General features: G+C 72.5%; 84 protein-coding genes and 2 pseudogenes. 52 read left to right on the top strand and 34 right to left on the bottom strand.

The features are described 5' to 3' along the window. Positions 1-109: 109 nt before the first annotated feature. Entirely contained in the window at positions 110-3,568 is a 3,459-nt protein-coding gene (locus tag ABZS42_RS07765) for a ThuA domain-containing protein (protein ID WP_355143158.1), read from the bottom strand. Between the two features lie 428 nt (positions 3,569-3,996). Here ABZS42_RS07765 and ABZS42_RS07760 point away from each other — a divergent pair, with 428 nt between their 5' ends. From ABZS42_RS07760 to ABZS42_RS07710, 11 genes are all read left to right on the top strand, one after another. Next, a complete protein-coding gene (locus ABZS42_RS07760; protein WP_355143157.1) occupies positions 3,997-4,920 on the top strand; it encodes an ABC transporter permease in 924 nt (307 codons plus the stop codon). Between the two features lie 50 nt (positions 4,921-4,970). Beyond that, on the top strand, positions 4,971-5,975 hold the full coding sequence (locus ABZS42_RS07755) for an ABC transporter substrate-binding protein (protein WP_355143156.1): 1,005 nt from the start codon (positions 4,971-4,973) through the stop codon (positions 5,973-5,975). Between the two features lie 7 nt (positions 5,976-5,982). Continuing rightward, complete coding sequence (locus tag ABZS42_RS07750) at positions 5,983-6,777, top strand: ABC transporter ATP-binding protein (RefSeq protein WP_355143155.1); 795 nt, start codon at positions 5,983-5,985, stop codon at positions 6,775-6,777. A 90-nt stretch (positions 6,778-6,867) separates the two neighbouring features. Further along, positions 6,868-7,605 carry a cupin domain-containing protein gene (locus ABZS42_RS07745; protein ID WP_355143154.1) on the top strand — a complete coding sequence of 246 codons (738 nt, stop codon included), beginning with the start codon at positions 6,868-6,870 and terminating at the stop codon, positions 7,603-7,605. Between the two features lie 113 nt (positions 7,606-7,718). Next, on the top strand, positions 7,719-9,215 hold the full coding sequence (locus ABZS42_RS07740; RefSeq protein WP_355143153.1) for an aspartate aminotransferase family protein: 1,497 nt from the start codon (positions 7,719-7,721) through the stop codon (positions 9,213-9,215). Between the two features lie 133 nt (positions 9,216-9,348). Further along, positions 9,349-11,025 (top strand): ABC transporter substrate-binding protein, encoded by a 1,677-nt coding sequence (locus ABZS42_RS07735; RefSeq protein WP_355143152.1) that lies wholly within the window; start codon positions 9,349-9,351, stop codon positions 11,023-11,025. Positions 11,026-11,032: 7 nt separating this feature from the next. Next, positions 11,033-11,989: an ABC transporter permease gene (locus ABZS42_RS07730; RefSeq protein ID WP_355143151.1), complete on the top strand. Its 957-nt coding sequence runs from the start codon at positions 11,033-11,035 to the stop codon at positions 11,987-11,989. Next, complete coding sequence (locus tag ABZS42_RS07725) at positions 11,986-12,873, top strand: ABC transporter permease (protein WP_355143150.1); 888 nt, start codon at positions 11,986-11,988, stop codon at positions 12,871-12,873. Before ABZS42_RS07730 ends, ABZS42_RS07725 begins: the two co-directional genes overlap by 4 nt. Then, the gene (locus ABZS42_RS07720) at positions 12,870-13,922 is read left to right on the top strand and encodes an ABC transporter ATP-binding protein (protein WP_355143149.1); all 1,053 of its coding nucleotides are present in this window, start codon (positions 12,870-12,872) and stop codon (positions 13,920-13,922) included. The genes ABZS42_RS07725 and ABZS42_RS07720 overlap by 4 nt, the downstream gene beginning before the upstream one ends. After that, the gene (locus ABZS42_RS07715; protein ID WP_355143148.1) at positions 13,919-14,920 is read left to right on the top strand and encodes an oligopeptide/dipeptide ABC transporter ATP-binding protein; all 1,002 of its coding nucleotides are present in this window, start codon (positions 13,919-13,921) and stop codon (positions 14,918-14,920) included. Before ABZS42_RS07720 ends, ABZS42_RS07715 begins: the two co-directional genes overlap by 4 nt. Next, on the top strand, positions 14,917-16,707 hold the full coding sequence (locus ABZS42_RS07710; RefSeq protein WP_355143147.1) for a gamma-glutamyltransferase family protein: 1,791 nt from the start codon (positions 14,917-14,919) through the stop codon (positions 16,705-16,707). The genes ABZS42_RS07715 and ABZS42_RS07710 overlap by 4 nt, the downstream gene beginning before the upstream one ends. Before the next feature lie 161 nt (positions 16,708-16,868). Here the strand turns inward: ABZS42_RS07710 and ABZS42_RS07705 are convergent, their stop codons facing one another. After that, the gene (locus ABZS42_RS07705) at positions 16,869-17,576 is read right to left on the bottom strand and encodes a GntR family transcriptional regulator (RefSeq protein ID WP_355143146.1); all 708 of its coding nucleotides are present in this window, start codon (positions 17,574-17,576) and stop codon (positions 16,869-16,871) included. 42 nt (positions 17,577-17,618) lie between these two features. On the opposite strand from ABZS42_RS07705, the gene ABZS42_RS07700 reads away from it, so the two are divergent. Next, positions 17,619-18,335, top strand: a complete 717-nt coding sequence (locus ABZS42_RS07700) for a YoaK family protein (protein WP_355143145.1) — start codon at positions 17,619-17,621, stop codon at positions 18,333-18,335. A 128-nt stretch (positions 18,336-18,463) separates the two neighbouring features. Here the strand turns inward: ABZS42_RS07700 and ABZS42_RS07695 are convergent, their stop codons facing one another. Then, positions 18,464-19,600 carry a citrate/2-methylcitrate synthase gene (locus ABZS42_RS07695; protein ID WP_355143144.1) on the bottom strand — a complete coding sequence of 379 codons (1,137 nt, stop codon included), beginning with the start codon at positions 19,598-19,600 and terminating at the stop codon, positions 18,464-18,466. 68 nt (positions 19,601-19,668) lie between these two features. On the opposite strand from ABZS42_RS07695, the gene ABZS42_RS07690 reads away from it, so the two are divergent. Beyond that, positions 19,669-20,868, top strand: a complete 1,200-nt coding sequence (locus ABZS42_RS07690; protein ID WP_355143143.1) for a citrate synthase — start codon at positions 19,669-19,671, stop codon at positions 20,866-20,868. A gap of 54 nt (positions 20,869-20,922) precedes the next feature. Here ABZS42_RS07690 and ABZS42_RS07685 read toward each other — a convergent pair whose 3' ends face one another. The 3 genes from ABZS42_RS07685 to ABZS42_RS07675 form a co-directional block, all read right to left on the bottom strand. After that, positions 20,923-21,972 carry a zinc-dependent alcohol dehydrogenase family protein gene (locus ABZS42_RS07685; RefSeq protein WP_355143142.1) on the bottom strand — a complete coding sequence of 350 codons (1,050 nt, stop codon included), beginning with the start codon at positions 21,970-21,972 and terminating at the stop codon, positions 20,923-20,925. A gap of 81 nt (positions 21,973-22,053) precedes the next feature. Beyond that, entirely contained in the window at positions 22,054-23,253 is a 1,200-nt protein-coding gene (locus ABZS42_RS07680) for a serine hydrolase (RefSeq protein ID WP_355143223.1), read from the bottom strand. Positions 23,254-23,502: 249 nt separating this feature from the next. After that, a complete protein-coding gene (locus tag ABZS42_RS07675) occupies positions 23,503-26,415 on the bottom strand; it encodes a BTAD domain-containing putative transcriptional regulator (protein ID WP_355143141.1) in 2,913 nt (970 codons plus the stop codon). Positions 26,416-26,805: 390 nt separating this feature from the next. On the opposite strand from ABZS42_RS07675, the gene ABZS42_RS07670 reads away from it, so the two are divergent. The 4 genes from ABZS42_RS07670 to ABZS42_RS07655 all read left to right on the top strand — a co-directional run bounded on the left by ABZS42_RS07670 (position 26,806) and on the right by ABZS42_RS07655 (position 30,277). After that, the gene (locus tag ABZS42_RS07670; RefSeq protein WP_355143140.1) at positions 26,806-27,489 is read left to right on the top strand and encodes a hypothetical protein; all 684 of its coding nucleotides are present in this window, start codon (positions 26,806-26,808) and stop codon (positions 27,487-27,489) included. Beyond that, entirely contained in the window at positions 27,486-28,697 is a 1,212-nt protein-coding gene (locus ABZS42_RS07665) for a S8 family serine peptidase (protein WP_355143139.1), read from the top strand. The genes ABZS42_RS07670 and ABZS42_RS07665 overlap by 4 nt, the downstream gene beginning before the upstream one ends. Positions 28,698-28,910: 213 nt before the next feature. Next, positions 28,911-29,699: an MBL fold metallo-hydrolase gene (locus tag ABZS42_RS07660; protein WP_355143138.1), complete on the top strand. Its 789-nt coding sequence runs from the start codon at positions 28,911-28,913 to the stop codon at positions 29,697-29,699. After that, positions 29,696-30,277, top strand: a complete 582-nt coding sequence (locus ABZS42_RS07655; RefSeq protein ID WP_355143137.1) for a VTT domain-containing protein — start codon at positions 29,696-29,698, stop codon at positions 30,275-30,277. Before ABZS42_RS07660 ends, ABZS42_RS07655 begins: the two co-directional genes overlap by 4 nt. Here ABZS42_RS07655 and ABZS42_RS07650 read toward each other — a convergent pair. Both ABZS42_RS07650 and ABZS42_RS07645 read right to left on the bottom strand, forming a co-directional pair. After that, positions 30,222-32,555: an alkaline phosphatase family protein gene (locus tag ABZS42_RS07650; protein WP_355143136.1), complete on the bottom strand. Its 2,334-nt coding sequence runs from the start codon at positions 32,553-32,555 to the stop codon at positions 30,222-30,224. The genes ABZS42_RS07655 and ABZS42_RS07650 overlap by 56 nt on opposite strands. A 127-nt stretch (positions 32,556-32,682) precedes the next feature. Continuing rightward, positions 32,683-33,573, bottom strand: coding sequence for a LysR family transcriptional regulator (locus ABZS42_RS07645; protein WP_355143135.1), 891 nt, complete (start codon positions 33,571-33,573; stop codon positions 32,683-32,685). Between the two features lie 182 nt (positions 33,574-33,755). On the opposite strand from ABZS42_RS07645, the gene ABZS42_RS07640 reads away from it, so the two are divergent. From ABZS42_RS07640 to ABZS42_RS07630, 3 genes are all read left to right on the top strand, one after another. Continuing rightward, positions 33,756-34,520, top strand: a complete 765-nt coding sequence (locus tag ABZS42_RS07640) for an SDR family oxidoreductase (protein WP_355143134.1) — start codon at positions 33,756-33,758, stop codon at positions 34,518-34,520. Positions 34,521-34,541: 21 nt separating this feature from the next. Next, the gene (locus ABZS42_RS07635; protein ID WP_355143133.1) at positions 34,542-34,910 is read left to right on the top strand and encodes a MerR family transcriptional regulator; all 369 of its coding nucleotides are present in this window, start codon (positions 34,542-34,544) and stop codon (positions 34,908-34,910) included. Between the two features lie 84 nt (positions 34,911-34,994). Further along, positions 34,995-35,423 carry a hypothetical protein gene (locus ABZS42_RS07630; RefSeq protein ID WP_355143132.1) on the top strand — a complete coding sequence of 143 codons (429 nt, stop codon included), beginning with the start codon at positions 34,995-34,997 and terminating at the stop codon, positions 35,421-35,423. A gap of 186 nt (positions 35,424-35,609) precedes the next feature. On the opposite strand, the gene ABZS42_RS07625 is transcribed toward ABZS42_RS07630, so the two are convergent. Continuing rightward, positions 35,610-37,220: a ricin-type beta-trefoil lectin domain protein gene (locus ABZS42_RS07625; protein ID WP_355143131.1), complete on the bottom strand. Its 1,611-nt coding sequence runs from the start codon at positions 37,218-37,220 to the stop codon at positions 35,610-35,612. A gap of 285 nt (positions 37,221-37,505) precedes the next feature. Here ABZS42_RS07625 and ABZS42_RS07620 point away from each other — a divergent pair, with 285 nt between their 5' ends. Next, on the top strand, positions 37,506-38,474 hold the full coding sequence (locus ABZS42_RS07620) for a phosphotransferase (RefSeq protein WP_355143130.1): 969 nt from the start codon (positions 37,506-37,508) through the stop codon (positions 38,472-38,474). A 41-nt stretch (positions 38,475-38,515) separates the two neighbouring features. On the opposite strand, the gene ABZS42_RS07615 is transcribed toward ABZS42_RS07620, so the two are convergent. Further along, positions 38,516-39,073, bottom strand: a complete 558-nt coding sequence (locus ABZS42_RS07615) for a winged helix-turn-helix domain-containing protein (RefSeq protein WP_355143129.1) — start codon at positions 39,071-39,073, stop codon at positions 38,516-38,518. 290 nt (positions 39,074-39,363) lie between these two features. Between ABZS42_RS07615 and ABZS42_RS07610 the strand changes: the two genes are divergently transcribed. Next, positions 39,364-43,779 (top strand): S8 family serine peptidase, encoded by a 4,416-nt coding sequence (locus tag ABZS42_RS07610; protein WP_355143128.1) that lies wholly within the window; start codon positions 39,364-39,366, stop codon positions 43,777-43,779. Between the two features lie 330 nt (positions 43,780-44,109). On the opposite strand, the gene ABZS42_RS07605 is transcribed toward ABZS42_RS07610, so the two are convergent. The 3 genes from ABZS42_RS07605 to ABZS42_RS07595 form a co-directional block, all read right to left on the bottom strand. After that, a complete protein-coding gene (locus tag ABZS42_RS07605) occupies positions 44,110-44,640 on the bottom strand; it encodes a winged helix-turn-helix domain-containing protein (RefSeq protein WP_355143127.1) in 531 nt (176 codons plus the stop codon). Between the two features lie 737 nt (positions 44,641-45,377). Continuing rightward, positions 45,378-47,240 carry a serine hydrolase domain-containing protein gene (locus tag ABZS42_RS07600; protein ID WP_355143126.1) on the bottom strand — a complete coding sequence of 621 codons (1,863 nt, stop codon included), beginning with the start codon at positions 47,238-47,240 and terminating at the stop codon, positions 45,378-45,380. Positions 47,241-47,308: 68 nt separating this feature from the next. Continuing rightward, positions 47,309-48,460: a CoA transferase gene (locus ABZS42_RS07595; RefSeq protein ID WP_355143125.1), complete on the bottom strand. Its 1,152-nt coding sequence runs from the start codon at positions 48,458-48,460 to the stop codon at positions 47,309-47,311. A gap of 239 nt (positions 48,461-48,699) precedes the next feature. Here ABZS42_RS07595 and aceB point away from each other — a divergent pair, with 239 nt between their 5' ends. The 4 genes from aceB to ABZS42_RS07575 are packed head-to-tail and all read left to right on the top strand — an operon-like array spanning position 48,700 to position 54,415. Beyond that, entirely contained in the window at positions 48,700-50,283 is a 1,584-nt protein-coding gene (gene aceB, locus ABZS42_RS07590) for a malate synthase A (RefSeq protein WP_355143124.1), read from the top strand. A 28-nt stretch (positions 50,284-50,311) separates the two neighbouring features. Beyond that, positions 50,312-51,778: an FAD-linked oxidase C-terminal domain-containing protein gene (locus ABZS42_RS07585; protein WP_355143123.1), complete on the top strand. Its 1,467-nt coding sequence runs from the start codon at positions 50,312-50,314 to the stop codon at positions 51,776-51,778. Continuing rightward, on the top strand, positions 51,778-53,034 hold the full coding sequence (locus ABZS42_RS07580) for an FAD-binding oxidoreductase (protein ID WP_355143122.1): 1,257 nt from the start codon (positions 51,778-51,780) through the stop codon (positions 53,032-53,034). Before ABZS42_RS07585 ends, ABZS42_RS07580 begins: the two co-directional genes overlap by 1 nt. 1 nt (position 53,035) lies before the next feature. Continuing rightward, positions 53,036-54,415: a heterodisulfide reductase-related iron-sulfur binding cluster gene (locus ABZS42_RS07575; RefSeq protein ID WP_355143121.1), complete on the top strand. Its 1,380-nt coding sequence runs from the start codon at positions 53,036-53,038 to the stop codon at positions 54,413-54,415. A gap of 163 nt (positions 54,416-54,578) precedes the next feature. Here the strand turns inward: ABZS42_RS07575 and ABZS42_RS07570 are convergent, their stop codons facing one another. Continuing rightward, positions 54,579-56,087, bottom strand: a complete 1,509-nt coding sequence (locus tag ABZS42_RS07570) for an Nramp family divalent metal transporter (RefSeq protein WP_355143120.1) — start codon at positions 56,085-56,087, stop codon at positions 54,579-54,581. Between the two features lie 90 nt (positions 56,088-56,177). Further along, a complete protein-coding gene (locus ABZS42_RS07565; protein WP_355143119.1) occupies positions 56,178-57,107 on the bottom strand; it encodes a diacylglycerol kinase family protein in 930 nt (309 codons plus the stop codon). Between the two features lie 209 nt (positions 57,108-57,316). On the opposite strand from ABZS42_RS07565, the gene ABZS42_RS07560 reads away from it, so the two are divergent. The 10 genes and pseudogenes from ABZS42_RS07560 (at position 57,317) to hpnH (ending at position 68,935) form a co-directional block, all read left to right on the top strand. Further along, a complete protein-coding gene (locus ABZS42_RS07560) occupies positions 57,317-58,189 on the top strand; it encodes an NAD(P)-dependent oxidoreductase (protein ID WP_355143118.1) in 873 nt (290 codons plus the stop codon). Between the two features lie 272 nt (positions 58,190-58,461). Continuing rightward, positions 58,462-60,276 carry a 1-deoxy-D-xylulose-5-phosphate synthase gene (locus ABZS42_RS07555; RefSeq protein WP_355143117.1) on the top strand — a complete coding sequence of 605 codons (1,815 nt, stop codon included), beginning with the start codon at positions 58,462-58,464 and terminating at the stop codon, positions 60,274-60,276. 43 nt (positions 60,277-60,319) lie between these two features. Then, a complete protein-coding gene (gene hpnC, locus ABZS42_RS07550) occupies positions 60,320-61,177 on the top strand; it encodes a squalene synthase HpnC (protein WP_355143116.1) in 858 nt (285 codons plus the stop codon). Continuing rightward, positions 61,174-62,046 (top strand): presqualene diphosphate synthase HpnD, encoded by an 873-nt coding sequence (hpnD, locus tag ABZS42_RS07545; protein WP_355143115.1) that lies wholly within the window; start codon positions 61,174-61,176, stop codon positions 62,044-62,046. The genes hpnC and hpnD overlap by 4 nt, the downstream gene beginning before the upstream one ends. Further along, entirely contained in the window at positions 62,043-63,419 is a 1,377-nt protein-coding gene (gene hpnE, locus ABZS42_RS07540) for a hydroxysqualene dehydroxylase HpnE (RefSeq protein ID WP_355143114.1), read from the top strand. The genes hpnD and hpnE overlap by 4 nt, the downstream gene beginning before the upstream one ends. After that, the gene (locus ABZS42_RS07535) at positions 63,416-64,423 is read left to right on the top strand and encodes a polyprenyl synthetase family protein (RefSeq protein ID WP_355143113.1); all 1,008 of its coding nucleotides are present in this window, start codon (positions 63,416-63,418) and stop codon (positions 64,421-64,423) included. The genes hpnE and ABZS42_RS07535 overlap by 4 nt, the downstream gene beginning before the upstream one ends. Continuing rightward, the gene (shc, locus tag ABZS42_RS07530) at positions 64,423-66,372 is read left to right on the top strand and encodes a squalene--hopene cyclase (RefSeq protein WP_355143112.1); all 1,950 of its coding nucleotides are present in this window, start codon (positions 64,423-64,425) and stop codon (positions 66,370-66,372) included. The genes ABZS42_RS07535 and shc overlap by 1 nt, the downstream gene beginning before the upstream one ends. 47 nt (positions 66,373-66,419) lie before the next feature. Further along, positions 66,420-66,869 (top strand): annotated as a pseudogene (locus ABZS42_RS07525) (hypothetical protein); the annotation flags it as partial. A 90-nt stretch (positions 66,870-66,959) separates the two neighbouring features. Then, positions 66,960-67,931: a 4-hydroxy-3-methylbut-2-enyl diphosphate reductase gene (gene ispH, locus ABZS42_RS07520; RefSeq protein ID WP_355143222.1), complete on the top strand. Its 972-nt coding sequence runs from the start codon at positions 66,960-66,962 to the stop codon at positions 67,929-67,931. After that, the gene (gene hpnH / locus ABZS42_RS07515) at positions 67,928-68,935 is read left to right on the top strand and encodes an adenosyl-hopene transferase HpnH (protein ID WP_355143111.1); all 1,008 of its coding nucleotides are present in this window, start codon (positions 67,928-67,930) and stop codon (positions 68,933-68,935) included. Before ispH ends, hpnH begins: the two co-directional genes overlap by 4 nt. Positions 68,936-69,011: 76 nt before the next feature. Here hpnH and ABZS42_RS07510 read toward each other — a convergent pair whose 3' ends face one another. Next, positions 69,012-69,761 carry an SDR family NAD(P)-dependent oxidoreductase gene (locus ABZS42_RS07510; RefSeq protein ID WP_355143110.1) on the bottom strand — a complete coding sequence of 250 codons (750 nt, stop codon included), beginning with the start codon at positions 69,759-69,761 and terminating at the stop codon, positions 69,012-69,014. After that, positions 69,752-72,553, bottom strand: coding sequence for a wax ester/triacylglycerol synthase domain-containing protein (locus tag ABZS42_RS07505; protein WP_355143109.1), 2,802 nt, complete (start codon positions 72,551-72,553; stop codon positions 69,752-69,754). Before ABZS42_RS07505 ends, ABZS42_RS07510 begins: the two co-directional genes overlap by 10 nt. 101 nt (positions 72,554-72,654) lie before the next feature. Between ABZS42_RS07505 and ABZS42_RS07500 the strand changes: the two genes are divergently transcribed. The 3 genes from ABZS42_RS07500 (at position 72,655) to ABZS42_RS07490 (ending at position 75,476) form a co-directional block, all read left to right on the top strand. Then, positions 72,655-73,527 carry a hypothetical protein gene (locus ABZS42_RS07500; RefSeq protein WP_355143108.1) on the top strand — a complete coding sequence of 291 codons (873 nt, stop codon included), beginning with the start codon at positions 72,655-72,657 and terminating at the stop codon, positions 73,525-73,527. A gap of 305 nt (positions 73,528-73,832) precedes the next feature. Then, the gene (locus tag ABZS42_RS07495; RefSeq protein WP_355143107.1) at positions 73,833-74,711 is read left to right on the top strand and encodes a DMT family transporter; all 879 of its coding nucleotides are present in this window, start codon (positions 73,833-73,835) and stop codon (positions 74,709-74,711) included. A 249-nt stretch (positions 74,712-74,960) separates the two neighbouring features. Then, positions 74,961-75,476: a molybdenum cofactor biosysynthesis protein gene (locus ABZS42_RS07490; RefSeq protein WP_355143221.1), complete on the top strand. Its 516-nt coding sequence runs from the start codon at positions 74,961-74,963 to the stop codon at positions 75,474-75,476. Here ABZS42_RS07490 and ABZS42_RS07485 read toward each other — a convergent pair. Both ABZS42_RS07485 and ABZS42_RS07480 read right to left on the bottom strand, forming a co-directional pair. Further along, positions 75,464-75,682, bottom strand: a complete 219-nt coding sequence (locus ABZS42_RS07485; protein WP_355143106.1) for a hypothetical protein — start codon at positions 75,680-75,682, stop codon at positions 75,464-75,466. The two genes, ABZS42_RS07490 and ABZS42_RS07485, sit on opposite strands and share 13 nt — an antisense overlap. Positions 75,683-75,839: 157 nt before the next feature. Then, positions 75,840-76,565 (bottom strand): annotated as a pseudogene (locus tag ABZS42_RS07480) (glycosyl hydrolase family 18 protein); the annotation flags it as partial. Positions 76,566-76,765: 200 nt separating this feature from the next. On the opposite strand from ABZS42_RS07480, the gene ABZS42_RS07475 reads away from it, so the two are divergent. Together ABZS42_RS07475 and ABZS42_RS07470 are read left to right on the top strand one after the other, a co-directional pair. Continuing rightward, positions 76,766-77,068 (top strand): GNAT family N-acetyltransferase, encoded by a 303-nt coding sequence (locus ABZS42_RS07475; RefSeq protein ID WP_355143105.1) that lies wholly within the window; start codon positions 76,766-76,768, stop codon positions 77,066-77,068. Positions 77,069-77,144: 76 nt separating this feature from the next. Further along, positions 77,145-77,921: a nucleotidyltransferase domain-containing protein gene (locus tag ABZS42_RS07470; RefSeq protein ID WP_355143104.1), complete on the top strand. Its 777-nt coding sequence runs from the start codon at positions 77,145-77,147 to the stop codon at positions 77,919-77,921. A gap of 73 nt (positions 77,922-77,994) precedes the next feature. Here ABZS42_RS07470 and ABZS42_RS07465 read toward each other — a convergent pair whose 3' ends face one another. From ABZS42_RS07465 to ABZS42_RS07445, 5 genes are all read right to left on the bottom strand, one after another. Beyond that, positions 77,995-78,369: a hypothetical protein gene (locus ABZS42_RS07465; protein ID WP_355143103.1), complete on the bottom strand. Its 375-nt coding sequence runs from the start codon at positions 78,367-78,369 to the stop codon at positions 77,995-77,997. A gap of 39 nt (positions 78,370-78,408) precedes the next feature. Next, positions 78,409-78,936 carry an N-acetyltransferase gene (locus ABZS42_RS07460; RefSeq protein WP_355143102.1) on the bottom strand — a complete coding sequence of 176 codons (528 nt, stop codon included), beginning with the start codon at positions 78,934-78,936 and terminating at the stop codon, positions 78,409-78,411. Positions 78,937-79,054: 118 nt separating this feature from the next. Further along, on the bottom strand, positions 79,055-79,498 hold the full coding sequence (locus tag ABZS42_RS07455) for a VOC family protein (protein WP_355143101.1): 444 nt from the start codon (positions 79,496-79,498) through the stop codon (positions 79,055-79,057). A 99-nt stretch (positions 79,499-79,597) separates the two neighbouring features. Further along, positions 79,598-80,737, bottom strand: coding sequence for an N-acetylmuramoyl-L-alanine amidase (locus ABZS42_RS07450; protein WP_355143100.1), 1,140 nt, complete (start codon positions 80,735-80,737; stop codon positions 79,598-79,600). Positions 80,738-80,866: 129 nt separating this feature from the next. Then, positions 80,867-81,559, bottom strand: coding sequence for an RraA family protein (locus ABZS42_RS07445; protein ID WP_355143099.1), 693 nt, complete (start codon positions 81,557-81,559; stop codon positions 80,867-80,869). A 247-nt stretch (positions 81,560-81,806) separates the two neighbouring features. Between ABZS42_RS07445 and ABZS42_RS07440 the strand changes: the two genes are divergently transcribed. From ABZS42_RS07440 to ABZS42_RS07430, 3 genes are all read left to right on the top strand, one after another. Beyond that, positions 81,807-82,691: an SPFH domain-containing protein gene (locus tag ABZS42_RS07440; RefSeq protein WP_355143220.1), complete on the top strand. Its 885-nt coding sequence runs from the start codon at positions 81,807-81,809 to the stop codon at positions 82,689-82,691. A gap of 170 nt (positions 82,692-82,861) precedes the next feature. Next, positions 82,862-83,851 (top strand): hypothetical protein, encoded by a 990-nt coding sequence (locus ABZS42_RS07435; RefSeq protein WP_355143098.1) that lies wholly within the window; start codon positions 82,862-82,864, stop codon positions 83,849-83,851. A gap of 226 nt (positions 83,852-84,077) precedes the next feature. Continuing rightward, positions 84,078-85,379: an MFS transporter gene (locus tag ABZS42_RS07430; RefSeq protein WP_355143097.1), complete on the top strand. Its 1,302-nt coding sequence runs from the start codon at positions 84,078-84,080 to the stop codon at positions 85,377-85,379. A gap of 59 nt (positions 85,380-85,438) precedes the next feature. Here the strand turns inward: ABZS42_RS07430 and ABZS42_RS07425 are convergent, their stop codons facing one another. The 3 genes from ABZS42_RS07425 to ABZS42_RS07415 form a co-directional block, all read right to left on the bottom strand. Further along, entirely contained in the window at positions 85,439-85,828 is a 390-nt protein-coding gene (locus ABZS42_RS07425; RefSeq protein ID WP_355143096.1) for a VOC family protein, read from the bottom strand. 137 nt (positions 85,829-85,965) lie between these two features. Further along, entirely contained in the window at positions 85,966-86,385 is a 420-nt protein-coding gene (locus tag ABZS42_RS07420; RefSeq protein ID WP_355143095.1) for a YchJ family protein, read from the bottom strand. A gap of 99 nt (positions 86,386-86,484) precedes the next feature. Next, positions 86,485-87,252 carry an SGNH/GDSL hydrolase family protein gene (locus tag ABZS42_RS07415; protein WP_355143219.1) on the bottom strand — a complete coding sequence of 256 codons (768 nt, stop codon included), beginning with the start codon at positions 87,250-87,252 and terminating at the stop codon, positions 86,485-86,487. 98 nt (positions 87,253-87,350) lie between these two features. On the opposite strand from ABZS42_RS07415, the gene ABZS42_RS07410 reads away from it, so the two are divergent. After that, entirely contained in the window at positions 87,351-88,058 is a 708-nt protein-coding gene (locus ABZS42_RS07410) for an MBL fold metallo-hydrolase (protein ID WP_355143094.1), read from the top strand. Positions 88,059-88,180: 122 nt separating this feature from the next. Here ABZS42_RS07410 and ABZS42_RS07405 read toward each other — a convergent pair whose 3' ends face one another. From ABZS42_RS07405 to ABZS42_RS07395, 3 genes are all read right to left on the bottom strand, one after another. Next, on the bottom strand, positions 88,181-88,888 hold the full coding sequence (locus ABZS42_RS07405) for a class F sortase (RefSeq protein ID WP_355143093.1): 708 nt from the start codon (positions 88,886-88,888) through the stop codon (positions 88,181-88,183). Between the two features lie 86 nt (positions 88,889-88,974). Beyond that, the gene (locus ABZS42_RS07400; protein ID WP_355143092.1) at positions 88,975-89,460 is read right to left on the bottom strand and encodes a hypothetical protein; all 486 of its coding nucleotides are present in this window, start codon (positions 89,458-89,460) and stop codon (positions 88,975-88,977) included. Between the two features lie 306 nt (positions 89,461-89,766). Then, complete coding sequence (locus ABZS42_RS07395) at positions 89,767-90,624, bottom strand: metalloregulator ArsR/SmtB family transcription factor (protein ID WP_355143091.1); 858 nt, start codon at positions 90,622-90,624, stop codon at positions 89,767-89,769. Positions 90,625-90,767: 143 nt separating this feature from the next. Between ABZS42_RS07395 and ABZS42_RS07390 the strand changes: the two genes are divergently transcribed. Genes ABZS42_RS07390 through rnhA form a run of 3 tightly spaced genes read left to right on the top strand, consistent with a single transcriptional unit; the run spans position 90,768 to position 93,029 of the window. Continuing rightward, on the top strand, positions 90,768-92,009 hold the full coding sequence (locus ABZS42_RS07390) for a lycopene cyclase family protein (protein ID WP_355143090.1): 1,242 nt from the start codon (positions 90,768-90,770) through the stop codon (positions 92,007-92,009). A 50-nt stretch (positions 92,010-92,059) separates the two neighbouring features. Continuing rightward, positions 92,060-92,515: an ASCH domain-containing protein gene (locus tag ABZS42_RS07385; protein WP_355143089.1), complete on the top strand. Its 456-nt coding sequence runs from the start codon at positions 92,060-92,062 to the stop codon at positions 92,513-92,515. Between the two features lie 46 nt (positions 92,516-92,561). After that, the gene (gene rnhA / locus ABZS42_RS07380) at positions 92,562-93,029 is read left to right on the top strand and encodes a ribonuclease HI (protein ID WP_355143088.1); all 468 of its coding nucleotides are present in this window, start codon (positions 92,562-92,564) and stop codon (positions 93,027-93,029) included. A gap of 86 nt (positions 93,030-93,115) precedes the next feature. On the opposite strand, the gene ABZS42_RS07375 is transcribed toward rnhA, so the two are convergent. Together ABZS42_RS07375 and ABZS42_RS07370 are read right to left on the bottom strand one after the other, a co-directional pair. Then, positions 93,116-93,352 (bottom strand): preprotein translocase YidC, encoded by a 237-nt coding sequence (locus ABZS42_RS07375; protein WP_355143087.1) that lies wholly within the window; start codon positions 93,350-93,352, stop codon positions 93,116-93,118. Positions 93,353-93,454: 102 nt separating this feature from the next. Beyond that, positions 93,455-94,351 (bottom strand): pentapeptide repeat-containing protein, encoded by an 897-nt coding sequence (locus ABZS42_RS07370; RefSeq protein WP_355143086.1) that lies wholly within the window; start codon positions 94,349-94,351, stop codon positions 93,455-93,457. Positions 94,352-94,600: 249 nt separating this feature from the next. Here ABZS42_RS07370 and ABZS42_RS07365 point away from each other — a divergent pair, with 249 nt between their 5' ends. Beyond that, complete coding sequence (locus tag ABZS42_RS07365; RefSeq protein ID WP_355143085.1) at positions 94,601-95,206, top strand: hypothetical protein; 606 nt, start codon at positions 94,601-94,603, stop codon at positions 95,204-95,206. A gap of 88 nt (positions 95,207-95,294) precedes the next feature. Here ABZS42_RS07365 and ABZS42_RS07360 read toward each other — a convergent pair whose 3' ends face one another. Further along, a complete protein-coding gene (locus ABZS42_RS07360) occupies positions 95,295-96,110 on the bottom strand; it encodes an SDR family oxidoreductase (protein WP_355143084.1) in 816 nt (271 codons plus the stop codon). A gap of 114 nt (positions 96,111-96,224) precedes the next feature. Here ABZS42_RS07360 and ABZS42_RS07355 point away from each other — a divergent pair, with 114 nt between their 5' ends. Further along, positions 96,225-97,643: an RtcB family protein gene (locus tag ABZS42_RS07355; protein ID WP_355143083.1), complete on the top strand. Its 1,419-nt coding sequence runs from the start codon at positions 96,225-96,227 to the stop codon at positions 97,641-97,643. Positions 97,644-97,655: 12 nt separating this feature from the next. On the opposite strand, the gene ABZS42_RS07350 is transcribed toward ABZS42_RS07355, so the two are convergent. Further along, positions 97,656-98,084 carry an archease gene (locus ABZS42_RS07350; RefSeq protein WP_355143082.1) on the bottom strand — a complete coding sequence of 143 codons (429 nt, stop codon included), beginning with the start codon at positions 98,082-98,084 and terminating at the stop codon, positions 97,656-97,658. Between the two features lie 103 nt (positions 98,085-98,187). On the opposite strand from ABZS42_RS07350, the gene ABZS42_RS07345 reads away from it, so the two are divergent. Together ABZS42_RS07345 and ABZS42_RS07340 are read left to right on the top strand one after the other, a co-directional pair. Beyond that, positions 98,188-98,784, top strand: a complete 597-nt coding sequence (locus tag ABZS42_RS07345) for an MBL fold metallo-hydrolase (protein WP_355143081.1) — start codon at positions 98,188-98,190, stop codon at positions 98,782-98,784. Positions 98,785-99,484: 700 nt separating this feature from the next. Continuing rightward, complete coding sequence (locus ABZS42_RS07340) at positions 99,485-101,563, top strand: NPCBM/NEW2 domain-containing protein (protein ID WP_355143080.1); 2,079 nt, start codon at positions 99,485-99,487, stop codon at positions 101,561-101,563. Positions 101,564-101,601 lie beyond the last annotated feature (38 nt).

Below are 101,601 nucleotides of genomic sequence, written 5' to 3'. Positions count from 1 at the left end.
GCGCCGCGGGGGCGCCGGCCGGCGCCCCGCCCCCCGCGGCCCGGGGGCGGGGGGGGGGGGGCGGCGGGGGGGGGGGGGGGGGGGGGCCCCCCCCCCCACCACGGGACATTCAGTACGCCGTCACGACGACGGTCGAGGCCATGGTCGCCCCGAGGCTGTCGGTGACGGTCAGCCGTGCGGTGTAGGTGCCCGCCCGGGCGTACGTGTGACTGGTCGACGCGGCGTGCACGACGGTCGTGTTGTCGCCGAAGTCCCACGCGTGGTCGACGATGGTGCGCCCGGTGGCCGGCGATGCGGTGCCGTCGAACGTCACCTGAAGCGGAGCGGTCCCCGTGCTGGGCGTGGCCGTGGCCGAGATCGTGGCGTCGGTCTGCTCGCGTACGCCGGCCCCGTTGAAGCGCAGCCAGTCCAGCGCCATCAGGTCGGGCGTGCCGCCGGTCTGGTCCGGGTTGCGGAAGACCAGGTGCAGGGTGATCGTCCGGCCCGGGTCGGTCAGCTCGACGGTGGGTGACACGACGTTGTCCCACCCGCCGGTTCCGCCGATGGTGGCTCGGCCGAGGAGTTCCCCGGTGGGGGAGTCGGCCCGGAACTCGACATCACCGCCGTTGCTGCCGGAGGCGACGCCGAGGGTGACCGAGTCGATGCCACGCAGGTTGACCGGGCCGAAACTGATCGAGTCTCCGGTGTCGATGTCACCGATGCGCTTGCCGGCGCTGGCCGTCGGGCGGTCGAGCACCTCGATCCCGTTCTGCCCGTCGAAGTGCTCGGCCTCCTTGCTCCTGATCTGCAGCTCGGCCTTCGTCGAGCCGACCAGCTCCGGCGCGCCGGCCGCGCCGCCGTCGGTGTACTGCGCGGTGAGCACCGTGTACAGGTTCTGTCCCGGCCCGTGCCCGTCACCGCCGTTGGTCTCGGTCAGGGCCACCCCGCTGCACCCGATGTAGTTGTCCATCGGATGGGTGTGCGAGTCGTGGCCGAGCTGGGTCTGCACGACCACCTTCGAGCAGTCGATGGTGCCGTCCTCCGGGTCGTTCACCGTCACCGTGTACGGGATCCGGTCACCGAACTCGAAGAACGCCCCGTCCGGCACGCTGAGCGTCACCGTCGGGCGGGTGTTGCCGACCGTGATCTCGTGCACGGCCACGGCGGTCTGCCCGTTCGTGGCCGTGACGGTGAGCCGGGCGGTGAAGTGTCCCGGCGTACGGTACGTGTGGCCGGCGTTCGCGTCGGTGGAGTCGATGCTGCCGTCTCCGTCGAAGTCCCACGCGTACTCGATCGCCGTACCGTCCGGCCCACCGGAGCCCTCGCTGGAGAAGGCGACGGTCAACGGCGCGGGCCCGCTGTCCTGGTCGACGCTCAGCCTGGCTACCGGAGGCCGGCTGTGCGCGACGTAGTCGATGCGGTAGATGCCCGCGCCCTCGTTGCTGCCGCCCCGGCCACTGCCGCTGCCCTCGCCGAAGTCGATGACGTACAGCGAACCGTCCGGCCCGAACTCCGCGTCGAAGGGCTGGATCCACGACATGTCACCGAGCACGCCGTTGATGGACTGCAGATCACCCGGTCTGGTCGAGCCGAAGCGGGGGTCGCGGAACCGCTGCGCGGTCTCGTGGACCGACACCGTCTTGAACCACCTGCGGGTCAGCTCGTAGACGAACCACTTGTCCTCGAAGTATTGCGGGAACTTCGTCATCCGCGGGTTGGCCGGGTCGTAGTCGTACACCGGACCGCTCATCGGCCCGCCGCCGCCCGTGCCGAGCTCCGGGAACTCGGCGGAGGCCGAGTACGCGTACGAGATCAGCGCCGGCTGCGCGGCCGGGAGCCGGGTCAGGCCGGTGTTGTTGGGGGAGTCGTTGACCAGCGCGGCGCAGTCGAACCTCGGTCCGGAGGTGCCGGTGGCGAAGTCGTAGTCGTTGAACGGGGTGTTGTCACCGACGCAGTACGGCCAGCCGTAGTTGCCGGCCCGGGTGATCCGGTTGTACTCGACGGTTCCCTCGGGCCCGCGGTTCGGGTCGGCCGACCTGGCGTCCGGGCCGTAGTCGGCGACCAGGAGTGCGCCGCCGTTCGCGTCGACGGTGATGCGGAACGGGTTCCGCATGCCCATCGCGTACACCTCGGGCCGGGTACCCGGGGTTCCCGGCTTGAACAGGTTGTCCTTCGGGATCGAGTACCCGCCCTTGGGTAGCGGTTTGATCCGTAGGACCTTGCCGCGCAGGTCGTTGGTGTTGCCGGCGGTGCCCTGCGCGTCGAACGCCCGTCGCCCGTCCCGCTCGTCGATCGGCGCGAAGCCGCCGGACTCGAACGGATCGGTGTTGTCGCCGATGGCGGCGTACAGGTTGCCCTGCTCGTCCATGGTCAGTGATCCGCCCATGTGCGAGTTGGCGCGGGCTTCGCCGCGCCACGTCGGGATCGTGAGCAGCCGCTGCTCCGAGTCGAGGCTGACGCTGTCGTCGTCGACGGTGAACCGGGACAGGTTGAGCTGTTTCTCCACCTTGTCGGACCAGAGCAGGTAGAGCCAGTTGGTCCTGGCGAAGTTCCGGTCGAGCGTGAGCCCGAGCAGGCCGTCGGACTGGCTGGTCTGCTCCGGGGTGTAGGCGAAGTCGATGAGCGTGGTGACGGCGAGGTTCTCCTGGTCGACGACCTTCAGCGCGCCGGTGCGTTCGATGTAGAAGACTCGGCGGTCCGGCGCGACGGCGAGTTCGAACGGGTCGGAGAGATCCTGATTGACCAGCGGGATCCGCTCGAAGTTGTTGGTCCTGGTGGCGCCGCAGTCGCCGGCGGCTGCGCCGGCCGCCCACCGGATGCCGCCGAGCAGGTGCCGGAGGAACGGCTGCTCGGAGAAGGACGACGGGCTGTGCCCGCCGGCCGTGTACCAGGAGCGGCCGCCGTCGTAGTTCTGGCACCACGCGTACGGGTGGTCCACTCCCTCGTCGAGGCCGGGGATCCCGTCGCGCACCTTGACCTGCGCGAGCGTGTGGACCTTGCCCGTCGGGTTGGCCCGCCAGTTGTACCACTCCTCGCTGCGCTCCCAGAGCTCCGGCAGGTCCTTGGTGGAGGGGTGGGCGTGGTCGAGAACCTTGATCCGGCCCGGGAAGGTCCCGCCGGTGGCGGAGAAGTCCGGGTGGTTGTCGAAGATGGCCCCCACCAGGCCCTCGTACCAGTCCCAGTCGCGCTCGCTCGCCGATGCGGCGTGCAGACCGACCCAGCCGCCGCCGGCCCGGATGAACCGCTGCAGCGCGGCTCGCTGGTCGGCGTCGAGCAGATCACCGGACTGTGGGGTGGAGCTGGTGTTGTTGAACACGAGGGCGTCGAACCGTGCGAGGTTGGCGTCGGTGAACGCGCCCGCGTCGTCGGTCGCCTCGACGGCGAAGCGATGGCGTGCGCCGAGCTTCCGGATGGCGTCGACGCCGGCGGGGATCGAGTCGTGGTGAACCTCCGTGACCTTGGAGAAGACCAGTACGCGGAACGAGGTGGCGGTGGTGGTCGCCGCGCTCGCGCTGGTCGTCACGGCGCTCGTCACCAGGAGGGTGATTGCCGTGAGCAGGGCGAGAACTAGCTGGCGTTGGCGTCTCATGCACGCGCTCCTAAAACGGGACGGGAGTCGGAAAGCGCTTTCCAGCCGCCGTCCCACCCTACGAGAGCCATTCCGATCGGTCAATGTTCAGACCACCGCTTTCGAGGTGGCCGGCCTGCCGGACACCCATCGCGGCTCGCGGGGCGGCGGCCACCTGTCGGCGCGCTGGCGGGACCGGCCGCCGGGTGCGCGCGGCCCGGCCGGAGGGCGGGCCGGCATCGGTTGGCGGCCGACCGCCCGCGGGTCGATGATTGCTTTGAGGCATTCACAAGCGTCATATGAACATCGGCCTTCGGGAACCGTTGACGGGCCTGGCGAGGGTCGTTACGGTCGGATGGATCACCTCGGGAAAGCCCTTTCCGCGACGTCAGGTGGGCCGTACCCACAGCCGCCCGGCGGCGGCGTCGCGACATCGAGGAGGAGTGCCCGTGCCATACCCAGCGGCCGAGCAGAGCGCCGGCCCGGCCACGGACGACCGGCCGGGGCCCGTACCGGCGGCGGAGCCTCCGCCCGTCGCCGCGTCGGCGGGCGACCCGCCCGCGCCGCTCGGCACCCGGCCGGCCGCGCGCCTGGTGCGCCTCCTCGAACCGCTCTGGCGGCCGGCGCTGCTGCTCGCCGCGTTCTTCGCCGGCTGGTGGTTCGTCGCCGAACGCGAGTACCTGCCCAACTATCTGCTGCCCACCCCCGGCCAGGTCTGGGCGACCATGACCGAGGACTGGTCGTTCCTGATGCGCAACACGTACGTGACGCTCTACGAGACCGTCATCGGCTTCGTCCTCGCCGCCCTGCTGGGCCTCGGCACCGCTGTCCTGATCGTCTACTCCCGCACCCTGGAGAAGGCCGTCTACCCGATCGTCCTCTTCGCGCAGGTCATCCCGAAGATCGCGATCGCGCCGCTGCTCGTCGCCTGGTTCGGCGTTGGTCTCACCCCGAAGATCGTGCTGGCCGTGCTCATCGCCTTCTTCCCGGTGGTCATCTCCGGGGTGGCCGGGTTGCGATCGACCGACCCGGAGCTGCTCGACCTCTCCGCCACGATGGGCGCCGGGCCGTGGCGGACCTTCCGCAAGATCCGGTTTCCCAACTCGCTGCCGCACCTGATGTCCGGGCTGAAGGTCGCCGTCACGCTGGCCGTCGTCGGCGCGGTCGTCGGCGAGTTCGTCGGCGCCAAGGAGGGCCTCGGCTACGTACTGCTGGTGGCCAACGGCAACCTGGACGCCGCTCTGCTCTTCGCCGACCTGTTCCTGATGTCGCTGATCGGCATCGTGCTCTTCGTCGCCGTCGAGGTCGCCGAGGCGCTGCTCATCCCGTGGCACGCCAGCCGTCGCGGCGGCGTACCGCTCGCCACGTCCTGACCACGAACACCCACGCCGGCACCCACCGGGTGCTCCAGGAGGCACCACGCATGAGACGTCTCGCAATCACGGCCGTCGCACTCCTGTTGCTGGGATCGCTCGGCGCGTGCGGCGCCGGCGGCGAGCGGCAGACGACCGCCGACGGCCGGACGAAGCTGACCCTCACCCTCAACTGGGTGCCCTACGGCGAGCACGCCCCCTTCTACTACGGCCTGAAGAAGGGCTTCTACGACGCCGAGGGCATCGACCTGACGATCAGCGCCGGCGGCGGCTCCGGCAAGACCATCCAGGCGGTGGCGCAACAGCAGACCGACTTCGGCTGGGCGGACACCCCGCCACTGCTCAAGGGCATCGCCAGCGGCATGAAGGTCAAGAGCATCGGCGTGTTCCTGCAGAAGGGACCCGCCTCCATCGAGTTCCTCGCCGACAGCGGCATCAAGTCGCCCGCCGACCTCAAGGGCAAGACCGTCGGCGGCACACCGGGCGACGCCATCTACGCGACCTTCCCCGCCTGGCTGAAGGCCAACGGCCTGGCCGAGTCGGACGTCGAGGTCGTCAACCTCGACGCCGCCGGCAAGATCGCCGCGCTCGCCGAGGGTCGGGTGGACGCGATCCAGGGCTTCTTCCACGACCAGGCGCCCACCATCGAGGCGCGCACGGGCAAGCAGGTCGACTACCTGCTCTACGCCGACTGGGGAATGAACATGCTCGGCACCGGGCTCGTCGTCCACGAGGACACCCTGCGCGAGGACGCGGACCTGGTACGCGCGTTCACCCGCGCCACCCAGCGGTCCTGGGCCGAATCCGCCAAGGACATCCCCGGCGCCACGGACGCCATGGCCGAGCTGGCCGAGAACGAGCCGGACGAGCCAGTGCTCGTCGAGCAGCTCACGTTGGCCGTGCCGCTGCTCGAGATCGACGCCGGTGGCGCGCCGGGGGCCAATCCGGAGGCGAAGTGGACCGAGACCATCGGCCTGATGAGCCGGTACGCCGGCCTCGAGAACGCGGGCGGCCCGTCGACGTACTGGGACGGCTCCTACGGCGACGAGGGGTGAGGCCGACATGTCCACCAGTGCGTCGACGCTGACCGGCGCCGCCGTCGACATCACCGGCCTGACGGTCCGGTTCGAGTCCAAGCGATCCCGGACGACCGCCGTGACCGACATCAGCCTGCGGGTCGAACCCGGCGAGTTCGTCACCATCGTCGGCCCGTCCGGCTGCGGGAAGTCCACCCTGCTCAAGGTCGTCGCCGGTCTGGTGCCGGCCACCAGCGGTACCGTGAGCCTGTTCGGCCGCTCCGTACGCCGGCCGCAGCAGGACATCGGATTCGTCTTCCAGCGACCGGCGTTGCTCGAGTGGCGCAGCGTACGCAGGAACATCCTGCTCCAGGCCGAGATGCGCGGCCTGGACCGGTCGGCGGCGGCCCGCCGGGCGGACGAACTGATCGGGCTCACCGGCCTGACCGGCTTCGAGGAGGCGCTGCCGCACGAGCTCTCGGGTGGCATGCAGCAACGGGTGGCGCTGTGCCGGGCGCTGCTGCACCAGCCGCCGGTGCTGCTCATGGACGAGCCGTTCGGCGCGCTCGACGCGTTGACCCGCGAGCAGCTCAACACCGAGCTGAACCGCATCTGGCGCGACACCGGCACCACCGTCCTGCTGGTCACCCACTCCATCGCCGAGGCGGTCTTCCTCGGCACCCGCGTCGAGGTGATGAGCCCGCGGCCGGGGCGGATCGTGCGCACCTTCCCGGTCGACATCCCACCCGAACGTGACTACGCGCAGATCATGTCGGACGAGCGGTTCGACCGGCTCGCCACCCAGATCCGCGGGCTGCTCGGCGCGGGCGCCAACCACTGAACCATCCGGCCCGCCCGGCGCCCGCGCCCCCTGTCGGGCGCGCCGCAGGGGAGGGGAGACGGTTCATCGACGTACCTGAAAGGCGAGCTGATGACCGGTCACAGCGGAGGGCCGTCCATGCCCCTGCCCGGCGGGATCGGCGTGTCCCGGCTCTGCGTCTACGACACGGTCGCGCCCGACGGGGAGGCCGGCGGCACACCGCACCTGCACCTGTGCTGCGCCGAGGCGTACGTGGTGGTGGCCGGCGCCGGGCTCGTGCAGACCCTCACCCTCGCCGGGTACCGCGAGACCCGGCTGCGACCCGGGGCGGTCGTCTGCTTCGGCCCCGGCACGATCCACCGGCTGGTCAACCACGGCAACCTGCAGATCGTGGTCCTCATGCAGAACAGCGGCCTGCCGGAGGCGGGTGACGCGGTGCTGACCCTGCCGCCGCAGCACCTCGCCGACCCGGCGACCTACGCGGCGGCCACCGCGCTGCCCGGCGGGGGAGCACCCGGTACCGACCTGACTGCCGCGTACGCTCGCCGTGACCTCGCCGTACGCGGATTCGAGCGACTCCGGGCGGCCGCGAACGACGGCGACCTCGCTCCGCTGCGCGACTTCCACCGCGCCGCCGTCCGCCTCGTCCGGCCGTTCGTCGACACCTGGCGAGCGCGATGGCTGAGCGGCGCGTTGCGGGCGGCCACCGAGACCGGCCGCCAGCTCGACGCGCTCTCCCGCGGCGAGGCGGCACACCTGGCCGACCCGGTGGTCCATCGGTTCGCCGAGCCGCACGAGCGGGGCCGGCACGGAATGTGCGGGTTGCTCGACACCTATCCGGCGACCTGACCGGCCAGTGAGGAGGCCCGGCCGCACGGGAAGAACGCCTCGGTGCGGCCCGTGTTCTCGCGGGCCGAGCAGGTGTACCCCGACTGTCCCATCGAAGTACTACTGTGCCCGACATGACTGCCACTCCTGCTGAGTCCCGGGTCGATTCCGCCCTGGATCCCTCGGGTGCGCGGATCCGCGACATGGGTACGGCGGCCGTGGAGTGGGCTGCCGCCTATGCCGAGTCGATCCGCGACCTGCCCATCACACCGAATACCTCCGCCGCCGAACTGAAGCAGCGGCTCACCGAACCGCTGCCCGTCGACGGACGCGACTTCGCCGACCTGCTCGACGTCTTCCGCGAGGTGATCGTGCCGGGGAGCCGGCACAACGGCCATCCGCGCTTCTTCGGGTACGTCTCGGCGCCGGGCACCGCGGTCGCCGCAGTCGCCGATTTCCTCGCGTCGGCGCTGAACGCGAATCTGCCCGCGTGGCGGTCGGCACCCGCCCCCACCGAGCTGGAGCACCTCACGATCGGCTGGATCAAGGAGGCGCTGGGCTGCGATCCGAGCGCCGGCGGGCTGTTCACCAGCGGCGGGTCGATGGCGAACTTCACGGCGCTGGCCGCCGCCCGGCACCGTCACTGCGGCGACGCGGTCGCCATGCAGGGCGCGAGCGCGCATCCCGCGCCACTGCGTGTGTACGTCTCCACCGAGACCCACCACTCGGTGCACAAGGCGGCGGCGCTGCTCGGCATCGGGCGCGCCAACGTGCGCGAGATCCCGGTCGACGCCCGATTCCGGATGGACGTCGACGCGCTCGTGCAGGCCATCGAGCAGGACCGGGCGGCGGGTGCTGAGCCGTTCTGCGTGGTGGCGAACGCGGGCACCGTGGTCACCGGCGCGGTCGACCCGCTTCGTGAGATCGGGGCGGTCGCCCGCCGCTACGGGCTGTGGATGCACGTCGACGGCTGCTACGGCGGCTTCGCCCGGCTGGCCCCGTCGGCCAGGTCGCTCTTCGACGGGGTGGCGGAGGCCGACTCGATCGCGCTCGATCCGCACAAGTGGCTCTACCTGCCCGCCGACTGCGGCTGTCTCATCTACCGCGACCCCGAGGCCGCGCGGGCCGCCTTCCGGCTCGACGCCGACTACACCCGGGTCACCCAGACCGAGTCTGCCGAGGCGTTCGCGTTCTGGGACTACGGCCCCGACCTTTCTCGGCGTTTCCGGGCGCTCAAGGTGTGGATGCTGCTGGCCCACGCCGGCTCCCGGGCGTTGGGCGAGGCGATCGAGGCGAACCTCGACTGCGCCCGCCATCTGGGGGAGCTCGTCGACGCGAGCGACGACTTCGAGCTCGTCGCCCCGGTCGGGCTCTCGATCGTCTGCTTCCGCTACCTGCCCCGGGCCCTGCGTGACGAACCACGGTCCGAGTCGGACGAGCAGCGGCTCGACGGCCTCAACGAGCGCATCATGGTGGCGCTGCAACAGGCCGGCGGCTCCTACCTGTCCAACGCGTCCGTCAACGGTCGCTTCGCCCTGCGCGGCTGTGTGCTCAACTACCGCACGACGCGGCGGGACATGGAGATCCTGCTCGACGACGTACGCCGGGCCGCGGAGACGGTGAACGACTAAATCCCTCCTGGCCACCCGTTTTGTCCGGGATTGGCCATGCACGCTCAGTGCCCGAGCGGCCATCGAAGGAGGTCTTGCGCTGTCTTCGTATACAACATACGCTCCCCGAATCGCCCACATGAGGAGCTCTCAAATGACGAACCTCCCCTTCCGCGAACCGAGCCTGCCGAGGCTCCGTCCACTCCGGGTCGCGCTGGCCGCGGTCGCCGTGGCCTGCACGGTCGCGGCGTGCTCGCCGGTCTCGGAAGGCGGGGGCGGCACCGGCTCGGGTGGAAACCAGTCGGCGGGCCAGGACTCGTTCGGCACCCCGGCCGACCCGGCCACCGTGCGCGACGGCGGCAACCTGGTCATCGCGCTCTCCGCCGAACCCGACGCGCTCGACCCGACCCTGTCGCGCAGCCTCTACTCGCGCTACGTCTTCCAGGCAATGTGCCAGAAGCTCTACGACGTCGACGAGAAGGCGCAGGTCGTACCGCAGCTGGCGACCGCGCTCCCCACCACCAGCAGCGACGGCAAGAGCGTGACCATCCCGCTGCGCGAGAACGTGCGCTTCGCCGACGGAACGCAGTTCGACGCCGCCGCCGTGAAGGCCACCATCGAGCGGCACCTGAGCAACGCCCGTTCGGCGCGCAAGAGCGAACTCGGCCCGGTCGCGGGCGTCGACACGCCGGACGCCCACACCGTGGTCATCCGACTGCAGCAACCGTTCGCACCCCTGGTCGGCGCGCTCGCCGACCGCGCCGGCATGATCATGAGCCCGAAGGCGCTGCAGACCCTAGGCGACGACTTCGCCTCCGCTCCGGTCTGCGTCGGCCCGTTCAAGTTCGCCAAGCGGGTACCGCAGAACTCCATCGAGGTCGTGCGGGACCCGAACTTCTACGACGCCTCGAAGGTGCACCTCGACGGCATCACCTGGCGCATCCTCAGCGACGCGAGCATCCGCGCCGCCAACCTGCGCTCCGGCGATGCTCAGGTCGCCGACACCGTCTCCACCCAGGACGTCGCCGCGCTGCAGCAGGACTCCGCGCTCACCGTCCTGCAATCGCAGTCCCTCGGCTACCAGGGCCTCACCTTCAACATCGGCAACGTCGACGGGGTCGGCGCCGCACCGAAGAGCATCGACCGGCCCATCGCGCAGAACGCGAAGATCCGGCAGGCCTTCGAGCACGCCATCGACCGGAAGGCGCTGGTGCAGGCGGTCTTCAACGGCATCCACGCCGAGGCCTGCTCGCCCATCTCCCCCGCGAGCCCGTTCTCGTCGCCGGAGGCGCAGAACTGCCCGGCGCACGACCCTGCCAAGGCGAAGCAGTTGCTCGCCGAGGCCGGCGTCAAGACTCCCTACCCGGTGACGATCCTCGCGTCGAACACGCCCGACAACCTGCGCCTGGTGCAGGCCCTGCAGGCCATGGTCAAGGAGGGTGGCTTCGACCTGAAGATCAACCCGGTCGAGTACTCCTCCCTCCTCGACGAGCAGGACCGCGGCAACTTCGAGCTGCTGCAGCTGGGCTGGAGCGGGCGCATCGACCCGGACGCCAACATCACCAACTTCGTCGGCACCCGGGCCAGCCAGAACGTCGCCGGCTACAGCAACCCGCAGCTCGACGACCTGCTGACGCAGGCCCGCCAGACCAACGACACCGAGGAGCGCAAGAAGTTCTACGGGCAGGCGGTGACGCTTCTCCAGCAGGACGACGCGCTGATCTACCTGTACCGGCAGCGGAACCTGACCGCCTTCTCCAACAAGATCCAGGGTCTGCAGGTCTTCCCCGACGGCGTGATCCGCGCGGCCTTCGCCGGATTCACCAAGTAGGTCAACTGTGGCCCGGTATCTGATCACGCGCGCCTGGCAGTCCGCGCTGACCCTGCTCCTGTCGACGATCGTGGTGTTCCTCGGCGTACGTGCCCTCCCCGGCGACCCGGCGCTCGCGCTGGCCGGGGAGGACCGTTCACCCGAGGCGCTGGAGGCGATCCGGCACCACTACGGGCTGGACCAGCCGCTGCCGCTCCAGTTCGTCCAGTACGTGGGACGCGCGGCCCAAGGTGACTTCGGGGAGTCGATCCGGACCGGGATACCGGTGTCCTCGATGCTCAGCACCGCCCTGCCCGTGACGGTCGAACTCGCCGTCCTCGCCATCCTCATCGCCACCGCGCTCGGCGTCGGCGCCGGGGTGCTCGCGGCAGTACGCCGCGGGCACCCCGCCGAGTGGCTGGCCAACGGCCTGGCGCTGGTCGGGCTGTCGGTGCCGCACTTCTGGCTCGCGCTGCTCGCGATCCTCTACCTCTCCGTGGCGACGGGGCTCTTCCCCGCCTCCGGATTCGTGCCGCTGCTGGACAACCCCGTGGACAACCTGCACCACCTCATCCTGCCGGCCGTCATCCTCGGCACCGGTCTCGCCGCGATCATCATGCGGCAGACCCGGTCGGCCATGCTGGACTCCCTCTCCTCCGACTACGTGCGGACGGCGAAGGCGAAGGGACTCCGGCCACGAGCGGTCATCACCCACCACGCCCTGCGCAACAGCCTCATCGTGGTGGTGACGATCGTGGGCCTCCAGCTCGGCGGGCTCATATCGGGCGCGGTGGTCACCGAGCAGATCTTCGGGCTGCCCGGCTTCGGCAAGATGACCATCGACGCGGTCTTCCAGCGGGACTATCCGGTGATCCAGGCCGTCGTCCTGCTCACCGCGGCCGCTTACATCGTGATCAATTTTCTCGTCGACCTGCTCTACTCCGTCATCGACCCGCGCATCCGAGTGACGGGGGACCCGGCATGACAGTCCTCAGCGTTCCGACCGTGGACACCGCCCCGGCCGGCCTCACCCGACGAACCCGGGTCCTGCGCCGGCTGCGCCGAAACCCGCTCGCCGTCGTGAGCTTCGTCGTGCTGGCGCTCGCGGCGATCATCGCCCTGCTGTCACCGTGGATCGCGCCGTACGCCGTCGAGCAGACCGACTTCGGTCACACGTTCGCTGCCCCGGGCACCCCCGGGCACGTGCTGGGCACCGACGACCTCGGCCGGGATGTCCTGTCCCGCATCATGCTCGGGGCGCGGGCCTCCCTCGAGGTGGCGATCCTCGCGGTGGCCACGTCCCTGGTGATCGGTGTGCCACTCGGGCTCGCCGCCGGATACTTCCGGGCCTGGGACGCGGTCATCTCACGGTTCACCGATCTGCTCCTCGCGTTTCCGTTTCTGATCATGGCGGTGGGGTTGGCCGCCATTCGCGGCGCCAGCCTCACCAACGCCGCCGTGGCCGTGGGGATCGCACAGATCCCGGGCGTGATCCGGGTGGTGCGTTCGGACACCCTGCGGCTCAAGTCGCTCGACTTCGTCGCCGCCGCCATCGTGGACGGCGCGAGCGACCTGTGGGTGCTCGCCCGGCACATCCTGCCCAACGCCACGTCGGTCATCCTCGTGCAGGCCACGGTCGCCATCCCGGTCGCGATCCTGGGCGAGGCGGTGCTGTCGTTCCTGGGCCTCGGCATCCAGCCGCCAGCACCCAGCCTCGGCACCATGCTCGCCACCGCCCAGCAGTTCGCCGCCCGCGCACCGTGGGCGGCAGTCCTTCCCGGCGTTGTGATCATGGGCTTGGCGCTGGCGTTCAACGTCTTCGGCGACGCCCTGCGGGACGCCCTCGACCCGAAGGGAGACCGGCGATGACCACGGCCGAACGCTCCGGCACCCAGTCGAGCGTCGCCGACGCACCCGTCCTGGAGGTGCGTGACCTGTCGGTCGCCTTCCGCACCGAGGGCGGGACCGTCTCGGCGGTCGACCGGGTGAGCCTCGATCTCGCCCCCGGGGAGATCGTCGGAATGGTGGGCGAGTCGGGCTGCGGCAAGAGCGTCACGGCGATGAGCATCGCCGGGCTGCTTCCCGGCAGCGCCCGGGTCACCGGGTCCGTACGACTGCAGGGGACCGAACTGATCGGCACCCGGGAGTCGGTGCTGCGCCGGGTACGCGGCAAGGAGATCGCGTACATCTTCCAGGAGCCGATGACGTCGCTGAACCCGGTGCTCACCGTGGGACGTCAGATCGGCGAGGTGCTCCAGGTCCACGAACGGATGTCCGGTCGCGCGGCCCGGGCGCGCGCCGTCGAACTGCTGTCCCTCGTCGGCATCCCGTCCGCCGCGACGCGGGTCGACAACTATCCGCACCAGCTCTCCGGCGGCATGCGCCAGCGGGTGATGATCGCGATGGCGGTGGCCTGCGGCCCCAAGGTGCTGGTGGCCGACGAACCGACCACCGCCCTGGACGTCACGGTGCAGGCCGGGATCCTCCAGGTGCTGCGGGATCTGCGTGACCGGCTCGGCACGAGCATCCTCATCATCACCCACGACCTCGGCGTGATCGCGGACATCGCCGACCGTGTCGTGGTGATGTACGCCGGGCGGGTGGTGGAACGGGCACCCGTCACCGACCTGTTCGCGTTCCCGTACCACCAGTACACGGCCGGGCTCCTGTCGGCCTCGCCGACACCGGGAGTGCACGCCGGCACCCAGCGTCTGCAGGAGATCCCGGGCCTCGTGCCGGTCCTGTCCACCCAGCCGGACGCCTGCACGTTCGCCGACCGTTGCCCGGCCGCCGACGCGCGCTGCCGGGAGGCCTCGCCGCCGCTGGAGGCGGTGCGACCGGCGATCATCGATCACGTCGCGGCCTGCTGGCATCCCTGCCCGGCCCCGCGGACGCACGTCGAGGAGGCGACCGCATGACGTCCCAGGAGAACGCCCTCGAACTCGAGGACCTCGTGATGCACTTCGGGCCGGTCCGGGCCGTGGACGGCGTCTCCCTCGCGATTCCGCGCGGCCGGGTCACCGCGCTGGTGGGGGAGAGCGGATCCGGCAAGTCGACAGTGGGCCGGTGCGTGGTGCGGCTCGTGGAACCCACCTCGGGCGTCGTACGGATCGCCGGGGCGGACGTCACGCACCTGTCCCGCCGGCAGCTACGCCGGCATCGCAGCGACGTGTCGATCGTGTTCCAGGACCCGGCCGGCTCGCTGAATCCACGCATGCTGGTCGGCGACATCGTGGCCGAGCCACTGCGCCTGTCCGGGCGGCTGATCTCCCGGCGTGACCGGGAGGCGCGCGTCGCCGCGGAACTCGGCCGGGTGGGCCTGCGCGCCGAGGTCGCCCGTCGCTATCCGCACGAGCTCTCCGGCGGACAGCGCCAACGGGTCAGCATCGCCCGGGCCCTGATCTCCGAGCCGATGCTGCTCATCGCGGACGAACCCACCAGTGCGCTCGACGTTTCCGTCCAGGCGGCCGTGCTCAACCTCCTGGCCGACCTCCAGCGCGACATCGGGTTCGCCTGTCTGTTCATCACCCACGATCTGTCCGCCGTCGAGTACCTCGCCGACGACATCGCCGTGATGTACCTCGGCCAACTGGTCGAGAAAGGCCCGCGGGAGCAGATCTTCGCCCGGCCGGCGCACCCCTACACCCAGGCGCTCCTGTCCGCCGCACCGGTGGCCGATCCGGAGCGCCAGCGGCAGCGCCAGCAGGTGCTGCTCGGCGACGACCTGCCCTCCGCGCTGGACCCGCCGTCGGGCTGCCGCTTCCGTACCCGGTGCCCACTGGCGTTCGACAGGTGCGCCACGGAGGTGCCGGCACAGGTCGAGTTCGGCGACGGCGTGGCGGCCTGCCACCTGGTCCAGCCGGACGGCACGCGGCCCGACGTCCGGGCCGCAGAGACGAATGAGGTGTTGTCATGACGTTCACCACCAGGCCGACGCTGCAGGGCACCTTCGGGATGGTGTCGTCGACGCACTGGCTCGCCAGCCAGGCGGCGATGGGGATCCTCGAACGCGGTGGGAACGCCTTCGACGCCGCGGTCACCGCCGGGTTCGTCCTGCACGTCGTGGAACCGCACCTCAACGGGCCGGGCGGCGAGGTGCCGGCCATCGTGGCGACGGCCCAGGATCCGACACCGAAGGTGCTGTGCGGGCAGGGACCGGCCCCGGCGAGCGCGACCATCGCGCACTTCCGGTCGCTCGGGATGGACCTCATCCCCGGCGCCGGCCCCCTCGCCGCGGCCGTCCCCGGCGCCGTGGACGCCTGGCTCCTGCTGCTGCGCGACCACGGCACGCTCCCGCTGGCGGAGGTGCTGGATCCGGCGATCGGCTACGCCGCCACCGGCCACCCGCTGGTCGCCAGGGTCGGGGACACCGTGGCGGCGGTGCGGAAACTGTTCGAGGAGCACTGGCCCACCTCCGCGCAGCTCTGGCTGCGTGACGGCAGGCCGCCGGCCGCGGGGGAACGGTTCACCAACCCGGCGTACGCGCAGACGCTGCGCAAACTGGTCGAGACCGGGCAATCGGCCGGGGCGGACCGGGAGGCGCAGATCGAGGCCGCACGCCGCGCCTGGCGGGAAGGCTTCGTCGCCGAGGCCGTCGACACGTTCAGCCGGAAACCGTTCCAGGACTCCAGCGGAAGCCCGCACGCCGGCCTCGTGACCGGTACGGACATGGCTGCCTACTCCGCCAGCTGGGAGGAGCCGGTCACCCTCGACTGGCACGGGTACACGGTGGCGAAGACCGGGTTCTGGGGCCAGGGGCCGGTGCTGTTGCAGACCCTGTCGATCCTCGACGCGCTCGACGACGACGCGGCGTACGACCCGTCGACAGCGGCCGGGATCCACGCCCAGGCCGAGGCGCTCAAGCTCGCCTTCGCCGATCGCGAAGCGTGGTACGGCGACGGCGCCGACGTGCCCGCGAAGGCGCTCCTGTCGCGGGAGTACGCCCGGGAACGGGCCGCCCTGATCGGGGAGCGGGCGTCGACGGAGCTGCGCCCGGGGCGCCCCGACGGAGCCGACCCACGGCTGTCGAACCACGTACTGCGGGGCGCGGGGCGTCTGGTCGACACGACCGACGCCACGACGGGTGAGCCGACGGTCAAGTCGGACGGCGTCACCCGCGGCGACACCTGCCACGTCGACGTGGTCGACCGCTGGGGCAACATGATCTCCGCGACCCCGAGCGGTGGCTGGCTGCAGAGCTCACCCACCATCCCGGAGCTGGGCTTCCCCCTCGGCAGCCGGCTCCAGATGTTCTGGCTCGAGGAGGGGCTCTCCTCGTCGCTCGCTCCCGGACGCCGCCCGCGCACCACGCTCAGCCCGACCCTCGTGCACCGTGACGGTGAGCCGGTCATGGCGTGCGGCACGCCCGGCGGCGACCAGCAGGACCAGTGGCAGCTGCTGTTCCTGCTGCGCCACCTCGTCGGCGGCCGATCGCTGCAGGAGGCGATCGACGCTCCCGCCTGGCACACGATGAGCCTGCCTGGGTCGTTCTACCCGCGCGGCATGGAGCCCGGCGTGCTGGTGGTGGAGGACCGGCTCGACGAGGACACGCTGGCGACGTTGCGGGCGTACGGGCACGAGGTGCGGCTCTCCGACCCGTGGAGCCTGGGACGGCTGTGTGCGGTGACTCGCGATCCCCGCACCGGTCTGCTCGCGGCCGGGGCGAACCCGCGCGGCATGCAGGGCTACGCCTGCGGCCGCTAGGGCCTGTGTCGCAGGGCTCGCCCGAGCCGAGGCCCGGGCGGCGGCCCGGCGAGGCGGAGGTTCGTCCGGATACCGTGTGGTATCCGGCGTCCCGCCAACGCCGCCGGTCGTCGCCCGGGGCCGGCGCACTCGGGCACGGTCCTGTGAGACAGGCCCTACGGTCAGCGGGCCTGGTAGCCGCCCTCGGCGTTCTCGTGCGCCGCCGCGTAGGCGGCCCCGAGGTGGGCGAGAGCCGCCAGCTCGGCCCGCTCGCCGTCACCGGACTCGATCGCGTCGACCAGCTGGATGTGCTCGGCCCACGAGTGCGGGGCCCGTTCCGCGGCACCCAGCCGGAAGACCCACTGAACATGGAGGTACAGCGCCTTGGCGATCGACGACAGCCAGGGGTTGCCGCTGATCTGGAGGATCCGCAGGTGCAGGGCGCTGTTCAGCTCGGCGACCCGGCGCAGGTCCTGCCGTTGCGTCGCCTCACGACCCTCGTCCAGCAGCGCCCGCAGCGCGGCCACGTCCGCCGCGGTCGCCCGCTCGGCCGCCAGCCGGGCGGCCAACGCCTCCAGCCGCTCGCGGACGGCGAACATGTCCGCGACGTTGCCGCTGCTCGGGGAGGCGACCACCGCCCCGCGCCGCGGCAGGATCACGACGAAACCTTCCGCCTCCGCGACCCGCAACGCCTCGCGGACCGGGTTACGGGAAACGCCGAAGTCCTCGGCCAGCCGGTCCTCGGTGAGTCGCTCGCCGGGGAGGTAGTCGCCGTTGATGATGGCGGTCCGCAGCGCGACGAGGACCTGGTCGCGTAGCGGCAGGTGTTGAGCACCGAGTTTGCCCCGCAGGTCTCCAGCCAACCCGACCGCCTCTCCGTGAACGTCCACGCGAAGCGTATACGAAGAACAATCTGTGGAGGGCAGTCGACAGTGCCGAGAACAGAGCGAGACGTCAAAGGCCCCCGCGTCGCCACGACGGTGCCGGCCGATCTTCTGCGGCGACGACACGCCCTCGTCGTCGTACTCACCTTTCTGACCGGGAGCGCCGACGCCGTCGGTTTCCTCTCCCTCGGCGGCGCCTTCTCCAGCGTCATGACGGGCAACATGGTCCTGCTGGGCCTCTCGGCGGGCCGGGGCAACGCCGAACTCGCCGTGACCTCCGGCTGCGCCATCCTGAGCTTCATCGCCGGTGTCCTCGCGGGCGCCCGGCTCGCCGGTTCCGCGCAACCGGACGATCCGGTGTGGCCGCGCCGGGTCAACCGGGCGCTCATCCTGGAACTGCTGTTGTTCGTCGTCTTCCTCGTCGTCTGGGAGGTCAACCTTCCCGAACACTCGGAACGCGTCGACCTCATGCTGCTGATGCTGTCGGCGGCGGCGCTCGGCGTGCAGAGCAGCGCCATCCAGCGGTTCGGCGTCCCGGGTCTCTCCTCCACCTACCTGACCGGCACCCTCACGAGCCTGATCGGCGGAGTCGCCGCCCGAAGCCCCTGGCCCATCCTGCGACCGAAGGCCCAGGTCCTGCTGGCCCTCATGGCCGGTGCGGCCGTCGGCGCCCTGGTCGCGCTCCACCTGACCGCGTGGGCGCCGGTGCTGCTGATCGCGCCGCTGCTGCTCGTCATCGCCGTGGCCTCGCGGTTCACCGATTAGGCCCGCGGGGCCAGGCGATGTCCACGCTGCGGCCGGGGCAGCGAGGACTCCGCGTACCGGGCGGTCGCCGCGTGTACGGGTGGCGACCGCCCGATCACCGCCGGGGCGCCTCGATCGGCTCGGCGGTCTCAGGGCAGTGGCTGCGGCGCGCGGGGACCCACGTACCGCGAGTCCGGCCGGATGATCTTCGAGTCCTCCGCCTGCTCCAGCACGTTCGTGCACCAGCCGATGACCCGGCTGGTCGCGAAGGTGGGCGTGAACATCTCCCGGGGCAGGCCGCACAGCTGCATGACGACGCCCGCGTAGTACTCCACATTGGTGTGCAGCTCCCGCCCGGGTTTGAGCTCCGCCAGCAGCGACAGCACCCGCTCCTCGACCGCCACAGCGAAGTCCACCAGGTCTCCGCCGAGCTCCCGCGCGATGCCCTTGAGCATCCGTGACCGGGGGTCCTCCGTGCGGTAGATCGGGTGCCCGAATCCCATGATCCGCTCACCGCCGATGATGCGCGCGCGCAACCAGGCGTCGGCTCGGTCGACGGTGCCGATCGCGTCGAGGGTGTCGAGGGCCCGGCTCGGGGCGCCGCCGTGCAGGGGGCCGGAGAGCGCGCCGAGCGCGCCGCCGATGCACGCGTACAGGTCGGCGCCGGTGGAGGCGATGACCCGCGCCGTGAACGTGGAGGCGTTGAAGCCGTGGTCCACGGTCGCGATGAGGTAACGCTCGATGGCACGCGCCTGCGGCTCGGACGGCTCCACACCGCTGATCATGTATAGGTAGTTGGCCGCGTGCGGCAGGTCGTCGCGCGGCGCGATCGGCTCCAGACCGGCCCGCAGACGGTACAGCGCCGCGAGCAGGGTGGGCGTGAGCGCACAGAGCGCCATGGCCTGCGCCCGGCGCTCGGCCGGCGAGGTGTCGTACAGCGGGCGGGCGCCGGCGGCGAGCCCGGCGACCGCGAGCGCGGCACGCAGCCCACCCATGGGATCCGGTGACGAGCAGGCGGCGGCGATGCCGGGCAGCGCGGCGGCGACCGCCGGCGGTACGTGCCGCAGCGGCGCGATCTCCCGATGCAGGGCCTTCGGCTCCGCCGGCAGGGAGCCGTCGATCAAAAGCGCCCAGACGTCCTCGAGTGTGCGGCGTTCGGCGAGGTCGATCGCCGAGTACTGCCGGTAGTGGTAGAAGCCCTCACGGCCACGGACGCGGCCGATCGTGGTGTCGGTGACGACGACGCCGGCGAGGCCCCGGGGAACGGTGATGGTGGTGTCAGCCATGCGGGCAGCCTCACGTCCACCGGGCGACCCGGTCAACATTGATCCAGTCAAGATGAGAGCATGACCACATGCCGGAAGATCAGCTGCTGACAACCGCCGAGGTGGCCCACCGCCTGCGCATCAAGCCAGAGACGATCTACGCGTACGTCAGCCGAGGGTTGCTTGCCCGGATCAAGGTCCCCGGCGAGCGGATCAGCCGTTTCCGGCTGGCCGACGTCGAGCGGCTGGCCGCCCGCACCCAGGCGACGCGGCCGGATCGGGAAACCGCCGCGACGATGCGGACCGCCACCACGTTGATCGCCTACGGGCGGCTCCACTACCGGGGAGTCGACGTCGCGAAGCTCGCCCCGGTGACCCCGTTCGAAGAGGTCGCCCGGTGGCTCTGGACCGGGGAGCGACGCGGCGAAGGCTTCGTGGCCGCTCCGGAGACGGTCGAAGGTGCGAGACGAGCCAGCGCGCACCTGCCGGAGCACGCTCGCACCTTCGACCGGCTTCCGGTGGTCGTCGCGCTCGCGGCCGCGATGGATCCGCTCCGCTTCGACCTGGCACCGGCCACCGTGGCTGCGCTGGCGCCCGGCCTGCTGGCCACCATGGTCGACGCGCTGCCCCTCGCCGGGCAGACGGTCGCGGACGACAGCCTGGCGGCGCGCCTTTGGCCCCGGCTGACCCGGGAGCCGGCGACCGCTGATGGCCTCCGGGCGCTCAACGCCGCCCTCGTCCTGCTCGCCGATCACGACCTGGCCGCCTCGACCATCGCGGTACGGGTGGCGGCATCGACCCGCGCGAACCCGTACGCCGCGGTGCTGGCCGGCCTGGGCGCGCTGGACGGGCCGATGCACGGCGCCGTGGGTGGGACGGTCCACCGGATGATCGAGTCGGCACTGCGGGACGGGGCCGCGGCCGCGATCGCCGAATCGCTGCGCACCGGCGGCCTGCCCGGATTCGGGCATCCGCTCTACCCGGACGGCGACCCGCGCGCGGCCGCTCTCCTCGACCTGGTGGCTCCGCTGCCGGGACCCGACGAGTTGCGCCGTGCCGTGGACGCCCTGCTCACCACCGCGGTACGGCGGGGCAGCCGGCCCAACGTCGACTTCGCCGTCGCCGTACTGGCACACACGGCCGGCATGGGTCCCGGCGCGGCCGAGGTGATCTTCGCGATCGCCCGCACCGCGGGCTGGGTCGCGCACATCGTCGAGGAGTACGCCCAGCCGAGCAACCGGTTCCGGTGGAGCAGCGGCTACGTCGGACCACCGCCGATGTCGGTGTGAACCCGACGCCGGACATCGACACCCGCCCGGCTCAGGTGGTGGACCACGGAACGATCACCAGGGCCGGATGAGACACATCCCGCCGGAGCCCGGCCGGTCCATGGTGGTCAGCGCCTCGGGCACCTCGTCCAGGCCGATCGTGCGGGTGACCAGGTCGGCGGGGCGCAGCACGCCGGCGTTGACCAGCCGCAGCAGCTCCGGATAGGCGTGCGCCGGCATGCCGTGGCTGCCGCGCAGCTCCAGCTCGTACGCGATCACCAGATCCATCGGCAGCGCCGGGCGCCCCTGAGCGGTGGGCAGCAGCCCGACCTGCACGTGCCGCCCGCGCCGGCGAAGGCTCTCGATCGACGCGACGCAGGTGGCGTGACTGCCCAGCGCGTCCAGCGAGAGGTGGGCGCCGCCGCCGGTGGCCTCCCGAACGGCGGCGGCCACCGCCCCGGGGCCGGTGAGGGCGCTGCCGTCCACGCAGACCGTGGCTCCGAAGCGTCGGGCCAGCTCCAGGGCCGCGGGGGAGACGTCCACCGCCACGACCTGCGCGCCGCACGCCGCGGCGATCATTACGGCGGAGAGGCCGACGCCGCCGCAGCCCTGCACGGCCACCCACTCGCCGGCGGCGACGCGCCCCTGCGCCACCACCGCCCGGAACGCCGTGGCGAAGCGGCAGCCGAGGGCCGCTGCGGCCGGGTAACCCAGGTCGTCGGGGAGCCGGACCAGGTTGACCTCCGCGTCGTGCACCGCGACGTGCTCGGCGAACGATCCCCAGTGCGTGAAGCCCGGCTGGGTCTGCCGCTCGCACACCTGCTGGTCACCGGCGAGGCAGGCCGGGCAGTGCCCGCACGCGCACACGAACGGCGCGGTCACCCGGTCGCCGCGCCGCCACCCGCGTACGCCGGCACCGACCGCCTCGACGACGCCGGCGAACTCGTGGCCGGGCACGTGCGGCGCGTGGATGTCGGGATCGTGCCCCTGCCAGCCGTGCCAGTCGCTGCGGCACAGCCCGGTCGCCTCCACCCTGACCACCACGCCCCCCGGCGGCGGCACCGGATCGGGAACATCGCGCACCTCGGGCCGGGCACCGAACTCGTCGAAGATCACCGCACGCATGCGCGGATCCTCACATGCCCGGGCAACGGTCGGCACACTCGGCCCCGCCGGCGGCCATGTCGCGCCGTTTCGGCGCGATCCTTACCGCCGGTCGGACCTCGATCGGCCGGCCCTGCGCCGCCACGGGATCACCACCAGGGCGACGGTCAGGACGAACACGCCGCCGAGACCGAGGCCGACCGGCAGCAGCAACGAGGTGGGCTCGGCCGTCTCCTCCTCCCGCTCGCCCTTCACCGGCACGACGGGTTGGTCGTACTTCTTCTCCTCCGGCGCCACCAGGTGGCCGACGGACGCGCCACGCGGAAGCGCGAAACCCCAGTTGAGCAGCGCCGTCGCCTCACCCAGACTGCCCAGCGGAGCGGTCTCCGCGCCCAGGAGGGTGACCGCGAGCCGCCGGCCGCCGCGTTCGGCCACCCCGACGTACGTCTGCCGCGCCAGGTCGGTGAAGCCCGTCTTGCCCCCCAGCGTGCCCGGGTAGTGGCCGAGCAACGTGTTGTCGTGCGTGATCTGGAAGGCCGGGCTTCCGGAACGCGCCGGTATCCGCGCCACCTCGGTCGCCATGTACCGCCGGAAGTCCTCGCGGGCGAACGTGGCACGTGCGATCAACGCCAGGTCGTACGCGCTCGTGTACTGACCGGGGCCGTCGAGGCCGGAGGGGGTCGCCGCGTGCGTCTGGTACGCCCGCAGCCGGCGGGCCTCCTCATTCATCGCGTCGACGCCACCCTGCCTCCCGGCGCTGCCGCCGCCGACACGGGCGAGCACGTTGGCCGCGTCGTTGCCCGAGCAGAGCAGCAACCCCAGCCACAGGTCCTCGACGGTGTACCGGCCACCCGCTCGTACCCCCATCAGCGAGCTCTCCGGATCGAGGTCGCGCAGGTCGGACCGCGCCACCTCCACCTCCCGGGTCGGGTCGAGCCGGGGCATCAGCGTGGCGGCGAGCAGCAGCTTCTGCACGCTGGCCGGTGTCCGGTGCTCATGCGGCCCGCACCCGCCCAGGACCTCGCCGGTCTTGAGGTCGGCCACGAGCCACGAGGTGGCGGTGACCGCCGGCGCCTTAGGCGCGCCGGACGGGATCGCGAGCCCGGCGGTCGCGAGGGCCTCGCCGCCGACCGCGCGCTGAGCGGGGTCGACCGGCGGCGGAGACGGGGCGGCCGGTGCCGGTGTCGGCGGCTTAACCGCCGGACAGGGCACGTACGGCGCCGCGGCCGCCCGCGCCGGTGGCGTGATCGCGACGGCGGGCAGGGCCAGAATGGCGCCGAGCGCCACGAGGGTAACCCGAATGGTGGTCACGCTTACGTACGGTAATCGAGCGTTCGCCGGACACGGGGCGAATGAAGGAAGTAGTGCCTTCGGCCCCTGCCGCACACCGTGCTGGATCGCCTGTACGAGTAGCCGGACCTGACCCATGCCTTCATGCTGCGGCGACCCGGTGCGCAGACCGGCGTGGTGCCGACCGATGTCATCCGACGTGTCGACAGCGGGCGCAGCACTCCACCCACCCGAGTGCCGTGCGGCCCACCCGTCCGGAGGTCACTCGGGTAGTGCGGCGAGCCGGTCGCGGAGCTGGTCGGCGTCCGGGTGGGTGAGTTCGTCGAGGATGGCCAGGGCCTTCCGCCAGGTCCGGCGGGCGAGCGCCGGATCGCCGGCCGCCAGGTGCAGCTCGCCGAGCCGGGTCAGCGTCCTGCTCTCGTAGTAGCGGCTGCTCACCTCGCGGTAGCGCTCGAGCGCCTGCTCGTACAACGCGACGGCGTGGTCGTGCTGACCGAGGTGATGGTGGATGAGCCCGAGGCTGTCCAGCGTCACGGCCTCGCCGTGCCGGTCGTCCCCGATCTCGCGGTGCAGGGTCAGAGCCTCCCCGCAGTAGGCCAGCGCCTGCCGGTAGTGGCCGAGATGGGCGTGCCACCAGCCGATGTTGTTGAGGGCGTTCGCCTCGCCGGACTGCTGACCGGTCTTCCGCCAGAGCGCCAGCGCCTGCTCGGCGTGGTACAGGCCCAGCTCGGGCTGACCCAGCCGCCCGTGCACCCAGACCAGCCCCATGTGGGTGTCGGCCTGAGAGTTCGAGTCGCCCAGCTCGCGGAACTGGTCCAGCGCGAATTCCAGATGTGCCTGGGCGTCGTCGTCGCGGCCCAGTGCGGCGATCGCGACAGCCAGGCTGCGGTGCAGGTGGGCCCGGCCCGCCGAATCGGTGATCCGGCTCGCCGCCGTGACCACCGTCTGCTGGGTGGCCGCCATGGTGTGCCAGAGCCCGCACCGGTGGAAGAACGTGGTCAGGATCCCGGCCAGCTGCCAGGTGTGTCGGTCGAAGCCGTTCTCGGCCGCCTGGTTGATCACGCCGAGCAGCACCCGCTGCTCGCTCGCGAACCAGGCGACCGCCTGCGGCGGCACGGCGAGATCGGCCACCGCGACTCCGGGACCGGGCGCGGCCAGCGACATCAACTGCTGGCCCGGGTAGAGCAGCCGGTTGGCGAGGTCAGCGGTGTGCAGGTAGTGGTCGAACAGGCGGCGTTGTGCCTGTGCGCGTTCGGCCGCCGCCTCGTGCACGGACGCCAGTTCGGTGGCGTACGCCCGCAGGAGTCCATGGGATCCGTACCGGCCGGGACTCTGCTCGAAGAGCAGGTGCGCCCCGATCAGCGCGGCCAGCAGCGGTCGAACCTCCCGGACCGGGACGCCGGCGAGGCTCGCGGCGGCCGGGGCGGCGATGTCCGGCCCCGGGTGCAAGCTGAGCAGACGGAACAGGCGCGCGGCCCGCGGATCGAGCGCCCGATACGACCAGGAGAAGACCGCGCGGACGCCGGTGAACGTCTCATCACCGTCGAACGCGTCCAACCCACCACGGGCGGCCCGCAGCTCGTTCGCTATGACGGCGAGCGGGAATCCGGGGTTCGCGGCGGCGCGTGCGGCCACGATGGCCAGGGCGAGCGGCAGCCGGCTGCAGTGGGAGATGATCTCGTCGACCGCGTCGGGCTCGGCGCCGGCCCGCTCGGCGCCGAGCCGGTTCGCCAGCAGCTTGCGCGCTTCCCCGGTGGTGAGCAGGTCCACGTGCATCGGATGGGCGCCCTCGATCACCGTGAGGCTACTGAGCCGGTTCCGACTGGTGATCACGACCATGGACCCTGCCGCGCCGGGCAGGAGTGGTCGGACCTGATCGGCGCTCTGTGCGTTATCCAGCACGATCAGCATCCGCCGGTCGGCGAGCAGGCTGCGGAAGAGGCTGCTCTGCGCGGCCGGCATCGCCGGAATCCGCTGCGCCGGCACCTGCAACGCGTGCAGGAAGGCGTGCAACACCTCCGAGGGGCTCGCCGATGTCGCTTCCGGGTCGAACCCGCGCAGGTCCATGTACAGCTGCCCGTCGGGGAACGAACGGCGGGCCTGGTGGGCCCAGCGCAGCGCCAACGAGGTCTTCCCGACGCCCGCCGTGCCGGTGATCGTGACGATCGTCGGATCGTTGCGTTCGTCCGCCCCGTCGGGCAGCAGCGCGTCCAACCGGGACAGGTACGCCGTACGACCGACGAACGCCGCCACCCCGGCGGGCAGCTGCGCGGGGACGACGGCCAGCGGCGGCGCCACTTCCCGAGCGCTGCCGGCCCGACCGGGCGTCCCGGACGCGGTGCTCGGCCCCGTCCCGGATGCCGACGTGGTCACCGCCGCACCGGACCCGGGCCCGAAGGCGGGGTCGAGCCCCGGGCTGTCCGCGATCACCGCCGCGTGGAGGCCGCGCAGCGGCGGTCCGGGCTCCAGGCCGACTTCGGTGACGAGCAGCCGACGGGCATTCCGGTACGCGGCGAGCGCGTCCGCGCGACGACCGCTGCGGTAGAGCGCCAGCATCAGCTGGCCGTGCAGCCGTTCCTGCAGGGGATGGTCGACGACGAGTTCTGCGAGCTCCGACACGAGTTCACGGTGCCGGCCGGCGGCGAGGTCGGCGTCGATCCGGTCCAGCAGTGCCGTCAGGCGCGATTCCTCGAGACCGCCGCAGAGCCTTTCCCGGACGGTACCGGTGGCGGCGTCGGCGAGCGCCGGTCCACGCCAGAGGTCGAGCGCGGCGGTGAGGTGCGCGGAGCGCCGCCGCGGGTCGGTGAGGATCCGAGCCCCCTCGACCATCCGCTGGAAGCGGTGCAGGTCCACCGACTCCGACGGCACGGACAGCCGGTAGCCCTCCCCGAGTGCAAGCAGGCGGACCTGTCCGTCGGCACTCGGGCCGGCCGCGACCCGCACCGCCTTGCGTACGCGCGAGATCAGTGCCTGCAGCGTCGCCCTGGCGGTTGCCGGCGGTCGCTGTCCCCAGAGCACGCTGACGAGCCGCTCGGCGCTGACCACCCGGTCGGGATCGAGTAGGAGCACCGCGAGCATCAGCCGTTCCTGGCGACGCTGGAGGGAGACCAACTGCCCGTCGTCGGTGTACAGCTCCACCGGACCCAGCAGCCGGAACTCCATTCGCAAGATCATAGAGGTACGCGACAGCCGCGTCGGACCGCGTTGGCGGGCCGATGGCAAGGCGTTGGCAAGCGTCGGGTGCCAGGGTCGCCGGGTTCCACAGATGAATCCGGTAGTGCCCAGCCCCCGGGGCGGGGCGGGAAGGCCTTCTTCGTGTCACAGCCACCCACGCCGTATTACCCGCACGGTGGAACCGCGTACGGTCCGCCCGGGCCAGCGCCCGCCGCGCAGCCGGCCGGACCGCCGGCACCCTACGCGGCCCAGCCGATTGCACCGCCACCGTTCGCGGGTGCGTACCCACCGCCGCCGTCCGCACCACCACCGTTCGCGGGTGCGTACCCCCCGCAGCAGGCACCGCCGGGCGCGGGCCGGCCACGCGGTCGCAAGCGTGTGGTTTTCGGAATGCTGGCCGCAGCCTTCGGCGTGGTACCCCTGCTGCTCGCCGGGGTGGCGACGTTCGTGGTTGTCAAGAACCACCGGATCCAGACCGGCAACGACGCGTTCGCCGCGGTCGCCTGGCACAACCTGCGCACCGACGAGGTCTTCCCGGACTTCCTCAAGGACACCACGGTGGTGTTGGAGCAGCCGCCAGGGTGGTCCCGGCAGGGCATTGCCGAGCAGAAGGACTGCCGCGGGGTGCTGGCCGACAAGCTCACCGAGGCGGTGGTCGCGCAGGGGTGCGTCAGTGTGCTGCGGGCGACGTACGTGCACATCGGCGGTGACATGGCCGCCACCGTCGCGCTCTGTGTGGTCGGTTCGTACCAGCAGGCGACCGAGATCGAGGAAGAGTTCAGCTCGGAGAACGCACCGATGGTGGTCCCGCTGGCGGTGCCCGGCACCGCGGCCGCAGCCTGGAATCGCAAACTCGCGTACGCCGGTCGGGCGAGGTCCGTCGGGCTCGACACCAACTCGCCGCCGTACGTGGCGGCCGTCACCGTCGGCCCCCTGCACGCTCGTCAGTACGGAAAGCTACCCGGGGAGTGGGCCATCAGCGGCCGTGCCGAGCAGAAGCTGTTCCAGGGCGTCGCCGACGAAGTCGTCGGCGCGTTCGCCCGCAGCTTCGACAACCTGGCGAACGGCCGATGAGGGCGGGGGAGTTCCGGGCGGTGTCGCGCGCCGCCGTCGCGCTCTGCGTCGCTGGCGCTCTCGTCGCGCCGGCCGCCCCGGCACACGCGGCGGGCAAGGGCTGGGAGCTCAGCGCCCTGTCGGTGCCGAAGGCGCACGACATCAGCAAGGGTGAGGGGATCACCGTCGCGGTGATCGACAGCGGCATCCGGACGAACCACCCGGTCATCGCCGACCGCGCCACCGAGGGGCCCGACTTCCTGGGGGAGAGCGATCAGAAGGAGTCCTGGTACGGCTCGCACGGCACGTCGATGGCCTCCAACGTCCTCGACGTCGCGCCGAAGGCGAAGGTGCTCGGTCTGCGGGCGATCCGGGACCGCGAGGACCCCGACTACCAGAGCTGGGAGCAGAACCTGGCGAGCCCGAACCCGCAGACCGCGCACGCGCTGCGGAACGCCGTCCGGTACGCGGCCGACCACGGCGCACGGGTCATCTCACTCTCGCTCGGCACGGAGAGCCCGTTCACCCCGTACGACGAGGAGGAGGCGCAGGCCATCCAGTACGCCCTCTCCAAGGGGGTCGTGGTCGTCGCGTCGGCCGGCAACGACGGCGACGGGCAGAACCTGGTCGCCTACCCGGTCGGCTATCCCGGCGTGATCGGCGTGGCCGCCAGCACCCCGTCGGGCGGGCGGGCCGACTTCTCGACGGTGCACTCGTACGTGGACGTGGCCGCTCCGGGCGTCGACATCTGGGGCGCCGACGTCAGGTCGAAGGGGCGGGTGTCCGAACAGGGTTCCTCGCCGGCGGGCGCGCTCATCGCGGGCGTCGCCGCGCTGATCGTCGCCAAGTACCCGAAGCTGGCCCCGCGGCAGGTCGCAGACCTTCTCCAAGACACCGCCTCGCACGCCGGCCGGCACGACCCGAAGACCGGCTACGGCGTTGTGAACGCGGCCAAGGCGCTGCGCGCGGCCGGAAAGGTCAAAGCGCAGCCGTACGTCCTGCCGGTGAACGCCGAAGGCGCGGGTGGGCACTTCGGTCCCGGTGATGACGAGACGCCCCGGCGGGTCGGCCAGCCGATCGACGTGACCGTGCTGGTGGTGGCCGGCGTCCTGGGTCTCGTCGCTCTGGGAATGATCCTCGGGGGAGTGCTGCTCGTACGCGCCGGCCGGCGGGCCCGCCGACGTTCGCCGGGCCCGCTCGCGGCCGGGACACCTCCGCCGCAGTGGTGACCCGCACTGCGCCGCGCGCCGGATGCTCGCCGACGCCGGCTACTGCGGCTCCGACGACCCACGGCAGCGCAACGGCAGGCGAACGCTGAACCTGGCCGCCTGACGACGTGCCCTGTCCACCCCGCCTCGTCGCGCGGCCGGCGGCGGCGCTCCGGCGAACGCGCGGCAACGCCCCCGCCGGGCCGGAGAAGCAGGTCGGATACGGTGGCAGGCGTGACCGAGACGGGTACGGGTGGTGCCGCGGTGCGCGTGACCTGGCACGGGCACAGCACCGTGTGGATCGAGGATTCCGGCACCCGGCTGCTGACCGATCCGCTGCTGCGGGACCGGCTCGCCCACCTACGACGTCGCCGCGGGCCTACGCCGCAGCTGCCGGGAGCGCCCGACGCCGTGCTGGTGTCACACCTGCACGCCGACCACCTGGACTTCGCGTCGCTGCGCCGGCTGCCCGGCGATCCCACCCTGGTGGTGCCGGCCGGGGCGGCGCGGCTGGTCCGGCGGGCGCTCGGCGCCGCCACCGACCGGTGCGTGGAGCTGGCCGTCGGCGAGACGACCACGATCGGCCAGGTCAGGGTCACCGCCGTGCCGGCGGCCCACGACGCTAGCCGCGGCCCCTGGTCCCGGCACCGCGCGCCCGCCCTGGGCTACCTGCTGCAGGGCGCCGCCCGTACCTGGTACGCCGGCGACACCGGTCTCTTCGACGAGATGGGCAAACTCGGCCCGCTCGACCTGGCGCTCGTTCCCGTCGCCGGGTGGGGGCCGACGCTCGGCCCCGGCCACCTCGACCCGGCCCGCGCCGCCGAGGCGGTACGGCGGGCGGCGGCAGCCTGGGCGGTGCCCATCCACTACGGCACGTTCTGGCCGTTGGGCTGCGACCTGATCCGGCCCGACCGGTTCCTGCCGCCGGGAATGGACTTCGCCCGCCACGCCGGTGTCGTCTCGCCCGGCACCCGGGTGCGGGTGCTGGATCCGGGCGAGTCCTGCACGATCACCCGCTCATGACGGCGACGCTCGGCGCACTGGGCTGGCTGATCCTGGTGGTGCTGTTCGGCTCGGTCGTTCCGGTGGTGCCGACCGGCGCGGCGGTCAGCGGCGCGGCCGCGCTCGCCGCCCACCAGCACCCGCTGACCGTGGTCCTCGTGGTGGCCGCCGGCGCAGTCGGCGCGTACATCGGTGATCTGGCCACCTACCTGGTGCTGCTCTGGGGCGGTGAACGCATCGCCCGGCGCCTGCGGTGGCTGCGGGAGCCGCAGCGGTTCGACCGGATTTCCGCCCGGGTGCGTGAGGGGCGCGTATCGCTGCTGCTGGTGTCCCGGCTGATACCCGGCGGTCGGGTGCCGGTGCTGCTCGCGGGAGCGGTCGCCGGGCTGACCTGGCGGCGCTTCGCGGTCGCCAACGCCCCGGCGAGCCTGAGCTGGTCGGTGCTCTACGCGGCGATCGGTGTCGTCGGCCGGGCCATCTTCCCCGAGCCGTGGCAGAGCGTGGTCGCGGCGATCCTGCTCGTCGTCCTGGTCACCCAGGGCCTCAGCTGGCTGAGCCGGCGCCGGACGGCGCCGGAGCCTCCGCCGGCGCGGCCATGACCGGCACGCCCGACCGCTCGGGCACGACCGGCAGGTCGGCGTCCGCCGGGCGCCCCGGGTGCCCGGACGACGCGCCGTCGGCGGGGCGGCGCAGGCCCAGTCGCCCCAACCACGCGAGCAACTGCCGGTGTACGGCGTCCGGTCCGACCAGTTCGCCGTCCTGAGTCCAGCCGGCGGGGTGCACGAGCAGCGCCTCGGTCTGCCAGCCACCCAGCCCACCGTGGCAGCCCACCAGTTCCTCGAAGGCCGCCACCTCCTCCAGGCTCGGGTCGACCGCGCTGATCACCACCAGGTCGCCGACGTGCTCCATCGTCTGGTGACGCAGCAGGTCCCGCCGGGCCCGCGGGCCGTACGGCAGCAGCGGGTCGTCGCCCTCGACGTGTCCGTCGCGCAGCCGGTGCCAGCCGCGTGGCCCGACCGCCAGCGGCCCGGTGGCGGAGTCGACGACGACCATCCCGATGCCGGGGTGCGCGGCCAGACCGTCGATCAGCCCCGGGGCGACGACGTCGATGCGTTCACGTGTCAGCTTGCCCGGGTGGTGGGCGAGGTAGATCATGGCGAGGTTGCCGGAGGCCACCACGACGGTCTGCGGGTCCGTACGCATCGCCGCCTCCTCCTGGTCGGCCGGTCCGAGGCTCACCTCCCCGCCGGGTCCGGACCGCATCGCGGCTCGGGTGGCCGCGGCCGTGACGCCGCCCCGCCCCGCCACCTCGGTGAGCAGCGTGTTGACCCGCCCCCACTGCTCGACCCGTCCGGCCGCCTCGGCGCTCGTGCCGGCGGGTGCCGGTCGGCCGTCTGCGCCGGGCCCGGTCGCCGGCGGAGTTGCGAGCCGGGCCACCACCTGGGCGAGGGACTCGCCGTACCGCTGGCGGAAGGTGGCGCCCTGGCTCTGGCCGTGATCGCTGAGCACCACGATGTGGTAGCGCCGGGCGGCCTCGCCGGCCAGCCGCTCCAGGATGCCGAGCGTGTGATCGAGCGCCTCGAGCGCCGCCATCGCCTCCGGCCGGGCCGGGCCGGCGTGGTGGGCCACCTCGTCGTAGTCGACGAAGTCAGAAAAGATCACGGGGGCGCCACGGGCCATCTGCTCGGCGATGAGTGAGACGTTCAGGTCGTTGAGCAGGCTGGCCAGCGGGCGAAGCGCCAGGTACGACCCGCGCCGGTCACCTCGGGGCTGCACACCGCGCACCCGCTGCCGTCGCGCCTCGTGCAGCTCGCGCAGCACCTGCCCCGCGCCGAGTACGACAGCCCGGGCGAAACCGTACGGGCTGGTCATGAACGCCGCGTAGCCAGGGGTGGAGCGGCCGGGCAGGCCGGCGCGGCTGACGGTGAGCAGGCTGGTCGAGGCGTCGCCGGAGAAGGCGGTGCTGATGCTCACACCGCCGTCGCGCAGCAGTCCGCTGCCGGTGCTGAGCCGCCGCTCGATGTCGGCGGCGTCCCGGGGCCGGCTGGTCACCACGAGGCGGCCGGGGGAGGCGTCACCCGTGGCCTTCTCGTACCACCGGTAGGCCGGCACGTGACGTACGTCCCCGTGCAGCAGGCCCGCCTGGGCCGCCGGGGTGGTGGCCGGCAGCCCGGTGTGCCAGCGCGTCATCCGGTGGCTGCGCGAGCGCAACCAGCGGCCGAGCGTCGGTAGGTTGCCGGCCCGTACGGCCCACTGCACCAGCGGTGCGGCCACGCCGTCGAGCTGGATGATGAGCAGCCCTTCCGAGAGCTTCCCGCCCGCGGGCGGAGCGGCGGAACGGGACCGCCGCCAGGGTCGGGCGGGTCGCCGTCGGCCCGCCGTCCGCCGCACCCGGGTCATCAGCCGCAGCATCTCGCTGACGAACGTGTCGTCCGTGCCGGCGTCGGCGAGCCAGTTGACGATCGCGGCGAGCGCCACGGCGACCCACGCGGCGATGAACGCCACGGCGAAACCGGCGACGTGCGCCTCGGGGTCGAGGCGCAGCGCCACGTACATGACGAGGGCCTGCACGCCCACGCCGATGGCGAGCGCGCCGAGCCCGCCGAGCGCGGTGGCCAGGGCGAGCAGCAACGGGCGCAGCACCGCCCCGACGGCCGTGACCAGCGCCACCAGCCACAGCATCGCGACCAGCCCGCTCGCGGTGACCCCGGGCAGTAGCCAGAGTGTGGTGCTGAGCACCAGGAACGAGGTCGCCATGCTGCGCACCAGCGCGCGTATCCGTGCGCCGGTTGGCCGGTAGCCGCGCAGCACCCGCAGGGCCATGCGGACGGGTTCGGGCAGCCGGTGGCGCTTACCGGCATCCACCTGCGAATCCATCCTCGCCACGATGCCACATCCGAGCTATCAAGATCCTCCCCGTGCGGAGTGGGTCACACCGGTACGAGGCTCCGCCCGGTCCGGCACGATCCCCCACACCCGCCGTCCGTCGGCGGGACCGGAATGTTCAACGCTCGAGGTGGCCGTCGACCATCCCGAGCAGGGTGGCGGCTGCGGCGCTCACCCGCCGCCCGGTGGCCGTCGCCGCGTGCAGCGCCCACTCCAGCGACTGGTCGGTGACCGGCAACGCCGTCACCTCGGGCCCCGGCGGCACGTTCCGCACCGGCAGGATCGCCACCCCGAGCCCGTGCCGGACGAAGTCGGCGGCGACGGTGACGTCGGCCACCTCCATGGCGATGTGCCGGTCCAACCCGGCGGCGCTGAACGCCTGGTCGTTGGTGGTCCGGTTGGCGTAGCCGAGCGGATAGTCGATGAACGTCTCCTCGGCCACGTCGGCGAGCACCACGCTGTCCCGCTCGGTCAGGCGGTGTCCGGCCGGCACCACGAGCACCTGGGGCACCGGCACCAGCATCCGTGTCTCGAGGTTCGGGAAGGGCCGGCGGCCCACCCCGAGGAACGCCACGTCGATCTCACCGTCGACCAGCGAGCGGGCCAGGCCGGCCGAGCCGTTCCAGGTCGCGGCCCGAAGGTGCAGCGCGACCCGGGGGTGGCGGGTGTGGAACTCGCCGAGCAGACCCGCGAAGTCGATCCTGCCGACGCCGGTCAGGCAGCCCACCACCACCGTCCCGCGTAGTTCCTGGCCGACCTCGTGCACCGCGTCCCGGGCGGCCTGCGCCGCGTCGAGGGTGGCCCGCGCCTGTGGTAGCAGCGCCTCGCCCGCTTCGGTCAGGTCCACCCGCTGGGCGCTGCGTTCGAACAGGGGCGAGCCGAGTTCCCGCTCGAGCGAGGAGATCGCGGCGGAGACCGCCGACTGCACGACGTGCAGCCGGTTGGCCGCCCGGGTGAAGCTGCGCTCCGTGGCGACCGCGACGAAGTACTCCAGGTGTCTGAGTTCCACGCCGCCCAGGATCACACAGGTCGGCGGCCGGTCCGGCAGGCGGAGCTGGCCGCTCTCACCGTCGCCGGCCGGCGCCGACGAAACACGCCCGGCCGGGCTCCCGTGCGGCGCCGCCCGGGCCGTGCGTGAGGCCCGCGATGAACTTGACCTTGACGTACGGGTCAATGTTTACGGTCGCCGCCATGACGAGTTCGCAGTTCGACGGCAAGGCAGTGATCGTGACCGGTGGAGGTACCGGCATCGGGCGGGCGACGGTCCGCGCGTTCGCCGCCCAGGGTGCCGGGGTGCTCGTCGTGGGTCGCACGGCGTCGCGGCTGGCCGAGACGGCGCAGGGGCTGCCGGATGTCCGCCCACTCGTCGCCGATGTCGCCGCCCCGGGCGCCGCCGAGATGATCGTCGGTGCGGCCCTGGACCACTTCGGCCGTGTCGACGTACTCGTGAACAACGCCGCCGTCGTCCGACGGACGCCGCAGGACGACACGAGCGGTCGGCAGGCCGCCGGGCAGATGGTCGCCACGAACCTGCTCGCGCCGATGTTCCTCGCCCAGGCGGCGCTGCCGCAGCTGGCCACGCACGCAGGTGTGGTGATCAACGTGAGCACCGCCATCGGACAGCGCGGGTGGCCGATGCCGGACGGCGGGCTGTACGTGGCGTTGAAGGCCGCGTTGGACACGCTCACCCGGACGTGGGCCGTCCAGTTCGCGCCGCACGGAGTCCGCGTCGCGGCGGTCGCACCCGGGCCCATCGCCACGCCGATCGCCCAACACCAGGGTCTGGAACCCGGGCAGGCAGCGGCGCTGCGTGACGCCCTGATCGCCCACGTGCCGCTCGGTCGGATCGGCCAGCCGGACGAGGTCGCCTTCTGGATGACCCAGCTGGCCCGGCCCGAAGCCGCGTACGCCACCGGCGTGGTCATCCCCGTCGACGGCGGAGCGGTCGTCGCCTGACCGCCCGGGTAGCCTCACGCCGTGCGGATCGGCGAGCTGGCCCGGGCCACCGGTGTGTCCACCAGGACCCTGCGGTTCTACGAGGATTTGGAGCTGCTGGAGTCCCGGCGCGCGTCCAACGGCTACCGCGAATACGATCCGGCGGCGGTGGTGCGGGTGCGGAACATCCGTCACCTGCTCTCCACCGGGCTGACCCTGGACGACGTCGCCCACTTCCGCCGTTGCCTCGACGGCGACCTGCGTGCCGCCGCGCCCGCTCCGGCCATCGTCGCGCTCGCCCGGCGGAGGCTCGCCCTGCTCGACGAGCGGATTCGTGCGCTCAGCGCGGCCCGGGACAACCTCGCACGTGGTCTGCGGGACGCTGTCGGCGGCGACACCACGTCGTGTTGATGACGAACGGTTCCCGCCGGGCTTGACTCTCGAGCTGGTCGAGTCCGCATGATCCCGTCGTTGACCGAGATGAGGGAGTGGGCGATGGAGCTCGACAGTCCGGTGCTCCGGATGTGCCAGGACGGCATGCGCGCCGAGGCCGAGGGACGGCCGGCCGCGGCCCGTACGCTCTTCCGTCGGGCGTGGGACGCGAGCCGCGACGACTACGAGGCTTGCGTGGCGGCGCACTACCTGGCGCGCCAGCAGAGCGACCCCGAGGAGATCCTGCGCTGGAACCGGGAGGCGCTCGCGCGCGCGGACAAGGTCGGTGACGATCGCGTGGCGGCCTTCTACCCGTCGCTGCACGTAGGCGTGGGGCTCGCGTACGAGCGGCTCGGCGATCCCGACCGGGCGCGTGTCGCGTTCGACCGGGCCCGCGAGCACATGCCCGCGCTGCCACCGGGCGACTACGGCGACCTGCTGCGCGCCGCCGTCACCGAGGGTCTGGCCCGCCTGCCCGGACCGCAGGGGTGAGGCCGGGTCGCGCCCCCGCTGACCTGCGGCCGGGTCGCTGCCGTCACGGCGGGCGCGGCGCACCGGGCGGGCCACCGGCTGGATCGCCGGCCGAATGCCGCGCACCGCACCGGGCAGGGGAGGCGTAGGTGCGGGCGGCGCGTGGCGGGGTGGCGGGGCGTCCCGCGACGCCCCGCCACGTACGCCTCAGTTGGGGTTGTCGCCGTGGGTCAGGGTCTCCCAGGCGACGAAGAGGTTGTTGGTGCCGGCGGGACGTTGCTGCAACGTGAGGGTTCGCGTGTTGGTCATCGCGTTGCCCAGCCGGTTGGCCATGGCGTTGTAGCCGACCTCGGTGATCGGACCGAGACCGCGGACGAGGCTTCCGTCGCAGAGCCAGGACGGCGGCGCTTCGCCGAGCTGGTATCGGGAGTGGAAGCCGAGAGCGTGCCGTATCCGCTCACCGACCTGCGGGTAGAGGTCTTGACCCTGGATCCGCGAGGTCTCCGCGACGTGCGAGATCGCCGAGATGCCGTACCCGGTGTGGGTGAAGTCGCGGCAGGTCTCCTGGGCGAGCCCGGCCACGAAGGTGGACTGGTCGTGCCAGTAGCCGATGATCTCGCCAGGGGTGTCCAGGCCGCTGCCGGGCACCGTGTACGGCAGGGGGCCGTCACTGGGCAGGTAGACGAAGGCGCGGGTCCGGTTGAGGAACCGGGTCACCGCCGCGTTGTAGGCTGCCCGGTCCTCAAGGAAGACGGAGATGCCGACGGCGGCCTCCATCATGGTCAGCTCCCAGTTCCCGTTGCTGTTGGAGCCGTTGCGCACCACCGGCAGGTAGACGTTGCGCAGCATGCTCGAGAACCGGTCGACGTTGGGCCAGCTGCTGTACGTGTATCTGATGATCTCCGCGGCGCGGGGCCAGACCGATCCCGCCCATCCGGTTTGCAGCGGGGCGTTGCTGCCGGTGTGCGAGGTGATCGTCGCCGACCAGGCGTCCATGATCTGGATGGCCTTCTGGGCGTACCGGCTGTCGCCGGTGATGTGCCAGGCGAGCGCGTCGGTGTACGCGGCGATCGCGTCCTCGCGCTCGTCGGTGCAGCCGTTGTTGGGGTTGGAGTAGGAGCCGCACTCGACCACCGGGCGCGGTGCCGGGTTGCGTGACAGCGAGGCGTAGCGGCTGCTCGTCATCTGGTTGAACGCCGACGCCCAGGGCTGCGCGCCGGCCTGCACCCGGCCGCGGATGAAATCGAGTTGCCCGCGGCTGACCAGCACACCGGGGTGGGTGAAGTCACCGGACGGCGGTGGTGTGGTGCCGCCGCCGGGCAGCGCCCAGCTCTGGTTCGGGGCACCGGTGCAGGTCCAGATCTGCAACGGGGTGCCGTCGGCGGAACTGGGACCGGTCGCGTCCAGGCACTTGCCCGAGTTGGGGTTGACCAGCTGGGTACCGCTGGCCGCCCACTGCTGCGCCCCGGTGCCGTTGCAGTCGTAGAGCTGCACCTCGGCGCCGTTGGTGCTGCCGGCGCCGGCGACGTCGAGGCACTTGCCGAGCGCTCGGATGGTGCCGTCGTCCGCGACGGTCCACTGTTGGGCGGCGGTGCCGTTGCAGGTCCAGAGCTGCACCTTGGTGCCGTTGGCGGAGCTGGCCCCGGCCACGTCGACGCACTTGCCGCCGTACCCGGCGATGGCGCCGACGGTGGCCGCGTACGCGGTGGGGGCGCCGACGATCGTGCTCGCGGGTACGGCGAGGGTGACCGCGGCGAGCGCGGCGGCCAGCCGGGTGCGGTGCCGGCGGGGTGGATGTTCGGGTGATCGTCGCGCCATGTCATGATCCTTCCCACCGCGATGCGGTACATCCGGGACAAAACCGCCGCTGACCGGCGCGCGCTGGAAACCGAATGGTGGTGAGGGGGCTGTCGGGCCTGATCGGTGGCAGGCGCTCGGCCGGGACGGCGGGTCAAACTGTTAATTGTGTTAATCATTACATGTAAACTCATCGCTATCAATGTCGGCATGCTGGGTACCCGGCATCGAACAGCGTGCGGGTCGGCGGTACCGCCGCGGGCATCCGTCCGCGAGCCCGCCGGTTCGCGAGACGGGAGTGCGGAAGTGGCCGAGCCGACGCGGAGCAGGGACGCGCTGAACTCATCGCAGGCGGAGCACGGCCTCGACCGCGAGGTGTGCGCGCGGTGGCGACTGACGCCCGGGCCGGCGCTCGGGCACCGCGGGAAGGGGACGTGGGCGGTCACCCGCGATGGCAGGCCGTTCGTGGTCAAACACCTCCGACCGCAGCGCTTTCCCGACTGGCGTTACACGCTGCGGGTGGCGGCGGCGTTGCGTGCCCAGGGGTGGCCGACCCCGGAGCTCGCCGAGGAGCCGGTGACCGTGGACGGCGGCGCGTGGGTGCTCTTCCATCGCCTCCCCGGCCGATCGCCGAACCCGGCCGACGCGGACAGGCCCGCCGAGGAACGCGCCCGGGGAAGGCTGCTCGCCGAACTCCACGCGTCCGCCGCGGCCACCGGAATCGTCGACCAGCGGCGTGGGTTCACCGGCCCGGCGGAGCTGGTGCGCGATCCGGTGCTGGGCCACTGGCTGCGCATGCACGAGGCCGCGCGCCCGGAGGAAGGGCGAGCGCTGCGGGCGTACCGTGACGCGGCGCTGCGGTGGTTCGCCGACAATCCCGTCGTGAACGCTCCGCGCAGCGTCGTCCACGGCGACTTCGTTCCCTGGAACCTGTTGTTCGACGACGGCCGGCTGACCGGCGTCGTCGACTTCGAGGGAACCCACCACACGTACCAGGTGGCCGACTTCGCGTTGTCCTGGCGTGGCTACCACGACGACGTCCTGCGGGGCTACGACGAGGTGCGCCCCCTGTCGGACGGCGAATGGGCGTTGGTGCAGCCGGCGTTCTGGGCGTGGCTGTTCATCGGGATCAAGGATCTGCTCGCGAGCCACTACGGCGGAGTCCGGCGTTCCGGCCCGCCGCCGACCCTCGACTGGCAGGTCCGTCACCTCCGGAGGCACTCACCTCTGCTCGCGGCGAAGGTGGGCGCGTACCCGCTGGCCTTCGAGCGGTGACGCATGTCGGGCGCCTGACGGTCTGCCTGAAAAAGGCAACGTCACCCGCCGCTGACCCGTGGTCGCCGGTGGTCGGTCAACCGGAGGCCGACGCCGCGTACCGCGTCGATGGTGACGCCGGTGCCGAGCTCGCCGAGCTTGCGGCGCAGCCGCTTGACCAGTGACTGCACGTCCGCCCGGCGCTCCAGGCCCTCGTCGCGCCAGACCGCCCGGTGCAGCTCGGCGTAGCTCCACACCCGCACCGGCTCGGCCTTGAGACAGGTCAGCAAATCGTGTTCAAGCCGCGTCAGCGCGACCTCTCGGTCGCCGTAGCGCACGGTGGACCGGGCCGAGTCGATCAGCAGCGTGTCGTCGACCGGATCGGGCGGGGCGGGTGGCGCCGGCGTCGCGCCGGGAAGTTGGCGCGGGACCGCGATCAACCGACGCAGTTCGTCGACATCGGCCACCAGCAGCAGTGGTGCGACGCCGTCGAGGCGCTCCGCGAGCCGCAAGCGCTCGGCAGGCGACGGCGCCACCGCGATGACCAGGGGATACAGCTCCTCGGCCGGATCAGGACCGTCCGGCACCGCAATCTCGTCGACCTCGCCCACCGTACCCATCCCGAGGATGACGGACAGTTTCTGCCCGCATTGATCTTGGCCGTGACAATTATCGGCAGGCGTCAAACCCGTTGCCTACAAGCTCTTAGTGACAACTTGCTCACCGCATGTGCTTGATCGTCCATTCATCTCGATCATAGTGTCCAACCGGGCAACCGGCGTGACCCGCGCGGTGCATGGGGGGGCTTGGAGGGGATCGTCCGAACCGGTATCCAGACGGGGACGATCGTCCTGCACCTTCACCATGGCCCATTCAACCCCCTGGGTCGTCCTGAAGGAGGCAACACCGAATGTTCAGACGTCCACATTGGACACGCGTCGCCAGATCCCTGGTGAGCGCGGGCGCGGCGACGGTTCTCGTCGCCACCGCGCTCGCCGCCACGGGATCGGGCGCCCAGGCCGCGTCGGGCGGCTTCGGCGCCGGCGCACCCTCTCCGGCGGACAAGATCCGTCCGGAACTCACGAAGCAACTCGAGGGCAAGGCCGAGAGCGACTTCTGGATCCGCTTCAAGACCCGGGCGGACCTGAGCCAGGCCAGCAAGAGCAAGGACTGGAACAAGCGGGGCGCCGACGTGGTGGCCGCCCTCAAGAAGACCGCCGAGGAGAGTCAGGCCAAGGTCAAGGCCGAGCTCAACGGCACGGGCGCGAAGTACCAGAGCTTCTGGGCGACCAACGCGATCCGGGTCAGTGGCGGCTCGCTGGGGCTGGCGCAGAAGATGGCCGCGCACTCCGAGGTCGAGGCGCTCTACGCCCCGGTCGCGTACCAGATCCCCAAGTCCAGCAAGGGGGACGCCGAGAAGGCGGTGAACGCCCTCGAGTGGGGCATCGCCAACATCAACGCCGACGACGTGTGGTCCCAGTACGGCGTCACCGGTGAGGGCATCACGATCGCCAACATCGACACCGGCGTCCAGTTCGACCACCCGGCGCTGGTGGGCTCCTACCGGGGCAACAACGGCGACGGCACGTTCGACCACAACTACAACTGGTTCAACGCCGCCGGCACCTGTGCGGCAGCCCCCTGCGACGGCGACAGCCACGGCACCCACACCATGGGTACGATGGCCGGCTCCGACGGCGGGGCGAACCAGATCGGCGTGGCCCCCGGCGTCAAGTGGATCGCGGCGAACGGCTGCTGCCCCAGCGACGCCGCGCTGATCAACTCCGGCCAGTGGATGCTCGAGCCGACCGACCTCAACGGTCAGAACGGCGACGTCACCAAGCGGCCGAACATCATCAACAACTCGTGGGGTACCGTCCTGCCGTCGAACGACCCGTTCATGGAGGACGTGACCCTGGCCTGGACGGCGTCGGGCATCTTCGGCGTCTTCTCCAACGGCAACAGCGGCCCCGGCTGCCAGAGCAGCGGCTCGCCAGGCAGCCTGGAGAGCAACTACTCGGCCGGCGCCTACGACATCAACAACAACATCGCCGGCTTCTCGGCGCGTGGTCCGGGGCAGAACGGCGGGATCAAGCCGAACATCTCGGCGCCCGGCGTGAACGTCCGGTCCAGCGTGCCGGGTAACGGGTACGCGAGCTTCAGCGGCACCTCGATGGCGGCCCCGCACCTCGCGGGCGCGATCGCGCTGCTCTGGTCGGCGGCACCCGGGATGGTCGGCGATATCGACGCGACCCGTGAGCTGCTGGACAACAGCGCTGCCGACACCAACGACGCGCAGTGCGGTGGCACCGCCGATGACAACAACGTGTGGGGTGAGGGCCGTCTCGACGCGCTCGCCCTGCTCAGCTCCGCACCGATCGGCGACACCGGCACCGTGACCGGCACCGTCACCGACGCGGGCACCGGCGCTCCGCTGGCCGGTGCCGCCGTGGCCCTGACCGGCCCGGCCGACCGGCAGCTCACCACCGGGGCGGACGGGAAGTTCTCGTCCCTGCTTCCGGTCGGTGACTACCAGGTCGCGGTCACCGCGTTCGGTTACGCGCAGAAGACGGCGACGGCGACGATCACGCCGAACGGGACCACGACGCTCAACCTCGCGCTCGACGCGGTGCCGAGCGTCAACATCAGCGGTACCGTCACCGACGGTTCCGGCCACGGCTGGCCGCTCTACGCCAAGGTCACGGTCGTGGGCCCGTCGGGCCTGTCCGACTACACCACGCCCAGCAACGGCCGCTACAGCCTCAAGGTTCCGGCCGGGGCGACCTACAGCCTGCAGGTCGAGTCGGTGTACCCGGGCTACGAGACGGTGACGAAGGAGGTCGTCGTCGCCTCGGGCAACGTCGTCACCAACGTCGCCGTGCCTGCGAAGGCGGACGCGTGCGAGACGGCGCCCGGCTACGAGTACGGCTCCGACGGTGTGTTCCAGACCTTCAACAGTGGGAACACGCCGAACGGCTGGGAGGTCGTGGACCACCTGGGCAACGGCGAGGTCTGGAAGTTCACCGACGACTCCAACCGGGGCAACCTGACCGGTGGCAACGGCGGCTTCGCCAACGTCGACAGCGACCGCTACGGCAGCAGTGGGCAGCAGGACACCTCGCTGGTCAGCCCGGTCGTCGACCTGAGCGACGTCACCGCGCCGGTGATCCGGTTCAACCAGGACTTCAACTGGCTCGGGCCGGAGAGCGCCGACGTCGACCTCAGCCTCGACGGTGGCGAGACCTGGGCGAACGTGCTCAGCCAGAAGAACGACGTCGCCGGCCCGCGCGTGACCGAGGTGGCGATCCCGCAGGCCGCGGGTCAGTCGCAGGTCCGCGTGCGATTCCACTACTACGACGCCGCGTGGGAGTGGTGGTGGCAGGTCGACAACGTGCTCATCGGCAGCGAGGTCACCTGCGAGCCGACCGACGGCGCCATGGTGTTCGGCCACGTCCGTGACAAGAACACCGGCGGGTACGTCAACGGTGCGACGGTCACCAGCGTCGACAAGCCGGCGGAGAAGGTCACCACGGTGGCGACTCCGGACGACACCGGTCTCGAGGACGGCTTCTACTGGATGTTCTCCTCGCTGACCGGCACGCACAAGTTCACCGCGACGGCCGGCAACTACGTCAGCCAGAGCAAGAACGTCGACATCCAGGCCGACTGGGCGACCGGCACGAACTTCCAGCTCAAGGCCGGCCAGCTGTCCGTCACCCCGGGCACGCTGAGCGGCAACGCCAGGATTCCCGGCGGCAAGGCCAGCAAGACGTTCACCGTGACCAACACCGGCGGCGCGCCGGTCGACGTCGCGTTCGGTGAGCGCGACGCCGGCTTCGAGCTCGAGCGTGCCGACGGTTCCCGGGTGAGCCGCCAGCAGATCCTCGGTGCCGAGGGTGCGCCCGAGCAGCGGCTGAAGGTGGCGACCTCGTTCGCCGCCACGGCCTCCGGCAAGTCGTCGACGGCGGCCACCGCGGCCGGCCCCCAGGCCGACCCGTGGACGAACCTGCCCGCCTACCCCTCGGTCGTCATGGACAACCGGGTGGTGAACCTCGACGGCAAGGTGTACTCGATCGCCGGTGGTGACGGGCTCGCGTCCAGCACGAAGAACTACGTGTACGACCCGATCGCCCAGACCTGGTCGCCGATCGCCGATCTTCCTGAGGCACGCAACGCCCTGACGGTGGGTGTCCTCGACGGCAAGATCATCGCGACCGGTGGCTGGGCGGCTGCCGGCCCGTCCGGCACCACCTGGGCGTACGACCCGGGCGCCGACAGCTGGAGCCAGCTCGCCGACAACCCGGCGCCGCGCGCCGCGGCCGGACAGGCGATCGCCGACGGCAAGCTCTACGCCATCGGCGGCTGCACGAGCTCGGCCTGCACGCCGATGTCGAGCACCGTGGTCCGCTACGACCCGGCCGGCGACAGCTGGGAGACCCTGCCCGAGTACCCGAAGTCGGTGGCGTTCGCCTCCTGCGGCGGGATCGACGGCATGATCTACTGCACCGGCGGTAACGACGGTGCCTCCGCGCACAAGGCCAGCTACGTCTTCGACCCGGGTGCCAACGCGTGGAGCCCGATCGCCGACGCGCCGGTCGACCAGTGGGCCTCGTCGTTCGCTGTCGCCAACGGCAAGCTGCTGGTCGTCGGTGGTGTGCAGGCCGGTGCCGTCACCAACGCCGGCTTCGCCTTCGACCCCGGCACCGGGTCGTGGGAGAACCTGCCGAACGCCAACGCCCCGCGCTACCGCGGTGGTGCGGCGTGTGGCTTCTACAAGGTCGGTGGCTCCTCGGGTGGCTTCACCCCCACCCAGGAGAGCGAGGTGCTGCCCGGCTTCGAGGAGTGCGCCGTCGGCGGCGCCGACGTTAGCTGGCTGACGGTCGACAAGTCCGAGGTCACGCTGGCGCCGGGTGACAAGGTCACGGTCACCGTCGCAATGACGGCGAACGTCGACCAGCCGGGCACCTACACCGGTCAGGTCACCATCAAGGAGAACACCCCGTACACGGTGGATCCGGTGACCGTGTCGATGAACGCGCAGGCTCCGAAGACCTGGGGCAAGCTGATGGGTACGGTCACCGGGAACAGCTGCCAGGGCGGCGCCGCGCCGCTGAACGGCGTGACTGTCCAGGTCGACTCGTGGGCGAGCTCGCTCACCCTCTCCACGAACGCCGAGGGTAAGTACGCCTACTGGCTCGACAAGCGGAACAACCCGCTGACCATGATCGTCGCCAAGGACGGCTGGAAGCCCCAGACCCGTTCGACGAAGATCAACACCAGCACGCCAACGGTGGAGGACTTCGCGTTGTCGCCCACCAAGTGCTGATGCTTGACCGCTGACGCACGACGTCCGGCCCGCCTGGTCCCACCAGGCGGGCCGGACCCCTTCCTGGACCCGCCGTAGGGCGTCCTGTGGGTCCGACCCGGGGGCGAAGGCGCAACCCCCTGTGGTGGTGCGGCCTGAGGGTCGCTGAGGGCTCAACTTCCGGCCGAGGCGGCGCGAGGTCCGACCGGCCCCCGACGGCGCGGTTCGACCTGTTCTGGGTGGTGGGATTCGATGTGCGCAGGGCTGGGGGAGCGCCGGCCGGAGGATCGGCTGCCGCACCTCCGGCCGCGGGCGCGACCACGTCATCCGGCCGCCGGGACGCCTGTGCGGTCAGGCCGAGGCGAGCCGGAAACCCACTCCGCGGACGGAGTCGATGGTCGCCGAGGCGTCCAGTGTGGCGAGCTTCCGTCGTATCCTGCGCACCACCGAGTGCATGTCGGAGCCGCGCCCGAGGTGCTTGTTGCCCCAGACCTTGAGGTGCAGCCGCTCGTAGGTCCAGACCCGGCCGGGCGCGCCCATCAGACAAAGCAGAAGGTCGTGCTCCAGGCGCGTCAACTCGATCTCGCGGTCCAGCCAGCGCACCACCCGCCGGTCCGAGTCGACCGTCAGTGCCGGTGCCGGTGCCGGGGGTGGGGGTGGTGCGCTGGCGCCGGGCCCGACGTCGACCGTCATGGCCTGCGCCGGACGGAGCTCCGCCTCGGTGGCCGGTGTCTCGGCCCCGCCGAGAAATTCCCTCGCCTGGTCGACGCTCGAGACGATCAGGAACGCCTCCGTGCCGCCGAGTAGTTGCGCGAGCTGCCGGCGCGCTGCCGGCGCGGAAGCGATGCCGATGACCATGGATGCGACCGGGATCCCCCGCATTCCCCACCTCTTCCGGTTCCCCACTGATACCGGGATGGTTCCTGGATGACGCAGATCAATCTGCGGAGTGACCCTAGTCGGGCTTTATCTCGGTTCGGTTAAGAATATTTGCACGTAGGCACTCATAAATTGAGTCTCATGGCTCCCGATCTCGGCATTGTCATGTTCATGACAAGGTGACCGAGTTTTGACAGGAACCCTTTTTCCTTTATAGCCTGGTTGTGCCCGGTCTGGGGGCGTCGGTTACGGCTACCAGCGAGTACGTTGGCTCGCTGCCGTCGCGAACCCGCACTCGAGCGGCGATTTTCCGGGATCGGGTGCATTCACATTCTGCCCCACGTTGCTGAGTGATTGACTCGGTGTCCGAGTTAATAATCGGCTGGACTCCGACGAAGACCGGTGCCCGTCGTGGCACCGGGATCGTCGCCCCGGGGTCTCGTTGTATACATTTCTGTCGCCGGTGGATACGGCGGAGGATTGCCCGGGCAATAGTTACCGGAGTGGTCGTTCGGGGTGGCCGTCGGCGCGCCGGTAATGTGCCCTCGGCGCGTACGCGGGGCGACGATCCCGCCGTCCGACCGCCCCCGCTGCGCCGGGTGGACGGGGACGGATGGCCGGGTTCACCGTGTTGTGCGGAACCTCGTCCACGCGCCTGCCGCGTCGACCCGGGCGACCGCCCCGCCCCCGGCCGGTGAGCGAACCGGCCGGCTGCGCGGTGAACGCCACGGCGGTCGGGTTCAGCTGCGGGCGGGCGACCAGCCTTCGGCGAGCAGCCGCGCCGAGTCGGCGCCCTCGCCGTGGAACAGCAGCCCGTTCCCGTCCGCCGCGACGATCCGGTCGACGTAAACTCCTCGGCCCTGGCTCGAGACGTCCGTGCTGCTGCTCCACCGCAGGTGGGTGGCGTGTTCGGGTAGCTCGGCCAGGACCTGCCACCACACTCGGCCACCGTAGCCGGTGACCGTGCCGTCGCTGCTCCACCGCTGCCCGCGTCGGCTCAGCACCAGCGGGGTGGGCGCCCAGGTGACGCCGCCGTCGACCGAGGCCTCGACGCTCGCACTGTCGAAACGCGGCTCGGTGTCGTACCAGAACAGGAAGCCGACCGTGCCGCCGTGCGCCGGCCGACGCAGCGGCGCGGTCAGCGTGACGGTCGCCGAGTCGCGTGGATCCGCCCGCCACGCCTCGCGCGAGCTGGGCCGCACCGGCATCGCCTCGGCGAGGTCGCGCGCCACGGCACGGCGGGCCACGTTGTTGCTGCCCCAGCCGCGGTCGGGGTGTACCCGGTTGCTGAGCAGGATCACGAACGAGTGGGACAGCGGGTCCACCACCAGGGACGTGCCGGTGAAGCCGGTGTGCCCGAACGTGACGGGGGAGGACAGGCCCATCATGTACCAGTGCTTGTCGAGCTCGAAACCGAGCCCGCGGTCGCTCTCCGGGTACGACGTCTCGAGTGGTGCGTTGTAGTTGACCAGCATGGCGCGAACCGTCTCCGGACGCAGGATCCGCCGGTTGCGGTACTCGCCGCCGTTGAGCAGCGACTGGCACAGCACCGCCAGGTCCGCCGCGGTCGAGAAGACGCCCGCGTGCCCGGCCACCCCACCGAGCGACCAGGCGTTCTCGTCGTGCACCTCGCCCCAGACCATGCCTCGTCCGGCGTACGGCTGGTACTCGGTGGCGGCGATCCGGGAGCGCAGCTGCGGTGCCGGGTTGTAGCCGGTGTCCGTCATGCCCAGGGGTGCGGTGACACCGTCGTGGACCAGGTCGGCCAGGGATCGTCCGGTGACCCGTTGCACCAGCACGCCCAGCGCGATCAGCCCGAGGTCGGAGTAGACGTACCGGCTGCCGGGTGTCGCCCCGGCGGCCAACGGCGTGGCGAGAGCGGCGGCCAACCGTTCGGCAGGTGTCGGGTAGCTGCTCCACAGCGGCGCGAACGCGGGCAGGCCGGAGGTGTGGGTGAGCAGCATCCGGACGGTCACCTCGGCCTTGCCGCCCGCCGCGAACTCAGGGACGTAGCGGGCGATCGGCGCGTCCAGTGACACCCGCCCCCGCTCGACCTGCTGCATGACCACGATCGTGGTGAACAGCTTCGACACCGACGCCAGGTCGAAGATCGTGTCCGGGCGCATCGGGATCTGCTGCTCGGCGGGGAGCTCTACCCCGGCCAGGTCCGACGGCGCGCCCACCGCGCTGTACCGCACCGCCGTGCCCACCGCCGTGTGCTGCACGATGACGCCGTCCTTGGCGGCCAGCGCCACGGCGCCGGCGTACGCGGGGTGCCCGGGATGATCCGGCGTCGGCTCCAGGAACGCCGCAAGGTCGGCGGGGATGCGTCCCACCGGTTCCGGCGACAGACCGACCTCGCGCGCGGCGCCGTGTCGAAGCGTGTCGTGCCGGAACCGGATGTCGGCGGGCGTCACGGTGGGCGGCTGGGTTCCGGGCGATGGGGCGAGCGCGGACGTACCGCCGGACCCGGGTGCGGAGGCGGACTCCTCGTGCGCCGTCCCGTCGCCGGTGCCCGCGGGAGCGGCGCGGCCGGGGACCGGTGCGGCGGTGCTGCCCACGGCGGCGACCAGGACGGAAGCGATGGCGAGACGGGCCTTCATCGACGACGACCTCCCAGTCCGGATGGCCGGAACTTAGCTACACGTCGATGAATCGTCAAGAAGGATTGCTACCTGTCGGAAACCCGGCCCCGCAGCCACGCACGGAACTGCTCGCCGTGCTCGTCGAGCCCGGGCGGCGGCAGCTCGTACCGTGCCGGGGTCTCCGACAGGGTGATGGGGTGGCGGATGCCGGGCACGCCGCCGACGGTGACCACCGGGTCCAGCCCCAGTTCCTCGGCGAGCGAAACGCCGCCGTCGACGGTGTTGATGGGTGCACACGGCACGCCGGCGGCCAGCAACTCCCGGAACCACTCGTTCTTCGTATGCCGGGCGAGCCGTTGGACGAGCAGCGACCGCAACTGTTCCCGGTTGGCGGTGCGGTCCTGGTTGCGTTCGAAGCGCGGGTCGTTGGGCAGGTCCGGCAGGTCGAGCACCTGGCAGAGCCTGCGGAACTGGCCGTCGTTGCCGGCGATGACGACCAGTTCACCGTCGGCGGTGGGCAGCGGCTCGTACGGGCAGAGGCTGGGGTGCGCGTTTCCCATCCGGTACGGGACGGTGCCGCCGGCGACGTAGCCGCTGGTGTAGTTGACCAGCCCGGACAGCGCGGAGCTGAGAAGATTCACCTCGACGTGCTGGCCGCGGCCGGACAGTTCGCGGTGGTGCAGGGCGGCAAGGATGCCGACGCACGCGTGCAACCCGGCCATCACGTCGAAGACGGCGACGCCGGCGCGGTAGGGCGGGCCGTCCGGTTCGCCGGTGAGGCTCATGAGACCGGAGATCGCCTGGACCATCAGGTCGTAGCCGGGGTGGTTCGCGCCGGCGCCGGTGCCGAAGCCGCTGATGCTCGCGTAGACGACCTTCTCGTTGGTGGTGGCGACGGTGTCGTAGTCCAGGCGGAACCGGGCCAGGCCCCCGGGGCGGAAGTTCTCGATCACCACGTCGGCGCGGCGGACCAGTTCCTGGGCGGCCGCGAGGTCGTCCGGGTCCTTCAGGTCGAGCACGACCGAGCGCTTGTTGCGGTTGATGCCGAGGTAGTACGTCGAGACGTCGTCGCGGGTCGGGGGCATCCAGGTACGTGTGTCGTCACCGTCCGGGCCCTCCACCTTGACGACCTGCGCGCCCAGATCGGCCAGCAGCATCGTCGCGTACGGGCCGGCGAGGATCCGGGAGAAGTCCGCGACGAGAAGGCCGGCCAGCGGGCCCGAGGATTGCTGCACCATGTCTCCGCCCGTCCTGCGGACCGGTGTCCGCGAAGTCAGCTTGCTCCACCTGCGCCGCTCCGGTGTCACCCGGAACGCGGGCGGCGGACACCAGTCCGAAGCCGCCCACGGCAATGATCGATGACGATGGCACCCGTCCGGCGGCGGCCCCTCGCGGTTCGTCCCCGGTGCCACTAGAGTCGACCGCAGCAATTCCCGTGGATCGATCCCCGGCCACCCGCCACGGCGAGGAGCATGTCATGCAGCTGCCCGAAGGCGTCGAGGTCGTCGGCCCCCGGCACGACCGCCACGACGAGATCCTCACTCCACCGGCGCTCGCCTTCCTGGCCGAGTTGCACCGCGCCTTCGACACCCGCCGCCGCAAGCTGCTCGCCGCGCGTGCCGAACGTGTCGCCGCCCTCGCCGCCGGCGGAGCGCTGGACTTCCTGCCGGAGACGAAGCACGTCCGCGACGGCGACTGGCAGGTCGCCCCGCCCGCGCCCGGCCTCGTCGACCGGCGGGTGGAGATCACCGGACCGACCGACGCGAAGATGACCATCAACGCCCTGAGCTCCGGGGCGCGGGTGTGGCTCGCCGACCTGGAGGACGCGAACACGCCGCTGTGGGAGAACGTGATCGGCGGCCAGCTCAACCTGCGCGACGCGATCGAGAACACGCTCACCCACACCGCCCCGGACGGCCGGCGCTACACCCTGCGCGACCAGGAGCTGGCCACCATCGTGGTCCGGCCGCGCGGCTGGCACCTCACCGAGAAGCACATCCTGGTCGACGGCGAACCCATCTCGGCCAGTCTCGTCGACTTCGGCCTCTATTTCTTCCACTGCGCGAGGCGTCAACTCGACCGTGGCAGCGGCCCCTACTTCTACCTGCCCAAGATGGAGAGCCACCTGGAGGCGCGGCTCTGGAACGACGTGTTCCTGCTGGCCCAGGAACGGCTCGGCATTCCACGCGGCACCATCCGCGCCACCGTGCTGATCGAGACCTACCCGGCGGCGTTCGAGATGGACGAGATCCTCTACGAGCTGCGCGAGCACTCCGCCGGACTCAACGCCGGCCGCTGGGACTTCATGTTCAGCGTCATCAAGACGTTCCGTACCCGGGGCCGGGCTTTCCTGCTGCCCGACCGCAACGCGGTGACCATGACGGCGCCGTTCATGCGCGCGTACACCGAACTGCTGGTACGGACCTGCCACCGGCGCGGCGCGCACGCCATCGGCGGCATGGCCGCGTTCATCCCGAGCCGCCGGGACCCGCAGGTCAACGAGACGGCACTGGCGAAGGTGCGCGAGGACAAGACCCGCGAGGCGGGCGACGGGTTCGACGGCTCCTGGGTGGCCCACCCCGACCTCGTGCCGATCTGCCGAGAGGTCTTCGACGGAGTCCTCGGCGACCGGCCGCACCAGCTCCACCGCACCCGCGAGGACGTCCGCGTCACCGCCGCTCAACTCCTCGACGTGGCCGCTACGCCCGGACGGCAGACCGAGGCGGGGCTGCGCAACGCGATAAGCGTCGGCGTCCAGTACCTCGCGAGCTGGCTGCGCGGCACCGGCGCGGTGGCCATCTTCAACCTGATGGAGGACGCGGCCACCGCCGAGATCTCCCGCTCCCAGGTCTGGCAGTGGCTGCACAACGGCGTCACCCTCGACGACACCGGCGAGAAGGTCGACCGGGAGCTGATCGAACGGCTGGCCGACGAGGAACTGGCGAGACTGCCCAGTGACCAGGCCGACTGGACGGCGGCCCGGGACCTGTTCATGGAGGTCGCCGTGGCCGACGACTTCGTGGACTTCCTCACCCTGCCCGCGTACGAGCGGATGCCCTGAGACCTGCGCCCGCGACGGAAGGTCGGCGATGACCATGACGGACATCAGCACCCTCGCCGCGGCACTGCGAGCCGTGCTCGGCGACGCCCAGGTGATCAGCGACCGGCAGGAGCTGCGCACCTACGAGTGCGACGGGCTCGCCCAGTACCGGGTGATCCCCGCCCTCGTGGCGCTGCCCCGCACCGCGGCCGAGTGCGCGGCGACGGTCCGCGCCTGCGTCGACGCCGGCGTGCCGTTCGTGGCCCGCGGCTCGGGCACCGGCCTGTCCGGCGGGGCGCTGCCGCACGCCGAGGGAGTGCTCGTCGTCACCTCCCAGATGCGGGCGATCCGGGCGATCCTGCCGCAGGACGAGCGGGCCGTGGTCGAGCCCGGTGTCATCAACCTCCACGTCAGCCGGGCCGCCGCGCCGTACGGCTACCACTACGCACCCGACCCGTCGAGCCAGCAGGTCTGCTCGATCGGTGGCAACGTGGCCGAGAACTCCGGCGGGGCGCACTGCCTGAAGTACGGCTTCACCACCAACCACGTCACCGGCCTTCAGGTGGTCACTCCCGACGGCGACCTGGTCCGGCTCGGCGGCGCCGCCCCCGACGCGCCCGGGTACGACCTGCTGGGCGCCTTCGTCGGCTCGGAGGGGACGCTGGGCATCACCACCGAGGTCACCGTGCGGCTCACCCGCTCACCGGAGTCGGTGCGTACGCTGCTGGCCGGCTTCGCCGGCACCGACCAGGCCGGCGCGGCCACCTCGGCGATCATCGCGGCCGGTGTGGTGCCGGCGGCGATCGAGATGATGGACGCGCTCGCCATCGAGGCGGCCGAGGCGGCGGTGCGGTGCGGCTACCCGGCCGGCGCGGGCGCCGTGCTGATCGTCGAGCTCGACGGCCCGGCCGCCGAGGTCGACGCGCAGTTCACCGACGTGGAGCGGCTCTGCCGCGAGCACGGCGCCGGTGAGATCAGGGTCGCCGCCGACGACGCCGAGCGGGCGCTGATCTGGAAGGGACGCAAGTCCGCCTTCGCGGCGGTCGGCCGGATCAGCCCGGACTACATCGTCCAGGACGGGGTCATCCCGCGTACGGCGCTGCCCGAGGTGCTGCGCCGCATCGCGGAGATCTCCGCGCAGCGCGGCGTCCGGGTCGCGAACGTCTTCCACGCCGGCGACGGCAACCTGCACCCGCTGGTCCTCTTCGACGACGCCGTGCCGGGCCAGGCCGAGCAGGCCGAGGAGGTGTCCGGTGCGATCCTCGACATCTGCATCGCGCACGGCGGCTCCATCACCGGTGAGCACGGCGTCGGCATGGACAAGGTCAGCTACCTGCCGCGCATGTACAGCGACGACGACCTCGACACGATGCAACTGCTCCGGTGCGCCTTCGACCCGCGCGGCCTCGCCAACCCGGGCAAGGTCTTTCCGACCCCTCGGCTCTGCGGTGAGGTGCCCGGCCGGCGTCGGGGTGCGCACCCGCTACAGGAAGCCGGTCTCGCGGAGGTGTTCTGATGCCCGACGACGTCCTCGCCGATCTCGCAGCGGCGGCCGGCGGTGATGGGGCGCACCCCGCCGGGGCCGGTGACGCGGTGGCCGGCGTCCGGCCCCGGTACGTCGCGGCCCCCGGCACCACCGAGCAGGCCGCCGCGCTGCTGCGCGTGGCCGCCGCCCGGAACCTGGCCGTGGTCGTCGCCGGCGCCGGGACCAAGCAGGACTGGGCCGGTCCGCCGCGGCGGCTGGACCTGCTGCTGCACACCCGCCGGCTCACCGGGGTGGTGGAGCACGCCGCCGGTGACCTGATCGTCGTGGTCCGGGCCGGCACCGCGGTGGCGGATCTCCAGGCGAAGCTGGCCCCCGCCGGTCAGCAACTCGCGCTCGACACGCCGCTGCCGCCCGGCGCGGCGGCCACCGTCGGCGGTGTGGTGGCCACGAACTCCAGCGGACCCCGCCGGTTGCGGTACGGCACGGTCCGCGACCTGCTGATCGGGATCACCGTGGTACGACCGGACGGGGTGGTGGCCCGCGCCGGTGGCAAGGTGGTGAAGAACGTCGCCGGCTACGACCTCGGCAAGCTCTTCACCGGCGCGTACGGCACGCTCGGCCTGGTCACCGAGTGCGCGTTCCGGCTGCACCCGCTCCCGGCCGAGCGGACCTTCCTGACCCGCCGGGCCGCCGACGCCGCCGAGGCCGGCCGCCTCACCGCCGCCGTCCTCGCGTCGCAGCTTTCCCCGAGCGCCCTGGAGGTCGACGCGGCACCCGACGGCGGTACGGAGATCGCCGTGCTGCTGGAGGGCACGGTTCGGGGTGTCCGGGAGCGGGCCGCCGCCGGCCGGGCGCTGCTCGGCGGGGCCACCGCCGCCGACGAACCGCCCCACTGGTGGTCGTCCTACCCGTGGCGGCCCGGGGACGTCGGGCTCAAGCTCACCGCTGTCCTCTCCGGCCTCCCACGGCTGCTCGCGGCCGTCGGCGAGGCGGCACGCCGGCACCGGGTGCCGCTGGCCGTCCGGGGCTCGGCCGGCACCGGCGTGCTCTACGGCGGCCTGCCCGCCGCCACGGCACCCGAGGTGGCGGCGAGGATCGTCACAGAGTTGCGCGCCGAGGCGGGGACGGCCGGTGGGCACGTCGTGGTGCTGACCGCGCCACCCGCCGTCCGGGAGCGGATCGACCTGTGGGGGCCGGTCGACGGGCTCGACCTGATGCGCCGGGTCAAGGCGCAGTTCGATCCGGAGGCTCGCTTCGCGCCCGGCCGGTTCGTGGGAGGCATCTGAGATGAGCGACATTCCTCCCCAGCGTGGACGAGCCCACGGCGTGCCCCGCGACGTGTTGGGGCCGGTCGCCCCCGCGCCGGGCGAGCCGGCCTTCGACGACGACCACCCACCCCGGCGGGACCTGGTCGACGACTGCGTGCACTGCGGCTTCTGCCTGCCCACCTGTCCCACCTATGTGTTGTGGGGCGAGGAGATGGACTCGCCGCGTGGACGGATCCACCTGATGAAGCAGGGACTCGAGGGTGAGCCGCTCACCCCGTCGATGGTCGCCCACGTCGACCGCTGCCTGGGCTGCATGGCCTGTGTCACCGCCTGCCCGTCCGGGGTGCGGTACGACCGGCTCATCGAGGACACCCGGCAGCAGGTGGAGCGGCGGCATCGCCGGCCCCGCCGGGAGCGGGCGCTGCGCGCCGCCGTCTTCGCGCTCTTCCCCTACCCGCGGCGGCTGCGCCTGCTGCGTGGCCCGTTGCGGGCGTACCAGGCCAGTGGCCTGCGGCGGCTCGTGCGCCGCACCGGTCTGCTGCCGCGCTTGGCTCCGCCGCTCGCCGCCCTGGACTCGCTGGCGCCGCGGATCGGGCCGGCCGGTGACATCCCGGCGCGGGTGCCGGCGCGGGGGCGGCGGCGGGCGACGGTCGGCATGCTGACCGGTTGCGTGCAGCACGCCTTCTTCCCGGAGGTGAACGCGGCCACCGCCCGGGTCCTCGCCGCCGAGGGCTGCGACGTGCTGATCCTCCCCGACCGGCAGGGTTGCTGCGGCGCGCTCAGCGTCCACAACGGCCGGCGCGCCGAGGCGCGGTGTTTCGCCCGGGCACTGGTCGACGCCTTCGACTCCAAGGGAATCGACTACTTCGTGGTCAACGCGGCCGGCTGCGGTTCCGCCCTCAAGGAGTACGGCGACCTGTTGGCCGACGACCCGGCGTACGCGAGGCGGGCCGCGGCGTTCGCCGGCACGGTGCGTGACCTGTCGGAGCTGCTCGTGGAGCTGGGACCGGTGGCGCCGCGCCACCCGCTGCCGGTGACGGTCGCCTACCACGACGCCTGCCACCTGGCCCACGCTCAGGGCGTGCGGACACAGCCGCGCGAGCTGCTGCGCGCCGTGCCGGGTCTCGAGCTGCGCGAGATGGCCGACCCAGAGATCTGCTGCGGATCGGCCGGGGTGTGGAACGTGCTCAACCCGGAGCCCGCCGAGCGGCTGGGCGACCGCAAGGCCCGCGACGTGCTCGCCACCGGCGCTGATCTGCTCGTCACCGCGAACCCCGGCTGTCTCATGCAGATCGCCGCGGGCGTGCGGCGCCTCGGCGGTAGCCTCGCCGTCGCCCACACCATCCAGGTCCTGGACGCCTCCATCCGCGCCCGACCGATCGGCGACCTGTTGGGCTGAACCAGGCCGCGTCAACGTGGACCGCGCGGCACGCCGGCCGCGCCCGTTGAAGGTCTATGCGGCGCTGCTGTCGAAGGTTTGGAAAACGACTGACGGCCAGGCCCCTTGCCATCGCTTCCACCGATTGGCAAGGGGCCCTTGTCGACACCGCGACCGGCGTGGATCAGAACGCGACGAGCGGATCACCGAGGAAATCGGCGATGAAGTTGATGAAGAAGAACCCGAAGAAGATCACATTAATGAGCAGCAATGCGTAATGCCAGATCCGGGGGCGCGCGGCGCGCGGCAGTCGGCGGTTCAGATAGATCAGCATGAACGGGAAGATCAGCGCCCCGAGATTGGACATGTTCGCCGACCACTGCACCAGACTGACCGGCAGCGCCAGGTGCAGGACGACCGCGATGATCACCAGCAGCAGGAGCATGAACGGGTAGTAGAACCGGCGCGGATCACCCTCGATCAGGCGCCGCAGCCGCGGGCTGGTCGCATGGGCGGCGTCCGTGGTCACCCGTACCATGCCCTCGAAGATGCCGAGCTGCGTGCTGAACAGGATCAGTACGCCGATCACCAGCATGAAGTAGAACATTCCGCGGCCGTACTCCGGTTCGAGCGCGCTGGCGACGAACGTGGGCACGGTCGCCGTCGTGGGCGCCTCGCCGGAGAGCTGCACCGCCTGGGCCATCAGGATGGTGGGCAGCAGCATGCCCAGCATGGCGCCCACGAAGAAGATGCCCCACATGTCGGTGAGCAGCAGCCGGTACCACCGCTTCCAGCGGGCCGCGTTTGCCGGGTCGTCGGGGAAGGTGACACCGCTGGCGAGCAGTTCACGCCGGTCGCCCCGCAGCCCGGAGATGTAGCCGGTGCGGTAGCCCATGCCGTAGCCCTTGTCGCGGTAGTGGCCCATCACGTACCAGTTCAGACCTGAGGCCAGTGCGGTGAAACCGGCGAGCCCGCCGAGCTGCGTGGCGGTGATGCCGGCCGGTGGCGCGGCGGGGGTGACGAACCCGCGGATGCCCTCCCACCACAGGGTGCCGGGCACGACGAGCAGCGCGATGAAGAGCAGCGCCACCAGGATGCTCCCCACCAGCACCCAGTTGGCCAGCTCGAGCGTCCGGCTGATGCGCCGGGCCGCCGCGGTCATCAGGAACACCAGCACGAGCAGGGCGATCGCCCACAGCCGGGGCTCCTCGGCCCCGGCCGGCGGCACCGCGCCGTGGACCAGCGCGTACAGCCCCTGGCCGGCGGACGCGGCCCAACCTCCGGCGATGAACGCGAAGATGACCAGGAACACGCCCACGGGCACCCAGAGCAGGTAGCCGGGCGGCACCCGGCCCCAGCCGACGACCGGCGCCTCGCCGGTGGCCATCACGTACCGGGACGACTCGATGTTGTAGAAGGTCTGGAGTACGGCCGAGATGAGGATCACCCAGCCGACTCCGACGAAACCGAATTGCCCTACCGCCTGCGGGCCGAGCAGCCATTCGCCGCTGCCGATCGAGATGCCGAGCGCGATCAGGCTCGGGCCCAGCGCGTACTTGAACAACTGCGGAAGGCCGAGCTTGCGTACGCCGAACACCTCCTCCGGCTCGGGTAGGTCGGCGACGGCGAGCGGAGGACGGCTCTTACCCAGCGGATAGGAGCGGACGTCCGGGGCCTCAGTCACTTCGGTCATGACGAACCTCCTTATGGAAGGGCCCCCTGACCATCAATCGTCATGCCTGATTAATGCATTGGCAATAACCATTCGATGAGGTGATGTGGACTAGCGGTCGACCGTCCCGACCGGAGCCATCACCCGCAGCGCGTTCGCGGCCAGCCCGATCCGGATCGGCGTACGGCCGTGCAACTCGCCGTCGACCTCCACCACCGCGGGCCGGTCGGTGTCCACCCACAGCTCCCCGACGGCGAGGAACGGCTCCTCGTGCAGGGTGCGCCGGTGGCCGGTCGTGGCGTTGCGAACGGCGTCGCGCAGCAGCCCGCGACGGCTCGGTCCGCCGACCGGGTACGCGACCAGCAGCCGGTCGTCGGCGTCGGCGTCGGCGGTGATCGGCCGTCCGGCGTGGAACCCGCCGTTGGCCACGTACAACTGGCGGGTGACGTACGTGTGCTCCCCACCCCCGGCCCGGATGGTGGCCCGCAGCGGCCGGTGCCGGGTGAGCAGAGCCAGCGCCGTCAGCGGATACGCCACCCGTCCGGTGAGCCGCTTCAGGTGGGGCGGGGTGCTGAGCATGATGTCGGCGGAGAGTCCGATGCCGACGTGGTTGGTGAACGGGGTACCACCGGCGAGACCGAGGTCGACGTCGACCACCGTCCCGTCGACGAGCACGTCGACGGCCTGGTCGAGGCGGAGCGGGATACCGACCGTCCGGGCGAAGTTGTTGGTGGTGCCCAGCGGCAACAACCCGAGCGCCATGTCGCGGTGGGCGAGCAGGCGCGCGGCCGCGCTGAGGGTGCCGTCGCCGCCGCCGGCGATGAGCAGGTCCGGCCGGAGGTCCGCGACCCCGGCGAGGATCGACTCGAGCCGGTCGACCTGTTCCACCGGGTGATTCGCGATCAGGTCGAAGCCGGCCGCCGCGAGCAGACCGCAGGCCCGTTCGTACTGGTGGCGACCTCGGCGGGAGTGGGCGTTGACGACCAGTGCCGCCCGGCGGTCGCGCCGGATGGCCTCGCCCAGCTCCTGTTTCGTCCGCATCAGGCCCCGACCTTATCCGCAGTGGACCGTCGCCGCCGGGCAAAGCACCGGCATCGAGCACGCCTGACCGCCGTACCCGCGCGGGTCCTGGCCGGGTCCTCGGTCGACGACTCCCGCATGGCCGGGCCGCGGTGCGAGGGCGGTTCAGCCTCGTCGTTCCCGCCATGATCGCCGGTCGCCGACCGTACGCTGCCGGGGGAGGTGTGCGGATGGCGCGGACGCAGCGGGTGGCCGTACTCGGACTGGGCGGCATGGGTCGGCTGATGGCCGCTCGGATACTCCACGCCGGCCTGCCCACCGTGGTCTGGAACCGTAGCCCGGAACCGGCCCGGCGGCTGGGTGAGCAGGGCGCGGAGGTCGCCGAGAGCCCGTCGGAGGCGGTGCGCGAGGCGGACATCGTGATCACGATGGTCACCGACGCGGACGCCGTGCTCTCCGTCGCCACCGACCAGGGCATGCTCGCGGCGCTGCCGGACGGCGCGATCTGGGCGCAGATGAGCACCATCGGGGTCGCGGGCATCGAACGGGTCGCCGCGCTGGTGGCCGAGCGGCGTCCCGGGGTCGTCCTGCTGGACGCGCCGGTGTCCGGCAGCCGGGGCCCGGCCGAGCAGGGGAAGCTGGCGGTGCTCGCCTCCGGCCCCGAGGACGTCCGGGACCGGATCGCGCCGATCTTCGAGGCGGTGGGGCAGCGTACCGTCTGGGCCGGGCCGGTCGGCGCCGGTTCGCGGCTGAAGCTGGTCGTCAACCTGCTGCTCGCCTTCGTCAACGAGGGCATCGCCGAGTCGCTCGCGCTCGGCCGGGCGCTCGGGCTGGACCGGCCCGCGATGCTCGACGCGCTCCGCGGCAGCCCCATCGTCGCCCCGTGGGCCGCGGAGAAGCTGGAGCGGATCGGCCGGGACGACTACGCACCGCAGTACCCGCTCCGGCTCGCGCTCAAGGACGTACGGCTCGCGTTGGACGGCGTGGCCGACGCGGCTCGCTTCACCGTGGCCGAGCGCCTCGTTGTGGAGTGGCAACAGCTGGTGGACCGAGGCCTCGGCGACGAGGACCTCACCGTGGTCACCCGCGCCCTCGAAGGCTGAGCCAGCCGCAGCAGCCTCTGCGTCGCCCCGCTTGGTCGAGGTATTCGAACCGATTTCAGGCGGTAGGTCAGATCCGTAGGGTTAAGGTGATTTTGCGCAGGTTCCAAGCGGCCCGTTGTCCCTGGCCCTACCCGCAGCACCCGCGGCGCGGGCCACCGCAACCGTCAGACGCGGTGGACGAGCGTCGCAGCACGACCCACGCCGACGGCCACCCCGTCGGCCGGTGCCCCAGACGGTGTCGCCGCGGAGTCGCGTGCCCGGACGGAGAGATGATGTCCCTGCTTGACGATGTCAACGAGCCCGCAGACCTCGACCGGCTCACCGGCGACCAGCTCCGGCTGCTCGCGACCGAGATCCGGACGTTCCTCGTGGACGCGGTCTGCCGGCGGGGCGGTCACCTCGGACCCAACCTCGGAGTGGTCGAGCTGACCCTCGCCCTGCACCGGGTCTTCCGCTCCCCGCACGACCGGATCATCTTCGACACCGGCCACCAGGCGTACGTCCACAAGCTGCTCACCGGCAGGCGGGACCGCTTCGCCGCGCTACGCGGTCGCGGCGGCCTCTCCGGCTACCCCCGGCGCGCCGAATCGCCGCACGACCTGGTGGAGAACTCGCACGCCTCGACCGCACTCTCGTACTCCGAAGGACTCGCCCGCGCCTACGCCCTCGACCGGACGGACCGCGCGGTGGTGGCGGTCATCGGTGACGGCGCCCTCACCGGCGGACTCGCCTGGGAGGCGCTGAACAACCTCGCCACGTCACCGGGGCGCGTGGTGGTCGTGCTCAACGACAACGGCCGCTCCTACGCCCCGACCGTGGGTGGCCTCGCCGACCACCTCGCCGGGCGGCACGGTGGCGACGCCGGGCCGGGGCTGTTCGAGGCGCTCGGCCTGGCCTACCTCGGCCCGATCGACGGCCACGACGTGCACCAGGTCGAGGCTGCCCTGCACAAGGCCCGGGCCACCGACCGGTCCGTCGTGGTCCACTGCGTCACCCAGAAGGGGTACGGGCACCAGCCCAGCGAGACCGATGAGGCCGACCGGCTGCACGCCGTCGGTGTGGTCGACCCGCTCACCGGCCGGCCGGCGAGTGCCCCGAACCGAACCTGGACCGACGCCCTCTCCGACGAACTCGTGGCCATCGGCGAGGGCCGCCCCGACCTCGTGGCGGTCTCCGCGGCGATGCTCGGCCCCACCGGGCTGGCCGCCTTCGGCGAGCGCTACCCCGACCGGACCGTCGACGTCGGCATCGCCGAGCAGCACGCCGTCACCTCGGCCGCCGGACTCGCCTTCGGCGGGAAGCACCCCGTCGTGGCGGTCTACGCCACCTTCCTCAACCGGGCCGTCGATCAGGTCCTGCTCGACGTGGCCCTGCACCGCCTGCCGGTCACCCTGGTGCTGGACCGGGCCGGCATCACCGGCCCGGACGGGCCCAGCCACCACGGCATGTGGGACCTCGCACTGCTCGGCGCCGTACCGGGCCTGCGGGTTGCCGCGCCCCGGGACGAGGCGACGCTCCGCGAGGAGTTGCGCGAGGCGGTCGCCCACGAGGACGGACCGACGGTGCTGCGTTTCCCCAAGGCCGGCGTCGGCGACGAGATCCCCACGCTCTACCGCAACGGCGGAGTCGACGTGCTGCGTACCGCGACCGCCGCGCCGGTCCTGCTGGTCGCCGTCGGGGCCATGGCCGCGCCCACGCTGCGCGCCGCCGACCTGCTCGCCGAGGCGGGTGTCGAGTGCACGGTGGTGGACCCCCGCTGGGTCCGCCCGGTGAATCCGGCGCTGACCGCCCTCGCCGACGACCACGCGCTGGTCGTCACCGTCGAGGACGGCGTACGGGACGGTGGTATCGGCAGCGCCCTCGCGCTGGCCCTCGCCGACGCGGCCGTCGACGCCCCGGTGCGGGCGCTCGGCCTGCCGACGTCGTTCATCCCGCACGGCGAGCGGGCCGGTCTGCTCGCCGAGCACGGCCTGGACCCGCCCGGCATCTGCGCCGCGGTCCTGCACCAGGTCTCGACCCTTCCCGCCGGCCTCGACAGGCGGGTGCGGGACCGGGCGCAGGCACCACTGACCGCGCTGCACGGATGACGCGCCACCGCCCGACCCCCGCGCCAGAGGAAGGAGACCAGGGATGAGCCAGCAGATCGTCGTGCCCGCAGTGCAACGGCTCGCCCAGGCCCGGACGGAGGAGAACTTCCCGGTCGCGCTGCGGGTGCTGCCGGACCGGTACCGCCGCCACCTGCTCGCCGTCTACGGGTACGCCCGCCACATCGACGACCTCGGAGACGAGCCGCAGGCGCCTGGCGTGGACCGGACGGCCGAACTGGACCGCATCGAGGCCGAGCTGCGCGCCCTGGCCGCCGGCCGCGCGGTCAGCCACCCGGTGGTACGCGCCCTCGCGCCCACCATCACCGGGTGCCGGCTGCCCATCGAGGTGCTGATCCGGCTCATCGAGGCGAACCGGGTCGACCAGCGGGTCACCCGCTACGCGACGTTCGCGCAGCTCGTGCAGTACTGCACCCTCTCCGCGAACCCCGTCGGCGAGCTGGTGCTGCACGTGTTCGGGCAGGTCGGTCCGGCCCGGCGGGAACTGTCCGACCGGATCTGCACCGCCCTGCAGATCGTCGAGCACCTCCAGGACGTCGCCGAGGACCACCGGCGCGGCCGCATCTACCTGCCGGGGGAGGACATGGACAGGTTCGGTGTCACCGAGGACGAGCTGGCCCGGCCGGTCGCGAGCCGGGCACTGCGCGAGCTGATCGCCTTCGAGGCGGAGCGGGCCCGCGCCTGGCTCGACGCCGGCGCCCCGCTCGTGTCCGCGTTGCACGGCTGGGCGCGCCTCGCCGTCGGCGGCTACGTGGCCGGGGGACGGGCCACCCTCGACGCGCTCGCCGCGGCCGACCACGACCCACTGCGTGACGCCGTGCGTCCCCATCGCCGGCGGGTGCTGCGCCGCTGGCTGGCTGCCACCATACGGAGCGCCGGATGACCGCGACGACTCCCGCCGTCGAGGCCGCCTACCGCCACTGCGAGGACATCACCCGCAGCCAGGCAGCCAACTTCGCGTACGGCATCCGGCTGCTGCCCACGGCGAAGCGCCGCGCCCTGTCCGCCATCTACGCCATCGCCCGGCGCATCGACGACATCGGCGACGGCGACCTGCCGCGCGACGAGAAGCTCTTCCAGCTGGCGGAGACCCGCGCCCTCCTGCGCCGGCTGCCCACGGACCGTGGCGGCGATCCGGTGCTCACCGCGCTCGGGCACGCCGCCACCCGCATGCCGATCCCCCTCGCCGCCTTCGACGAGCTGATCGACGGGTGTGTGGCCGACGTCGTCGGCCGCCGGTACGACACGTTCGACGGCCTGGTCTGGTACTGCCGTTGCGTGGCCGGCTCGATCGGCCGGCTCTCCCTCGGCGTGTTCGGTGCCGCCGACCCCGGACCGGCCGCCCCGCTGGCCGACGCGCTCGGCGTGGCCCTGCAGTTGACCAACATCCTGCGCGACCTGGTCGAGGACCGCGTCGACGGGCGGATCTACCTGCCCACCGAGGACCTGCAACGGTTCGGCTGCACCCTGGAGCTCGGCGGTTCCGGGTTCACCGACCCGCCCGAGCGGCTGACGGAGCTGGTGCGTTTCGAGGCGGCCCGGGCCGCCCAGTGGTACGAGGACGGCCTGCGGCTGCTGCCGCTGCTCGACCGGCGCAGCGCCGCCTGCACCGCGGCCATGGCCGGCATCTACCGTCGCCTGCTCGCCCGGATCGCCGCCGACCCGCTCGCGGTCGCCCGTACCCGGGTGTCGCTGCCCGGCCGGGAGAAGGCCTGGGTGGCAGCACGCGCTCTCGTCGGGCGCACCGCATGACCGGGCCGCTCGCGACGCCGCCGGAGAGCGGCGGGGTGTGTGTCGTCGGTGGCGGGCTGGCCGGGATCACCGCGGCGATCCGCCTCGCCGACCTCGGCCTGCCGGTGACGCTGCTGGAGAGCCGCGCCGAACTCGGCGGCGCCACCTACTCGTTCCGTCGCGGCGGCCTGACCGTCGACACCGGGCAGCATGTCTTCCTGCGCTGCTACCACGCCTACCGCGGCCTGCTGGAACGCCTCGGCACCACCGCCGGAACGCAGTTGCAGCGCCGGTTCGAGGTGCCGGTGCTGCTACCAGGGCACGCGCCGCACCTGCTGACCCGGCGCCCGCTGCCCGCCCCGGCCCACCTGCTGCCCGCGCTTGCGGGCTACCGGCTGCTCAACCCCGTCGAGCGGCTCGCCGCCGTGCGGGCCTGTGCGGCGCTGCGCCGCGTCGACCCCGACTCGCCGAGCACCGACGAGCAGAGCTTCGGCGAATGGCTCGCCGCCCACGGCCAGAACCCGCGCCTGGTGCGCCGGCTCTGGGACCTGATCACCGTGGCCGCGCTGAACGTGCCCAGCACGCAGGCATCCCTGGCGCTGGCCGCCCGGGTGTTCCGCACCGGCCTGCTGGAGACCGCCGACGCCGGCGACATCGGCCGGCCCCTGGTGCCGCTCACCGAGTTGCACTCCGTGGCGGCCCGGCGGGTCCTCGAACGACTCGGCGCGCGGGTACGCCTGCGGTCCCGGGTGCGGTGGATCCACCCGGAGCCGACCGGGTTCCGCGTCGGCATGGACGGCGGTGAACTGGCCGCCGAGGGCGTCGTGCTCGCAGTGCCGCACCAGGTCGCGTCCGCGCTGGTTCCGCCGGCCGCGGCACCGGCCGCCGCCGACTGGGCCCGCCTCGGTGCCGCGCCGATCGTCAACGTGCACCTGCGCTACGCCCACCGCGTCACCCGGCTGACCATGGCCGCGGCCGTGGAGTCACCGGCACAGTGGATCTTCGACCGGTCGGCCCCGGACGCCGGCACGGAACAGCACCTCGTGGTCTCGCTCTCGGCCGCCGACGCCGAGATCGACCGCCCCGCCGCCGAGCTGGTGGCAACCCAGCGCGATGCGCTCGCCGAGCTCCTCCCCGCCGCGCGGCGCACCCCGGTACTCGACGCGTTCGTCACCCGGGAACCGCGAGCCACCTTCCGGCAGAACCCCGGCACCCGCCCGTACCGGCCGGCCGCGGGCACCCGCCTGGCCGGGCTGGTGCTGGCGGGGGCATGGACCGACACCGGATGGCCGGACACGATGGAAGGCGCGGTGCGCAGCGGCGAGGCGGCCGCCGACGTCCTCGCCCGACAGCTCGTGTCCCGTCCTCGACACCACACGGAGGCCGCACGATGACCGTTGTACGCAGCCGCAGTACCGACCAGATCCAGACGTACGTGGAGCCGGCCATCCGGGCTCTGCTCGACCGCCTGGACCCGGGCAGCCGGCTGGTGGCCGGCTACCAGCTCGGCTACTGGGACGCCGACGGGTCGCCCGCGGCCAGCCAGGGCAAGGGGCTGCGTCCGGCGCTGGCGCTGCTGTCCGCGCGGGCCACCGGGGCCGCCGCGCAGGCGGGCGTGCCGGCGGCCGCGGCGGTCGAGCTCGCGCACAACTTCTCGCTGCTGCACGACGACGTGATGGACGGCGACACCGAACGTCGCCACCGGCCCACCGCGTGGACCGTGTTCGGCGTCGGCCCGGCGATCCTCGCCGGGGACGCGCTGATCGGGCTGGCGTACGAGGCGCTCATCGAGGTGGCTGGAGGTGAACCGGCGGCGCGGCGGCTCGCCGAGGACGTACGCGCCCTGATCGCCGGCCAGATGGCCGACCTCAGCTTCGAACGGCGCGACGACGTCGGCCTCGACGAGTGCCTGACGATGGTCGGCGACAAGACGGCGTCCCTGCTGGCCGGGTCGTGCGCGCTCGGGGCGCTGCTCTGCGGCGGCCCACCCGGACTGGTCGACGGGCTGTCCCGGTTCGGGTTCCACCTCGGCCTCGCCTTCCAGCTCGTGGACGACGTGCTCGGTATCTGGGGCGACCCGCGGCGCACCGGCAAGCCGGTCGGTTCGGACCTGCGCGCGCGCAAGCGCAGCGTCCCGGTCGTGCGCGCGCTGACCAGCGGTGACCCCGCCGGGCTGGCCCTCGCCGACCTGTACGGCTCGCCGACGACGCTCACCGACGAGGACGTCGCCCGGGCGACCGGGCTGATCGAGGCGACCGGCGCCCGCGAGTGGACGCGGCAGCGGGCGTGGCAGGAGATCGAGGCGGCCCGGGCCGAACTGGACGCCCTGGAACTGCCGGAGGACGTGCGAGCCGAATTCACCGACGTGGCCGACTTCATCACCGGACGGGACCACTGATGACCGAGTTGCTGTCTGCGAAGACCACCAGCCAGGACGCGAAGCTGCGCGCCGGCCCCGACCCGCTCGACGGCGCGCGGGAGGCGCTGCGCCGAGCGCGGGAACACCTGCTCGGCCTGCAGGACGACGCGGGGTGGTGGAAGGGCGAACTCGCCACCAACGTCACGATGGACGCCGAGGACCTGATGCTGCGGCAGTTCCTCGGCATCCGTACCGCCGAACAGACCGAGGAGACCGCCCGCTGGATCCGCTCCCAGCAACACCCCGACGGGTCCTGGGCGACCTTCCACGGCGGCCCGGGCGACCTGTCCACGACCATCGAGGCGTACGTGGCGCTGCGCCTGGCGGGTGATCCGGTCGAAGCGCAGCACATGTCGGCCGCCGCCGCGTTCGTACGGGCGCACGGCGGGTTGACGGCCAGCCGGGTCTTCACCCGCTTCTGGCTGGCCCTGTTCGGTCACTGGCCGTGGTCGCGGCTGCCGGCCGTCCCGCCCGAGCTGGTGCTGCTGCCGTCGTGGGTGCCGTTCAACGTCTACGACTTCGCCTGCTGGGCACGGCAGACGATCGTTCCGCTGTCCATCGTCCGAGCCCTACGCCCGGTACGTTCGCTCGGCTTCGGCGTCGACGAGCTGCGTACCGCGGCCCCACCGCCGCGGCCGCCCCGGCTCGCTTCCCGCGCCGGGCTGCTGCACCGCCTCGACCGTCTCGCCGGCTCCTACGAGCGGATCGCCCGCGGGCCGGTGCGCCGGCACGCCCTGCGCCGCGCCGCCGAGTGGGTCGTGGCCCGCCAGGAGGCCGACGGCTCGTGGGGTGGCATCCAACCGCCCTGGGTCTACTCGGTGATGGCGTTGCACCTGCTCGGCTATCCGCTGGACCATCCGGTCCTGCGCGCCGGATTGGACGGTCTGGAACGCTTCACGGTCCGCACCCGGAACCCCGACGGGACGGTGCGCTGGCTGGAGGCGTGCCAGTCACCGGTATGGGACACCGCGCTCGCCGTGACGGCGCTCAGCGACGCCGGTCTGCCGGCCGGGCACCCCGCGCTGGAGCGGGCCGGTCGGTGGCTGCTGGACGAGGAGGTGCGGGTACGCGGTGACTGGGCGGTGCGCCGACCGAACACACCACCCGGCGGCTGGGCCTTCGAGTTCGACAACGATGGGTACGCCGACACCGACGACACCGCCGAAGTGATCATGGCGCTGCGGCGTACCGGCGTCCCGGCCGAGGCGGCGGTGCTGCGCGGCACCCGCTGGATGCTCGGCATGCAGTGCCGCGACGGCGGCTGGGCCGCGTTCGACGCCGACAACACCCGGGCCATCCTCGCCGACCTGCCGTTTTGCGACTTCGGCGAGGTCATCGATCCGCCCAGCGCGGACGTCACCGCGCACGTCGTCGAGGCGCTCGTCGCCGAGAACTACGCCGGCACGATCCCGGTACGCCGCGGGGTGCACTGGTTGTTGCGCGCCCAGGAGCCGGACGGGTCCTGGTTCGGCCGCTGGGGCGCCAACCACGTGTACGGCACCGGCGCGGTGGTGCCCGCCCTGGTGGCCGCGAGCGTCCCCCGACGCCACCCGGCGATCCGGCGCGCCGTCGACTGGCTGCTGACCCACCAGAACGCCGACGGCGGCTGGGGCGAGGACCTGCGCTCCTACCGGGATCCGTCGTGGATCGGCCGGGGCGAGTCCACCGCGTCGCAGACGGCCTGGGCGTTGCTGGCGCTGCACGCGGCCGGTCACGGCACGGGCGAGCCGGCCCTGCGGGCGGTGCGCTGGCTGGTCGAGACCCAACGCCCGGACGGCGGCTGGGACGAGCCGCAGTTCACCGGCACCGGCTTCCCCGGCGACTTCTACATCAACTACGGGCTCTACCGGCTGGTCTTCCCGATCAGCGCGCTCGGCCGGATCCTGGACGCCCGCGCCGGCGAGCTCGAGGCAACGGTGACACGGTGATCCGCCCCAGTGTCCCGGACACTCCGGCATGGACGCTCTACGCGCCCATGCGGCCGGAGCTGTCGGCGCTGCGGCGCGGGCTGGGCGAACCCGATCCGCTCGGTCGGCTCACGCTCTGCCGTACCGGCATCGGGCCGCGCCGCGCCCGCTCCGCCGCGGCCCACCGTCCCGCCGGGACCGCCCCGGTCGCGGTGGCCGGCATCGGCGGGGGACTCGCGCCCGGCCTGGCCACCGGCGACGTCGTGGTGGCCGACGTGGTACGCGCCGACCCGCTGGCCCCCGACGCCCCACCCGGCGAGGTGCGGATGCCGGACGCCGACCTGCTCGCCGCCGCGCTGCGTCGCCGCGGACTGCGGGTGCACGTCGGGCCGGTGGTCAGCACCGACCGGATGGTCGACGGCGCGGCCCGGGACCGGCTGGCCGATTCCGGCGCCCTCGTCGCCGACCTGGAGTCGGCGTGGCTGCTCGCCGGCTGCGCCGGCCGCCCGACGGCCTGCGTGCGGGTGGTCGCCGACCCCGCGGCGGGTTCGCTCTACCGCCCGGCGACGTTGCGCCGGGTCCGTGCGGCGCTTCGGGTGCTGCCGGTGGTGGCCGACGCGCTCACCGAGTGGGCCGCGGCGGCCGGCAGCGTGCATCAGCTGCTGCTCGCCTCGCCCCGGTCGTTCTGCGCCGGGGTGGAGCGGGCGATCGCCGTGGTGGAGGAGGCGTTGCGCCGGCACGGCCCACCCGTCTACGTCCGGAAGCAGATCGTGCACAACGCCCGGGTGGTGGCCGACCTGCGGGCACAGGGCGCCGTCTTCGTCGACGAGCTCGACGAGGTCCCCGACGGCGCGCTCACCGTCTTCTCCGCGCACGGCGTGGCGCCCGCCGTGCGGCAGGAGGCCGCCGAACGGCGGCTGCCGGTCATCGACGCGACGTGCCCACTGGTGACCAAGGTGCACGCCGAGGCGCGCCGGTTCGCCGGCCGGGGCGACACCGTGCTGCTGATCGGGCACCGCGGGCACGAGGAGACCGACGGCACCCTGGGGGAGGCGCCCGACCGGATCCGCCTGGTGTCGGACCCGGCCGCCGCCGAGACGGTGCAGGTCGACGATCCGGAACGGGTCTCCTACCTGATCCAGACCACCCTCGCGGTGGACGAGGCGGCGGGCATCCTCGACACGCTGCGGCTGCGCTTCCCGGCGCTGGTCGGCCCGGGTTCGGACGACATCTGCTACGCCACCACGAACCGGCAACGGGCCATCACCGCCGTCGCCGCGCGAGCCGACCTGGTCCTGGTCATCGGCTCGACGAACTCCTCGAACTCCCGCCGGCTGGTGGAGGTCGCCGAACGGGCCGGCGCCCGGGCCCACCTGATCGACGGCGTGAGCGACATCGACCTGCGTTGGCTCTCCGGCGCGCGGACGGTCGGCATCACGGCCGGCGCGTCCGCCCCGCCCGGGCTGGTCGACGAGGTCGTCGCCGCGCTCACCGCGCTCGGCGTCAAGGAGGTGAGCGAACACACCGCAGCCGTGGAGGACGTGGTTTTCACCCTGCCGAAGGAGGTACGCCAGCCATGAGTATGCCGTTGCGTCAGAGTCTGCGTATCGCGCGCTACCTGGCCGGACAGAAGATACGCGGGCGCAAGCATTTCCCGTTGCTGTTGGAACTGGAACCACTGTTCGCCTGCAACCTGAAGTGCGCGGGCTGCGGCAAGATCCAACAGCCGGCGAGCCTGCTCAAGCGCCGGATGCCTGTGGAACAGGCGCTCGCCGCGGTGGAGGAGTGTGGCGCGCCCATGATCTCCATCGCCGGCGGGGAGCCGCTCATGCACCCGGAGATCGACAAGCTGGTCGCCGAACTGGTGCGCCGGAAGAAGTTCGTCTTCCTCTGCACCAACGCGATGCTGCTGCCCAAGCACATCGGCAAGTTCACGCCGTCGCCGTACTTCGCGTTCACCGTGCACATCGACGGCCTGCGCGAACGGCACGACGCGGCGGTCTGCAAGGACGGCGTGTTCGACGTCGCGGTGGAGGCGGTCCGCGACGCCAAGCGGCGCGGTTTCCGGGTCACCACGAACACCACCGTCTTCAACACCGACACACCCCAGACCGTCATCGAGGTGCTCGACTACCTCAACGACGACCTGAAGGTCGACGAGATGATGCTCGCCCCGGCGTACGCGTACGAGAAGGCGCCCGACCAGGAGCACTTCCTGGGCGTCACGGAGACCCGCGAGCTGTTCCGCAAGACGTTCTCCGGTGGCCGCCGCGCCCGCTGGCGGCTCAACCACTCGCCGCTCTTCCTGGACTTCCTGGAGGGGAAGGTCGACTTCCCGTGCACCGCGTGGGCCATCCCGTCGTACTCGCTGCTGGGCTGGCAGCGGCCCTGCTACCTGCTGTCCGACGGGTACACCTCCAGCTACAAGGAGCTGCTGGAGTCGACCGACTGGGACAGTTACGGCAGGGGGCGCGACTCGCGCTGCGCCAACTGCATGGCGCACTGCGGGTACGAGCCGACGGCCGTGCTGGCCACCATGTCCTCGCTGCGCCAGTCGATCCGGGCGGTGCGGTCGACCACCTGATCCGGCCCGCGCCCGGGGGCGTGGCGGGAACCCGCCGGCCCATGGCCGGGCGCGGGCCGGGCAGGTCGCCCGTGGCTCAGCCGAACCGGGCCGCGAGGCGGCGGTACACCGCCGGCAACAGTCCCCGTACGGCGACCGGCAGGCGCAGCCAACGGGGCACGTACACCTCGGCCCGGTCGTGGGCGATCGCGTCGGTGAGGGCGGCCGCGACCCGGTCCGGCGGCAGCGGGCGCGGACGGCGCCGCCGGTAGGGCTGGCCCCGGCGCGCGAAGAACGGGGTGTCCACGACCCCGGGGACCACTGTGCTCACCGCCACCTGGCGGCCGGCCAGCTCCATGCGCAGGCTCTGCGCGAACGCGTCCAGCCCGGCCTTGGTGGCCGCGTAGACCGCCTCCCCGTTCACCCCGAGCCGGCCGGCGATCGAGCCGACGAAGACCAGGTGACCGCCGCGGTGACACATCCCGGGCAGCAGCGCCCGGGTCAGCTCCATCGGCGCCCGCAGGTTCACCGCGAGCAGTTCGTCGGCGAGCGAGTCGGCCATCCCGTTGAACGGCCCGGCCCAGCCGACGCCGGCGTTGTTGATCAGAACGTCCACCCGCGTGTACCGGGCCAGGGCCCGCTCGGCCAGCTCCCGCCCGGCGTGCGGGCGACTCAGGTCGGTGACGAGGGTGGTGGCGCCGGTCTCCGCCGCGAGCCGGTCCAGTCGATCCGGGTCACGGCCGGCCGCCACCACCTGGCTCCCCGCGCCGGCGAGCCGGCGTACCACCGCCGCCCCGATCCCCGACGACGCGCCGGTGACCAGCACCACCGCACCGGTCAGGCGCATCGCGGCACTCCGGGCGGGACCGCCCGGTCGGTCCCGCCGCTCGTCGCCGTTCCGGGCGGCTCACCGACCAGGGGTGTCTCCCGCCGCCGGTGGTCCGCCCCGACCGGCACTCCGTCGTTCGCCGCGGCGTCGCCGGTCTGTCCGGGCGTCCGGGTGTCGTGCCCGGCGGCGGCGCGGATGCCGGTGTCGGTGTCGACGAGCAGCTCGGCGAGACCTGTCCGCAGGGCCGCGACGATGGCCTTCCCGATGTCGGCGAAGGCGGCGTTGAGGATCACTCCGACCTCGAAGCTGGCCCCGCTGCGCAGTACGGCGATGCCGATGTGCACGTCCTCGGCGAGGGCGACGACGGGAGCCGCGGCCAGCACCGGAGCATCGGCGAGCACGCGCATCGGGAAGGAGGTGGGCATGTAGGAGACGACCACGTTTAGGCGGCGGCTGGTGTAGAAGCGCCGCGCCAGTGCCGCGTGCGCCGGCGCGGGCAGGGCCCCCAACGCCCGCATCACCATCCCCGCCGCCTCCACCTCGCCGCTGCCCAGCGCGTGGCGCAACGTCCGGCGTACCGCGGCGACCCGGTCCTGCGGCGTCATCGGCCGCAACGGAAGGTCCAGGCTGACCGCGCCGGTCCAGTTGCCCTGGGTGGGTGCGCGGCGCCGCGCGTCGCGGGAGACGGCGAATATCACCCGCAGCAGTGGCGGCACCGGATCCGGGTGTGCCGACTTCAGCGCACCGGCGGCGAGCGCGAGCATGAGCTCGCTCGGATGGGCACGGCAGGCACGGGCGGCCCGCAGCACGTCGGCGGCGGGCAGGCTCACGCTGACCAGTTGTCGGCGCGACGTGTCGATCCGTTGGTTGAGCGGGGTTCGGGGCGTGGACCCGAGCGTGGCGAGTCGGGTCAGACCGCGGGCGATCCGCCCCAGCCGGCGGGCCGTCTCCCGGGCATGGGCGAGCCCGGCCGGCCTCTCCTCGGGCGTCATGGCCTGCGGCGGGGACGACGGTGCCCGCCGACGGGTACGGGCGGCCGGATTCTCGACCGTGTCGAGCAGCCGCCGCACCACGGCGATCACCGAGATGCCGTCGCCGAGGCTGTGGTGCAGTTTGACGGCGAGCCGGGTGCGATCGTCGGGCAGGCCGCTGATCAGCAGCAGGCGCCAGAGCGGCCGGTCGTGGGGCAACGGCTCGGACCAGAAGCGGTCGATGGCCGCGGTGCCGTCGTCGCCGGGTGGCACGTGGATCTCGTCGAGGTGCGCGGCCGGATCCACGAAACGTTCGACCACCCAGCCGGGGCGGCGCCACGGGCCACGGTCCACCGGGCGGCGGCGCAGCGTGGTGATCCCCGGCAACCGTTGGGTCATCAGCGCGGTCAGCTGCGCCCGCGTGACGGGTACGCCCTCGGAGCGTGGGCCCAGCTCCAGCACCGTCCCGATCTGCTGTGGTTCGGTGGGCGTCTGGACGTACAGGAAGAACGCGTCCTGCGCGCGCAGCGGCCAACTCGCCCGAGGTCCGCGTGCCACCCCACGGTCCCGACCGCGGACACCGCCGTCGTCCGGTCGGGGTACGTCATCCAGCGCGGCGCGGGCCGCGATGTCGCCGGCGGCCGGGGGCCCGACGGCCAGGTACTCCTCGCCGGCGCCGGGGACGAGCCGCCCCCCGGGCCCGTCCGCCGGACCGCGTGACCCGGCGAGCGCCGACAGGGCCAGGTCCGGCAGCTGCCCGTCGGCTGGGACCTCGACCGGATGTGGCGGCTGGTGCAACCGGGTGCGGACGCCCGCGACGAGGGTCTGCGGGGTGTGGGCGGTCTCGGCGAGCCCGGCGGCCGCCATCAGCGCGGCGTTGGCGGCGCCGTGTGCCGCTATCGGCCGGTACATCACGATCGGCGTCCCGGTGGCCAGCGCCTCGAGCGCGGTGGCGCCGCCGGCGTTGGTGACCAGCAGCCGGGCGGCCTGCAACAACGTCGGCATGTCGTCGACCCAGCGGCGCACCACCAGTCGCCCCGCGGGCACGTCCAGCGCCTCGAGCCGGGCGGCCAGCCGCTCGTTGCGCCCGCAGACCGCCACCACCTGGATCGGGTCGCCGACGCCGACCAGCGCCTGGATCGCCTCCTCCACGGCGCCGAAGCCGTACGACCCGCAGGCGACCAGGACGGCGGCTCGTTCCGGGTCGAGATCGCAGCGCCGTGCGGCCTCCACCCGGTCGCCGGGGCGGAACGAGTCGAGCACGGGTGGCGCGCAGACCCCCAGCGTGGCGCCCGTCGCGGCGGCCGCGGCGACCGGCATCGCGGCCCGATGCACCACGACGTTCAGGTCCAGGTTGGGGTAGACCCAGAAGGGGTGGGGTGCGAAGTCGGAGATCCACGCGCCCACCGGGACGCCGAGCCCGCGTCGGCGGCGCAGCCAGGCCAGGCCGGCGCTGCCCAGGGGGTACGTGGAGACGATCAGGTCCGGGTCGAAAGCATCGACGACCGGGGCCAACCGGCGTCCGGCCCACGAGCCGGTGAACCACTTGGCGGTGGCGGCGAACCAGTGGTGCCGCCACAACGAGGACCAGAAGAATTCGTACAGCCAGGGAGTGACTCCCACATTCGTCACGTAGGTGCGCCGGAAGCCGCGACCCACCCCGGGTCCCATGACGTCGAGGGTGTCCACCCAGCCGACCCGGCTGCCCGGCCAGATCGCCCGGATCCGCTCCTCCAGCGCGCGTCCCGTGGCGTCGTGCCCGCCGCCGATGTCGGCCGAGACGATCAGTACGCGCCGGGCGACCGGCTCGGCCGGCTCCGGCGCGGCCGGGGCGGTCACGGATCACCCGCCGGGGTCGCCATGCGATACCTGCCCGAAGACGGGTATGCGCAGATACCTTCGCCGGCCTGGACCGGCGCCGTCGACACCGGGATCGTGACATGGCTCTGGGCTTCATGCTGGCGATCATCGCCGCGTCGTGCAGTGCCACCGCCGCGATCGTCCAGTCGATCGGCGCCCGCCGGCTGGCCGCCACCCCGCACGTCGACCCGCGCCTGCTGCTCCGGCTGGTCCGCAACGGCCCGTACGCGGTGGGCCTGGTGCTCGACGGGGCTTCCTCCCTGCTGACCTTCACCGCGCTGCGGATCCTGCCGGTGTTCGCGGTGCAGGCGGTGGGCGCCGCCAACCTCGGCATGGTGGCGATCATCGCCATGTTCGTGCTGCGTCTGCGGCTGACCGTCCGGGACTGGCTGGCGATCACCGGCGTGATCGCCGGGCTGGTGCTGCTGGTGCTCTCCGCGATGGCCGGACCGCCGGGCACGGTTCCCGGCAGCGCCGGGTGGTGGCTGCTCGCCCTGGTGGTCGTACTGGCGATCGTGGCCTACCTGGGCAGCCCGAGAATGTGTGGTCCCGCGGTGCCCGGCCTGCTGGCCGGGCTCTCGTTCGGGTCGGCGGCGCTCGGCGCGCGCCTGCTCGCGCGGGTCGAGAGTGTCAACGACGTGGTCACCAACCCGGCCTCGTACGCCGTGGTGCTCGCCGGCCTGACCGGTGTGCTGCTGTATGCGACCGCGCTTCAGCGTGGCTCCGTGACGGTCGCCTCGGCGTCGTCGATCGTCGGGCAGACGGTGGCGCCGGCGGTGACCGGCTGGCTCCTGCTCGGTGACCGGGTCCGGCCCGGCTTCACGCCGGTGGCGATCCTGGCGTTCGTGCTCGCGGTCGCCGGCGCGGTCGCGTTGGCTCGCCACGCTCAGCCGCACCGGCACGGCGAGCCGGACGACTGCGGGCCGGAGCGGAGCGAGACGCCCGGTCGCTGACATGTCGGATGCTCCCAGCGGTACGCGGCGGAGAGGCGCGGCAGCACCCCATTGGAACAATCACCAGCTTAATCCGCATTTACATACTCTTAGTGCGAATGCTGGCACTGCGGGGGTAACCGCTCGGTGGGGGCGGGAGGTACACCGTTTATCTCCGACGGCGCCGGGAACCCGCGCCGGGTCACCGCCGGGCCCGGCCGCTGAAACCGGGCGTCGGCCCGGGTGGGCCCGGCCTCGATCGGTGACGACGGGACGTTGACGACCGCCGTAGGGGAGGCACACTTGACCGGCCCGGTTGGCGTGCGGTGAACGACACGGGGCAGATGCTGGCGGGCGTGCCCATCGCCCTGGCCGCCGCGGCGGCCTTCGGTGCCTCGGGCGTGCTGCAGTTCCGCGCGGGACGGCAGGTTCCGGAGGAACCGGCCGGGCGACCCAGCCTCCTGGTCCACCTGATCCGCCTGCCCAGCTGGCGCTGGTCGGTGGTGCTGGCCATCACGGCGTTCGCCCTCCAGGTGGCCGCCCTCAGCCTGATCCCGCTGATCCTGGTGCAGCCGCTGCTGGTGACCGGGCTCGTCTGGTACGTGCTGCTCTTCGCGGCGTTCGAACACGACCGGCCCGACCGCACGATCCTGCTCGAGTCCACCCTGTGCCTGTTCGGTCTCGCGGCCTTCCTCGTGATCGCCGAGCCCGGCCGTGGGCAGGGACGCGGCCTGGACTCGTTCTGGTCGGCGATACTGCTCGGCGCGGCCGTGGTGGCCGCGATCGGGCTCTGTCTGCTGGCCGCGGTGCGGCTCGAGCGGCGCTGGAGACCGATGCCCCTGGCCATCGCCGCAGGCATCTGCTACGGCGTCACCGCCGGCCTCGTCAGCAGCCTGGCGTTCCACCTGCAGGAGAGCCCGTGGCAGGTGTTCACCCAGTGGCAGGCGTACGCCGTCGCCGTGCTCGGCCCGTTCGGGGTGCTGCTCAGCCAGAACGCCTACCAGGCCGGACCGCTGGGCGCGCCGGCCCTGGCCGCGATCACCGTCACCGACCCGCTGGTGGCCATCCTCGTCGGGTTGATCTGGCTGGACGAGTCGATCCGGGGCAGCGTCCAGGCGGCCCTGGGGCAGGCGCTCGCGCTCGTCGTGGTGATCCTCGCGGTCGTCATGCTGGCCCGACGCGCACCACACGTGAAGGGTGGTTAGACGTCGGCGGGCGCGCCCGGCAGCACGCCGCGCGGGAGCAGAAGGCGCACCTGGCATCCTGAGGGCCGGCCGGTTCCGGGCCGGGGACAGCTTGACGACTGCTGACCTCGGGCCGCGAACCGGCGACCCTGCCGCTTCCCCCGGGGGCGTGGATCGCAGGGCCGACCCCGCCCGGCGGCTACCGTAAGGGCGGGTGATGCGGCTGTGCTCCCGGAGGACCTCTCGAAAGGTGTTCGCATCGTGACGGAGATGCCCGCGCCGGAAGGCCCGCCGGTACCGCGGATCGTGCAACTGCTGGCCTCGCCCGTGCACCGGTACGTCGGCCGACCCGCCGACGGCCCGGCTCCCGCCCCGGAGGGCGAACTCGTCGAAGAGGTCCACATCCGGGCCGGCCTGGGAATCGTGGGGGACCGGTACTTCGGCCGCCCTGCGCACCGGGAGGCGAGCGTGACGCTGACCGCGGAGGAGTCGCTGCCCCCCGGCGCCGATCTGCGGCAGGTCCGTCGCAACGTGCTCACCGCCGGCATCGCCGTGGACGATCTCGTCGGCGCGGTGCTGGTGCTGGATTCCGGCGCCGGCCCGGTCCGGCTGCGGGTCAACCGGCCGGCGAATCCCTGCGCGTGGATGGATGTGGCGATCGGCCCGGGCGCTTGGAAGGCGCTGCGCCGTCGGGGCGGCGTGCGGTGCACGCCGCTCACCGACGGCATCCTGCGGGTCGGCCCGGTCGACGTGGCGATCGAGGCGCCGCCCGATCAGCGCCCCTGAAGGCTCCGGACGTTGCCGCCGAAGGTCCACCCCTTGCTGCCGTCCCAGTTCAGCGACCAGGTCATCAGTCCCTTCAGGTCGCCGCCGTAGGTGTTCCAGGCCTGGGCCACCGAGGCGGGAGGCAGGTATCCGCCGCCCGCGCCCGGCTGGGCCGGCAGGCCGGGGACCTGCTTGTCGTACGGGACGCGGATGGTGGTGCCCTGCACGACCAGGCCGGTGGTCGAGGCAGTCGGTCTGCTCGGTGAAGCCCTCCACGGTGCCGGCCGGGTAGGAATCGCCGGTACAGCCGTACATGCTGCCGTTGTAGTACTGCATGTTCAGCCACCAGAGCCGCCCGTTGTCGGCGTACCGCTTGACGATCGGCTGGTACGCGCCCCAGATCGATCCGTAGACGACGCTGCCGCCGGTGACGTACGCGGTCTCCGGCGCCATCGTCAGGCCGAAGTCGGCCGGCATCTGGGCGGGCACCCCGTCGATGATGCGGATCAGGTTCGCCTGTGACGTGGAGAGTTGGTTGATGTCGCCGCTGCCGGTCAGCCCGGTCTCGATGTCGATGTCGATGCCGTCGAAGTTGTACCGCTCGAGGATCGGCACGATCGTGGCGACGAACCGGTCGGCGACGGTGCTGGAGCTGAGGTCGATGCCGGCGGTGGCGCCGCCGATCGACATCAAGATGGTCAGCCCGGCGTCCTTGGCCTGGCACATCTCGGCCGGCGTCGGCACCCGAACGGCGGCGTCCATGCCGTCCTCCCAGAGCACGGTGCCGTCCGGGCGGATCACCGGGAACGCCGCGTTGAGCACGTTGTAGCCGTGGGCGCGGATCCGGGAGTCGGTGATCGGGATCCAGCCCAGCGGCGGATGGACCCCGTTGGCCGCGCCGTCCCAGTTCTCCCAGTAGCCCTGGAGCACCTTGCCGGTGGGCTTGGACCGGACCGGGCAGGTGGCCGAATCCGGTGGGACGGTCGGGGTGGGGGTGGGCGTCGAGGTGGGGGGGGGAGGTGTGGGCGTCACGGTCGGCGACGGCGACGGGTCGCCGTCGCACGGGCCGAGGTCCGTCCAGAGTGCCGGGGTGGTGGCGGCCAGTCGCATGACATGCCTCCTCGTCTATTTGCCGGAGGCTATCAGTTAACTTTGTTAAGTATAAATGTGTCGCAGCCGGCCGCCGTCGGGGCATGCCTTTCGCCTGTTCAAGCGACCGAGGCCGAGAAGCCGGCCCGGCCGCAGTGGCGCCCGTCGCGTCGACGGCGGTCGCCCGCCGCTCGCCGGCCGCAGCCTGGGACACTGGCGAAATGCAGTTCACCGTGACCGACGTGCCCGAGCGTGACCGTTTCGAGGCGCGGGACGAGACCGGGGCGCTCGCCGGTCTCGTCACCTACCAGCTCACCGGCACGATCATCGCCTACACCCACACCGAGGTCGACCCGGCCTTCGAGGGACAGGGTGTCGGCGCGACACTCGCCCGGGCGGTGATGGACGACGCGCGCGCCCGCGGGCGCACCGTCGTGCCGATCTGCCCGTTCCTCGCGAAGTGGCTGACCCGGCACACCGAGTACGACGACATCGTGGTCCGGACCACCCGCAAGGTGAAGTAGCCCCTCCGGGCAGGGGCGACGCCGCCCGGGCCGCCCGGCTCCGGTCGACCACCGTCGATCAGGTCAGATAGCCGGCATGGACACAGACGTTCGACGCTACCTCGACGATCTGGTGGCGGTGGCCCGCACGGTGCTGGGCGAGAACCTGGTCGGCGCGTACGCCGCCGGCTCGGTCGGGCTCGACGCGTACCAGCCCGGCCGCAGTGACATCGACGTGGCGTTGCTCTGCGCCGACCCGTTGCCCGAGGCGGCCAAGCGTGCCCTGGTGGCCGGGCTGCGGCACGAGGCCCTGCCCTGCCCGGCACGCGGGCTGGAACTAGTCACGTACCGCCGGGCGGTCGCCGCGTCCGGCACCCCCGAGCCCGGGTTCGAGGTGGAGCTGAACACCGGGGCGCGGATGCCGTTCCGGGCCACGTACACCCCGACGGACCGACCGGTCGCGGACGGGCACTTCTGGTACGCGCTGGACCGCAGCATCCTGCACCAGCGCGGGTACCCGGTGCTCGGCCCGCCGGCGGCCGAGGTGTTCGCCGACGTGCGCCCCGCCGACCTGCGTCGCCTGCTGGTCGACGCGCTCACCTGGTGGCTGGCCCTGCCGACCCCGCCCGATGACGAACCGGCGGCCGGCGCCGAGGACGCGGTGCTCGGCGCCTGCCGGTCCCTCGTCCGCTTCCGGTACGGCCGGTGGCTGGCCAAGACCGACGCCGGACAGCGCCTGGTCGCCGAGGGCGACGAGGCCACACCGGTCATCGAACGCTCCATCGCGGCGCGGCGCGGCGGCCCGCCGCCGAGCGGCCCCCAGGCCCGCGCCTTCCAACAACGCGTCCTCGACGAGATCACCCGCGCAACCTGACCACACACCACCCCGGTTCCCGCCCGGCCCCCATCACCGGGACGGTGGCGGGACGTGGGGGTGGGGGTCTGGGTCAGGCGACGCGCGGGGCGGGCACGACGGGCAGCATGCCGCGATGCGCCGGCCAGGAGGCGTCGCCGTGCGGTCCCTGGTCGGGTGGCACGGTGGCGCCGGCCACCACGGGCGCTCTCGGATCGGTCCGATCCGCCGGGCCGGTATCGGTCGGCGCGTCAGTCGCGTCGATCGAGGCGATCCCGGCCAGCAGCGACAACAGTCTCGGGAGCTCACCTCGGGGCATCCGGAACGACGCCCGGCAGGCCCCGCCGCTCCACAGGGAGAGCACCACCGCCTCCCGCTCAGGGTGGTAGCTGACCCGCATCATCCGGTCCTCGCCCCGCGAGTCGGCGAACAGGTCACCGAGGCCGGGCATCGGCAATACCTCTCCCATGGCAACCAGAATGCAACACTCCGGTCACCGTGCGATAGATCAGAGACGGCGGAACGGTGCGGCGTACGCGAACTCGCCGCGGATCGACGGATCCCAACCGCTGAGCGTTCGCGCCATGAAGTAGCGGGGACCCCAGTCGGGCACCGGCGGGGTAACGCCGTGGTCGATCGCGGCCCGGAAACCGAAGCGTGGGTAGTAGCCGGGGTGACCGAGCAGCACCACGAGCCGCTCGTCGCACGCCTCCGCCGCACCGAGCACCGCGTGCATCAGCGCCGAGCCCACCCCACGGCGTTGCCACTGCGGCAGCACGCCGAGCGGTCCGAGCGCCAGTGCGACCGGCCGTCCGGCCACCCACCCGCGCGTGCACACCACGTGTCCCACGACCCGACCCTCCTGGTCGGTCGCCACCAGCGACAGGGCGGGCAGCCAGGCCGCATCGGCGCGCAGCGCGTCGACCAGGGTCGCCTCCACGGGCATGGTCTCCGGACCGTCCGGCTTGGCGAAGGCGGCGGCGTGAACCGCGCGGATGGCTTCGATGTCGGCGGCGGTCTCGCGTTTGACCAGCATCAGCCGACGATATGGACCGGGGCGGTCGAGCGCCGCCGAATTTCGTCGCCGGGGCCACCGCGAAAATCGCGTCAGTTCACCGTGGTCGGTGCCGCCGTGCCGCGCCTGCGGTCGGGGATCACCCCTGCTTCGGCATGATGTCCACCATCCACTGGATGCCGAAGCGGTCGACGCACATGCCGAACTCGTCGCCCCACATCTGCTTCTCCAGCGGCATCGCCACCGCGCCGCCCTCGCTGAGTCGCTCCCAGTAGCCGCGCAGCTCGTCGGCGTCGTCCCCGCTGAGGCTGATGCTGATGTTGTTTCCCGGCTGGTGTTCCATGCCGGGCGGGAGGTCCGACACCATCAGCGTGAAGCCACGGTCGGTGTCGAGCATGGCGTGCATGATCTGGTCCTCGGTGCCCGGCGCCGCGTCGCCGAACTCGCCGAACGTGCTCATGCGCAGCGAACCGCCGAACACCTGCCGGTAGAACTCGATGGCCTCGCGGGCGTTGCCGGGGAAGTTGAGATACGGGTTGAGCCGAGACGCCACAGCATCCTCCTTGGTCGCGACCTGCGTCATCGTCGCAGCTCACCGGGGCCGGGACAACGAGGCGCGGCGGCGTTTCGCAACCGGCGGGGAGCGGCCGGGCAGACCGTTCCCCGCCGGTTGCGACCGGACTCAGTGGTGCTTGAAGGACTGCCGGACCACTCCGCCGACGATGGCGCACCACGTGCTCACGTCCACCTTGCCGTTGCGCGGAAGCCCGTGTACGCCCTGCAGGTCCTGTACCGCCTTGCGGGTCGCGTAGTCGTACTCGCCGGTGACGGTGACCTCGGCGTACCCCTTGATGTTCAAGATGAACTGCACGGCGCTGACCGGCAGGCCGCTCGCGTCCTTGCCCAGCTCGGGGACCAGGGTCTCCCAGGTCTGCGGGGTGAGCGTGGCGTCGACGTCCACCGGGATGCCGTTGCGGTACTGCCAGTCCTGCACGGCGGCCACCGTCGCGGCGTCGAAGACGCTGTTGACCGGGACGGTGTAGCCGCGGTGGGCGAGCAGGTACTGCACCACCTGCACGGCGGGCGAGCCGACGAAGCGCCACAGGTCCGGCCAGCGGCGGGCCGGCACGTCGGCGAGGTCGGTGCCGAGTTCGGCGAACACCCGGCGCCGCAGCATGGGGAACTGCCGGTAGAACGCCGCGCCCGGGCACTGGGTGTTGCGGAAGTCCCAGTGGCCGAAGATGTCGTGTGCCTGCAGGCCGTACTGCCGGCAGATCGTGGCGCAGAGCTTGACCAGCGAGTCGAGCAGTGCCTGCGGCGGCGTCTCGGTGACGTACGTGCCCTCGTTCTCGATCCCGATGGCCCGTCCGTTCTCGCCCGGGCAGTGCGCGGCGATCATCTGCCGGTCGCCGGCCTGGAGGCGCTCCAGGCTTCCCGTCCGGCCTTCCAGCACGTAGCCGCCCCGGCTGACCGTGAAGTGCTGCCCGGTGTCGGACCACCCGTTGCCGTCCATGTGCAGGTCCTGGCAGTCCTTCGCCAGCTTGACGGCCTGCGCCTCCGAGAAGTCCGTGACGTTCGGGAAGGCCATGTGGTGCACGATGATCTTGTTGGTCGGGGTGGCGCTGACCGACAACGGGTCGGCCGGCGGGCGCGCACCCCACTCGGCACAGCTGATGATCCAGTCGAGGTCCGTGCTCGTTCCCGGGGCCGCCTGGGCTGCGGCGGGGAAGGCCAGCTCGCTCCCGACGACCGCGACCGTGGCGGCGCCGAGGCCGGCCCGCAGCAGCGTACGACGGTCCAGTTCGGAATGGTTGACGTGCATGAGAGCTCCTCTGCGGCCGGACCGGGGGTTGTGAAAAGTAGCGCCATCGGCCGCGCGTCATGTGGAGGATATTGCCGCACCCGGCGCCGCGCTAGAGGGCGGGCCGTGCCGGTCGTCCGCGCACGCCTCTCACTCCTCGATCGCCCCACCGACCTGACGCAGGTGACGCCGGAACGTGTACGCCGGATCGACCGCCCGGCGCGCCAGGTAGTCGTCGAAGGCGGTCTGCTGGCGCAGCGTCTCACCCGCCCGGATCCGCGCCGCCTGCTCCCGCTCGACCTGCCGGATCCGCTCCGCGGTGGCCAGCACCTCGTCGAGGACGTCAGCGGCCACGAAGAGCACCCCGTCGTCGTCGCCGAACACCAGGTCGTCCCGGCTCACCTCGTGCTCGCCGACGCGCGCGCCGGTCAACGCCGCCGGCTCCCGCTCGTCCACCCGCACCGGACCCGGCGGAAAGCTGCCGTAGCTGAACACCGGCAACCCGATCTCGATCAGCTCCGCCGTGTCCCGGTGCAGCCCCCACACCACGAGAGCGATCACCCCTGCCGCGGCGGCCTCCAGAACGGTCAGGTCACCGACGCACGCCTCGTCCGTCCGGCCGCGGTTGTCGACCACCAGCACGTCGCCGGTCGACGCGTGGCCGTACGCCTCCAGGAAGACATCCACGCTGCCGTAGTGCCGCGCGGGCAACACCCGGCCGGCGACCCGCCGGCCGGCGAGCACCGGGCGGACCCCGGGCGGCGCGGCCCGCAGCGGCACCCCCAGGCGTACGCACGCGTCCGCCAGCAACGCAGTGGACAGGTCGAGGAAACGCTCCAGCATGACGTCCTCCAGACGGCCGACGGGACGCCATCGTAGGGAGAGCGGTGGGCACCGGAACGAGGTCCAATCCCGAGCGTGCGGCTCGCTCCGGCCGGACCCGACGCCCCGGAACCGCCGGTCGGATCTCCGGGGTGGCACCCGTCGCGGTTCCTGCCGCCTCGTGACGAATGGCAGGACTGACGGCCGCGACAACGGGTACGCGCGGTTGCGCAACGTGGGGCTAGGTGGGGATTCGGGGGCGGTGCCAGTGGAAGCCGGTGTGGTCGTCGCCGTGGTCGTCGTGGTCGTGGTGGCGCTCGTGCTGGCGCTCAGCCTCCGGATGGTCCAGCAGTACCAGCGCGGCATCGTCTTTCGCTTCGGCCGGGTGCTGGAGCGGGTCCGGCAGCCCGGACTGCACCTGATCATCCCGATCGCCGACCGGATGGTCCGGGTCAGCATGCAGACCACCGTGATCGGCGTGCCGCCGCAGGGCGCGATCACCCGGGACAACGTCACGCTCACCGTCGACGCCGTCGTCTACTACCGGGTGGTCGACCCGGTCAAGGCGCTGGTCAACATACGTGACTATCCCGCGGCCGTGCTCCAGGTCGCGCAGACGGCGATGCGTTCGGTGATCGGCAAGGCCGACCTGGACACGCTGCTCGGCGACCGGGACCGGATCAACGCCGAGCTGAAGTCGGTCATCGACGCGCCGACGGAGAAGCCGTGGGGGCTGCTCATCGAACGGGTCGAGGTCAAGGACGTCTCGTTGCCGGAAGGCATGAAGCGCTCGATGTCCCGGCAGGCGGAGGCGGAGCGGGAGCGGCGCGCCCGGGTGATCGCCGCGGACGGCGAGTTCCAGGCGTCGCGGCGGCTCGCCGACGCGTCCCGGGCGATGGCGGCCACGCCCGGCGCATACCAGCTGCGGCTGTTGCAGACGGTGGTGGACGTCGCGGCCGAGAAGAACAGCACCCTCGTGATGCCGTTTCCCGTCGAGTTGCTGCGCTTCTTCGACAAGTTCACCGCGTCGCGGGGCGGGCCGGCCTCCGCCACGCCACCGCTCGGCCCACCGCCCGAGCGAGCGGACCTCGGGCCGGTCACCGAGAACGTGGCCGGCGCGGCCGAGGAGGACGGCCACGGCCGGCGGTCCTGACCGTGGCAGCGGTGGACGTGGTCGGGACGTGGCCGGGTCCGCGTCGGCCACTTCGGGCGCGCGCCGGCGGGAGTGCTCGCCGCCGGGCCGGAAGCTTCGTGTTTAACGCCCGGCGCCCGCCGGGTAGGTCGGGACCCAACGTCTCGACCTACCCGCGTGGAGGACCTCGGATGAGAGACGACGTCGGCGACGCGGTGGGCGACGCGCTCCGCTCGGTGATGCTGTTCGTGCCCAAGGCGGTCGCCTTCGTGGCGATCCTGGTGGTCGGCTGGTTCGCCGCCAAGGCCGCCCTGAAGATGGTGAACCGGATCCTGGACCGGGTCGGCTTCGACCGTGCCGTCGAGCGTGGTGGTCTGCGCCGCGCCCTGAGCCGTGCCCGCTACGACGCGAGCGGCATCGTCGCGAAACTCGTTCAGTACGGGCTGCTGCTGGTCACCCTCCAGTTGGCCTTCGGCATCTGGGGACCGAACCCGGTCTCGGACCTGATCGCCGAGGTGATCGCCTGGCTGCCGCGTGCCTTCGTGGCCATCGTCATCGTGGTGGTAGCCGCCGCGATCGCCAACGCCGTCAAGGACATCGTCGGCGGCGCCCTCGGTGGTCTCTCGTACGGCCGGGCGCTGGGCACCATCGCGTACGTCTTCGTCCTCGGCCTGGGCGTCGTCGCGGCGCTCAACCAGATCGGCGTGGCCACCACGGTCACCACCCCGGTGCTCATCGCCGTGCTGGCGACCGTCGGCGGGATCCTGGTCGTGGGCGTCGGTGGCGGCCTGGTCCGGCCGATGCAGAGCCGCTGGGAGACCTGGCTGACCCGTGCGGAGCAGGAATCGCACTCGATCGCCGCGCACGCGCGCGCCTACCGGGCCGACCGACACGACGCCGCGGCGCAGGAGCGGCGACGCGACGACGCAACAGCCGCGCCGGCGACCCCGGTCGCCGACCCGGACGCCACCCAGGTCACCCGCCCCGCCGACCCGGAGGAGACGCAGGTGGTCACCCGGCCGGCGGATCCGGACGCCACGCAGGTGGTCACCCGGCCGGACGACCCGGACGCCACGCAGGCCACCCCGTCCGGCATGCCGATTCCCGCCCAGCGGACCGCGGACGACAGCGAGGCCACCGTGGTCATTCCGCCCATGGAGCCACGGCCGGACCACCGCTGAGCACCCGGGTGGGTGGGTGGGACACGGTCCCGCTCCACCCGCCCGAACCGGACGGTGCCGCCAGTTCGCCTTCCGCGCCGCCGGCCCGTACGCCACGAACGCCGGCCTCGCCACGTAGCATCGCGGCCATGACCTGGCGACATTGATGTACCGCTGACGGCCGCAGCCGTGGGCCGCCGCGGACGCCGTACCTCAGGCGTCCGCTCTGCTCCCACGGGAAGGCCTCATGACCGTCACCGCCACGCGCGTGCCCGACCACGCGGTCCGCCGTCTGACGGCGACCCTCTACGGGTACGCGTTCCTCACCGATCTGGTTCTGCTCTACCCGCTGTACGTGCTGCTCTTCGCCGACACCGGGCTGTCGGTCGGCAAGATCTCCTCGCTCCTCGTCATCTGGTCGACCAGCGCCATCCTGCTGGAGGTGCCCTCGGGGGCCTGGGCCGATGCCGTCTCCCGTCGGCTGCTGCTCTGCCTCGCCCCGCTGGTCACCGCCGGCGGTTACGCCCTCTGGGTGCTGCTGCCCTCGTACCCGGCGTTCGCGGTCGGTTTCCTGCTCTGGGGGGCCGGCGCGGCGCTCAGCTCCGGCGCGCTGGAGGCGCTGGTCTTCACCGAGCTGGACCGGTGTGGCGCGGCCGGCCGGTACGCCCGGATCACCGGCCGCGCCAAGACCGCCGGGGTGCTCGGCGCGCTCGCCTCGAGCCTGCTGGCCGGTCCGGTGCTGCTCGTCGGCGGATACCCGGCGGTCGGCGCGGCCAGCGTCCTCGCTTGCCTGCTCGCCGCGGCCGTCGCCACCCGATTCCCCGAGCACCGCGGCCGCGCCCACCGGGACGACGCGCAGCCGGTCCGGACCGGGAGGGACGACCGGATCCCGGCCGATCCGCACGACGACCCCGGGTGGGTGGCGAGCCTGCGCGCCGGGCTGGCCGAGGCCCGCGCGGTCCCCCCGGTACGGGGCGCGCTGCTACTGGTGGCTGTGGTGGCCGCGGTGTGGGGCGCGCTCGACGAGTACCTCCCGCTGCTGGCCCGGGACACCGGCGTGGCCGTCTCGGCGGTGCCCTTCCTGCTCCTGCTGATCTGGGTCGGGATGACCGTCGGTGGGCTGCTCGCGCCGGCCGGGGAGCGGCTCACCGAACGCGGGTACGCGGCCCTGCTGGGCGTCGCCGCGCTGGCACTGGCCGGCGGCGCGCTGACCACCCATCCGGCCGGGTTCGTCCTGCTCGCGGTCGCGTTCGGCGCGTTCCAACTCGCCACCGTGCTGGCCGACGCCCGTCTGCAGGCCCGGATCTCCGGCCCGAGCCGGGCCACCGTCACCTCGCTCGCCGGCATGGCCACCGACGTCACGATCATCGCCGTCTACGCCGGTTACGGTCTCGTCGCCACGGCAGCCGGCAACACGGTCGCGTTCGCGGTGGCCGCGTTGCCCTTCCTGGCGTTGGCGCTGCTGTCGGGCGTGGCCGGCCGCCCGGGAAGCCGGTTCGGTGGGGCGGCCGCCGATCGAGCCACCCCGCCGGAGCGGAGCGTGCCGTGACCGGGGCGGGCGTCGAACCGGGACCGGTGTGGCGCGCCGGCCGGCACCGGGACCGCGCGTCAGCCCACCTGGTGCACGAACGACCACTGGTGGCCGTCGAGGTCACGGAAGCCGCGCATGTAGCGCCCGCCGACGTCCTGACCCGGACCGAGGGTGTTGCCGCCGGCCGCGACGGCCCGATCGACCAGCTCGTCGACCTGCTCCCGGCTCTCGGCGGCGAGCCCGACGATCACCTCCCGGGTCGCCTCGGTATCGGTGATCCCCACCTGGGTGTACTCGGCGAAGGCGGAGTCGATGTGCAGGATCAGCTGGGTCGTGTCGGTGAGGTTCAGCATGAGGCTGGTGCGGTCGGGGGAGGGCTGGGCGCCGGTGAAACCGATCGAACGGAAGAACTCGGCGGCGCTGGCCAGGTCGCGTACCGGCAGGTTGATGAAGGTCGTGATGGTCACCGGGCACCTCCGTCCGCCTCGACGAGCTGCTGGCGCGCGGCCGGCCGGTCGCGCCGACAACCGAGTTGGCCGCGGGACGCGGGAACGCCGCGCTCAGCCTACCGGGGCAGGGGGCGGCGTTGGCGCGGAACGGCTGGTCATTCCTGCTCCGCGTCGAGGTAGACCCAGCGGCCGTCCGAGCGTACGAAGCGGCTGCGCTCGGACTGCATCCCGGTGTGTCCGCCGGTGCGGTGGTAAGCGCGGAACTCGACCGCGCCGGTGCTGTCGAGCAGGCCACCCCGCTCGGTGTCGACGATCTCCAGCCGGAGCCAGCGCCGGCCCGGGTCGAGATCGAGCCGGGACGGCCGGGTGCGCTCGTGCCAGCTGTGCAGGAGGTAGCCGGTGTCACCGACGGCGAAGGCGCTGAACCGGGAGCGCATCAGCGCCTCGGCGGTCGGCGCCTCGGCCTCGCCCCGGTGCAGCGGGCCGCAGCACTGTGGGTACGACCGGCCGGACCCGCAGGGGCAGGAGAGCTCTCGGTCGTCCGCCGCTCGCCGTCGGGTCCCACGCTTTGCCATCCGACCATCCTGCCCTACCCGGTACCGGCACCGGTCAGGGCGTTGCCGGTGCACGCGCGCCCCGATCTCGGCACAGCGGCGGTGCGGGGCAGCCGACGCTCAGCCCAGGTCGACCGGCAGCGGCACCGGGCGCTTGGCTGCCCGGCCCTCGCCCGATGAACCGCCGCGCAGGTGCCGGGCCAACCAGGGCAGCAGGTGCCGGCGCGTCCAGGCCAGCTCGGCGCGGATCACCTCCTGCCGCGTGCGGCGCCGGGCGGCGGCCAGCGGCCGAGACCACGAGTCGTCGCTGCCCGGCAACCCCGCGGTGTGCGCCAGCGCAGCCGCGATCCGCTCGTGGCCGGCGCTGTTGGCGTGCAGCCGGTCGTCGCTCCACAGCCGGGGGTCGGAGGCGACCGGGTATGCGCCGAGGTCCAGCAGGCTGGCCCCGGTCGACGCCGTGGCCTTCCTCAGCGCCTCGTTCAGGGCACTCACCCGGCCACGCAGCGGCCGGGCGGCCGGCATCACCGGCGCCGGGTCGGGCAGGGTGAAGGTGAGTACCGTGGCGCCCTGCTCGACCAGCGCCTGCTGCATGGCGCCGACGTCCTCGGCGACCCGGTCGACGTCGAACGACGGGCGGAGAACGTCGTTCATCCCGGCCACCACGGTCGCCAGGTCGGGGGCGAGTTCGAGCGCCACCGGCAGCTGCTCGGCCCGGATCCGCGCCGTGGTCCGCCCCCGGATCGCCAGGTTGGCGTACTCCAACCCGCCCTGCGAACGGGCCACCGCGAGGGCGAAGCGGTCGGCCCAGCCCCGATAGCCGCCCGAGCCGTCCGGGTCGTCCAGGCCTTCGGTCGTGCTGTCGCCGATCGCGACGTACCGGTGCCACATCACACCGGCGAGGGTAGCGGCGGCGACGTACGGCGGCACGCCGGCCGTACCCGCCGTTCTGGTGGTCCGCGTTGCCGGCGTCTCCTAGGCTCGCGCGCATGGCCCAACCTCCCGCGGTTCCGCTGGCCCCCGGCCTGTGGCGCATTCCCACGGCCGGTCGTGCGCTGGTCAACTCGTACGCGCTGGTCGACGACGACGGCAGCGTCACGCTCGTCGACTGCGGGTTGAAGCGGGCGCCGGCCCGGATCGTGCGGGGCCTGGCGGCGATCGGTAAGACGCCCGCCGACGTCACCCGGATCGTGCTCACCCACGCGCACCCGGACCACGCCGGCGGCGCGGCCGAGCTGGCCCGCCGTACCGGTGCTCCGGTCGTGCTGCACGCCGCCGACGTCGAGTACGCCCAGACGGGCCAGGCGCCGCCGCGGGATCGCACGGTCACCGGCGGCCGCCTCTTCTCCCGGATCGGCGGGGGTGGTTTCCCGGCCGTCGACGTGGCCGAGCCCCTCGCCGACGGTGACGTGCTGCCGGTCGGCGGCGGCCTGCGCGTCGTACACACCCCGGGGCACTCCCCGGGACACGTCTCGCTGCTGCACGAGCCCACCCGGGTGCTGATCACCGGCGACGCGTTGTTCAACGTGGTCGGCATCCGCTGGCCGATCAAGGTGCTGTGCGCCGATTTCCGGATGACGCAGGAGACCGCGCACGTCCTCGCCGAACTGGAGTACGACGTGGCGGCGTTCACCCACGGCGCGGAACTCACCGACAACGCCCGCGAGCGGGTCCGCGACTTCCTGCGGCGGCGCTGAGGCCCGCCGCGTCCCCGGTGTCGATCACCTCGGACCGGTCGCTGATCCACCGCGCACCTCCGCATCGCCGGACGCCGGCGTACCCCAGGGGAGGGCGGATCGGGAAGTTCGGCGGCTCGGCGTCAGCCGGTCCGGCTCGCGAACACGATGATGTTGTCGACGTACTCGCCGGCCTGCTCGTCGAATCGGCCGCCGCAGGTGAGCAGGCGCAGCCCGGCGGAGCCGGCCGGGCCGTAGACCAGGTCGCTGGGGAAGGCGTCTTTCGGGTACGTGTCGACCCGGTCGACGGTGAAGGTGGCCACGCGCGTGTCGGCTCGGCTGACCCGGACGGTGTCACCGGGGCGTAGCCGACCGAGGTGGAAGAACACGGCGGGGCCGGTGGGGGAGTCGACGTGCCCGACGAGCACCGCGTTGCCGGTCTCGCCGGGGCTGACTCCGTGGCGGTACCAGCCGGCCAGGCCGGGCCGGTCCAGGGGTGGCACCTCCAGCACGCCGGTGGCGTCCACACCGACCGGGATGATCTCGGCTCGTACGCCGATCGAGGGGATCCGTATCAGCGTGGGCGCGGCGTGCGGCAGCGGTGGCAGGGCGCGTGGGGGACGGCTGGCGGCCGGCACGGCCGGTGCGGCCGGCGCGGCGACGTCCGGCGCCGGGGGGCGGGGCGGCGGGGCGGTCAGCCCGGCGGTGACCAGTCCGACGCCGGTGACGCCGAGCAGGGACACGACGGCGACAGTGGACAGGGTGGACAGGCCGGGCCGGCCGCGACGCTCACGCGCTCGGATCGGCGTGGTGGATGCGACGGTCGTTCCGGGCGTGCCTCGACGCCACACGTGCTCACCTCCGTACCCGGAAGAACCGGGGGCCCGCACCGACTCGTCGCCGGCGCGGGCCCCCGCAACAGGGATGGTTCGCCAGTTCAGGCCAGAGTGGATGCGGAACGCCGGCGGCGCAGCAGCAGAACGGCGCCGGTCACGGCCGCGCCGAGCAGCGTGCCGCCGGCGGCGAGCGCGCCGGTGCCGTCGCCGCGCCCGCCGGAGCCGGCCGGCGCGCCACCGATCGGAGTGACGGTGAACTGCGTGCTGCTCTGCACGGTGCCGTCGCCGCAGGTGGCAGTCACCGTGTAGGTGCCGAGGGTGAACCCGGCGGTGAACAGTTCGGCGCTCAGACCGCCGCCCGGCGCGACGGTGGTCGAACGGACGTTCTCGTCGCGGTTGGGGCCGGTGACGCGGAAGAGCGCGTCACCCGAATTCGGATCGCAGGTCGTCGCGGTGAGGACGACGGTGCCACCCACCGGTGTGGTGGCCGGTGAGACGACGGTCTCCGCGAGCGCGGCGCCCGGCAGCAGCAGCACGCCGAGACCTACGCCGACGGCCGCCGACTGGATGACTCTCTTCGGTTTCATACGCGTCTTCCCTCACTCTTCGTCCGCTGAGCACGTGGCGGGACGCCGTTCGGGTGGCCAACTCCGCGACTAGCACCGGTGTGCCCAACACTAGGGCGGTTGGCCCCCCGATCCGGTGAAAATGAGAAATCTTCGTTGCCGTCACGTGTCCACCCCGGAACGGAGGGAGCTGCGGAAACGTCGGGCGCGCCCGGCTGGGACCCGGTCGTTCCGCGTGGGCCGAAGGCGAGGTCTCGCCGCCGGCCGCGGTGGGCCCGAGTGGCCCGACGCGCGGCCGGACCCGGGTCACCGCAGGGTCGGCTGCGCTCAGCCGGCAGTGGCCGGCTCCGGCAGTGGCCGGCCCGTCTCCAGCAGGGTCTTGAGCCCGGCCAGCAGTTCCGGCCAGCCGCCGCTGCCGTCGAGTTGGCCGCTGATCGCCCGGTGCATCTCGCTGCCGGGCGAGAAGTCGTCGTGGACCACCGTCAGGCGGACCGCGGCGCCGTGTGGCTCGATCTCGAAGGTGACCTTCGAGCGGCGCTCGGCCAGCCGGGCCGCGAGTTCCTCCTCGGACCAGCCGAAGTGCGCGGCGTGCTCCGGCTGGAAGCCGTGCCAGCTGTACGACAGCCGCCGGTACGGCTCGGCCACCAGCACCCGCTGGCCAAGGTCGCGGAACTCCTCGCCCGGCGCGTCCTGCAACAGCACCGGTGAGCCGACCCGCCAGTCGGACTCCAGCGCCAGGCCACCCCAGTAGCGGCGGGTGAAGGCGGGTTCGGTGAGTGCGGCCCAGAGCCGCTCGGGGGTGGTGTCGATGTAGGTGGTGTAGACGAACGTCGGACCCTCCACGGGCGCACCCTCCAATGCTGCGCGCAGGTCGGCGAGCGCCTCGGCCCGCTGACGGTCGTAACGACTGATCCACCGGTCGGCGATCGCGTTGATCGGTGCGGCGTTGAGGTGGTGCAGCTTCTCCCGCCCCCGGCGCGCCGTGGTGACCAGGTCGGCGGCCTCCAGCACCGCCAGGTGCTTGCTCACCGACTGCCGCGTCATGTCCAGGCCCGCGCAGAGGTCGCGCAGGGTCTGCCCGTTGCGGGCGTTGAGGCTGTCGAGCAACCGCCGGCGGCTCGCGTCGGCGAGTGCCCGGAACACCGCGTCCACCACACCCCCCGACAGGCAGTCAACCGGTTGCACGTCAGATTAGGCAACCGTACGGCTGCATGTCAACGCGTGGCCGAGTCCGCTGCCGGGACCGCCGGAACGTGACGTCCCGGCGAGGCTGCCTCGCGCCGCCGGTCGCCGCGCCCGCCACCGAGGCGATGTGGCAGCGTGGTCGGATGCACTCCGCACCGGTCGACGTGGACCTCGCCCTGCTCGGGGGCGGTGGTGCGGCCTCGCTCCTGCTCGCCGCCCTGGACCGGCACGGCGTGCGGGGCCTACGGGTGGCCGTCATCGACCCGGTGCACCGGCGCGGCCAGGACCGGACGTGGGCGTTCTGGGACCGGCCGGGCGGCGACCTCGACCCGCTGCTGAGCGCGAGCTGGCAGCAGGTCGAGGTGGTCACACCCGCCGCGCGCCGGGTGCTCGACCTCGCCCCGCTGCGGTACGCGATGCTCCGCTCCGCCGCCGTCTACGAGCGGGCCGCCGCCGCGGAGCGCCGCCTCGGCGTGACCCGGATGCTCGCCGCCGTCGACACCGTGCACGACGACGGCGAACGGGTGCTGGTCCGCACCGCCGGCGACGCGCCGACCGTACGCGCCGGTTGGGTGCTCGACTCCCGCCCGCGCCCGCCCGCGCGCCCCGGCCGCACGACCTGGCTCCAGCACTTCCGCGGCTGGTGGTTGGCGGCGGAGCGCCCGCTCTTCGATCCCGGCCGGGCGGTGCTGATGGATTTCCGCACCCCGCAGCCCGCCCGGGGCGTCTCCTTCGGCTACCTGCTGCCGGTCAGCGACCGGCATGCCCTCGTCGAGTACACCGAGTTCTCACCCACCCTGCTCACCGCCGCCGGGTACGACGCGGCGCTGGCCGGATACCGGGACCTGCTCGGCCTCGACCCGGCCCGATCGACGGTGCGGGAGGTGGAGAACGGGGTGATCCCGATGACCGACGCTCCGTTCGACGCGCACCCGTCACCCCGGGTCGTCCGCCTCGGCACCGCCGGAGGCGCCACCCGACCATCGACCGGGTTCACCTTCTCCGCGATGCGCCGCCAGGCGGAGCAGGTGGCCCGCGCCCTCGCCGAGGGCCGAGCGCCGGTGCCGTCGCCCGCGTACCCCCGCCGGCACCGCTGGATGGACGCGGTCGCGCTGCGCGCCCTGGACCGGGGGACGGTCGGCGGCCCGGAGTTCTTCGCCCGGCTCTTCGAGCGCAATCCGCCCGAGCGGGTGCTGCGGTTCCTCGACGGCACCACCACCCCAGCGGAGGAACTGGCCGTGATGAGCTCCACCCGGCTCCGGCCGATGGTGACCGCCACCGTGGGGGACGTCGCCCACCGGCTGCGCGACCGGCTCCGACCGCCCCGGCCCGTCCTGCCCGTGCCACCCCCGGTACGCGAGAGCACGATCCGACCCGAGCTCTGAACACGGCGGTGGGGACGCGGGCCGGCTCGGCCGCCGCTATCCTCGGCCACATGCCCCTCGATGATCTTCCCCGCGCCGAGTTCGCATTCCCCGGTCCACTGCGGGACCGGTTGGTGGCGGCGATCCTCGCCGGGGCCAAGACCTCGACCACCGCCCTGCTCCTCGGCTACGAGCGTGAGGGTGAGCCGCTGCCCCGCGCCGGCCAACGGTCAGCGGTGGTCGACTCGACGGAGCAGCCGGTCGCGGTGATCGAGCTGACCGACGTCCGGGTGGTCCGGCTCGCGGACGTGGACCTGCAACACGCACTAGACGAAGGCGAGGGCGACGAGTCGGTGGCGCAGTGGCGGACCGGCCACGAGGAGTTCTGGCACAGCCCGCAGACACGCGCCGAACTCGGCGACCCGGATTTCACCGTCGACGACGACACCCTCGTGGTGACCAAACGGTTCCGGCTGGTGAGCCTCGTCGACCCCGCCACCGGCGCCGAGACACCCGTCAACCTCTGACGCCCCTACGCCGGGCGCGGGCCGCGGCAGGCGGTAGGTTGCCGGCATGGTGGAAACCGGCGGAGTGGTGCAGATCTGGACCGACGGCGCGTGCAGCGGTAACCCGGGACCGGGCGGCTGGGGCGCGGTGCTGCGCTACGGCGAGCGCGAGCGGGAACTCTGTGGCGGCGAGGCGACCCCCACCACCAACAACCGGATGGAGCTGATGGCCGCCATCCAGGCGTTGGAGAGCCTGACCCGGCCGGTCACCGTCGAACTGCACACCGACAGCACGTACGTGCGTAACGGGATCACCAGCTGGCTCGCCTCCTGGAAGCGCAACGGTTGGAAGACCGCGGCGAAACAGCCGGTCAAGAACGCCGACCTGTGGCAGCGGCTGGAGGCGGCCTGCGCCCGGCACCAGGTCACCTGGCTGTGGGTGAAAGGGCACAACGGCCACCCGGAAAACGAGCGCGCCGACGCGTTGGCCAACCGGGGCATGACCGAGGCCCGCGCGGCAGTGCCGGCCAGGTGAGCCGGGACTCCGCAGCGAACTCAGGAGCGGGCTGACGCGCCGAACGGCGACAGCGGAATGTCGGCGTCGGCCAGGTCGACGGCCGGTCAGCGGGTCGCGTCCGGGTGCCCGGGCATGCTCGATCCACCGCCGCTGCTGCCGGAGGCGCCGCCGGCCACGCCCGAATTGTCGTCCTCGGTGACCAGGTCGGGCCGTACGTCGGTGTCTTCCGGGGCCGGGACCTCGGTGTCCGCCTCGACCTGGACCAGTCGGGCCTGACCGGCCTCGTCCTCGGCGTGCTCCGGATCGACCGGCTGCTCACCCTGCCGCGTTCTGAAGCCCACGGTCGCCTCCCGTCGGTGCCATCTCCGATCAGCCGTGGCTACCCGACGGAAAACGGGCGAAACGTCCCCGGGTCGGGCGAGACAACCCTCTCCCGGCTGATCTCAGCGGCGGCCGCGCCGTCCGGATCGCGCTGGCCGGGGCGTACGCGGCACCGGAGTGAGCGGCACCGCCGTCCAGTGCGCCGGCCGGGTCAAGCCTGCCGGTAGCCGGGTACGGACGTCACCACGGGCGCCGTCCACCTGCGACTGGTGCAGGAAGATGCTGCCCGACAGCTCGGCCCCGCGCAGGTCCGCGCCCCGTAGGTCGGCGCCGGTCAGATCGGCCAGTTGCAGGTCCACCCCGCGCAGGTCGGCGCCGATGAGCAGCGCGCCCCGCAGGTTGGCGCGGCGCAGGTCGACGCCGCGCAGGTCCGCCCCGAACAGTTGGGCGCCCCGCCGGTCAGCGCCGGGTCGCCCACCCCGGGACCGGGCGGCGTCGCCGCCGCGCGACAACAACACGTTGACGCGGTCGCGGTGCGCGCCGACGTCCAGGGCCAGCAGCTCCTGTGGGCTGCCTTCGGTGAGCCGGACGGTCTGCGCGCGGGCCTGGTCGAGTTCCTCGCGCAGCCCCGCCGGCGGGTGCAGCGCCAGCGCCTCGGTCAGGTACCACAGCAGCTCGTGCAACGGGCGCATCACCGTGAACGTGTCGAACATGACCTGCGCGGTCTCCGGTTCGGCCCGCCAGTCCCGCCCGCCGAAGGTGACCTGGGCGACCTGTTGCCCGGCGCCGAAACAGTCGAAGACGGTGCAGCCGGCAAACCCGCGCCCGCGCAGGTCGGCGTGGATACCGCAGCGGTGGTCCGAGCGCAGATTGGGGCAGGGCCGGCCGGCCGGCTTGTCGATCGCGAAGTCGGCGGACGCGGCGAAGGCCGGGACGACGCAGCAGAGGCCGAAGCAGCGCGCGCAATCGGCGTGCAGTGCGTCCCGTTCCGGCCCCGCCGGCTGGGAGTTCTCCGACACGCTGACCGCTCTCCTACCGTCTCGACAGGCTCGTCACCGGCGCTGGCCGCGCGGGCGCCCCATCATTGTCCCGCCGGCCAGGGGCTGGTGGCCGGTCGGGGTCACCGCTGCGGCCGGTGCGACGACGGCAGGGTACGTGCCCGCCGGACCGGCCGCGGTCCCCTTCGGGACCGCCGCATTCACCGATGAGTACGCCCTCGTACCTCATATCGTGACGGTGCCCGGATCAATCACGGACGGTTGGGTTCGATGGACGAGGGTGAACGCGAACACGCCCTGCTCACCGCCCTCACCACGGAACACTTCGTGCTGCAGACCTCGCGTAGCGCGACGGTCACCGAGTCGGTGGGCCGGGCGACCATCTTCCTGTCGCTGCTCTCCGCCGCGTTGATCGGACTCGGTTTCGTCTCCGGCACCGGCGCGCTGGTCCGCCCGTACCTCGGGGCGGTGCTGCCCACCTTGGTGGTCGCCGGTGTGCTCACCTTCCTGCGGCTCGTGCGGAACATGGTGGAGAACGAGGTGGATCTGGAACGGATGCAGCGCATCCGGGCCTACTACCACGAGCGGTTCGCCGCCGGGCAGGAGTTCTTCATCGACGCGGTGTCGGGCGCCGGCACCGCGCAGGCCACCTGGTCCGCCGTCGGTAGCCGGCCGGGTCGGGCCCAGTTGCTGCTCACCACGGTGTTGATGGTGGGGGCGGTGAACGCGCTGCTGTTCGGGCTCGGGGTGACGCTGCTGACCGCGCTCGCGGGGCTGCCCACCGGGCCCGCCATCGGTGTCGGCTCCGCGGTGGCACTGCTGGCCTTCGCCGCGCAGTTCGCCTATGTCGCCCGGGCGTCGACGGCGCAGAACTAAGGCCTGTCTCCCGACCCGGGGCGGCGTGGCCGGTTCCGGGCGCTGCTCGCCGCCACCGACGCCGAGGCCTCTGGGCGGTCTCCCGCCGTCACGTCGGTTCGACTCGTCGCCAGTCGTCCGAGGTGAGCGCGACGGCCTGCGGGCCCATCATCAGCATCCCGCCGTCCACCGGCCAGGACGCCCCGGTGACGTACGCGGCCGCGGGGGAGGCGAGCAGTACGACCACCGCGGCGACCTCCCGCGCGTCGCCCGGGCGGCCCACCGGCACACCCGGCCGTTCCCGGGTGACCGGGTCGACGTCCTCCTGCCCGGTCATCGGGGTGGAGATCTCGCCCGGCGCGACCGCGTTGACGGTGATCCCGTCGGCGGCCAACTCCTGCGCCATCACCTTGGTGAGCAGTCCCAACCCGCCCTTCGCCGCGCAGTACGCGGCCGAGCCGACCCGGGGCGCGTGCTCGTGCACGCTGGTGATGTTGATGATCCGGCCCCCGGCGCCGGCCGCGAGCATCCGCCGGGCGGCCCGTTGGCCGCAGAGGAACGGCCCGTCCAGGTCGACTGAGAGCACCTGCCGCCACCGTTCCCAGCCGGTGTCGACGAACGGCGCGGACGCTCCGGTGCCGGCGTTGTTGACCAGCACCCCGATGCCGCCGAGCCGGTCGGCCAGCTCGTCGACGACGCCGGCCGAGTCCGGCAGACGCGTCAGGTCCATCTCCGCGACCTCGCAGGCGCGCCCGGTGCCGCGTACCTCGGCGGCGGTTCGCCGGGCGCCGTCCGGGTCGCCGTACCAGGTGATACCGATGTCGAAACCGGCCTCGGCGAGGGCCACCGCGCAGGCCTTGCCGATGCCGGAGTCCGCGCCGGTGACGATCGCGATGCGGGGGTAGTCCTCGAAACGTGCGGGCATTGCGCCTCACTACCCAGCCGGTGCGAACGCAACCAGGCCTGGACCACCTGGTTGCCGGCGTCGGCTCGCGCCGGTGCCACGTGTAGGGCCGGCGGCCTCGGGTAGCCGCGGAGGATGCAGTTGGTGCAGGAGTCGCCGTACCGGTTCCGGATCGAACGGCAAGACCCGATGCGGGTGCCGGGCGTGGTCTTCGCGACCCGGTCGCTGCTGCCCGACTCCGCTGCGGACAAGTCACTCGAACAGGTGGCGAACGTGGCGACCCTGCCCGGCATCGTCGACGCCTCGTACGCCATGCCGGACGTGCACTGGGGTTACGGGTTCCCGATCGGCGGCGTGGCCGCCACCGACGTGGAGCACGGTGGCGTGGTGTCGCCGGGTGGCGTGGGTTTCGACATCTCCTGCGGCGTACGGCTGCTCGCCGCCGACCTCGACCGGGCGGAGCTCGGGCCACGCCTGGACGCCCTCATGGACGGACTGTCCGCGTCGACACCCCGAGGTATGGGGAAGGGGGCGGTCTGGCACCTCACCGACCGGGCGGAGCTCGACGGTGTGCTGCGCGGCGGCTCCCGGTACGCGGTCGAGCGCGGCTTCGGCGTCGAACGGGACCTGACCCGGTGCGAGGACTACGGCGCCGTCGACGACGCGAACCCGCACGAGGTCAGCGAGCGGGCGGTGGAGCGGGGCGCCCGCCAGGTCGGCAGCCTCGGCTCCGGCAACCATTTCCTCGAGGTGCAGGCGGTCGAGCAGGTGTACGACGACCGGGTGGCCGCCGCCTTCGGCCTGCGCCGCGGGCAGCTCTGCGTGATGATCCACTGCGGATCGCGGGGGCTGGGCCACCAGATCTGCACCGACTACGTCCGGGGCATGGAGAAGGTGATGGCCCGGTACGGCATCCAGGTGCCGGACCGGCAGCTGGCCTGCGCGCCGGTCTCGTCGCACGAGGGACAGGCCTACCTGGGCGCGATGGCGGCCGCGGCCAACTACGCCCGCGCCAACCGGCAGTTGCTGACGGATGCGGCCCGCAAGGTCTTCGCCCAGCAGACCGGCCGGAACCTGGACCTCGTCTACGACATCTCGCACAACCTGGCGAAGATCGAGAACCACGAGGTCGACGGGGCGCGGCGCAGCCTCTGCGTACACCGCAAGGGCGCGACCCGGGCGCTGCCGCCCGGCCACGAGGACCTTCCCACCGATCTGCGTGACGTCGGCCAGCCGGTGCTGATACCCGGTTCGATGGGCACCGGCTCGTACGTGCTGACCGGCGTTCCCGGCTCGCCGGCGTTCGCCTCCACCTGCCATGGCGCGGGCCGCGTGCAGAGCCGCAAACAGGCGGTCAAGGCCGAGCGGGGATCGGACCCGCGCCGGCAGTTGGAGGCGCAGGACATCGCCGTACGCGGCGCCTCCCGTCGCGGGTTGGCCGAGGAGATGCCGGCGGCGTACAAGGACATCACGGCCGTGATCGAGTCCGCCGAGGGCGCGGGGCTGTGCCGGAGGGTCGCGCGGCTGGTGCCGATCGGCGTGGTCAAGGGCTGAGCGCCTCGACGGTCACACGTCGAGGGTCACCGCGCAGGACCAGCGGCCGTCGTCGGGGCCGAACCGCAGCTCGTGCAGGGAGACCGCCTTCGGGACCGCGCCGATCAGCTCCACCGCGTCGGTGTCCGTCACCCGCCAGCGCACCCGCAGGCCACCGTGACCGTCGTCGGTCACCTCGGTGGTCAGCGGCAACTCGTCCGCCGTGTCCATCCGGAAGATGACCTCGTCGAGGACGTTCACCAGGAGGTCCTCGTCGTCCCCGGGTGGCGTCTGGTACTCGCGGGCGGGACCGGGCCGTGTCCCCGCGCTGTCGATGAAGGTCTCGACGAGCGCGGTGACCGCCTCGGCCACGCACTCCTCGCGGGTCGGCGCCCACGCCTCGATCCGGACGTCGGCGGTGTGCGGCACGCACCGGTGCCCGCGCTGCCCTGGCTGCCCCATGCTTCGATCATCCGCCACCCGCCGACCGCCGGCCGGTCGACCGCGCGACAGGTCCACCGGCGTGACGTATCGGGGTGTTCCATCGATCCGTTACGGTCACCGGATGCTGATCACCAAGTACACGCACTCCTGCGTGCGGCTGGAGCACGACGGCGCTGTGCTGGTCATCGACCCCGGGACGTGGAGCGAACCGCGCGCTCTGGCCGGTGCGGACGCCGTACTGGTCACCCATGAGCACACCGACCACGTCGACGTGCTCCGCCTGGCCGGCCTCGGCGTGCCGGTGTACGCCCCGGAGGGCGCCCACCTGCCCGACCTGGACCAGGTCACCCCGATCCGGGTCGGGCAGCGGTTCAACGTCGCCGGGTTCCCGGTGACCGCGGTCGGTGGCCGGCACGCGCTGATCCACGACGGGCAGCCGGACTGCGTCAACCTCGGCTACCTGGTTGGCGGCGACGTCTACCACCCGGGCGACTCGCTGCACGTGCCGGACGAGCCCGTGCGGACCCTGCTGATCCCGGGGCAGGGATCATGGCTGCGGCTGGGCGAGGCGATCGAGTTCGCGCGGGCAGTCGGCGCACGCCGGGCCTACACCATCCACGACGCACAGATCAACGAGCGGGGGCTGGCCAGCGTCACCGGATGGTTCGCCGAGACCGTCCCCGGCTACCGTCACCTCGCCCCGGGCGAGACCGCCTGACCCGGGCCGGGCCCGTCAGGCCCGGATCCCCGGGAAGCCCGCCTCCGGGCCGCTCGTCGGGTCATCGATCGGTGAGGACGAGCGAGACGCCGAGCGCGACGAACGTGCTGGCGACGGTACGGCGTAGCCAGGTGGGCAGCGACATCTTCGACGCCGTACGTACCGCGCCCGCGCGGATCGATCTGACCTGCGGGCGTACCCGACCTGGCCGCCTTCTCGCGTGCGGACTGGCTGCGTGCCGAGTGGACCGTGCTGCGCCGGCTCGCCGCGGCCGACTTCGGCTACGGCGACCCGTGCGGGGGCCTGGCGCTGCTCGGCGACGGGATCGACCGGATCGCGGTGGAGGGAGCTGGGGCGTCCGACATCGAGCGGGGGCGTCGCCACTGTCGCCGCCGCGCTGCGCCGAGCGCGTTCCTGATGAAGCCGCCGTGCACCGACGTGCAGGTAGGACGGTCGAAGCCTCCACTCACAACTCGTAATTTACGAATTAATATTGACACGCGCTCGTAACCGGATGCAGGATCCGTGGAAACACGGGCGTCACGGGCCGGCAGCCCATCGCGGGGGCGTGCCCCGAAGCCGGGCGGACGTGCGGGCGCGCCCCGGCACGGTCAGCCGTAAGGCGGAGGGAGGGCTGCGTGGTCTCGTCGTGACGTCCGGTGTCCCTGTTCCGGCACCCCCGGCAGCAAAGGAATCCAATGTGAAACGACAAGGCCTAGCGGCAGTGCTGGCCCTCGCGACCGGCCTGCTGGTCGTACCGGCACCCGCCCACGCCGCCCCGGCGCCCGGCGCCGCCCCCCAGCCGGCGTCCGAGGTGTTGAGCCCGACGCCGTACGCGGGCTGGAACACCTACTTCGGCCTCGGCGGCAACTTCTCGGAGCAGTCCGTACGCGAGGTCGCCGACGCTCTCGTCTCCCGCGGCCTGGCCGAGGCCGGCTACGACATCGTCTGGCTCGACGGTGGGTGGCAGGACCCGGAGCCGCGTACGGCCGCCGGTGACCTGCAGGCCGACCGGACCCGCTTCCCGAACGGGCTGAAGCCCCTGGTCGACTACATCCACGCCAAGGGCCTGAAGGCGGGCATCTACACCGACGCCGGGCCGTACATCCCGGGCAAGTGCGGGCTCGGTAGCGGCGGCGGCAACTACCAGCGCGACGCCGACCAGTTCGCCGCCTGGGAGTTCGACGCGGTCAAGGTGGACTTCCTCTGCGGCATCGCCGCCGACCTGGACCCGAAGACCGCCTACACCGAGTTCGCCCGGGCACTGCGCGACAACGCCAGCGGCCGGCAGATCATCTTCAACCTCTGCAACCCGGTGACCTCGCCCGACTGGGGCAACTACCCGGAGGAGCAGCAGTCGACGTACTCCTGGACGTACGCGCCGGAGATCGCGCAGTCCTGGCGCACGTACACCGACGTGGGCTTCGTCGGCGACATCAAGTTCAAGGACGTGCTGCGCAACTACGACGCGAACGCGCGGCACCCCGAGGCCGCCGGTCCGGGCCACTTCAACGACCCGGACTACCTCGCCCCCGAACTGGGGATGAGCGACGAGGAGTTCCGTTCCCAGATGTCGCTCTGGTCGATGGCCGCCGCGCCGCTGGTGATCGGAAGTGACATCCGGAAGCTCGGCCAGACCAGCGTCGACATCCTCACCGACGCCGACGCGCTGGCCATCAACCAGGACGCGGCCGTCGTCCAGGCCGTCCGCGTCGGCCCCGCCGGCACCACCGAGACGTGGGTGAAGCGCCTCGCCAACGGCGACCGGGCCGTGCTGCTGCTCAACCGCGGGGAGACCTCCAAGACCCTCACCGCGAACGCGTCCGCCGCTGGCCTGAGCGGGGACCGGTTCACGCTCAGCAACGCCTGGACCGACCAGGTCACCGAGAGCGCCGGCACCATCAGCGCGGCCGTTCCCGCCCACGGCGCGGCGCTGTTCCGCGTCGCGGAGGCGCACGGCCTGCCGGGCGTCCCGCACGTGACCGCCGGGCTTCCGCAGGTGACGCAGGTCGGCGGCGACCCGCTGCCGGAGGGCACCGCTGCGGTGCTGGCCGGCGGGGACGAGGCGAGGGTCGAGATCGCCGTACGCAACGACGGCGCGCAGCCGGTCTTCACCCCGCAGGTCGCGCTGACCACGCCGGACGGCTGGCGGGTCCAGCCGCTCAGCCGTGCGCCGAAGCTGCTGAGTCCCGGTGGCAGCGCCACGGTCACCTTCACCGTGACCCTGCCCGGCTCGGCGGCGCCCGGCGGCGCCACGCTGACCGCCACCACCTCGTACGACGTGCTCGGCCACGGCCGCCAGCAGCAGCGCACGGCGTCGACCCTGGTGGTCGCGCCGGTGCCGCCGGACGGCGAGGCCGCGCTGTCGCACCACACGTGGATCAGCGCCACCAGCGGCTGGATGAACCCGACCGTCGACCAGAGCGTCGGTGGCGGATCGCCGATCAAGATGCTCGGCCAGGTCTACCCGACCGGCATCGGGGTCGCTTCGCCGTCCACGGTCCGCTACTACGTCGGCGGCCAGTGCAGCCGGCTGGCCGCCGTCGTCGGTATCGACGACGCGGTCGACAACGTCGGCCCGGACGGTGGCACGTCCACCTTCCAGGTCGTCGGTGACGGTCGGGTGCTGTACGACAGCGGGGTGGTGACGCGGGAGGCCGTGCACCAGGTCGACGTCGACCTGACCGGCGTCCGGGTGCTCGACCTGGTGGTCGGTGACGCCGGCGACGGTGGCTACAACGACCGCGCCGACTGGGCCGGCCTGACCGCCACCTGCTGACGCGGAAACCGTCGCGCCCGGGTGACGGAGTCACCCGG

It is taken from the genome of Micromonospora sp. NPDC005367 (assembly GCF_040606825.1).
Classification (GTDB): Bacteria; Actinomycetota; Actinomycetes; order Mycobacteriales; family Micromonosporaceae; genus Micromonospora.
The sequence above is the reverse complement of the archived record's forward strand: the minus strand, read 5'-3'. Positions and strand labels throughout refer to the sequence as shown.

Coding starts and splice junctions, on each gene's coding strand:
- ABZS42_RS07765 (WP_355143158.1), bottom strand. CDS start 3,568: ATGAGACGCCAACGCCAGCTAGTTCTCGCCCTGCTCACGGCAATCACC.
- ABZS42_RS07755 (WP_355143156.1), top strand. CDS start 4,971: ATGAGACGTCTCGCAATCACGGCCGTCGCACTCCTGTTGCTGGGATCG.
- ABZS42_RS07750 (WP_355143155.1), top strand. CDS start 5,983: ATGTCCACCAGTGCGTCGACGCTGACCGGCGCCGCCGTCGACATCACC.
- ABZS42_RS07745 (WP_355143154.1), top strand. CDS start 6,868: ATGACCGGTCACAGCGGAGGGCCGTCCATGCCCCTGCCCGGCGGGATC.
- ABZS42_RS07740 (WP_355143153.1), top strand. CDS start 7,719: ATGACTGCCACTCCTGCTGAGTCCCGGGTCGATTCCGCCCTGGATCCC.
- ABZS42_RS07735 (WP_355143152.1), top strand. CDS start 9,349: ATGACGAACCTCCCCTTCCGCGAACCGAGCCTGCCGAGGCTCCGTCCA.
- ABZS42_RS07725 (WP_355143150.1), top strand. CDS start 11,986: ATGACAGTCCTCAGCGTTCCGACCGTGGACACCGCCCCGGCCGGCCTC.
- ABZS42_RS07720 (WP_355143149.1), top strand. CDS start 12,870: ATGACCACGGCCGAACGCTCCGGCACCCAGTCGAGCGTCGCCGACGCA.
- ABZS42_RS07715 (WP_355143148.1), top strand. CDS start 13,919: ATGACGTCCCAGGAGAACGCCCTCGAACTCGAGGACCTCGTGATGCAC.
- ABZS42_RS07710 (WP_355143147.1), top strand. CDS start 14,917: ATGACGTTCACCACCAGGCCGACGCTGCAGGGCACCTTCGGGATGGTG.
- ABZS42_RS07695 (WP_355143144.1), bottom strand. CDS start 19,600: ATGGCTGACACCACCATCACCGTTCCCCGGGGCCTCGCCGGCGTCGTC.
- ABZS42_RS07690 (WP_355143143.1), top strand. CDS start 19,669: ATGCCGGAAGATCAGCTGCTGACAACCGCCGAGGTGGCCCACCGCCTG.
- ABZS42_RS07685 (WP_355143142.1), bottom strand. CDS start 21,972: ATGCGTGCGGTGATCTTCGACGAGTTCGGTGCCCGGCCCGAGGTGCGC.
- ABZS42_RS07675 (WP_355143141.1), bottom strand. CDS start 26,415: ATGATCTTGCGAATGGAGTTCCGGCTGCTGGGTCCGGTGGAGCTGTAC.
- ABZS42_RS07670 (WP_355143140.1), top strand. CDS start 26,806: ATGCTGGCCGCAGCCTTCGGCGTGGTACCCCTGCTGCTCGCCGGGGTG.
- ABZS42_RS07665 (WP_355143139.1), top strand. CDS start 27,486: ATGAGGGCGGGGGAGTTCCGGGCGGTGTCGCGCGCCGCCGTCGCGCTC.
- ABZS42_RS07655 (WP_355143137.1), top strand. CDS start 29,696: ATGACGGCGACGCTCGGCGCACTGGGCTGGCTGATCCTGGTGGTGCTG.
- ABZS42_RS07650 (WP_355143136.1), bottom strand. CDS start 32,555: ATGGATTCGCAGGTGGATGCCGGTAAGCGCCACCGGCTGCCCGAACCC.
- ABZS42_RS07640 (WP_355143134.1), top strand. CDS start 33,756: ATGACGAGTTCGCAGTTCGACGGCAAGGCAGTGATCGTGACCGGTGGA.
- ABZS42_RS07630 (WP_355143132.1), top strand. CDS start 34,995: ATGGAGCTCGACAGTCCGGTGCTCCGGATGTGCCAGGACGGCATGCGC.
- ABZS42_RS07625 (WP_355143131.1), bottom strand. CDS start 37,220: ATGGCGCGACGATCACCCGAACATCCACCCCGCCGGCACCGCACCCGG.
- ABZS42_RS07615 (WP_355143129.1), bottom strand. CDS start 39,073: ATGGGTACGGTGGGCGAGGTCGACGAGATTGCGGTGCCGGACGGTCCT.
- ABZS42_RS07610 (WP_355143128.1), top strand. CDS start 39,364: ATGTTCAGACGTCCACATTGGACACGCGTCGCCAGATCCCTGGTGAGC.
- ABZS42_RS07605 (WP_355143127.1), bottom strand. CDS start 44,640: ATGCGGGGGATCCCGGTCGCATCCATGGTCATCGGCATCGCTTCCGCG.
- ABZS42_RS07600 (WP_355143126.1), bottom strand. CDS start 47,240: ATGAAGGCCCGTCTCGCCATCGCTTCCGTCCTGGTCGCCGCCGTGGGC.
- ABZS42_RS07595 (WP_355143125.1), bottom strand. CDS start 48,460: ATGGTGCAGCAATCCTCGGGCCCGCTGGCCGGCCTTCTCGTCGCGGAC.
- aceB (WP_355143124.1), top strand. CDS start 48,700: ATGCAGCTGCCCGAAGGCGTCGAGGTCGTCGGCCCCCGGCACGACCGC.
- ABZS42_RS07585 (WP_355143123.1), top strand. CDS start 50,312: ATGACCATGACGGACATCAGCACCCTCGCCGCGGCACTGCGAGCCGTG.
- ABZS42_RS07580 (WP_355143122.1), top strand. CDS start 51,778: ATGCCCGACGACGTCCTCGCCGATCTCGCAGCGGCGGCCGGCGGTGAT.
- ABZS42_RS07575 (WP_355143121.1), top strand. CDS start 53,036: ATGAGCGACATTCCTCCCCAGCGTGGACGAGCCCACGGCGTGCCCCGC.
- ABZS42_RS07570 (WP_355143120.1), bottom strand. CDS start 56,087: ATGACCGAAGTGACTGAGGCCCCGGACGTCCGCTCCTATCCGCTGGGT.
- ABZS42_RS07565 (WP_355143119.1), bottom strand. CDS start 57,107: ATGCGGACGAAACAGGAGCTGGGCGAGGCCATCCGGCGCGACCGCCGG.
- ABZS42_RS07560 (WP_355143118.1), top strand. CDS start 57,317: ATGGCGCGGACGCAGCGGGTGGCCGTACTCGGACTGGGCGGCATGGGT.
- ABZS42_RS07555 (WP_355143117.1), top strand. CDS start 58,462: ATGTCCCTGCTTGACGATGTCAACGAGCCCGCAGACCTCGACCGGCTC.
- hpnC (WP_355143116.1), top strand. CDS start 60,320: ATGAGCCAGCAGATCGTCGTGCCCGCAGTGCAACGGCTCGCCCAGGCC.
- hpnD (WP_355143115.1), top strand. CDS start 61,174: ATGACCGCGACGACTCCCGCCGTCGAGGCCGCCTACCGCCACTGCGAG.
- hpnE (WP_355143114.1), top strand. CDS start 62,043: ATGACCGGGCCGCTCGCGACGCCGCCGGAGAGCGGCGGGGTGTGTGTC.
- ABZS42_RS07535 (WP_355143113.1), top strand. CDS start 63,416: ATGACCGTTGTACGCAGCCGCAGTACCGACCAGATCCAGACGTACGTG.
- shc (WP_355143112.1), top strand. CDS start 64,423: ATGACCGAGTTGCTGTCTGCGAAGACCACCAGCCAGGACGCGAAGCTG.
- hpnH (WP_355143111.1), top strand. CDS start 67,928: ATGAGTATGCCGTTGCGTCAGAGTCTGCGTATCGCGCGCTACCTGGCC.
- ABZS42_RS07510 (WP_355143110.1), bottom strand. CDS start 69,761: ATGCGCCTGACCGGTGCGGTGGTGCTGGTCACCGGCGCGTCGTCGGGG.
- ABZS42_RS07500 (WP_355143108.1), top strand. CDS start 72,655: ATGGCTCTGGGCTTCATGCTGGCGATCATCGCCGCGTCGTGCAGTGCC.
- ABZS42_RS07490 (WP_355143221.1), top strand. CDS start 74,961: ATGCCCGCGCCGGAAGGCCCGCCGGTACCGCGGATCGTGCAACTGCTG.
- ABZS42_RS07475 (WP_355143105.1), top strand. CDS start 76,766: ATGCAGTTCACCGTGACCGACGTGCCCGAGCGTGACCGTTTCGAGGCG.
- ABZS42_RS07470 (WP_355143104.1), top strand. CDS start 77,145: ATGGACACAGACGTTCGACGCTACCTCGACGATCTGGTGGCGGTGGCC.
- ABZS42_RS07465 (WP_355143103.1), bottom strand. CDS start 78,369: ATGGGAGAGGTATTGCCGATGCCCGGCCTCGGTGACCTGTTCGCCGAC.
- ABZS42_RS07460 (WP_355143102.1), bottom strand. CDS start 78,936: ATGCTGGTCAAACGCGAGACCGCCGCCGACATCGAAGCCATCCGCGCG.
- ABZS42_RS07455 (WP_355143101.1), bottom strand. CDS start 79,498: ATGACGCAGGTCGCGACCAAGGAGGATGCTGTGGCGTCTCGGCTCAAC.
- ABZS42_RS07450 (WP_355143100.1), bottom strand. CDS start 80,737: ATGCACGTCAACCATTCCGAACTGGACCGTCGTACGCTGCTGCGGGCC.
- ABZS42_RS07445 (WP_355143099.1), bottom strand. CDS start 81,559: ATGCTGGAGCGTTTCCTCGACCTGTCCACTGCGTTGCTGGCGGACGCG.
- ABZS42_RS07435 (WP_355143098.1), top strand. CDS start 82,862: ATGAGAGACGACGTCGGCGACGCGGTGGGCGACGCGCTCCGCTCGGTG.
- ABZS42_RS07430 (WP_355143097.1), top strand. CDS start 84,078: ATGACCGTCACCGCCACGCGCGTGCCCGACCACGCGGTCCGCCGTCTG.
- ABZS42_RS07420 (WP_355143095.1), bottom strand. CDS start 86,385: ATGGCAAAGCGTGGGACCCGACGGCGAGCGGCGGACGACCGAGAGCTC.
- ABZS42_RS07415 (WP_355143219.1), bottom strand. CDS start 87,252: ATGTGGCACCGGTACGTCGCGATCGGCGACAGCACGACCGAAGGCCTG.
- ABZS42_RS07410 (WP_355143094.1), top strand. CDS start 87,351: ATGGCCCAACCTCCCGCGGTTCCGCTGGCCCCCGGCCTGTGGCGCATT.
- ABZS42_RS07400 (WP_355143092.1), bottom strand. CDS start 89,460: ATGAAACCGAAGAGAGTCATCCAGTCGGCGGCCGTCGGCGTAGGTCTC.
- ABZS42_RS07390 (WP_355143090.1), top strand. CDS start 90,768: ATGCACTCCGCACCGGTCGACGTGGACCTCGCCCTGCTCGGGGGCGGT.
- ABZS42_RS07385 (WP_355143089.1), top strand. CDS start 92,060: ATGCCCCTCGATGATCTTCCCCGCGCCGAGTTCGCATTCCCCGGTCCA.
- rnhA (WP_355143088.1), top strand. CDS start 92,562: ATGGTGGAAACCGGCGGAGTGGTGCAGATCTGGACCGACGGCGCGTGC.
- ABZS42_RS07365 (WP_355143085.1), top strand. CDS start 94,601: ATGGACGAGGGTGAACGCGAACACGCCCTGCTCACCGCCCTCACCACG.
- ABZS42_RS07360 (WP_355143084.1), bottom strand. CDS start 96,110: ATGCCCGCACGTTTCGAGGACTACCCCCGCATCGCGATCGTCACCGGC.
- ABZS42_RS07355 (WP_355143083.1), top strand. CDS start 96,225: ATGCAGTTGGTGCAGGAGTCGCCGTACCGGTTCCGGATCGAACGGCAA.
- ABZS42_RS07350 (WP_355143082.1), bottom strand. CDS start 98,084: ATGGGGCAGCCAGGGCAGCGCGGGCACCGGTGCGTGCCGCACACCGCC.
- ABZS42_RS07345 (WP_355143081.1), top strand. CDS start 98,188: ATGCTGATCACCAAGTACACGCACTCCTGCGTGCGGCTGGAGCACGAC.